The organism is Cupriavidus sp. GW823-FHT07B10, assembly GCF_058794355.1.
In genome coordinates, this window is sequence record NZ_JBXAGS010000011.1 from 1 (window position 1) to 112,361 (window position 112,361).

Annotated in this window: 102 protein-coding genes and 2 pseudogenes (1 of these 104 running past the window's edge); 46 read left to right on the top strand and 58 right to left on the bottom strand. The window is 67.0% G+C overall.

Annotated elements, in window-relative coordinates; genetic code table 11:
- Positions 1-88: 88 nt before the first annotated feature.
- Both AC1Q6V_RS21740 and AC1Q6V_RS21745 read right to left on the bottom strand, forming a co-directional pair.
- Positions 89-229 (bottom strand): annotated as a pseudogene (locus AC1Q6V_RS21740) (transposase); the annotation flags it as partial.
- Between the two features lie 311 nt (positions 230-540).
- Positions 541-879, bottom strand: a complete 339-nt coding sequence (locus AC1Q6V_RS21745) for a winged helix-turn-helix transcriptional regulator (RefSeq protein WP_011617580.1) — start codon at positions 877-879, stop codon at positions 541-543.
- Positions 880-969: 90 nt separating this feature from the next.
- On the opposite strand from AC1Q6V_RS21745, the gene AC1Q6V_RS21750 reads away from it, so the two are divergent.
- The 3 genes from AC1Q6V_RS21750 to AC1Q6V_RS21760 all read left to right on the top strand — a co-directional run bounded on the left by AC1Q6V_RS21750 (position 970) and on the right by AC1Q6V_RS21760 (position 3,873).
- Positions 970-1,299 carry a nuclear transport factor 2 family protein gene (locus tag AC1Q6V_RS21750; RefSeq protein ID WP_439669266.1) on the top strand — a complete coding sequence of 110 codons (330 nt, stop codon included), beginning with the start codon at positions 970-972 and terminating at the stop codon, positions 1,297-1,299.
- Positions 1,296-2,075, top strand: a complete 780-nt coding sequence (locus AC1Q6V_RS21755; protein ID WP_454749712.1) for an SDR family oxidoreductase — start codon at positions 1,296-1,298, stop codon at positions 2,073-2,075. Before AC1Q6V_RS21750 ends, AC1Q6V_RS21755 begins: the two co-directional genes overlap by 4 nt.
- 424 nt (positions 2,076-2,499) lie before the next feature.
- Positions 2,500-3,873, top strand: a complete 1,374-nt coding sequence (locus AC1Q6V_RS21760) for an MFS transporter (protein ID WP_454749714.1) — start codon at positions 2,500-2,502, stop codon at positions 3,871-3,873.
- Between the two features lie 40 nt (positions 3,874-3,913).
- Here AC1Q6V_RS21760 and AC1Q6V_RS21765 read toward each other — a convergent pair whose 3' ends face one another.
- The gene (locus tag AC1Q6V_RS21765; protein ID WP_231881453.1) at positions 3,914-4,405 is read right to left on the bottom strand and encodes a polyhydroxyalkanoate granule-associated phasin; all 492 of its coding nucleotides are present in this window, start codon (positions 4,403-4,405) and stop codon (positions 3,914-3,916) included.
- A 363-nt stretch (positions 4,406-4,768) separates the two neighbouring features.
- Here AC1Q6V_RS21765 and AC1Q6V_RS21770 point away from each other — a divergent pair, with 363 nt between their 5' ends.
- The gene (locus tag AC1Q6V_RS21770; protein ID WP_010812769.1) at positions 4,769-5,248 is read left to right on the top strand and encodes a carboxymuconolactone decarboxylase family protein; all 480 of its coding nucleotides are present in this window, start codon (positions 4,769-4,771) and stop codon (positions 5,246-5,248) included.
- 73 nt (positions 5,249-5,321) lie between these two features.
- A complete protein-coding gene (locus AC1Q6V_RS21775) occupies positions 5,322-5,663 on the top strand; it encodes a cupin domain-containing protein (RefSeq protein WP_371258340.1) in 342 nt (113 codons plus the stop codon).
- Between the two features lie 72 nt (positions 5,664-5,735).
- Here the strand turns inward: AC1Q6V_RS21775 and AC1Q6V_RS21780 are convergent, their stop codons facing one another.
- The 3 genes from AC1Q6V_RS21780 to AC1Q6V_RS21790 all read right to left on the bottom strand — a co-directional run bounded on the left by AC1Q6V_RS21780 (position 5,736) and on the right by AC1Q6V_RS21790 (position 8,179).
- Positions 5,736-6,242: an Ohr family peroxiredoxin gene (locus AC1Q6V_RS21780; RefSeq protein WP_011617575.1), complete on the bottom strand. Its 507-nt coding sequence runs from the start codon at positions 6,240-6,242 to the stop codon at positions 5,736-5,738.
- Between the two features lie 17 nt (positions 6,243-6,259).
- The gene (locus tag AC1Q6V_RS21785) at positions 6,260-7,018 is read right to left on the bottom strand and encodes an SDR family oxidoreductase (protein ID WP_010812772.1); all 759 of its coding nucleotides are present in this window, start codon (positions 7,016-7,018) and stop codon (positions 6,260-6,262) included.
- Between the two features lie 144 nt (positions 7,019-7,162).
- On the bottom strand, positions 7,163-8,179 hold the full coding sequence (locus AC1Q6V_RS21790) for a GlxA family transcriptional regulator (RefSeq protein WP_454749711.1): 1,017 nt from the start codon (positions 8,177-8,179) through the stop codon (positions 7,163-7,165).
- Positions 8,180-8,551: 372 nt separating this feature from the next.
- Between AC1Q6V_RS21790 and AC1Q6V_RS21795 the strand changes: the two genes are divergently transcribed.
- On the top strand, positions 8,552-9,571 hold the full coding sequence (locus tag AC1Q6V_RS21795) for a LysR family transcriptional regulator (protein ID WP_058696542.1): 1,020 nt from the start codon (positions 8,552-8,554) through the stop codon (positions 9,569-9,571).
- A 37-nt stretch (positions 9,572-9,608) separates the two neighbouring features.
- On the opposite strand, the gene AC1Q6V_RS21800 is transcribed toward AC1Q6V_RS21795, so the two are convergent.
- Positions 9,609-10,544, bottom strand: coding sequence for a LysR substrate-binding domain-containing protein (locus AC1Q6V_RS21800; RefSeq protein ID WP_010812775.1), 936 nt, complete (start codon positions 10,542-10,544; stop codon positions 9,609-9,611).
- Positions 10,545-10,663: 119 nt separating this feature from the next.
- Between AC1Q6V_RS21800 and AC1Q6V_RS21805 the strand changes: the two genes are divergently transcribed.
- Positions 10,664-14,230 (top strand): indolepyruvate ferredoxin oxidoreductase family protein, encoded by a 3,567-nt coding sequence (locus AC1Q6V_RS21805; RefSeq protein ID WP_454749710.1) that lies wholly within the window; start codon positions 10,664-10,666, stop codon positions 14,228-14,230.
- Positions 14,231-14,271: 41 nt separating this feature from the next.
- Here AC1Q6V_RS21805 and AC1Q6V_RS21810 read toward each other — a convergent pair whose 3' ends face one another.
- Together AC1Q6V_RS21810 and AC1Q6V_RS21815 are read right to left on the bottom strand one after the other, a co-directional pair.
- On the bottom strand, positions 14,272-14,889 hold the full coding sequence (locus AC1Q6V_RS21810; protein ID WP_010812777.1) for a LysE family translocator: 618 nt from the start codon (positions 14,887-14,889) through the stop codon (positions 14,272-14,274).
- Positions 14,890-14,942: 53 nt separating this feature from the next.
- Positions 14,943-15,566 (bottom strand): FMN-binding negative transcriptional regulator, encoded by a 624-nt coding sequence (locus AC1Q6V_RS21815; RefSeq protein ID WP_010812778.1) that lies wholly within the window; start codon positions 15,564-15,566, stop codon positions 14,943-14,945.
- An 83-nt stretch (positions 15,567-15,649) separates the two neighbouring features.
- Here AC1Q6V_RS21815 and pdxR point away from each other — a divergent pair, with 83 nt between their 5' ends.
- On the top strand, positions 15,650-17,224 hold the full coding sequence (gene pdxR, locus AC1Q6V_RS21820) for a MocR-like pyridoxine biosynthesis transcription factor PdxR (RefSeq protein WP_454749709.1): 1,575 nt from the start codon (positions 15,650-15,652) through the stop codon (positions 17,222-17,224).
- On the opposite strand, the gene AC1Q6V_RS21825 is transcribed toward pdxR, so the two are convergent.
- Positions 17,202-19,301 (bottom strand): TonB-dependent siderophore receptor, encoded by a 2,100-nt coding sequence (locus AC1Q6V_RS21825; RefSeq protein WP_454749708.1) that lies wholly within the window; start codon positions 19,299-19,301, stop codon positions 17,202-17,204. The two genes, pdxR and AC1Q6V_RS21825, sit on opposite strands and share 23 nt — an antisense overlap.
- Before the next feature lie 203 nt (positions 19,302-19,504).
- On the opposite strand from AC1Q6V_RS21825, the gene AC1Q6V_RS21830 reads away from it, so the two are divergent.
- The 3 genes from AC1Q6V_RS21830 to AC1Q6V_RS21840 all read left to right on the top strand — a co-directional run bounded on the left by AC1Q6V_RS21830 (position 19,505) and on the right by AC1Q6V_RS21840 (position 22,336).
- The gene (locus AC1Q6V_RS21830) at positions 19,505-20,431 is read left to right on the top strand and encodes an IclR family transcriptional regulator (RefSeq protein ID WP_454749707.1); all 927 of its coding nucleotides are present in this window, start codon (positions 19,505-19,507) and stop codon (positions 20,429-20,431) included.
- Positions 20,432-20,463: 32 nt separating this feature from the next.
- The gene (locus tag AC1Q6V_RS21835) at positions 20,464-21,276 is read left to right on the top strand and encodes an SDR family oxidoreductase (protein ID WP_010812782.1); all 813 of its coding nucleotides are present in this window, start codon (positions 20,464-20,466) and stop codon (positions 21,274-21,276) included.
- A gap of 85 nt (positions 21,277-21,361) precedes the next feature.
- The gene (locus AC1Q6V_RS21840) at positions 21,362-22,336 is read left to right on the top strand and encodes a Bug family tripartite tricarboxylate transporter substrate binding protein (protein WP_010812783.1); all 975 of its coding nucleotides are present in this window, start codon (positions 21,362-21,364) and stop codon (positions 22,334-22,336) included.
- Between the two features lie 66 nt (positions 22,337-22,402).
- Here the strand turns inward: AC1Q6V_RS21840 and AC1Q6V_RS21845 are convergent, their stop codons facing one another.
- The 3 genes from AC1Q6V_RS21845 to AC1Q6V_RS21855 all read right to left on the bottom strand — a co-directional run bounded on the left by AC1Q6V_RS21845 (position 22,403) and on the right by AC1Q6V_RS21855 (position 28,028).
- Positions 22,403-23,794 carry an MFS transporter gene (locus AC1Q6V_RS21845; protein ID WP_010812784.1) on the bottom strand — a complete coding sequence of 464 codons (1,392 nt, stop codon included), beginning with the start codon at positions 23,792-23,794 and terminating at the stop codon, positions 22,403-22,405.
- A 142-nt stretch (positions 23,795-23,936) separates the two neighbouring features.
- On the bottom strand, positions 23,937-27,362 hold the full coding sequence (locus AC1Q6V_RS21850) for an ATP-binding protein (RefSeq protein ID WP_454749706.1): 3,426 nt from the start codon (positions 27,360-27,362) through the stop codon (positions 23,937-23,939).
- Positions 27,363-27,380: 18 nt separating this feature from the next.
- On the bottom strand, positions 27,381-28,028 hold the full coding sequence (locus AC1Q6V_RS21855) for a response regulator (protein ID WP_011617566.1): 648 nt from the start codon (positions 28,026-28,028) through the stop codon (positions 27,381-27,383).
- A 468-nt stretch (positions 28,029-28,496) separates the two neighbouring features.
- Here AC1Q6V_RS21855 and AC1Q6V_RS21860 point away from each other — a divergent pair, with 468 nt between their 5' ends.
- Positions 28,497-28,661: an FmdB family zinc ribbon protein gene (locus tag AC1Q6V_RS21860; protein WP_010812787.1), complete on the top strand. Its 165-nt coding sequence runs from the start codon at positions 28,497-28,499 to the stop codon at positions 28,659-28,661.
- A gap of 181 nt (positions 28,662-28,842) precedes the next feature.
- The gene (locus AC1Q6V_RS21865) at positions 28,843-29,097 is read left to right on the top strand and encodes a hypothetical protein (protein ID WP_010812788.1); all 255 of its coding nucleotides are present in this window, start codon (positions 28,843-28,845) and stop codon (positions 29,095-29,097) included.
- Positions 29,098-29,106: 9 nt separating this feature from the next.
- Here AC1Q6V_RS21865 and AC1Q6V_RS21870 read toward each other — a convergent pair whose 3' ends face one another.
- Positions 29,107-29,550, bottom strand: coding sequence for a BLUF domain-containing protein (locus AC1Q6V_RS21870; RefSeq protein WP_010812789.1), 444 nt, complete (start codon positions 29,548-29,550; stop codon positions 29,107-29,109).
- Between the two features lie 45 nt (positions 29,551-29,595).
- The gene (folE, locus tag AC1Q6V_RS21875) at positions 29,596-30,345 is read right to left on the bottom strand and encodes a GTP cyclohydrolase I (protein ID WP_010812790.1); all 750 of its coding nucleotides are present in this window, start codon (positions 30,343-30,345) and stop codon (positions 29,596-29,598) included.
- A gap of 292 nt (positions 30,346-30,637) precedes the next feature.
- On the opposite strand from folE, the gene AC1Q6V_RS21880 reads away from it, so the two are divergent.
- Positions 30,638-30,829 carry a hypothetical protein gene (locus AC1Q6V_RS21880; RefSeq protein ID WP_010812791.1) on the top strand — a complete coding sequence of 64 codons (192 nt, stop codon included), beginning with the start codon at positions 30,638-30,640 and terminating at the stop codon, positions 30,827-30,829.
- Between the two features lie 9 nt (positions 30,830-30,838).
- On the opposite strand, the gene AC1Q6V_RS21885 is transcribed toward AC1Q6V_RS21880, so the two are convergent.
- Genes AC1Q6V_RS21885 through AC1Q6V_RS21895 form a run of 3 tightly spaced genes read right to left on the bottom strand, consistent with a single transcriptional unit; the run spans position 30,839 to position 35,182 of the window.
- On the bottom strand, positions 30,839-32,092 hold the full coding sequence (locus tag AC1Q6V_RS21885; protein ID WP_010812792.1) for an arsenic transporter: 1,254 nt from the start codon (positions 32,090-32,092) through the stop codon (positions 30,839-30,841).
- A gap of 30 nt (positions 32,093-32,122) precedes the next feature.
- Positions 32,123-34,234: a penicillin-binding protein 1A gene (locus AC1Q6V_RS21890; RefSeq protein ID WP_454749705.1), complete on the bottom strand. Its 2,112-nt coding sequence runs from the start codon at positions 34,232-34,234 to the stop codon at positions 32,123-32,125.
- A gap of 30 nt (positions 34,235-34,264) precedes the next feature.
- Positions 34,265-35,182, bottom strand: coding sequence for an alpha/beta hydrolase (locus tag AC1Q6V_RS21895; RefSeq protein ID WP_011617563.1), 918 nt, complete (start codon positions 35,180-35,182; stop codon positions 34,265-34,267).
- Between the two features lie 190 nt (positions 35,183-35,372).
- On the opposite strand from AC1Q6V_RS21895, the gene AC1Q6V_RS21900 reads away from it, so the two are divergent.
- Complete coding sequence (locus AC1Q6V_RS21900) at positions 35,373-35,615, top strand: hypothetical protein (protein WP_010812795.1); 243 nt, start codon at positions 35,373-35,375, stop codon at positions 35,613-35,615.
- A gap of 169 nt (positions 35,616-35,784) precedes the next feature.
- The gene (locus tag AC1Q6V_RS21905; protein ID WP_010812796.1) at positions 35,785-37,737 is read left to right on the top strand and encodes a sigma-54-dependent Fis family transcriptional regulator; all 1,953 of its coding nucleotides are present in this window, start codon (positions 35,785-35,787) and stop codon (positions 37,735-37,737) included.
- A gap of 96 nt (positions 37,738-37,833) precedes the next feature.
- Here AC1Q6V_RS21905 and AC1Q6V_RS21910 read toward each other — a convergent pair whose 3' ends face one another.
- The 4 genes from AC1Q6V_RS21910 to AC1Q6V_RS21925 all read right to left on the bottom strand — a co-directional run bounded on the left by AC1Q6V_RS21910 (position 37,834) and on the right by AC1Q6V_RS21925 (position 40,972).
- Positions 37,834-38,235 carry a DUF779 domain-containing protein gene (locus AC1Q6V_RS21910; protein ID WP_010812797.1) on the bottom strand — a complete coding sequence of 134 codons (402 nt, stop codon included), beginning with the start codon at positions 38,233-38,235 and terminating at the stop codon, positions 37,834-37,836.
- Between the two features lie 2 nt (positions 38,236-38,237).
- On the bottom strand, positions 38,238-39,758 hold the full coding sequence (adh, locus tag AC1Q6V_RS21915; protein ID WP_010812798.1) for an aldehyde dehydrogenase: 1,521 nt from the start codon (positions 39,756-39,758) through the stop codon (positions 38,238-38,240).
- A gap of 220 nt (positions 39,759-39,978) precedes the next feature.
- Complete coding sequence (locus tag AC1Q6V_RS21920; RefSeq protein WP_010812799.1) at positions 39,979-40,317, bottom strand: antibiotic biosynthesis monooxygenase family protein; 339 nt, start codon at positions 40,315-40,317, stop codon at positions 39,979-39,981.
- 25 nt (positions 40,318-40,342) lie between these two features.
- Positions 40,343-40,972, bottom strand: a complete 630-nt coding sequence (locus tag AC1Q6V_RS21925; protein WP_010812800.1) for a LysE family translocator — start codon at positions 40,970-40,972, stop codon at positions 40,343-40,345.
- Between the two features lie 85 nt (positions 40,973-41,057).
- On the opposite strand from AC1Q6V_RS21925, the gene AC1Q6V_RS21930 reads away from it, so the two are divergent.
- The gene (locus tag AC1Q6V_RS21930) at positions 41,058-42,383 is read left to right on the top strand and encodes an aminotransferase-like domain-containing protein (RefSeq protein WP_454749704.1); all 1,326 of its coding nucleotides are present in this window, start codon (positions 41,058-41,060) and stop codon (positions 42,381-42,383) included.
- A 22-nt stretch (positions 42,384-42,405) separates the two neighbouring features.
- Here AC1Q6V_RS21930 and purU read toward each other — a convergent pair whose 3' ends face one another.
- The 7 genes from purU to AC1Q6V_RS21965 form a co-directional block, all read right to left on the bottom strand.
- Positions 42,406-43,302: a formyltetrahydrofolate deformylase gene (purU, locus tag AC1Q6V_RS21935; RefSeq protein WP_041688172.1), complete on the bottom strand. Its 897-nt coding sequence runs from the start codon at positions 43,300-43,302 to the stop codon at positions 42,406-42,408.
- Between the two features lie 30 nt (positions 43,303-43,332).
- Complete coding sequence (locus AC1Q6V_RS21940; RefSeq protein WP_454749703.1) at positions 43,333-45,828, bottom strand: GcvT family protein; 2,496 nt, start codon at positions 45,826-45,828, stop codon at positions 43,333-43,335.
- A gap of 97 nt (positions 45,829-45,925) precedes the next feature.
- Positions 45,926-46,777: an EamA family transporter gene (locus tag AC1Q6V_RS21945; protein WP_041688170.1), complete on the bottom strand. Its 852-nt coding sequence runs from the start codon at positions 46,775-46,777 to the stop codon at positions 45,926-45,928.
- A gap of 98 nt (positions 46,778-46,875) precedes the next feature.
- Positions 46,876-48,009 carry a 2-aminoethylphosphonate--pyruvate transaminase gene (locus tag AC1Q6V_RS21950; RefSeq protein ID WP_439669253.1) on the bottom strand — a complete coding sequence of 378 codons (1,134 nt, stop codon included), beginning with the start codon at positions 48,007-48,009 and terminating at the stop codon, positions 46,876-46,878.
- 41 nt (positions 48,010-48,050) lie between these two features.
- Complete coding sequence (locus AC1Q6V_RS21955; RefSeq protein ID WP_058696530.1) at positions 48,051-49,865, bottom strand: putative 2-aminoethylphosphonate ABC transporter permease subunit; 1,815 nt, start codon at positions 49,863-49,865, stop codon at positions 48,051-48,053.
- Positions 49,856-50,968, bottom strand: coding sequence for a putative 2-aminoethylphosphonate ABC transporter ATP-binding protein (locus AC1Q6V_RS21960; RefSeq protein ID WP_010812807.1), 1,113 nt, complete (start codon positions 50,966-50,968; stop codon positions 49,856-49,858). Before AC1Q6V_RS21960 ends, AC1Q6V_RS21955 begins: the two co-directional genes overlap by 10 nt.
- Before the next feature lie 88 nt (positions 50,969-51,056).
- The gene (locus tag AC1Q6V_RS21965; RefSeq protein WP_454749702.1) at positions 51,057-52,091 is read right to left on the bottom strand and encodes a putative 2-aminoethylphosphonate ABC transporter substrate-binding protein; all 1,035 of its coding nucleotides are present in this window, start codon (positions 52,089-52,091) and stop codon (positions 51,057-51,059) included.
- Between the two features lie 263 nt (positions 52,092-52,354).
- Between AC1Q6V_RS21965 and AC1Q6V_RS21970 the strand changes: the two genes are divergently transcribed.
- The 12 genes from AC1Q6V_RS21970 to AC1Q6V_RS22025 all read left to right on the top strand — a co-directional run bounded on the left by AC1Q6V_RS21970 (position 52,355) and on the right by AC1Q6V_RS22025 (position 66,336).
- Positions 52,355-53,065 (top strand): phosphonate utilization associated transcriptional regulator, encoded by a 711-nt coding sequence (locus tag AC1Q6V_RS21970; protein WP_010812809.1) that lies wholly within the window; start codon positions 52,355-52,357, stop codon positions 53,063-53,065.
- Between the two features lie 60 nt (positions 53,066-53,125).
- Positions 53,126-54,388 carry a phosphonoacetate hydrolase gene (phnA, locus tag AC1Q6V_RS21975; protein WP_011617554.1) on the top strand — a complete coding sequence of 421 codons (1,263 nt, stop codon included), beginning with the start codon at positions 53,126-53,128 and terminating at the stop codon, positions 54,386-54,388.
- A gap of 42 nt (positions 54,389-54,430) precedes the next feature.
- Positions 54,431-55,894 carry a phosphonoacetaldehyde dehydrogenase gene (gene phnY / locus AC1Q6V_RS21980; RefSeq protein ID WP_010812811.1) on the top strand — a complete coding sequence of 488 codons (1,464 nt, stop codon included), beginning with the start codon at positions 54,431-54,433 and terminating at the stop codon, positions 55,892-55,894.
- A 133-nt stretch (positions 55,895-56,027) separates the two neighbouring features.
- Positions 56,028-56,783: a DeoR/GlpR family DNA-binding transcription regulator gene (locus AC1Q6V_RS21985; RefSeq protein WP_454749701.1), complete on the top strand. Its 756-nt coding sequence runs from the start codon at positions 56,028-56,030 to the stop codon at positions 56,781-56,783.
- Between the two features lie 303 nt (positions 56,784-57,086).
- Positions 57,087-58,430 carry an NADP-specific glutamate dehydrogenase gene (gdhA, locus tag AC1Q6V_RS21990; protein ID WP_010812813.1) on the top strand — a complete coding sequence of 448 codons (1,344 nt, stop codon included), beginning with the start codon at positions 57,087-57,089 and terminating at the stop codon, positions 58,428-58,430.
- A gap of 337 nt (positions 58,431-58,767) precedes the next feature.
- On the top strand, positions 58,768-59,454 hold the full coding sequence (locus AC1Q6V_RS21995) for a hydrolase (RefSeq protein ID WP_010812814.1): 687 nt from the start codon (positions 58,768-58,770) through the stop codon (positions 59,452-59,454).
- Between the two features lie 60 nt (positions 59,455-59,514).
- Entirely contained in the window at positions 59,515-60,336 is an 822-nt protein-coding gene (locus tag AC1Q6V_RS22000) for an alpha/beta fold hydrolase (RefSeq protein ID WP_010812815.1), read from the top strand.
- Between the two features lie 5 nt (positions 60,337-60,341).
- A complete protein-coding gene (locus AC1Q6V_RS22005) occupies positions 60,342-62,282 on the top strand; it encodes an amidohydrolase (protein ID WP_011617553.1) in 1,941 nt (646 codons plus the stop codon).
- Between the two features lie 34 nt (positions 62,283-62,316).
- The gene (locus AC1Q6V_RS22010; RefSeq protein WP_010812817.1) at positions 62,317-62,766 is read left to right on the top strand and encodes a DoxX family protein; all 450 of its coding nucleotides are present in this window, start codon (positions 62,317-62,319) and stop codon (positions 62,764-62,766) included.
- On the top strand, positions 62,763-64,388 hold the full coding sequence (locus tag AC1Q6V_RS22015) for an MFS transporter (protein ID WP_454749700.1): 1,626 nt from the start codon (positions 62,763-62,765) through the stop codon (positions 64,386-64,388). Before AC1Q6V_RS22010 ends, AC1Q6V_RS22015 begins: the two co-directional genes overlap by 4 nt.
- A gap of 160 nt (positions 64,389-64,548) precedes the next feature.
- Positions 64,549-66,009 carry an aldehyde dehydrogenase family protein gene (locus AC1Q6V_RS22020; protein WP_439669249.1) on the top strand — a complete coding sequence of 487 codons (1,461 nt, stop codon included), beginning with the start codon at positions 64,549-64,551 and terminating at the stop codon, positions 66,007-66,009.
- Positions 66,010-66,048: 39 nt separating this feature from the next.
- Positions 66,049-66,336 carry a XapX domain-containing protein gene (locus AC1Q6V_RS22025; protein WP_010812820.1) on the top strand — a complete coding sequence of 96 codons (288 nt, stop codon included), beginning with the start codon at positions 66,049-66,051 and terminating at the stop codon, positions 66,334-66,336.
- Between the two features lie 8 nt (positions 66,337-66,344).
- Here the strand turns inward: AC1Q6V_RS22025 and AC1Q6V_RS22030 are convergent, their stop codons facing one another.
- Positions 66,345-67,319 (bottom strand): tripartite tricarboxylate transporter substrate-binding protein, encoded by a 975-nt coding sequence (locus AC1Q6V_RS22030; protein WP_010812821.1) that lies wholly within the window; start codon positions 67,317-67,319, stop codon positions 66,345-66,347.
- 178 nt (positions 67,320-67,497) lie between these two features.
- Between AC1Q6V_RS22030 and AC1Q6V_RS22035 the strand changes: the two genes are divergently transcribed.
- Complete coding sequence (locus AC1Q6V_RS22035; protein ID WP_010812822.1) at positions 67,498-68,427, top strand: LysR family transcriptional regulator; 930 nt, start codon at positions 67,498-67,500, stop codon at positions 68,425-68,427.
- A 148-nt stretch (positions 68,428-68,575) separates the two neighbouring features.
- Positions 68,576-68,869, top strand: a pseudogene (locus AC1Q6V_RS22040) (DUF1272 domain-containing protein); the annotation flags it as partial.
- Between the two features lie 12 nt (positions 68,870-68,881).
- Here the strand turns inward: AC1Q6V_RS22040 and AC1Q6V_RS22045 are convergent.
- Positions 68,882-69,310 (bottom strand): phasin family protein, encoded by a 429-nt coding sequence (locus AC1Q6V_RS22045; RefSeq protein WP_010812825.1) that lies wholly within the window; start codon positions 69,308-69,310, stop codon positions 68,882-68,884.
- Positions 69,311-69,590: 280 nt separating this feature from the next.
- Here AC1Q6V_RS22045 and AC1Q6V_RS22050 point away from each other — a divergent pair, with 280 nt between their 5' ends.
- Complete coding sequence (locus tag AC1Q6V_RS22050) at positions 69,591-71,132, top strand: methyl-accepting chemotaxis protein (protein WP_454749699.1); 1,542 nt, start codon at positions 69,591-69,593, stop codon at positions 71,130-71,132.
- 72 nt (positions 71,133-71,204) lie between these two features.
- Here the strand turns inward: AC1Q6V_RS22050 and AC1Q6V_RS22055 are convergent, their stop codons facing one another.
- The gene (locus tag AC1Q6V_RS22055; RefSeq protein ID WP_454749698.1) at positions 71,205-72,566 is read right to left on the bottom strand and encodes an esterase-like activity of phytase family protein; all 1,362 of its coding nucleotides are present in this window, start codon (positions 72,564-72,566) and stop codon (positions 71,205-71,207) included.
- Positions 72,567-72,906: 340 nt separating this feature from the next.
- Here AC1Q6V_RS22055 and AC1Q6V_RS22060 point away from each other — a divergent pair, with 340 nt between their 5' ends.
- Entirely contained in the window at positions 72,907-75,144 is a 2,238-nt protein-coding gene (locus tag AC1Q6V_RS22060) for an NADP-dependent isocitrate dehydrogenase (RefSeq protein WP_010812828.1), read from the top strand.
- 83 nt (positions 75,145-75,227) lie between these two features.
- Here the strand turns inward: AC1Q6V_RS22060 and AC1Q6V_RS22065 are convergent, their stop codons facing one another.
- Positions 75,228-75,455 carry a hypothetical protein gene (locus AC1Q6V_RS22065; RefSeq protein WP_010812829.1) on the bottom strand — a complete coding sequence of 76 codons (228 nt, stop codon included), beginning with the start codon at positions 75,453-75,455 and terminating at the stop codon, positions 75,228-75,230.
- A gap of 325 nt (positions 75,456-75,780) precedes the next feature.
- On the opposite strand from AC1Q6V_RS22065, the gene AC1Q6V_RS22070 reads away from it, so the two are divergent.
- From AC1Q6V_RS22070 to AC1Q6V_RS22085, 4 genes are all read left to right on the top strand, one after another.
- A complete protein-coding gene (locus tag AC1Q6V_RS22070; RefSeq protein WP_010812830.1) occupies positions 75,781-75,984 on the top strand; it encodes a cold-shock protein in 204 nt (67 codons plus the stop codon).
- A gap of 178 nt (positions 75,985-76,162) precedes the next feature.
- Entirely contained in the window at positions 76,163-76,465 is a 303-nt protein-coding gene (locus AC1Q6V_RS22075; RefSeq protein ID WP_010812831.1) for a hypothetical protein, read from the top strand.
- A 140-nt stretch (positions 76,466-76,605) separates the two neighbouring features.
- A complete protein-coding gene (locus AC1Q6V_RS22080; protein ID WP_010812832.1) occupies positions 76,606-76,932 on the top strand; it encodes a hypothetical protein in 327 nt (108 codons plus the stop codon).
- A 94-nt stretch (positions 76,933-77,026) separates the two neighbouring features.
- Positions 77,027-77,401 carry a hypothetical protein gene (locus tag AC1Q6V_RS22085; protein WP_454749697.1) on the top strand — a complete coding sequence of 125 codons (375 nt, stop codon included), beginning with the start codon at positions 77,027-77,029 and terminating at the stop codon, positions 77,399-77,401.
- Between the two features lie 29 nt (positions 77,402-77,430).
- Here the strand turns inward: AC1Q6V_RS22085 and AC1Q6V_RS22090 are convergent, their stop codons facing one another.
- The 4 genes from AC1Q6V_RS22090 to AC1Q6V_RS22105 all read right to left on the bottom strand — a co-directional run bounded on the left by AC1Q6V_RS22090 (position 77,431) and on the right by AC1Q6V_RS22105 (position 79,643).
- A complete protein-coding gene (locus AC1Q6V_RS22090; protein WP_010812834.1) occupies positions 77,431-77,685 on the bottom strand; it encodes a hypothetical protein in 255 nt (84 codons plus the stop codon).
- A 77-nt stretch (positions 77,686-77,762) separates the two neighbouring features.
- Positions 77,763-77,984, bottom strand: a complete 222-nt coding sequence (gene infA / locus AC1Q6V_RS22095) for a translation initiation factor IF-1 (RefSeq protein WP_008646230.1) — start codon at positions 77,982-77,984, stop codon at positions 77,763-77,765.
- A gap of 98 nt (positions 77,985-78,082) precedes the next feature.
- Positions 78,083-78,307 carry a hypothetical protein gene (locus AC1Q6V_RS22100; RefSeq protein WP_037023361.1) on the bottom strand — a complete coding sequence of 75 codons (225 nt, stop codon included), beginning with the start codon at positions 78,305-78,307 and terminating at the stop codon, positions 78,083-78,085.
- A 427-nt stretch (positions 78,308-78,734) separates the two neighbouring features.
- Positions 78,735-79,643, bottom strand: coding sequence for a LysR family transcriptional regulator (locus AC1Q6V_RS22105; RefSeq protein WP_454749696.1), 909 nt, complete (start codon positions 79,641-79,643; stop codon positions 78,735-78,737).
- A gap of 152 nt (positions 79,644-79,795) precedes the next feature.
- On the opposite strand from AC1Q6V_RS22105, the gene AC1Q6V_RS22110 reads away from it, so the two are divergent.
- Complete coding sequence (locus AC1Q6V_RS22110) at positions 79,796-80,473, top strand: isochorismatase family protein (RefSeq protein WP_010812837.1); 678 nt, start codon at positions 79,796-79,798, stop codon at positions 80,471-80,473.
- 91 nt (positions 80,474-80,564) lie between these two features.
- Positions 80,565-81,191, top strand: a complete 627-nt coding sequence (ycaC, locus tag AC1Q6V_RS22115; protein WP_010812838.1) for an isochorismate family cysteine hydrolase YcaC — start codon at positions 80,565-80,567, stop codon at positions 81,189-81,191.
- A 79-nt stretch (positions 81,192-81,270) separates the two neighbouring features.
- Here ycaC and AC1Q6V_RS22120 read toward each other — a convergent pair whose 3' ends face one another.
- The 4 genes from AC1Q6V_RS22120 to AC1Q6V_RS22135 all read right to left on the bottom strand — a co-directional run bounded on the left by AC1Q6V_RS22120 (position 81,271) and on the right by AC1Q6V_RS22135 (position 86,387).
- Positions 81,271-82,629 carry an MFS transporter gene (locus tag AC1Q6V_RS22120; RefSeq protein ID WP_010812839.1) on the bottom strand — a complete coding sequence of 453 codons (1,359 nt, stop codon included), beginning with the start codon at positions 82,627-82,629 and terminating at the stop codon, positions 81,271-81,273.
- A 47-nt stretch (positions 82,630-82,676) separates the two neighbouring features.
- On the bottom strand, positions 82,677-84,281 hold the full coding sequence (locus tag AC1Q6V_RS22125) for a benzoate-CoA ligase family protein (protein ID WP_058696524.1): 1,605 nt from the start codon (positions 84,279-84,281) through the stop codon (positions 82,677-82,679).
- 85 nt (positions 84,282-84,366) lie between these two features.
- Positions 84,367-85,914, bottom strand: coding sequence for a 3,4-dehydroadipyl-CoA semialdehyde dehydrogenase (locus AC1Q6V_RS22130; RefSeq protein ID WP_010812841.1), 1,548 nt, complete (start codon positions 85,912-85,914; stop codon positions 84,367-84,369).
- Positions 85,915-85,922: 8 nt separating this feature from the next.
- Positions 85,923-86,387, bottom strand: coding sequence for a DUF4863 family protein (locus tag AC1Q6V_RS22135; protein ID WP_010812842.1), 465 nt, complete (start codon positions 86,385-86,387; stop codon positions 85,923-85,925).
- 88 nt (positions 86,388-86,475) lie between these two features.
- Here AC1Q6V_RS22135 and AC1Q6V_RS22140 point away from each other — a divergent pair, with 88 nt between their 5' ends.
- The 4 genes from AC1Q6V_RS22140 to boxA all read left to right on the top strand — a co-directional run bounded on the left by AC1Q6V_RS22140 (position 86,476) and on the right by boxA (position 92,153).
- Positions 86,476-87,438 carry a helix-turn-helix transcriptional regulator gene (locus AC1Q6V_RS22140; protein ID WP_011617543.1) on the top strand — a complete coding sequence of 321 codons (963 nt, stop codon included), beginning with the start codon at positions 86,476-86,478 and terminating at the stop codon, positions 87,436-87,438.
- Between the two features lie 159 nt (positions 87,439-87,597).
- Positions 87,598-89,256: a 2,3-epoxybenzoyl-CoA dihydrolase gene (boxC, locus tag AC1Q6V_RS22145; RefSeq protein ID WP_010812844.1), complete on the top strand. Its 1,659-nt coding sequence runs from the start codon at positions 87,598-87,600 to the stop codon at positions 89,254-89,256.
- Between the two features lie 45 nt (positions 89,257-89,301).
- The gene (gene boxB, locus AC1Q6V_RS22150) at positions 89,302-90,729 is read left to right on the top strand and encodes a benzoyl-CoA 2,3-epoxidase subunit BoxB (RefSeq protein ID WP_010812845.1); all 1,428 of its coding nucleotides are present in this window, start codon (positions 89,302-89,304) and stop codon (positions 90,727-90,729) included.
- A 143-nt stretch (positions 90,730-90,872) separates the two neighbouring features.
- The gene (gene boxA / locus AC1Q6V_RS22155; protein WP_058696522.1) at positions 90,873-92,153 is read left to right on the top strand and encodes a benzoyl-CoA 2,3-epoxidase subunit BoxA; all 1,281 of its coding nucleotides are present in this window, start codon (positions 90,873-90,875) and stop codon (positions 92,151-92,153) included.
- A 23-nt stretch (positions 92,154-92,176) separates the two neighbouring features.
- Here the strand turns inward: boxA and fusA are convergent, their stop codons facing one another.
- Together fusA and AC1Q6V_RS22165 are read right to left on the bottom strand one after the other, a co-directional pair.
- The gene (gene fusA, locus AC1Q6V_RS22160; RefSeq protein ID WP_010812847.1) at positions 92,177-94,231 is read right to left on the bottom strand and encodes an elongation factor G; all 2,055 of its coding nucleotides are present in this window, start codon (positions 94,229-94,231) and stop codon (positions 92,177-92,179) included.
- 202 nt (positions 94,232-94,433) lie between these two features.
- Entirely contained in the window at positions 94,434-95,312 is an 879-nt protein-coding gene (locus tag AC1Q6V_RS22165; protein ID WP_454749695.1) for an oxidoreductase, read from the bottom strand.
- Between the two features lie 189 nt (positions 95,313-95,501).
- Between AC1Q6V_RS22165 and gcvA the strand changes: the two genes are divergently transcribed.
- Positions 95,502-96,398, top strand: a complete 897-nt coding sequence (gcvA, locus tag AC1Q6V_RS22170) for a transcriptional regulator GcvA (protein WP_454749694.1) — start codon at positions 95,502-95,504, stop codon at positions 96,396-96,398.
- A 6-nt stretch (positions 96,399-96,404) separates the two neighbouring features.
- Here gcvA and AC1Q6V_RS22175 read toward each other — a convergent pair whose 3' ends face one another.
- From AC1Q6V_RS22175 to AC1Q6V_RS22235, 13 genes are all read right to left on the bottom strand, one after another.
- On the bottom strand, positions 96,405-97,640 hold the full coding sequence (locus tag AC1Q6V_RS22175) for a CaiB/BaiF CoA transferase family protein (protein ID WP_454749693.1): 1,236 nt from the start codon (positions 97,638-97,640) through the stop codon (positions 96,405-96,407).
- Position 97,641: 1 nt separating this feature from the next.
- Positions 97,642-98,061: a PaaI family thioesterase gene (locus AC1Q6V_RS22180; protein WP_010812851.1), complete on the bottom strand. Its 420-nt coding sequence runs from the start codon at positions 98,059-98,061 to the stop codon at positions 97,642-97,644.
- A complete protein-coding gene (locus AC1Q6V_RS22185; protein ID WP_010812852.1) occupies positions 98,058-99,041 on the bottom strand; it encodes a tripartite tricarboxylate transporter substrate binding protein in 984 nt (327 codons plus the stop codon). Before AC1Q6V_RS22185 ends, AC1Q6V_RS22180 begins: the two co-directional genes overlap by 4 nt.
- 32 nt (positions 99,042-99,073) lie before the next feature.
- Entirely contained in the window at positions 99,074-99,877 is an 804-nt protein-coding gene (locus AC1Q6V_RS22190; RefSeq protein ID WP_454749692.1) for an enoyl-CoA hydratase/isomerase family protein, read from the bottom strand.
- Positions 99,878-99,888: 11 nt separating this feature from the next.
- Complete coding sequence (locus tag AC1Q6V_RS22195) at positions 99,889-100,653, bottom strand: SDR family oxidoreductase (protein ID WP_010812854.1); 765 nt, start codon at positions 100,651-100,653, stop codon at positions 99,889-99,891.
- A 1-nt stretch (position 100,654) separates the two neighbouring features.
- Positions 100,655-101,800 (bottom strand): thiolase family protein, encoded by a 1,146-nt coding sequence (locus AC1Q6V_RS22200; protein WP_454749691.1) that lies wholly within the window; start codon positions 101,798-101,800, stop codon positions 100,655-100,657.
- Between the two features lie 28 nt (positions 101,801-101,828).
- On the bottom strand, positions 101,829-102,182 hold the full coding sequence (locus AC1Q6V_RS22205; RefSeq protein ID WP_010812856.1) for a Zn-ribbon domain-containing OB-fold protein: 354 nt from the start codon (positions 102,180-102,182) through the stop codon (positions 101,829-101,831).
- Between the two features lie 200 nt (positions 102,183-102,382).
- Positions 102,383-102,730: a hypothetical protein gene (locus AC1Q6V_RS22210; RefSeq protein ID WP_058696519.1), complete on the bottom strand. Its 348-nt coding sequence runs from the start codon at positions 102,728-102,730 to the stop codon at positions 102,383-102,385.
- Between the two features lie 194 nt (positions 102,731-102,924).
- Positions 102,925-103,854, bottom strand: coding sequence for a LysR family transcriptional regulator (locus AC1Q6V_RS22215; protein ID WP_010812858.1), 930 nt, complete (start codon positions 103,852-103,854; stop codon positions 102,925-102,927).
- 136 nt (positions 103,855-103,990) lie between these two features.
- Positions 103,991-104,434: a GNAT family N-acetyltransferase gene (locus AC1Q6V_RS22220; RefSeq protein ID WP_010812859.1), complete on the bottom strand. Its 444-nt coding sequence runs from the start codon at positions 104,432-104,434 to the stop codon at positions 103,991-103,993.
- 235 nt (positions 104,435-104,669) lie between these two features.
- The gene (locus tag AC1Q6V_RS22225) at positions 104,670-106,784 is read right to left on the bottom strand and encodes a xanthine dehydrogenase family protein molybdopterin-binding subunit (RefSeq protein WP_058696518.1); all 2,115 of its coding nucleotides are present in this window, start codon (positions 106,782-106,784) and stop codon (positions 104,670-104,672) included.
- Positions 106,781-107,758: an FAD binding domain-containing protein gene (locus AC1Q6V_RS22230; protein WP_010812861.1), complete on the bottom strand. Its 978-nt coding sequence runs from the start codon at positions 107,756-107,758 to the stop codon at positions 106,781-106,783. Before AC1Q6V_RS22230 ends, AC1Q6V_RS22225 begins: the two co-directional genes overlap by 4 nt.
- Positions 107,755-108,288, bottom strand: coding sequence for a (2Fe-2S)-binding protein (locus AC1Q6V_RS22235; RefSeq protein WP_011617534.1), 534 nt, complete (start codon positions 108,286-108,288; stop codon positions 107,755-107,757). Before AC1Q6V_RS22235 ends, AC1Q6V_RS22230 begins: the two co-directional genes overlap by 4 nt.
- A 469-nt stretch (positions 108,289-108,757) precedes the next feature.
- On the opposite strand from AC1Q6V_RS22235, the gene AC1Q6V_RS22240 reads away from it, so the two are divergent.
- On the top strand, positions 108,758-109,642 hold the full coding sequence (locus AC1Q6V_RS22240) for a helix-turn-helix transcriptional regulator (protein ID WP_454749690.1): 885 nt from the start codon (positions 108,758-108,760) through the stop codon (positions 109,640-109,642).
- A 131-nt stretch (positions 109,643-109,773) separates the two neighbouring features.
- Positions 109,774-110,547: an SDR family NAD(P)-dependent oxidoreductase gene (locus AC1Q6V_RS22245; protein ID WP_010812864.1), complete on the top strand. Its 774-nt coding sequence runs from the start codon at positions 109,774-109,776 to the stop codon at positions 110,545-110,547.
- Positions 110,548-110,594: 47 nt separating this feature from the next.
- On the opposite strand, the gene AC1Q6V_RS22250 is transcribed toward AC1Q6V_RS22245, so the two are convergent.
- Both AC1Q6V_RS22250 and AC1Q6V_RS22255 read right to left on the bottom strand, forming a co-directional pair.
- Entirely contained in the window at positions 110,595-112,037 is a 1,443-nt protein-coding gene (locus tag AC1Q6V_RS22250) for an NAD(P)/FAD-dependent oxidoreductase (protein ID WP_454749689.1), read from the bottom strand.
- Between the two features lie 15 nt (positions 112,038-112,052).
- Positions 112,053-112,361: the 3' portion of a nuclear transport factor 2 family protein gene (locus AC1Q6V_RS22255; RefSeq protein WP_454749688.1), read on the bottom strand. Its footprint extends 96 nt past the window's final position; the window shows 309 of its 405 coding nt (coding positions 97-405); its start codon lies beyond the right edge, outside the window — the gene reads right to left on this strand; it ends in the stop codon at positions 112,053-112,055.

The window sequence follows — 112,361 nt, forward strand, 5'->3', positions numbered from 1 at the left end:
TGGCCTATGGCTTCCGTGATGACCACTACTTCTTCTTGAAGATCCGGGCGGCCTTCCCCGGAAATCGGTGAAGAACCTTTTTTTTGGTTCAACGAGGAATTCCGGGGAACGCCGCCTTGATCTTTAGGTAGAAGTATTCCTCGTCACGGTAGCCGTAGGCTCGGCGCTTGATGACTTTGATGGTGTTGTTGATGCCCTCAACGACGCTTGTGTTCAGCGGGTGCCGGCATCACGCGCTATACGATGCCCGAGCGAACTGTTACGCCTTCCTGTGAGCGGAGAGGTGAACATTCGGATATCCGCATATTCTGATTTGATGCCTTCATTGCATGCTGCACTGCAAGTGTCGAACAAATCGGAGACACGATTTCACAGCGCGGTCGGCCGTCTCAGTTCGACCCAGTGCTGCCTCTCAAATGAGATGGACGACCGTCAGGTTCCAGCGCGACATGAGACCATCGCGGATGAGACCACGTCCACGACTTTGCGAATTGGAGTTCTGGATGACAGCTAGCGTCACGCACGCAAGCTCGTCGCAGCCTACGGAAAGTCTTCACGGTGCTCCGCCCATGTCAGGATCGCATCCAGTGCCGGGCACAACGCCTGGCCCCAATCAGTCAGGCGGTAGTCCACCTTCGGCGGCACCTGATGATAGACCGTACGTGTCACGATGCCGTCCGCTTCGAGGCGGCGTAGCTGCTGGGCAAGCATCTTCTGTGTGATGCCGGGGATCAGTCTCTCGAGGTCCGAAAAGCGCTGTACCTGACCACCGAAAAGGTGAAACAAGATCACCAGCTTCCAGCGGCCTTCCAGCAGCTTGAATGCGGCTTCGACATCAATTGCGGCAGTCGCGGGAGTGTAGTTTTTTCGGTTAGCCAAGGGTTACTTACTTTTTTGTGCGTTCTTGCGATACGGTAACTGTAGCGCCATGATTGGGGCATGCAAACCTTCACGTTGAGGTGAACCCCGATGAACATGATGCTGCCTCCGCCCCTGGATGCCTATCTACTCGCGGAAACCGTCACCGACTCCGCCCCTCTCTCGAACTGCTTTACCGCCGATGCCGTCGTGCGGGACGAAGGCCGCACGATCAAGGGGCTGGAAGCAATCCAGGCCTGGAAGAAGGACAGCAAAACCAGGTACCAGTACAGCATTGAGCCGTTGGACGTCTCCCAGGACGGCGCCACTGTGACGATGCACGCACGACTCACGGGCACATTTCCCGGTAGCCCGGTCGAGCTGACCTACACGTTCGTCCTGGCCGGCGGCAGGATTGCGTCGCTGGAGATTCGCCAATGAGCTCCGCACCCGAACTTCTGGGGCTTCGGGCGCTCGTTACGGGCGGAACGAAAGGCGTCGGCAAAGCCGTCGTCGCACGCCTTTGCGAGGCAGGGGCGAACGTCCTGACGACGGCGCGTTCCCGTCCCGATGGACTTGCCGAAGAACGGTTCATCGGGGCGGACATCACGACGGCCAAGGGCTGTAAAGCCATTGTCGACGCCGTGCTCAAGCGGTTCGGTGGCGTCGATATAGTCGTGCACGTCGTGGGCGGCTCATCTGCACCGGCCGGTGGCTTCAGCGTGCTAGATGACGATGAATGGAACAAGGCATTGAACCTGAACCTATTCCCGGCAGTGCGCATCGATCGCGCGCTGTTGCCCTCGATGGTCGAGCAGCGTTCGGGCGTCATTATCCACGTCACGTCGATCCAGCGGCAATTACCGTTGCCGGAGGCGACGATTGCCTATGCCGCCGCCAAGGCTGCCCTGTCAAACTACAGCAAAGCCTTGTCCAAGGAGGTCAGTCCGAAGGGCGTTCGCGTCGTGCGTGTCTCCCCGGGCTGGGTCGAGACGGATGCCGCCGCAGGTCTCGTTGCCGAGATCGCCCGACAAGGCGGCATCGACGCGGAAGGCGCCCGCAAGGTCATCATGGATTCGCTCGGCGGCATTCCTCTTGGCCGGCCATGCTCACCCCGGGAAGTGGCAGAACTCATTGGTTTCCTCGTCTCTGGCCGCGCCAGCGCCATCACCGGCACTGAGTACGTCATCGACGGAGGAACTGTTCCGACTGCGTGATCTGAGCCGCTTGCCCGGCCGCCCTGGTGTCGAATGTGTCTGCCTACGGACAGGCAGCCACGACCAAGCCTCTTCTGCGACACAGGGCTTCTGTTCGCGACCGCCGCAACGGTCTACGAGCCGAAGGTCACAGCATCATTGACGACTGTCTCTTATCGGTCCGGGAGCGGGCAGTCGTGAAATTTCCTTGAGCGACTCAAGCTGGCCGAACTCGGCCGTCGGACCAGTGGCCTTCCCCGGAAATCGGCGATGGGGGGCCACGCGACCCGCGGCAATTGGCTTGGCACCTGCGAGACAGACCTTGGCGTTCCCGCGCGCGTCGCGGCTGCGTCTCCACGCGACAGTAGCAGGCGATATCGCATCGATGCGTTATCGCCTGCCGCCAGTGCCCAAGAGCGCTGGCACTGGAACTACTGGAGACAAGATGAAGCTTACCTCTCTCGAGCTGATGCGCGTGCGCACCGGCGACCGGCTGGAACGGCTACCCGTATGCGGGTATCACCGCCTTCTGTTTGCCATCATTGCGCTGGCCTTCTTTTTCGATAACCTCGACCTGGCCATGATGACGTATCTGCTGGGATCGATTCGGACGGAATTCGGGTTGACTGCAGCGCAGGCCGGCATGCTCGGCAGCGCCAGCTTCGTCGGCATGGCCACTGGCGCGATCAGCTCCGGGGTGCTGGCGGACAAGTTCGGCCGCAAGCCGGTCTTCCAGGTCAGCATGATCATCTGGGGCGTGGGCAGCTATCTGTGCTCCACCGCGAACGGTCCCATGGAGCTGGGTGCGTATCGGCTGTTGCTCGGGCTCGGCATGGGCATGGAGCTGCCATTGGCGCAGACGCTGATGTCGGAATTCATTCCCGCGCGCCAGCGCGGCAAGTACCTGGCGCTGATGGACGGAAACTGGCCGATCGCCTTCATTTGCGCTGGGCTGATGTCGTACTACGTGCTGAGCGCCTACACCTGGCGCACGATGTTCCTGCTCGGCGCGGTCCCGGCGCTATTCCTGATCGTAGTCCGCCGCTTTGTGCCCGAGTCCCCGCGCTGGCTGGAGTCGCAGGGACGCCATGCCGAAGCGGCCGACATTGTCGACCGTATCGAGCAATCGGTCATGCGGCGGATGAAGCTCGATGCGTTGCCGGAAGTCACGCCGGCGGCAGCGGCGGCGGAGCCGGCCACATCGGGCCTGCGCGTGCTCTGGTCCCGCGAGTACCGTAGCCGGACCTTGACCGTATGGGGCCTGTGGTTCTTCGCCCTGCTGGGGTTCTACGGCCTCAATACCTGGATTGGCGCGTTGCTGCAGCAATCGGGCCTCGGGGTAACCAAATCCGTGCTGTACACGGTGTATATCTCAATCGGCGGCATTCCCGGCTTTCTCTGGGCCGCATGGGCGGTGGAGCGCTGGGGGCGCAAGCCAGCATGCGTGGCGACTCTGGTGGGCGGGGCGTGCATGGTGTTTATCTATGGCAGGGTCGCCGGGTCCAGTCCCGACCCCATGGCGCTCTTCCTTTCCGGCGGCATGATGCAGTTCTTCATGTTCGGCATGTGGGCAGTGCTCTATACCTATACGCCGGAACTGTATCCCACGCGGGCGCGCGCTTCAGGTTGCGGGATGGCGTCGACGGTCGGGCGGATCGGATCGCTGCTGGGTCCGGCGCTGGTGGGGCTGGTCCTGCCCGTTGCCGGCCAGGCCGGAGTGTTCTGCCTTGGCGCGCTGTGTTTCCTTGCTGCGGCCGGCGTCGTGTTCCGGTTCGGCATCGAGACCCGTGGCAGAGCGCTGGAGACCATTGCTGACTAATACCGCCCCTAGCGATGCATGCGCCCGGGCCCGGCAGCCTTCATGATGCACGCAGGCGCTTCGCATTTGCCATCGCGCGGCCGTGGATCGGCGCGAGGATCTGCTGCATCAGGTTTGTCGCCAGGTCTGCCAGCTGCAGCGGGTTGCCGGGGAACCCGGCGGCCAATTGCAGAAGGTCGGCCTGGCGTTCGAACCATTGCGCGGCGGATCGACTGGACGCCAGCGTCGCCGCGGCCGCGGAGGTCGCCCAAAGATGATCGCTGGTGTCCTTTGCGAGGGTCATGGTCAGGTTGATCCATCCCGAACCCATGGCAAGCAACGATTCAGACGCGGCCTCTCCTTTCTCAACGCTCATCAGGCTGAATTCGCGCTGGTCCTGTTCGCCAGGCGCCGGACCGGCGATGGCCATGCGCGTGGTGCGAATGCTGACGACATGTATTGCTGCCTGGAGCAGTTCGCACATGTCACGAAAGAGGCGGGAGGAGTTTGCAGAAGCGTCGAGGATCGGCTGCGGAAGAGGGGAGGAGGGCACGCGGGTTTTCCTTCGGCATCCGATGAATAACGGACACCTGGCAAGTTCTTGGGAGGCGAGCGGCGTCCGGGTCGCTTTTCGAAGGCGTAGCCGGCTGGCATGCCTCCAAGCATAGGGGTATTTATGTTGCATTGCACCATTTCTTTTGGTTTTCTGCGCTGGATCGGCACGACACGACAGGATGCGGCTTCCCCCGAGCCGCGCTACGCCAAAGCCCTGATTGGTGTCGAAGCCTCAACAGTGTGGGTACCTTGGCGCGCCTACCGCCGTGCGCCGCCGCGGCCTACGATTTGCTCCATGCCGCGGCACGCAGTGGTGAGTGCCACGGCATCCCTTCACATTTTCCATCCCTCAGGAGCCGACATGACCCAACGCGTGAATGCCATGAAGCAGTCCCCCGAACTCTTCAAGAAGTACCTGGAATTCGGCACCCTGCTGCAGGACAATGCGATCGAGCCATCCATCCGTGACCTGGTCGAGATTCGCGCTTCGCAACTCAATGGCTGTGCCTTCTGCCTGGACATGCACGTCAAGCAGTCGCGCATCCATGGCGAGCGAGAGCTCCGCCTTCACCATGTCGCGATCTGGCGCGAATCGACGCTGTTCCAGCCGCGCGAGCGGGCCGCGCTGGCGTGGACCGAGGTGCTGACCAATATCCCGCCGCACGGTGTGCCGGATGACCTGTACGAGCGCGTGCGCGCGCATCTGTCGGAAAAGGAACTCTCGGACCTGACCTTTCTGGTCATGGCCATCAATGGCTGGAACCGGCTGAACGTGGCCTTCCGGACCGTGCCGGGCTCGGCCGACAAGGCCTATGGCCTCGATAAGGCAAAGCTGGAGTGACATCGTGAAAATCATCAGAACGCTGGGCCTGGCCCCGCTGCTGCTTTCCGTCCTGCTGGTGGCGCAACCGGCCATGGCTGCGCCGCCGGAGCCCAAGGTGACGCTGCTGTCGACAGAGGCGCTTCCGGAATATCCCGGCAAGGAGGTGCAGATGATCGTGGTGGAATACCCGCCCGGCGGCGCCGACCCGGTGCATCGCCATGACGCGCACGGATTCGTCTATGTCCTTGAGGGCAGTATCGTGATGGGAGTCCGGGGCGGCAAGGAAGTCACGCTGACTGCCGGGCAGACCTTCCACGAAGGCCCTGACGATATTCATACTGTCGGGCGCAACGCCAGCAACACCAGGCCCGCGAAGTTCATGGTGCTGTTGCTGAAGAACAAGGGCGCTCCGATCCTGACGCCAACGAAGTAGCACATTGGCCGGCTGCGGATGCGATCCCGAAGGTTCAGGGATCGCATCCGCGGGCCCGTCGTTGCGCGCAGCTCAGTCAACCACTGCCACGACGCTGACAATGCCCTGCCTGGCCATCTTCACATAGGGGCAGAAGCGCTCGGTATTGCGCACCAGTTCTTCCGCCACCTGTCGTTGCACGCCAGGCATCCTGACCCGGATGTCCGCGGCCAGCGCGAAGCCGCCGTCAACGGGATCGCGGCCGAACGCTATCTCCACTTCCACTGCGAGGTTGTCGACGCTGACATTGGATCGCTGGGCCAGCAGGTTCAGCGCCCCATGAAAGCAGGCGGCATATCCCGCGGCGAACAACTGCTCGGGATTGGTGCCGTGGCCGTGGCCGGGGCCGCCCAGCGCCGCCGGCAGCCGCAGGTCGATGACAAGATTGCCGTCGTCGGAACGCGCCACGCCCGAGGCGCGGCCGTGTCCGGTTTCCCCGCCCGAGACGGTGACGGTCGTGGTGTAGAGGGCGTGGAAGCCCTGCCCGCGATACTTGTCGAGCAGGCTCAGCGGGGGGGCTTGCAGCCCCTTGTTGTCCATATGGCCCGCCCGCGTTGTCAGGCCTTCGGCTTCTGGCTCTGTCGCAGCCACGCTTCGAAAGCGGTCTTGCCCAGGCGTGCCGGGCCTTCCGGTACCAGCGTATCGTCTTGCAGTTCGGCGCCGAAATAGCGGGCCTTGCCATCGACGACAACCTTGCGCGGATCCTTGGTGGCATCGAGATAGCGTTGCACGAGGTCGCTCAGGTGGAAGCGTTCCGGCCCGGCGATATCGACGATGCCGTTGACGGGATCGGCAAGGGCGTGGTCGGCCACAGCTTCGGCCACGTCATCCGAGGCAATCGGCTGGATCGATGCGGATGACAGGCGCACGGAATCGCCATCGGCGCCCGACTGGACGATGCCGCCAAGGAATTCGAGGAACTGCGTGGAGCGGACAATGGTGTAAGGGATGCCGGCGTTCCGGATCAGCGCTTCCTGCGCAATCTTGCCGCGGAAGTAGCCACTTTGTGAGAGCTTGTCCGTGCCGACCACTGACAGCGCCACATGGTGCGCGACACCGGCTGCCTTCTCCGCCGCCGCAAGGTTGCGGCCGGACGTCTCGAAGAAATGCAGGACGGCATCATCCGCGAACGATGGCGAGTTGGCCACGTCCACGACAACCTGCGCCCCGGCAAGTGCCTGGCTCAGGCCTTCGCCTGTCAGCGCATTCACGCCGGTCTGCGGAGACGCGGCAACGACTTCATGGCCTTGCCCGGCAAGCCGGGCGACGACCTTGCTGCCGATCAGGCCAGTACCTCCAATCACAACGATCTTCATCATGCACCTCGATTCTGGTGGAAGGGATGGGCATCCAACCCATGTCCCATGCTAGGCGAAGGGGTGCAGTGACGGTAGCGCCGGCGGCGGACGCATGGTGTTTCCCGTTCGGCACCAATGGTGCGGCCGGGTTGTGGCGTTTTCTCAGCCGGTCACCTTCGACCGATACTCGCTGGGCGAGAAGCCCAGGTTGCGCTGGAACGTAAGGCGCATCCGTTCCTCGCTGCCGAAGCCGCACTGCCTTGCGATCTGCTCCACCGGCAGATGCAGGTCCTGGAGCAGCCGGCGTGCGGCTTCCAGCCGGAAATGCTCAACCCCCTTGGCCGGGGTGCGCCCGGTCTTTTGCTTGTAGACCCGGGCAAAGTTGCGGGGGCTCATTCCGACCTGTTCGGCGAGCTGTTCCACTGACAGCCCTTCCCGCGACAGGTTTTCGATGATCCATAGATGGAGCGCCTCGAACAGCGGCACGTGCCGGCTCTGCGCCAGCAGGATCTCGCTGATCTGTGGCTGCGTGCCCGGCCGCTTGATGAAGACCGCCAGCTCCCTGGCCGCGCTCAGCGAGATATCGTGGCCATAGTCGTCCTCGACCAGCGCAAGCGCCATGTCGATGCCGGTGGTCACGCCGGCCGAGGTCCAGATGCGGTCCTGGCGGACGAAAATGGCGTCCCGGTCCAGTTCGACCGAGGCAAAGCGCGCGCGGAACTGCGCATGCATCGCCCAGTGAGTGGCAGCGCGCCTGCCGTCAAGCAAGCCCGCTTGCGCAAGCAGGAAGGCCCCGCTGCAGACCGAGGCAACGCGGCGTACCTGTCCGGCGGCCTGCTGCAGCCAGGCGACCAGCGAGGTGGCGCTGTCGAGCACCCTGACCATCTCGGGGGCACCCGGGAGGATGATCGTATCGATGTGCTGCAGATCGATTTCCGAGAGCGCCATGGCCTGCACGGCGGTGCCTTCGGCCGAGGCAACCAGGCCGCCGTGCTCGCTTGCCAGGTGGCTCCGGTAGCCGGCGAAGCCGCGTTCGCGTGCAAACCGGGAGGCAGCCCAGAACACAGTTTGCGGTCCGGTGAGATCAAGCAGGCTCATGTCCGGGAAGGCCACGAACAGAAGATTGCGTGGCTGGTCGTCAAGTGTCCGGGAAGAGGGCGCAGGCGGAGAGGGAACCATGGCAGGGATCTTGAAAGTCGATGGATGTTATGCCGCCGGCGCGATCCCGCGCAAGGCATGTGGCCGGCAAGCACGCGCAGTGCGACGCCTTCGCCACGGATCGCAGCGGAAGGCCCTGTGGACCGGCGCCTTCCGCTGCTTCATGTCTGCATTGTCGCCGCTCGCGCCAGGCCGGTTGGCAGAAATCCAGGGGCATCTGTCATTTACCCGGGCATGGCGTGTCATTACGATCATGCCATGGTTGTGCACCGCACAGCGTGGACCCTCATTCGTTGCGCCGCTCCGAAAGGCAATGACATGGACATCGTCGTTCCAGACGTTCGCCCGACGTCCCCTGTCAACCGCGGGGGGGCGGATAGAGACGTAACCGGTATGCCGCAGCGGGGCTTTCGCCCCGGCCCGCCGGATCGCGCGGACGGGCTGTCCGCCAGTTTCGCGGCAAGCTACGCCGGCATCATCGCCTTCATGGCGGTCGCCACCGAGGGCAGCTTCTCCAAGGCGGGCGAGCGGCTGGGCATCGGCCGCTCAGCGGTCAGCCGCAACGTCCTGAAGCTGGAAACGCAGCTGAGCACGCGGCTGTTCCTGCGCACCACGCGCACCACCCAACTGACCCGCGAGGGCGAGCGCTTCTTCGAGAACTGCCACCAGGGCGTGGCGCATATCGTCGAGGCCATGAACGACATGCTGGAACTGCGCCTTGGACCGCCAAGCGGCCTGCTTCGCATTAGCGCGACGGCCGGCTTCGGGCGCAAGGTGGTGGCGCCGCTGCTGTCGAAGTTCTCGGCGGCTTATCCGGACATTTCCCTGGACCTGGTGCTCGATGACCGGCCAACGGACTTCGCGGCCGGGAACATCGACGTCGCGTTCCGCAATGGCCGCATCGAGGATTCAAGCATCGTTGCGAAGCAGCTGATCCCGATGCAGATGGCTGTGTGCGCGTCTCCTGCCTACGCGGCGCGGCATGGACTACCGTCGACGCTGGAGGATCTCGCCCGGCACGAATGCATCAACACCCGCATCGCCGGCGCGCGCATCCTTGAATGGGAATTCAAGGTCGAGGGGCATGTGCGCAAGGTTGTGCCTGCCGCAAGGCTGACGTTCAATGACCCTGAGCTGGTGCTGGCGGCGGTGCTCGACGGGCTGGGCATCGCGCAGATGGCGGGCTACCAGGCCTGCGACCGCATCGCCCGCGGCGAACTGGTCATCGCCATGGGACGGTATGCGCCTGACGACCGCGGGCATTACATCTGTTACCTCAGCCGCCAGCACCTGCCCTCGCGCATCCGCGTTTTTGTTGACTTCATGACTGAAGAGATCCGGGCGCTCAATCTGCATTGCCTGGCGGATTTCTACACGGACTACTCGACGACAGGCTACCGGTCCTTCAGATAGCGTTGTTGTAAGGGCGCGGGCAATCGAATGTCCCGCCTCAGCTCCCGCACGCGTGAATCAGGAACTCCCTCAGCGCATCCGCCGGCTTGCCCAGCTTGCGCCCGGGCTGCCACAGCATGCCAACCTCCATGTCCGGCACCGCATTGGCAATCGGGCGGGCCTCGATCTGCTTTCCCTCCAGTGACCACGGGCGATACACCATGTCGGACAGCACGGTGACGCCGAAGCCATGCGCCACCAGCCCGCGCAGGGCCTCCATCGAGCCGGTCCGGAATGCGACCTTGGGTGCGAGCCGGTGGCTGCGCCAGTAACGCAGCGTGGATTCCTCGGCCTCGTCCACGGTGATGAGGATATACGGATAGGCCGCAATATCGCGCAGCGAAGGGCGCTCGACGGCCAGCAGCGGATGGCTGGACGAAGTCCACAACTGGCGCCGGGATCGCATCAGCGTATGGCGCTGGAAGCGCTGGGGCCGCTCCAGGTTCGACAGCAGCGCGATGCCCAGCTCGATCTCCCCCGCCAGCACGGCCCGCTCGATATCGGGCCGGTCCATGTCGAGCAGATCCAGTTCGATGTCCGGATAGTTGGTGCGAAAGCGCGCCAGCAGCCCCGGCAGGAAGTAGCCCAGCACCGTATAGGAGGCGGCAAGGCGCACGCTGCCCTGCAACCCGTGCACCTGGAAGCGCGGCTCGCGCAGCGCATCCTCGACCGAATCCAGGATCTGGCGGGCGTGCTGGAAGAAGAGGTGGCCTTCTGCCGTCAACGTCACCCCATGGGGCCGGCGCTCGAACAGGCGTACCGCCAGGCGCTGCTCAAGCGCCAGCACGGCATTGGTGATGGCCGACTGCGAGACATGCTCGGCGGTCGCGGCCATCGAGAATTGCCCGGTCTCCGCGGCCGCGACGAAGTAGCGGAACTGCCTCAGCGTGACTTCCTTGGCCAGTCTTTCCGAGCCTTCGCGCGCCTTGAACATGGGAATCTCCGGGTTATCCGTTTTTCAGATATCAGGTGTTTGAATTCATGATTTTACGATGACGGCACGGATTTCTAAACTGCTCCGGATACAAGAGAACAAGCACGGAGACTGAGATCGTGAATGCCCCGCTGAACCCCGCCTTGCTCGAAGCCCTGGCCAGCGCCAGCCTGGACGACAAGTACACCCTGGAGCAGGGCCGCGTCTACATGAGCGGCGTGCAGGCCCTGGTCCGCCTGCCAATGCTACAGAAGGCGCGCGACCGCGCCGCCGGCCTCAACACCGCCGGCATTATCTCGGGCTATCGCGGCTCGCCGCTGGGCGGCGTCGACCAGGCCCTGTGGAAGGCCAAGCAGCACCTGGCGGCCAGCGACGTGGTGTTCCAGCCCGGCGTCAACGAAGACCTTGCCGCGACCGCCGTCTGGGGCAGCCAGCAGGTCAACCTGTTCCCCGGCGCCACGCGCGACGGCGTGTTCTCGATGTGGTATGGCAAGGGGCCGGGCGTGGACCGGTCCATCGACGTGCTCAAGCACGCCAATTCGGCCGGCTCGTCGCGCCATGGCGGCGTGCTGCTGCTGGCCGGCGACGACCATGCCGCCAAGTCCTCCACCGTGGCGCACCAGTCGGAGCACGTGCTGCAGGCCGCCGGCATCCCGGTGCTGTACCCCGCCAATGTGCAGGAGTACCTCGACTACGGCCTGCATGGCTGGGCCATGAGCCGGTATTCCGGCCTGTGGGTGGCAATGAAGTGCGTCACCGACGTGGTGGAGTCGACCGCCTCGGTCGAGATCGATCCCGAGCGCGTGCAGATCGCGCTGCCGCAGGACTTTGTCATGCCGCAGGGCGGACTCAATATCCGCTGGCCCGATTCCCCGCTGGAGCAGGAGGCGCGGCTGCTTGACCACAAGTGGTATGCGGCGCTGGCCTATGTGCGGGCCAACCGCCTCAATCGCGTCGTGCTCGATTCGCCGAACGCGCGCTTCGGCATCATGACCGCCGGCAAGGCGTACCTGGACGTGCGCCAGGCGCTCGCAGACCTGGGCCTGGACGATGACACCTGCGCCCGCATCGGCATCCGCGTCTACAAGGTGGGTTGCGTGTGGCCGCTGGAGGCGCACGGCGCCCGTGAGTTCGCCACCGGCCTGGAAGAGATCCTGGTGGTGGAAGAGAAGCGGCAGATCCTCGAATACGCACTCAAGGAAGAGCTGTACAACTGGCGCGAGGATGTGCGGCCCAAGGTCTTCGGCAAGTTCGACCAGCGTGGCAACGATGGCGGCGAGTGGTCGGTGCCGCGTGGCAACTGGCTGCTGCCCGCGCACTATGAATTGTCGCCGGCGCTGATCGCCAAGGCCATCGCCCGCCGGCTGGAACGTTTTGACCTGCCGGAAGCGGTGCGCGCACGCATTGCCGCGCGCGTGGCGCTGATCGAGGCCAAGGAGCGCGAGGCCGCGCAGCCGCGCATCGCGGTGGAGCGCAAGCCCTGGTTCTGCTCGGGGTGCCCGCACAATACGTCCACGCGCGTGCCGGAGGGCTCGCGTGCGCTGGCCGGCATCGGGTGCCACTACATGACCCTGTGGATGGACCGCAATACCGACACCTTCAGCCAGATGGGCGGCGAAGGCGTGGCCTGGACCGGCCAGATGCATTTCACCGGCGACAAGCACGTGTTTGCCAACCTGGGCGACGGCACGTATTTCCACTCGGGGCTGCTGGCCATCCGCGCATCGATCGCGGCCAAGGCCAATATCACCTACAAGATCCTGTTCAATGACGCCGTGGCAATGACCGGCGGGCAGCCCATCGACGGCGTGCTGACGGTGCCGCAGATTGCGCACCAGGTGCTGGCCGAGGGCGCGAAGAAGCTGGTCGTCGTCACCGACGAGCCGCAGAAGTATGGCGACGGCGCCATGCTGCCGTCTGGCGTGGCCGTGTTCCACCGCGACCAGCTCGACGCCGTCCAGGTCGAGCTGCGCGATACCGCGGGCGTCACCATCCTGATCTACGACCAGACCTGCGCGACCGAGAAGCGCCGCCGCCGCAAGCGCGGCACCTATCCTGACCCGGCCAAGCGCGCCTTTATCAACGACGCGGTCTGCGAGGGCTGCGGCGATTGCTCGGCCAAGTCCAACTGCCTGTCGGTGGAGCCGCTGGAGACCGAACTCGGGACCAAGCGCAAGATCAACCAGTCGTCGTGCAACAAGGATTTCTCCTGCGTCAACGGCTTCTGCCCGAGCTTTGTCACTGCCGAGGGGGCGCAGGTGCGCAAGCCCGCGGCAGCGGGTGGCAAAGGCACCGGCGCCGACTTCGAGGCGCTGCCGCTGCCGCGGCTGCCGGCCCTGGAGCGGCCGTACGGCGTGCTGGTCACCGGTGTGGGCGGCACTGGCGTGGTCACCATCGGCGGCCTGCTGGGCATGGCATCGCACCTTGAACGCAAGGGCGTGACCGTGCTCGACATGGCTGGCCTGGCACAGAAGGGCGGGGCTGTGATCAGCCACGTGCAGATCGCACCGGGCCCGGACCACCTGCATGCGACGCGTATCGCGACGGGTGAGGCGCGCCTGGTGATCGGGGGCGACGCCATCGTCTCGGCGTCGCCCGAGGTGTTGTCGAAGGTCCGGCATGGCCTGACCGCCGCCGTGGTCAACAGCGCCAACACGCCCACCGCGGAATTCATCAAGAACCCGAAGTGGAAGTTCCCCGGTGCCAGCGCCGAGCAGGACCTGCGCGCCAGCGTGGGCGATGCCTGCGCATTCTTCGACGCCAGCGCATGGGCGGTGACCCTGCTGGCCGACGCCATCTACTCCAACCCGCTGTTGCTCGGCTTTGCCTGGCAGAAGGGCTGGATCCCGCTGCAGCGTGAAAGCCTGCTGCGCGCGATCGAACTCAATGGGGTGTCGATCGACAAGAACCGGCTGGCATTCGAATGGGGGCGGTATCTCGCGCACCATGGCGAGGCGGCGGTCAAGGCGCACTTGCCGGGTGCTCCGGCGGCCCCGGCCGCACAGGTCGTGGCAATCCCGCAGGCGCTCGACACCCTGATCCGCAAGCGCGAGACGATGCTGGCCGAATACCAGAACTCTGCATATGCCGCCCGCTACCGCGAGGCTGTCGAGCGCATCCGCGCCGCGGAGCAGCAACTGGGCATCGACCGCAAGCTGCCGCTGACCGAGGCCGTGGCCCGCAACCTGGCCAAGCTGATGGCCTACAAAGACGAATACGAGGTGGCGCGCCTCTACGCCGATCCCGCCTTCCTGGACAAGCTGCGCGCCCAGTTTGAAGGGGAGCCCGGCCGCGACTACCAGCTCAACTTCTGGCTGGCGCCGCCGCTGCTGGCCAAGACCGACAAGGGCCACCCGGTCAAGCGCCGCTTCGGTCCGCGCACGATGACGGCATTCCGCTTGCTGGCGCGCCTGAAGGGGTTGCGTGGCACGGCGTTCGATGTGTTTGGCAAGACTGCCGAGCGCCGCGCCGAGCGGGCGCTGGTCAACGACTATCTGGCCTTGGTCGACGAGTTCGCGGCGTCCCTGAGCGCGGACAACGTCGACACCGCGCTGGCGCTTGCCGCGTTGCCGGAGGATATCCGCGGCTACGGCCACGTGAAGGAGGCCAGTATGGATGCGGCGGCAGTACGGCGGGACGCGTTGCTGGCGCAGTATCGCGGCGCGGCCCGGCGGGCTGCTGCTTGAGGGGCGGGCGGTTCGAGCCCTGCGCCGAACCGCCCCCCTGTCTATGCTTCGCGCCGGGCGAGCGCCAGAAAGGCGCCCAGGCCCAGCATCGTCACGCCCGACATCCGGGTCATCAAGCGGGCGCGAGCTTCGCGGGCGGCGCCGGACTTGAGCAGACGATGCGCGGCAAACACGACAACAACGTCGACCAGCGTATTGAGCGCGACGCAAATGCAGCCCAACAGCACCAACTGCGCCACCAGAGCTTCGCTCGCCGAGACAAACTGCGGCAGGAACGCCAGAAAGAACAGCGCCGTCTTGACGTTCAGGACCTCGACCATGATGCCCTCGACCAGAGCGCGGCGCGCACCTCTGGATGGCATGGTTTCGAGCGTGACCGGCGCCTGCTTGCGCATCAGCATGCGAATCCCCAGGTACACCAGATAAGCAGCACCCAGATACTTGAGCAGGTTGAATGCCACGGCCGACTGGGCAATGACCAGCGACAGGCCCAAGGCTGCCGCGAGCACATGGAGCAAGCCTCCGAGGGCGGTGCCGAAGCATGAAGCCAGGCCTGCGGATCGGCCGCCAGCCACCGTTCGTGCAACGACATAGGCGATGGCCGGGCCGGGGGTGATGGCGAGAACGATGGCTGCGATCAGGAAGGGGATGAATGACATGGCGGGGTATTCGTCAATGGTGAGGAAAAGCTGAGCGCGGGCCCGGGGGCAATTCAACCAGCCTTGCGCATGGACTGCGCAAGTTCGCCATACCCCCGCGCCTCCAGGGTCTCGGCGGCACCGAGGCGGTCCCGCAACTCCTTGTTCTGGCTGAGCTTGACCTTGCCCACCAGCGAAGTGACGGCGATCTCGATGCCCACGATGTTGCGCAGCATGCTGTCGATGTACTCCGGCGCGGAGTCCCCCATCTTCCAGGGCCTGGGTTCGGCTGCCTCGTGCCGCCGTGTCAGGCGCGCAACCAGGCGGCGAACAAAACGCTCGTCGTCATGCACGGTGATCGTGCCGTGCGCGTGCACCACCTCGTAGTTCCAGGTCGGCACCTGGCGGTGCGCCTCATGCTTGCTCGGGTACCAGTTGGGCGAGATATAGGCCTCGGCGCCCCGGAACACGACCATGACCGGCGAGCCGGTGGGGCAACGCTGCCAGAGTGGGTTCGCGCGGGCCACGTGGGCTGTGAGCACGCCGTGGGTTCCCTCGCCGGGATCGAACTCGAACGGGATGTGGTCGGCATCCAGTCCGGCGCTGCCTTGCGTAACCAGCATCCCCAGCGGGTGCTCGCGGATGATGCGGCCCAGTTCCTCTGGCCGGTTTTCAGCAAAGTGAGCAGGAATATACATGGTGGGGAATCGGAAGCGATGGAATGCTCGATACTGTCGCCGACAACTGGCACAATCGGAAGGTCCGGTTTTCATGATTCTTTATGGGCCAGTCACGCCAGCCAGCCGGTACCCGTGCCGGAGCCACGGGCGCGGGGCGCCGCATCTACGATCTTCTGCGTGCCCAGATCGCGGACGGCACCCTGCCGCCGGGCGCCCGGGCGCCGTCCACACGGGCGCTGGCGTCCGAGTTGGGGGTGTCGCGTACCACTGTCACCGCCGCCTACGAACAACTTGCTGCCGAGGGCTTCCTCGTCACTGCGGTGGGGCGCGTGGCCCGAATCGCCAGCCCCCTGGCGGCACCGGCACCAGCCGGGATCAGCGCAGGCCGGCGCGCCAGGTCCGCCCCAACCCTGTCCGAATTCGGGCGCCGCGTGGCGGGACTCGGCATGCCGGCACTGCTGCAGGCTGAACCGGTTCGTTTCGACTTCCTGTATGGGGCGGTGGCTTCGCGGGACTTCCCAACCCTGGCCTGGCGGCGTGCCTACCAGGCCGAACTGCTGCGCCAGCAAAACAGCCTGTCTTACGCCCCGCCAGAAGGTGAGGCGTCGCTGCGACGCGCCCTCCAGGGCTATTTGCGGCGTGCCCGGGGACTGGCCTGCGAGGCCGAGCAGGTTCTGGTGGTGCATGGCTCGCAGCAGGCCATCGACCTGTGCGCGCGGCTGCTGCTGGATGCCGGCGACGCCTTTGCCTTCGAAGATCCCGGCTACCTGATGGCGAGGCGCTGCTTCGAAGTCACCGGCGCCAGGTGCCAGGCCACGCCGGTGGACGGGCATGGCCTGGATACCGCCAGCCTTCCCCAGGACGATCGTGTGCGCCTGGTGTACGTGACACCGTCGCACCAGTTCCCACTAGGGGGCGTGCTGCCGATCGGCCGGCGCCTGGAGCTGCTGCAATGGGCGCAGCGCCACGACGCCTGGATCATCGAGGACGACTACGACGGGGAGTTCCGCTACGGCCAGCGCCCGATCGACACGCTGCGCTCGATCGACACCGACGGCCGCGTGATCTACGTCGGCACTTTCTCCAAGGCGCTGTCGCCACAACTGCGGCTCGGCTACCTGGTGCTGCCGCCTGAGCTGGTGCCGGTGTTCCGGCAGGCCAAGCGGCTGGCCGACCGCCATGCGCCCGTGCTGGAGCAGCGCGTGCTGGCAGCGCTGATCGAAAGCGGTGCCTACGAACGCCATGTGCGGCGCATGCGCCGGGAAAACGAGCGCCGGCGAGCGGCCTTGCTGGATGGCGTCGCACGTTTCCTGCCAGCGGACGCGGAAGTCTGCGGTACGGCGGCGGGGCTGCATGTGGTGCTGTGGTTGCCGTCGCTGCGGCCCCGCGACGAGACAGCGCTGGTGGCCGCTGCGCGCAGCCAGGATGTGGGGGTCTACCCGGTATCACCGTTGTTTGCAGGGGCCCGGCCGCACGGACAGCGTCGAGCGGCCGGGCTGGTGCTCGGTTATGCGAGTTTGACGGTGGAGCAGATTCAGCGGGGGATGCAGATTTTAGGGGCGGTGATTGCGGCGATGGGGCGGGCGCAAGGCCAGCCACATCAGCTTGATGGCCGCCTGACTACTGGTCAGGAGGCTCCAGGCGGGGGCCGCATCAATAGTTCATCGTCACGTTGAGCATGGCCACCCGCGGATTGCCCACTGGTAGCACGTTGTTGTTCAGGCCGCCCGCGTAGTACATCTTGTCGAACACGTTCTTGACGTTGAACGCCGCGCGCCAGTGCGATGCCACGTAGCCGACGGCAAGATCGGCCACCGTGTAGCCCGGCACGGTGTAGTTAAAGCTGTAGCCGCGCTTGGTGCTCTCGCCGCGCACGCCGGCACCGACGTACCAGCCAGCCAGCGCGCCGCGGAAGCGGTACTGGCTCCACACCGAGAAGCTGTGCCGGGGCACGCTGTTGAGCGGCTTGCCGACGTTCGCAGCCGTGGTGTCTTCGGTGACTTCGCTTGCGATATAGGCATAGGCGCCCGAAACGCTGAGGCCATTGCCGAGATCCTGCGTCAGCTCCATTTCCAGCCCGCGCGAACGCTGTTCGCCCACGGCCACGCTGAAGCCTGTGTTAACCGGATCGGTACTGAGCACATTGGTGCGGGTCAGGTCGAACGCGGCCAGGGTCAGCAGGCCGGTCTTGTCCGGCATGTCGAACTTGATGCCCACTTCGTACTGGCGGCCCTTCTCGGGCTTGAACGTGGCGCCGTTGACGTCGGTGCCGGCGTTCGGCAGGAACGAAGTGGCGAAGCTCAGGTACGGACGTGCCCAGTGCGTCAGGTCGTACATCACGCCCGCGCTGCCGGTGACGGCGTTGTCGTCGTTGCCGGTACGCGACCGCGCCAGCCGGTCCGTCGTGCTCGTCTGCGCGGATTCGTAGCGCACGCCGCCGGTCACGGTCCAGCGCTCGGCGATACGGATCTGGTCGCGCAGGTAGAGGCCAACCGCGTTTAGCGTATCGGTCGCGTCCAGGCTATAGGCGGACGGGCAGTTGATGCTGGCGCCATAGACCGGGTTGTAGACGTTCAGCGCTGCCACGCGGCACGTCTTCTGCAGGCGGTCTTCCTTCGTATGGCGGTAGTCGATGCCAAAGGTCACGCTGTGGGCATGCCCCGTGAACGCGAAAGTCCGCTGCACGTTAGTGTCAACACCGAACGAGTCCCCCGAGAAGCTCTGCTGCGTGCCACTGCGGTTCATCGCCTGGCTGTTGACGGCCATGGTGCCGGCCGACACCAGCGTGCCGGTCAGCGACGACGTCTGGTAGCGCAGGTTCTGGTTCAAGGTCCAGCCGGAGTCGAAGCGGTGCGTCAGCGCGTAGCCGATGCGGTTCTGCTCGCCGTCATAAGACGGCGCATTCGGCTCGCCGATGAAGCGGTTGCTCGGCACCACGCCATTGCGGTTCGGCACCAGGGTGCCATTCACTGGCAGGCCCTGCTGGCGCACGTAGTTGCGTTGGCTGTGGCTGGCCAGGATCGTGAAGTCCGTGCGCGTGCCAAGGTCGAGCGTCAGCGATGGCGCGATCCAGCGGTTGCGATACCAGACGTAGTCGGTCGGATCGTCGCTGTTCATCATCAGCGCGTTCAGGCGGAACGCGGCCTTGCTGTCCTTGGCCAGCGGCGTGCCGACGTCGACCGTCGCCTGCCGGAAGCCGTAGTTGCCGACGGTCAGGCCCAGTTCACCGAACAGTTCGGCACGCGGGCGCTTGCTGACCATGTTGACCAGGCCGCCCGGCTGCACCGCGCCGAACAGGATCGAGGCCGGTCCCTTGAGCACTTCCACGCGTTCCACGCCGAACAGCTCCTGCGCCACGCGGTTGTTGCTGTCGACGAGCAATCCGTCGGCAAAGATCGATTCCGATGCACGCTGGCCGCGGATGATGAAGTCGTCCCAGCCGCGCCTGCCATAGACGTTGGTGACCACGCCGGCTGAGTTTTGCAGCGCGTCGCTGAGGTTCTGTGCCTGCTGGCTGTCGAGCAGGTCACGCGTAATGACGGTGATCGACTGCGCGGCGTCGGCCGCGGATTGATCCGACTTGGTCACTCCGGCCGGCCGCCGCGTGCTGAAGCCTACGTCAGTTTGCCCGTCGGCGGCGGCGCTGACCGTCACGGATGGCAGCGTGGCGGGATCTTCGGCGGCGTGGGAAACGACGGGAGGCAGGAGCAGGCAACTGACGGCGGCGGGTATGGCAAGACGGCGGACAAGCATGAGGGCGCAAGGTGAAAACGACGAAAGTGGCGCATCATAAATGAGAATGGTTTGTATTTACAAGAATTTCGTCCGGCAAAAACCGTACTGACTTTTTGATTCGTATCCATCAACGCCGTTTCTATGGCACATGCTTTCCCTACATAGCGGTCCCTGCGCAGCCCCGTTGCTGCTATCAATGTTCTCTTCCCGGCCGCCTGCCCATGAAACGCACCACCACCATTCCAACCCCGCCGCCCGATGCCGCACATGTCCTGGTGCCGGCCGACGCGCAGGCGGGCCATGCCTGCGCCGACGACCGCAACTTCGTCACCGCGCTGGCACGCGGCATGGAGCTGTTGCGCGCCTTCGGGCCGCAGGACGATTACCTGGGCAACGCCGAGCTGTCGCGGCGCACCGGCATCCCGCGCCCGACCGTGTCGCGGCTCACCTACACGCTGGCCACGCTCGGCTATCTCACCTACATCGAAGCCACTGAGAAGTACCGGCTGGGGCAGGGCGCGATGGTGCTGGGCCACCGCTATGTAGGCGGCGCCGGCATCCGCGAGATCGCGCAGCCGCTGATGCAGTCGCTGGCGTTTGCCTCCGATTGCACGGTGGCACTGGCCATGCCGGACCGGCACGCCATGGTCTACCTGGAAAGCTGCCAGCCGCGCGGGGCGCTGGTGATCCGGCTGGCGCCGGGCGCGCGCCTGCCGATGGCCACCTCGGCGATCGGGCGCGCCTGGCTGGCGGGGCTCGATGCCGATCACCGCGAGGCCGCGCTGGCCGAACTGGCGCGCCACTATGGCTCGCGCTGGCCCGCCGTGCGCACCGGCATCGACCGTGCGCTGCGCGACCACGCACGGCGCGGCTTCTGCGTGGCGCATGCCGAATGGGACCGCACCGTCAGCGGCGCCGCCGCGCCGCTGCGCCTGGCGGGCAGCAGCGAGGTGCTGGCGTTGAATATCGGCGGGGCCGCGACACGGCTGTCGCCCGAGATCCTGGAAAGCAACCTGGGCCCGCGCATCCGCGAACTGGCCGAGACCCTGCAGGCGCGGCTGTGGCAACCCGGCGGCGCGCGCGCGACCGCCCGCTTTGCTTCCGCGCAGCCGGACCCTGATACCTATCCCCACGCGTCCAACGCATGACGCGGGCACTGAATTCAACGAGGAGACAACCCATGGAAGTACGCAACAAGACCGTCGTGGTGACCGGCGCGGCCACCGGCATCGGGCGCGCGCTGGCGCTGGCCTTTGCGCAGGCCGGCGCGCGCGGCGTGGCTGTGGCCGACCTGAACGCGGCCGGCGCCGCCACCGTTGCCACCGAGGTCCAGGCCGCGGCGCCTGCGTGCCAGGTGTTCGCCCAGCCGGTCGACGTGGCCGATGCCGCCGCCGTGCAGGGCCTGGCCGACGAGGCCACGCGCCGCTTTGGCCAGGTCGACATCTTCTGTTCCAACGCCGGCATCATCCTGCGCAAGGGGCTGGATGCGAGCGCCGACGAGTGGCAGCGCATCTGGGAAATCAACGTGATGGCGCATATCCACGCGGCCAGGGCGGTGCTGCCGCAGATGCTGGAGCGCGGCGACGGCTACTTCATCAACACGGTGTCGGCAGCGGGCCTGTTGTCGCAGATCGGCTCGGCGCCGTATGCGGTGACCAAGCACGCCGCCATCGGCTTTGCCGAGTGGCTGTCGATCACCTACGGCGACCGCGGCATCAAGGTCAGCTGCATCTGCCCGCAGGGCGTGCAGACCAACATGCTGTTCGGCGAGAAGGGCGAGCGCAAGGGCTTCCTGCAGGAAGGCTCGGTCACCGCCGAGCACGTCGCCGCGGTGACGCTGGAAGGGGTGGCCGATGAGCGCTTCCTGATCTTGCCGCACCCGGAGGTGCTTGAGTACTATCGCCGCAAGGGCCAGGACTATGACCGCTGGCTGCGCGGCATGCGGCGCCTGCATGACAAGGTGATGCAGGAGTTCGGCGGCATCGCGGTATAGAGCTTAGCAGGTTCAGACGGCGGCAGTGGCCGCCGTCTTCACATAGCAGGCGGCCACGCAGCCGCCGGCAACAGGAGGAACACCCATGCGTTTCGGCACCCTTGCCGCGGCAATGCTTGTCACATCCGCGCTGGTCGGCGCGGCCCCCGCGCTCGCGCAAACCTGGCCCGCCAAGCCGATCCGGATCGTGGTCGGCTTCCCGACCGGCGGCGCGCCCGATACGCTGGCGCGCATCGTCTCGGAGAAGATCTCGCCATCGTGGGGCCAGCCCGTGATCGTGGATAACAAGCCCGGCGCGGGCGGCAATATCGGCGCCGAGGCGGTGGCGCACGCGCCGGCAGACGGCTACACCCTGGCACTGGGCACGGTCGGCACGCACTCGATCAACGGCGCGCTGTACAGCAAGATGCCGTACGACATGGTGAAGGACTTCGCGCCGGTCATGATGATCGCCTCGACGCCCAACGTGCTGGTGGTCAACCCCGGCGTGCCGGCGAAGACCACGGCCGAGCTGATCGCACTGGCGAAGAGCAAGCCCGGCGCGCTGACCTTCGGCACCCCCGGCGTCGGCACCTCGCCGCACGTGGCCGGAGAAATGTTCAATTCGATGGCCGGCGTCAAGATCACGCACGTGCCCTACAAGGGCCGAGCCATGGCCATCCCCGACCTGCTCGGCGGCCATATCACCATGATGTTCGACAACCTGCCGTCGGCCTTGCCCGTGGTGCGCGAGGGCAAGCTGCGCGCGCTGGGCATTACCAGCGCGAAGCGCTCGGCCTCGGCACCGGATATCCCGACACTGGCCGAGCAGGGCTTGCCTGGATTTGAAGCCGATTCATGGTTCGCCGTGTTCGCGCCGGCCAATACGCCGAAGGATGTGGTGGCCAGGCTCAACACTGAACTCAACCGCATCTTCACGCTGCCCGATGTGCAGGCGAAGCTGAAGACGCTGGGGCTGGATCCGATCCTGGGGACGCCGGAGAAACTGGCGGCATACCAGCGCCAGGAGATTGCAAAATGGGCGAGGGTGGTGAAGGAATCGGGGGCGAAGGCGGAGTAGGCCTTTAAACCCAGAGGGTTTGCTCCCCTCTCCCGCTTGCGGGAGAGGGGAGCACGCAATCACTGATCAGGCGTCCGGCTCCACCGCCCCCCGCGCAGGTTCCGCGCCGCTGGCATCGCGCAACCTGCTCAGGCTGATCAAGGCCCCCAGCGCCGCCACCACCGCCGCCAGATACAGCGCAATGCGCGCCGCGCCGGTCGGCGTCAGGCTGAACAGCAGCGCCACCACCGCTGTGCCGCTGGTCTGCCCCAGCAGCCGCGTGGTCGCCTGCGCGCCGCTGGCGCCGCCGCTGCGCTCGGGCGGCGTGGCGCCGATCATGGCGCGGTTGTTGGGGGACTGGAAGAAGCCGAAGCCCGTGCCGCACATCGCCATGCGCCAGACGATATCCAGGCTGCCGGCGTCCGGGCCCAGCGTGGCCAGCCCGACCAGCCCGCCCGCCAGCATGGCCAGGCCGATGCCGGCGAGGATGCTGGCCGGATAGCGGTCCGACAGCCGGCCCGACACCGTGGCCATCACCGCCACCATCAGCGGCCAGGGCGTGATCAGCAGGCCGGTTTCCTGCAGGGAGCGGCCGAGCTGGTATTCGAGATAGAACGGCAGCGCGATAAAGGCCAGCATCTGCGTCATGAAAGAGCAGAACGAGGTGCCCACCGCCAGCGTGAAGGAGCGGCTGGAAAACAGGTCCACCGGCACCAGCGGCGCGGGGCGCCCGTGTTGGCGCCGCACCAGCAGCCAACCCAGCATCACAGCGGCGGCCATGCCCGCGGCGCCTGCGATGCGCCAGCGGGCGTGGCCCAGGCCGTCGACGCCGAGGATGAACATGCCGAACACCAGCGCCGACAGCAGCGCGCTGCGGTAGTCGAACTCGCGCGGCTGCGGCGGCGTCGCGGGCAGCGAAGTGCGGCTCAGCACCAGCGCGACGATGGCCACCGGCACGTTGACCGCGAACAGCCATTTCCAGCTGGCGACCGCCAGGATCAGCGCGCCCAGCGACGGGCCCACGGCGATGGTCACGCCGACCACCAGCGCGTTCAGCCCGATGCCGCGGCCCAGGCGCGTGGGCGGGTAGATAAAGCGCACCAGCGCCGTGTTGACGCTCATGATGCCGGCGCCGCCGATGCCCTGCAGCACGCGCGCGGCCACCAGCATCGGCAGGTTGACCGCCAGCGCGCACAGCAGCGAGCCCAGCAGGAAGGTGGCCAGCCCCGCCCGGTACACGCGCTTGTAGCCAAGGATGTCCCCCAGCGACGAGAGCGGCAGCAGGCACACGGTCACCGTCAGCTGATAAGCGTTGACCACCCAGATCGTGCTGGACGGATCGGCCTGCAGCTCGCGTGAGATCGAGGGCAGGGCGATGTTGGCGATCGAACCATCGAGCACGGCCATGATCAGGCCGAAGAAAACAGTGAGGATCGCCCAGGTCCGCTGTGGCTGGGGAAGGCCTTGTTCTGGCTGCATGGGGAGAGACATTGAAGACAATGCCGCGCCAGCATTGCTCAGGCATGGCCAGGACGGCCATGGCGCAGCGTTGCCATTATCGTCCCGCGTGGCGATGCTCGCAAATCCGCTAATTGTGGTAAGGCGCAGCGCGCCGCGCGCATTATTCCGCTGCGGCGGCCTGCGCGTATCCGCGCAGCCGTTCATGCAGGGCTTCGGCCGCGGCTGCGGCGGCCGGGGTCCACGCCTGGGCGCCGTCACACAGTGCTTCCAGTGCCAGGCATGCCCCGACGATGGGCTGGCGGCGCACAATCATGAAGGCGCCGGCTGCGGCATGGACCCAGTGCCGCAATGCCGGCAGGTCCTGCTGCGCAATGATGTGCGCCAACGCTGGCAGGTCTTGTTGCAGCTGCCGGCGCAGCATGGCTTCGTAGCGGCGGCGATCAGCGGTTTCTGCCTGGGAAGCCGCAGCTGGCTCGTCATTGGTGCGAGGGGCCGCGGCATGCCGGCGGCCGGGCAGGCCATGCAGGCATGCCTGCAGGTCCTGCAACGACGCCGGCTTGGCGATAAAGCCGGAAAAGCCGCGCAGGCGCCAGTCTGCGCATGGCTCGCTGCCAGTGAGTGCGCTGAAGGCCAGTACCGGCATGTCGGGATGCTGCGCGCGCACCGCGCGCAGCAGCGCATGGCCGTCCATGACTGGCATTTGGATATCGGTCAGCACGGCGTCGATGTGCGTGCTCTCCAGCTCCGCCAGTGCCTGCCTGCCGTTGCCTGCAACGATCGGGTGGCAGCCAAGTGCCTGCAGCTGTTCGGCGATCAGGGTCTGGTTCAGCGCATTGTCCTCGGCGACAAGGATCGTCAGCGGCGCCTCGGCCGATGCCGGGAGTGCCTGCGCCGCCGGCGCGCTGCCGTCTGCCGTCGCAAGCGCCGGCGCCGGGCCTTCGGCTGCCTGGGCCACGCAGTCGAGCAGCGCGCGGTGGCTGTAGGCCGTGACTTCGTGCATGCCGGGGGCGCACTGGCGCGGCCGATGCGGGCCCTCCTGCGTCACCCACACAACCGGGACCTTTGCCGCATCGCGCAGGCCGGCCAGTGCGGCCAGGGGGTACTCTTCAGTGGCGACGATAACGCGTGGCACCTTGACCCGGAAAGACGCCAGTGCGGCCGCCTGCGATGCCAGCACATCGGCACGCCAGCCTGCCGTGGCGAGCCACGCGGCCAGGGCCTCGCCGGTGCGCATGTGCTGGCACAGCACGACCACGTCGCCGCACTGCGCCGCGGCGGGCGGGACCGGCGGCAGCGGCGTGCCAGCGGCCGCCGGCAGCGGCACCGAGACCGTGAACGCGCTGCCCACGTCCGGCACGCTGTCCACGCTGATGCTGCCGCCCATCAGCTCGCACAGCCGGGCGCAGATCGACAAGCCCAGGCCAGTGCCGCCGTAGCGGCTGGCGGTTGCGGCATCGCCCTGCACGAAGGGCTGGAACACGCGCGCCGCCAGCGACGGCGGCATGCCGATGCCGGAATCGCTGACGCGGCAGACCAGCCGCTGCGTGCCGTGGTGGTCCTGGCGCAGCTCGCCGCTTAAGGTGATGCGGCCGCTGGCAGTGAACTTGAAGGCGTTGCTCAGCAGGTTGTTCAACACCTGCACCAGGCGCATGCGGTCGCCTGTGACCTCAGCATCCAGCGATGGCGACAGCTGCAGGTGGAAGCGGATGGGGCGGCCGGCCACCATCGGCGCATGGGTCAGCGCCACGCTTTCCAGCGCCTCGACGGGGCGGAAGGGCGCGTTGACCAGCCTGAGCTTGCCGGCATCGATCTTGGAAAAATCCAGCACATCGTTGACGATCCGGCGCAGCGCCTCGGCGGCGCTGTCCAGCGCCCTGAGCCGGGGCGCGTGTGCCGCCAGGCCGCTGCCGCGCGCGAGCAGCTCCAGGTTGCCCAGCAATGCGTTCAGCGGCGTACGGATTTCGTGGCTCATCGCGGCGAAGAAGGTCGAGCGTGCGCGCATCATTGCCTCGGTGGCCTGCTGGGCGGAGCGCAACTGCTCTTGCAGTGCCTGCTGCGCGGTGCAGTCCTGCACGGCGCAGAACAGCACTGCCTCATCGCGGTAGCGCGCCGGCGCGTAGGTGATTTGCAGGAAGTGCTGGGTGGCGTCGCCGTGGCCGGATGGCTCATCCGCCGGCACGCGCGGCGGTGCCGCGACGGTAAAGCTGGAAATGGACGCTTGTCCGCTGCTGCCACCGCATGGCTGTTTCTTGAACGCCTCCGCTACGGCATCGGGCAGGTGCCCATGGGGCTGCCATTGCAGCAGCACGCCGGCCAGCGGGTTCGACGTCAGGACGGCGTAGTCGTGCTGACGCACGATGCAAAGGCCGATCGGCGTGGCATTGACCAGCACCTGGTTCATCAGCTCGCTTTCCAGCGCACGCGAGGCTTCGGCGTGCGTGCGCCGCAGCAGGTGCCGGCTCCAGTAGCGCGCGGCCAGCCCGATGGCGCCGGTCAGCAGCAGCATGGCGCCGGCGATCACGGCCAGCTCCGCTGCCAGCGCCGTGCCCAGCATGCGATACGGCAGGTGGTAGACCAGCTGCCCGAAGCCTGCCGGCAGCGGCTGCACCAGCCGCATGCCCGATGGCGTGACATCCAGCCTGCTGTGCGACAGCAGGCGCGTGCCGGCTGCCACATCGTTGACGCTGGCCGAGGCCGCCGGCCAGTCTTGCGGCGATACATCGATGACCTGACCGGCTGGATTGAGCAGTGCCAGCAGCGCCGGATCCTCCGCGCGCTGCAAGTCGGCCAGGAAGGCGTGCAGGGGCACGCAGGCGGCCACCAGCATGGTGGGCGTGTCGCCGGCATAGGCGGCGCCGGCCAGCACCATGACCGGAGTGTCGTCCACCGGGTGGCGCAGCGGACCCACCCAGACCTGCTGCTCGCGCGCCGGCACGCTGCGGCCGCTGCGCTCCAGCAGCGCCTGGGTCAGCCATGTGCGCAGCAGCGGGATCAGCGCCGGGTCGAGCGCGAGCGGTGGCGCGCCGGCCTCGGGCTGGCTGATGACCACGGCGCTGTCCTCGTTCAGCGCGACCGCGTAGGCCCCGTGGTCGAGATCGAACGCCTGTTGCGTGGCCACCGCAGCCAGGGCAATCTGCCGCAGCCGCACGTACTGCGCCGGCAGCCCGGCGCCCCAGCCCTGCCGCGTTGCCTCGGTGGCAAGCAGGTGATAGTCCTTGCGCACGGCATCGACGTGGAGGCTGGTGGTGCCGGTGCGCCGGAAGGCCCCGAAGCCGGGATCGCGCGATGGCTCCGGTGCGGGTGCATCCAGGTTGTAGCGGATGCCCAGCACGGTGCGCCGCAGGAACGAGGACTCGTTATGCAGCAACTGCGAGACCGAGCCGGCGTACCGCGAGACGTCGCTGCGGCGGTAGTCCAGGTGTTGTTCCGTGGCCAGGCCGGCAAGCAGCAAGCCGGAGAACAGCACGATGGCGATCAGCACCGCAATGGTCACTGAATACTGGTGTTGCTGGCGCCTCGCATTGTCGGCAAGCGCATCGAAGGCGCTGGCCAGGGTTTCACGGGTACGGTCGACGGTTCGCTGCATCGGCGGGTTCCGGCCGTGTCAGATCAGGCGGTTTTCATAGGCGTAGCGGATCAGGCCGGTATTGGTCTGCACCCCCAGCTTGCGCATGGCCACGGTCTTCTGGCTGGAGATGGTGCTGACCGAGCGGCCGAGCTTGCCGGCGATGTCGGTCAACTGCAGGCCCTGCACATAGAGCCGGATCACTTCCAGTTCGCGCTGCGTCAGTTCGGTGGCCGGTGCGCCGGCCAGCGTGGCGTGTTGCAGGATGGCGTGCACCGCGGGCGAATAGAAGCAGCTGCCGCCGGATGCGACGTGGATGCAGGCGCGCACGACCTCCTCCAGGTGGTCTTCCTTGCTGACGAAGGCGCGCACGCCAAGCTTCATGGCGCGGCGGATGATGGCGGGATTGGTCTGGGCGCTGATCACCACCACGCGCGTCAGCGGATGGCGACGCGCCAGGCGGCCCAGCAGGTTGAAGCCGTCCAGCGAGGTATCGCCGTGGCCCATGCAGAAATCGGTGATGGCGATATCGGCGTGATGTTGGTCCAGCGCGCCGAGCAACTCGGTGCCGTTGCGGCATTCGCAGCTGATCTGGGCACTGCCGCTGCGCTGCAGGCAGTCGCGCAGGGCGGCCACGACCAGCGGGTGGTCGTCCGCCAGGGCGACACGCAAGACTCCGTCGTACATAGCTATCTCCGGATGGGCGGCAACCGGTCCACGCCGGTTGCACTGGGCGATTGCGCCACCACAAATCCGAGATTCTGGCTATGTTCCGCACCTCCTTGAATCGTAATTCAGCTAGTTCAGGGAACTAGCTGAGGCGGGCATGGACACGGCCAGTTTGGGAAATGCGTGACCTGCCAATAGAACGGCGCCATGCCGCGATGCTTGACCTGGGTTTGCGCAGCATTGCGTCGCTTGTTCCGCGGCGAGCACGGCCGGCTATTTGCCTTATGTCAATGCGTGGCGGAAGACGCATTCACGCAGCGGCAGGCAGGAGCGCCGCGAGAGAAAGTGAATTCGCGGTGACATCCCCGCATGCGCGCAGCGCGCCGGCTCCGGCACGGCGAACTTTCACGCTTCGGGGCACGGACCGCTGTCCTAGAATGAAGCTGACACGCGCCCCGCGGCGCGTGCACCGCGTTGGGGAACGCCATGCCCGTCTACCAATACCGCTGCGAGAAGTGCGGCCATATGTTCGAGAAAACCGAGCATCTCGCGGAACACGCCTCTGCCCATCCGAACTGCCCGAACTGCGGCAGCCAGTCCGTCCAGCACGCACCGGCCCCGTTCGTGGCAGTGACCCAGCGCAAGAGCTGAGTCCGCTGAGTCCGAACAACTACCTCCCAGGAGGGTTTGCGGCCCGCCGCAGTTGTGCGGCGGGCGCGCAGGTGTGCCGCCGGCCGACGGCCGCGGCATGTCTTTTCCAGGCGTGGTGCCCGTGCACCACGTGCGTTAGCGCTGCGCGCAAGCGGCGATCTCAACCTTGACGGAGGATGCCATGGCAACGAGACCGTTCACCGAATTTCCCGCCGACGAGCAGCAACAGGTCCTGCAGGTATGCAGGCAGGTCGGGCTGGCGGCCGAGATGTTCGAGATTTTCGAGGAAAGCCGCGAGGCCGGGGTGCGGCGCATCAGCGTGCGCCGGGTCGGCACGGACAAGACCAGTGTCTACGAGGCAGGCCCCGGTTCGGTCTGGGTCGAGGAATTCGAGAGCGACCTGGAGTGCGGCCTGTTCGGCCAGGTGACGGCCTGACGGCGAGGCTCAGTGCCGTCCGCGTTCGCCGGTGCGCGACACCACTGACGCGCCGGCGATCAGCTCCTTGAGCAAGGCCAGCGACGCCGCACCGCAGGTGCGGTACGGATCCAGTTCGGCGCGCGCCGAGAACTTGAGCAGGGTGGCGGTGTTGATGCGCGCCGCATTGACCTGGCCCATCGCCCAGCCGGCAAAGTCGCGCGTGCAGGTTTCCTCGAAATGCAGCAGGGTCACGTCGTGGTGGCGCGGGTCGCGTGCGATCGCCTGGAACAGCTGTGATACGTCCTGGCGGTCGCCTTCCAGCGCCTGCAGGAAGATGCCGTTGCCGTGGCACAGCACCCCGGTGATGCCGTGGCGCGGATTGCGTTCCAGGCTGGTGGCCAGGATGGCGTCGAGCAGGGCGGCGTCGATGGCCTGGCGGGCACGGCTGGCATAGAGCAGGCGGACTAGCATGGGCGTGGCGCTCGGTTGTGGCGGCTGGTGGGCGGGGCGTGCGGCCTAGCCGCGGTTGTGGTTCAGCAGCGTGAGGAACTCGCGGCGCAGGCTGTCGTCCTTCAGGAACGAGCCGCGCATCACGCTGTTGGTCATCTTGGCATCGGTGTCGCGCACGCCGCGCCAGTGCATGCAGAAGTGCTCGGCTTCCATCACGATGGCCAGGCCGTCGGGATTCATCTTTTCCTGCAGCAGGTCGGCGACCTGTGCCACCGCCTCTTCCTGGATCTGCGGCCGGCACATGATCCATTCGGCTAGCCGCGCGTACTTGGACAGGCCGATCAGGTTGGAATGCTGGTTCGGCATCACCCCTACCCACAGCTTGCCGATGATCGGGCACAGGTGATGCGAGCAGGCACTGCGCACGCGCAGCGGGCCGACGATCATCAGTTCGTTGAGCTGGCCGACGTTGGGGAACTCGGTCACCGGCGGCGCCTTGGCGTAGCGGCCGGCGAAGATCTCCTTCAGGTACATCTTGGCGACCCGGCGCGCGGTTTCCTGGGTGTTGTGGTCGTTGTCGACGTCGATCACCAGCGCGCGCAGCACGTCCTCCAGGCGCGCCTGCACTTCGGCCTGCAGCTGCTCCATCTCGCCCGGCTCGATGTGGTGCGAAATATTGTCGTTGGCGTGGAAGCGCTCCTGCGCGGCCTCGAGCCGTGCGCGGATGCGGGCGGATACGCTGTGGGCGTGGGGGTGGCCGGCATCGTCGCCGGCGTTGCTGTCCTTCGCGCGGTGCGCCGCGTCCTTGCTGGTCATGGTTATGCGTGGTGGGATGGATGACTGCGCAGCGGGTGTGCCGGATTCACTATATGGCAGATGCCGTGGCCTCACAACCCGCACGGGGCATGGCAAGGTGCGGCGCGGTGGGCCGATTACGCCACAAGCCGACGTTGCTCCGTGAATAGTTCATGACATCGCTAAAGCCCGCGCCGCACAACGCCGACAAGCGCACATAATGTCTGCACAACGCCAGGCAGCCCGCCATAAAGCCGCCGGCACCCGGCCGCTGCAGCGCGCGGCCTGACTCTTTGTCGGGAATAACGTCATCATGCCGATTGCCTTTCCGTGCAGCAGCCTGATGCTGCTCCATGTGGTCACAGTGCCGCTGCCGGCCACGCCGGTGGAAACTGGCGTGGCGGAACACCACGCCAGTGCCGTGCGCCATGGCGCGACCGGCCTGCGCCGGCCCCTGCTGCAGGCCGCCAACACCCCCGCGGCCAATGACGCCGCTACCAGCTGAGCCAGCAGCCTAAAGCAGCAAAAGCGCCAGTGCCGGCAGCATCGCTGCCGGCATCACCACGGCCCCCACGCGCAGGAACTGGCCGGCGCTGACCATATGCCCTTCGCGCCGCAGCGCCGTGAGCCACAGCAGCGTGGCCAGCGAGCCGGTGACGGACAAGTTGGGGCCAAGGTCAATGCCGATCAGCACGGCACCGGTCACGGCATGCGAGGCATGTCCGCCCGCCAGCGCCGAGGCGGCGATCAGGCCGGCCGGCAGGTTGTTGGCGATATTGCCCGCCAGCGCCACCACCGCGCCCACGCCCAGCAGGGCCAGCGCGCCGCCGTCGCGCGACGCCGCTGCGACGGCATCGGCCAGCTGGCCGATCACCACGGTCTGCTCCAGTGCCGCGACCAGCACGAACAGCCCCGCCACCATCGGCAACACCCCCCATGACACCTCGCGCAGCGCCGGCACCAGCAGCTCGCGCCGGGTCGCGCAGACCAGCAGCAGCGTGGCCACGCCCGCCGCGCAGGTCGGCCAGCCCAGGTCGTTGCCGCGCAGCGAGGCCACCAGCAGGATCAGCCCGGTCAGCACGATGCCCAGCGCGGTCAGCCGGGCCTGCGGCGACAGCGGCGGCACCGGCACGTCATGTTCGATGGGCTCGGCCAGCGCCGCGCGCTGGGTCCACCACAGCGCTGCCAGCGTGGCCAGCACCGCGGCCAGCGACGGCAGCGCGAAGCTCGCCAGCCAGCCCGCCAGCGGCGGCATGCGTGTGCCGAAGATGACCAGGTTGGCCGGGTTGGAGATCGGCAGCACGAAGCTGGCGGCATTGGCGATGAAGGCGCACGCGTACAAGTAGGGCAGCGGATGCCGGACCCGCGCGGCGCGGGTGGCGGCCAGCACCGCGGGCGTCAGCACCACGGCGGTGGCGTCGTTGGACATGAATGCCGTCACCAGCGTGCCGAAGCCGTACACCATCAGGAACAGCCGCGGCGCCGAACCGCGCGCCCGGCGCACGGCGAGCGCGGCGACGTGGTCGAACAGCCCGGTCTTGCGGGCCAGCTCGGAGATCAGCATCATGCCCGCGAGAAACAGGTACACGTCGTAGCCGCGCAGCACCGCCGCCAGCGCGTCGGGCAGCGTCATCAGGCCGGTGACGCACAGCAGCAGGGCGCCGGCGGCGGCCCAGAAGGCTTCGGGCAGGCGGAACGGGCGGAACAGGACGCCGGCCGTGGTCAGCGCGGCGACCGACCAGATCAGCAGCGGGGCGTGGCTGGACATCGGGATCGGGGACAGTGGAAAGCCGGAAGTCTACAGCCTGGCGTCCGCGGGGACGGCCGGCGTGGCAGCGCCGGGCGCCGGCAGGCCAGTTGTCTCGCTGGTGACAGGTGTCGGCGCGGGGGCAGCCGGGGCCGGCGCCGCGGTCCCGCCGAGGTTGCTGGCGACCGGATCGACCGCCGGCGCCGCCGCGGGTGCCGGCGGCGGGAAGCCGATGGCGGCGATGCCGTGGCTGCCATCGGCATACTCCGCGTACATCCAGTCATCTCCCACGCGGACCACGCCGGCGGGCGCTTCAGCTTCAGGCACGGGCACGCCCGCAAGGCGGCCCTCCATATAGGCGGCCCACACCGGCAGCGCGGTGGTGGCGCCGAACTCATGCTCGCCCAGGCTGCGGTTGTCGTCGTAGCCCATCCACGCCACCGTGACGACGCCGCCGGCGTAGCCCGCGAACCAGCCGTCGACCGAGTCATTGGTGGTGCCGGTCTTGCCGGCCACGTCGGCGCGGCGCAGGTAGCGGCGCACGCCGGCGCCGGTGCCGTCGTCGACCACGCTGCGCAGCAGGCTGTCCATGACGAAGGCGTTGCGGGCGCTGATCACGCGCGGCGGGGCCGGGCTGTCCGCGGCGTCCTCCGACTCGGCAGAGAACAGCACCTTGCCTTCGCTGTCGGTGATGCGCGCGATCAGGTAGGGCTCGATGCGGTGGCCGCCGTTGGCAAAGACGCCATAGGCCGCGGCCAGGCGCAGCGGCGAAGTGGTGCCGGTGCCCAGTGCCAGCGGCAGGTAGCGCGGCAGCCGCCTGGGCGCGAAGCCGAAACGGCTGGCGAACTCCACCGTGTACGGGATGCCGATCGCCTGCAGCGTGCGGATCGCCGGCAGGTTGCGCGATTCCGCCAGCGCCTGGCGCACGGTGATGGGGCCGACAAAGCGCCCGTCGTCATTGGACGGCTGCCAGCGCGAACCATTGGGCAGCGGCGCGTCGTTGATCAGCGTGCCGGGCGACACGCCGCGCTCCAGTGCCGCCGCATAGACGAAGGGCTTGAAGGTCGAGCCCGGCTGGCGCTGCGCCTGGGTGGCGTGGTTGAAGCGGCTGGTGGCAAAGTCGGCGCCGCCCACCATCGCCTCGATCGCGCCGGTGGCGCTGTCCAGCGATACCAGCGCACCCTGCGGGCCCTGCGACAGGTCCTTGACGAACTTGCGGTGGCGCCGCGCGTAGCCTTCCAGCCCGCCGTGCACCGCATCGTAAGCCAGGGTCTGGCGCACCGACGACACCGTGGTGTAGACGTTCAGGCCGCGCGTGTAGGCCTCGTCGCCAAAGCGCTCGCGCGCCAGCTGGCGCGCGAGTTCGGCCACGTACTCGGCATGCCCGGCAAAGCTGCCGGGGCTGTCGTCGGAGATTGCCAGGCGCGCGGCGCGGGCCTCGCGGTAGTCGTCCTGGCTGATCATGCCCAGTGCCAGCATGCGGCCCAGCACATATTCCTGGCGCCGCTTGGCGCGCGGGAAGTTGACCACCGGGTTGATGGACGAAGGGGCCTTGGGCAGCCCCGCCAGCATCGCCGCCTCGGCCAGCGACAATGACGCCAGCGGCTTGCCGAAGTACGCATGCGCGGCGCTGCCGAAGCCGTAGGCATGCTCGCCCAGGTAGACCTGGTTCATGTACAGCTCAAGGATGCGGTCCTTGGGCAGGGTCTGGTCGATGCGCCAGGCCAGCAGCATTTCATACCACTTGCGCGCCAGCGTCTTCTCGCGCGACAGGTAGAAATTGCGCGCCACCTGCATGGTGATGGTGGACGCGCCCTGCGCATAGCCCTGGCCCAGGTTGGCCAGCGCGGCGCGCAGCACGCCGGGCATGTCGACACCCTCGTGCTCGTAGAACTGGTCGTCCTCGGCAGCCAGCAGCGCCTGGACCATGCGCGACGGCATCTGCCCGAAGGGGATGAACTCGCGGTGCTCGCTGCCGAACTCGCCGATCTGCACATTGTCGCTGGTGTAGATCCGCAGGGGCACGTCGGGCCGGTAGTCGCGCAGGGAGTCGACTGCGGGAAGCTGCCGCAGGCTTACCACCGCGGCAAAGCCGGCAAGCAAGGCACCGGCTGCAGCCAGCGCCAGTACGGCGCCGCCTGCCTTGACTGCGATTTTTTTCATGCGCGCATTTTACCCGCTGCCTGACTGGCGCTAGCGGCCGGCCGCCAGCGGCAGCGGGTTGCCGAGCTCGTCATGGTCGATGGGCGGCGTGCCGGTGGCGGCCGGCGGTGCGGGCTGGGCTGTAGCCACGCGCAGCCTGGCCTGGCCGTGATGCCGGGCAAATTCGCACAGCGCCAGCCAGGTTTCCTCGCGTTCGATAATGGTGAAGTGATTCGTGGCTGGCACGGTCTGCAATGCCACCGGGCCGGGCCAGGCAGCCATGAGCCGTTCCGAGCATTCATGCGGCACCACTTCATCGGTCTCGGCCAGCAGCACCTTGGTGCTCTGCACGACCTTCTTGCAATGCGAGATCGAATCGAAATGGTGGCGCATCAGCTGGCGCAGCGGCACCAGCGGGAAGCGCTTGCGCACCAGTTCAAGCAGCGAGTCGTAGGGCGTGATCAGCTGCAGGCTGTCGAAGTCCTGCAGATCCGCCAGCTGGATCGCGACGCCGGTGCCCAGGCTGCGGCCCACCACATGCACCCGGGTGTCGGGGAAGACACGCCGCGCATGCAGCAGGAACTGGCTGGCGTCGGCCACTGCGGCGCCCTCGGACGGCAGGCCGTCGGAGTGTCCCAGGCCGCGGTAGTCATAGGTGGCGAAGGCCATGCCGGCGGGCAGCCAGCGCGCGTACTGCAGCGTTTCGAGCACATCCTCGCCACGCCCGGGCAGGTAGAACAGCAGGTCGCGCACGTTGTCGCCGGGGCTATGGTAGATGTAGCCGCGCACCACGCCGCCGGGGATCAGGTGCGAGTAGCCAATGATGCCGTCGGGCAGGTCGCGCGGCGGACGCCGGCGTGCATCGAACAGCAGCCGTTCCTGGTTGAGCGTCAGGTAGGTCCAGTAGCAGGCGAAGCCGCTGGCAGTCATCAGCGCGGCTGCCAGCGTACGGCGGGTGATCAATGGCATGGCTAGTCTTCAGTGTCGCTGCCAGGCGGGGCGCACCAGCGCCGGCCTTGCCGCCCAGCCGCGCAGCCTACCTCATTTTTGTCAGGCGCGAGCGCGCAGCGCAAGCCGCCCGGCGCAGTTCTTGTACGATATACCTCATTCACGCGCGCGCACCCCCTCCCGAGACGGCGCGCATACGGAGCAAACGGGCATGAGCGAGCAGAAACACGAGCAATACCGCGCCGAAGAGGCGCAGGCCATGGAACGCGTGGTCGCGGCCACGCGGCAGGTGCAGGTGGCCTTCACCGCCTTGCAGGCCCACTATCCGCCGCAGGGCAGCGGCAAGCCTTCCAAGCTTGCGCTGCAGACGTTCGATGCGGCGCTGCAGGCGCTGGAAGATGCCCAGGCCACCTTCGACGAAATCCTGAACGACCTGCTCGACGAAAAACGCTGACCCCGGCCCGGCATGGCGCGGGGGCAATACATGGCCGGGAGCCTGTGATAAGGTTGCCGGACTACAGCCGCCCGGCCTGCCGCCGCACCTGAGCTGCACGGCACGCGCCACGGGACGGCAGGCAGCGGCCGCGACGCGCGCCGCCTGCTGATACAGGAGACCCGCCGCCATGCACCGTGCCGCCCATCCCGCTGCGCCTTCCGATGTTGCCCGCCAGGCTGCCCATGTCGACCCGGCCGATGCCGACCGCGCTGGCCTGATCGCCCGCGCGCATGCGCGTTCGGCCGGCTTCGGGCTGGATGTGCGCCATGCGCCCGGCTTCGATGCCGTCAGCCCGCGCGCGCTGGGTGAGCTGGTGGACGCCAGCCGCGACTTGTACCGCCATGCCTTGCCGGTGATGGAGACCCTGCACGCGCAGATCGCCAATACCGACAGCATGGTGCTGCTGACCGACAGCAGCGGCGTGATCCTGCACAGCCTGGGCGACGGCGAATTCGTCGCGCGGGCGCGGCGCGTGGCGCTGGCACCGGGGGTATCGTGGTCGGAGCCGAGCAAGGGCACCAATGCCATCGGCACCGCACTGGCCGAGGCCCGTCCCACCCTGATCCATGCCAGCGAGCATTTCCTCGAGTCCAACCACCAGCTGACCTGCTCCTGCGCGCCGATCGCCAGCCCGACCGGTGCCATCCTGGGCGCGCTCGATGTCAGCGGCGATCATCGCGGCTTCCACCGGCACACCATGGCGCTGGTGCGGATGTCGGCGCAGATGATCGAGAACCACCTGTTTGCCAACCACTTCCCGGACGCGCTGCTGGTGCGCTTCCATGCGCGGCCCGAGTTCGTCGGCACGCTGTTCGAGGGCGTGGCGGCGTTCTCGCCCGACGGCGCCTTCCTGGCTGCCAACCGCAGCGGCCTGTTCCAGCTGGGGCTGGCCCCGCACGCGCTGGCGGACGCCGGTTTTGCCGGGCTGTTCGGCCAGCCGGTGCGCGCGGCGATGCAAGCGCGCGGTGGCGCGGCGGGATCGCTGCAGACGCTGACGCTGCCCAGCCGGGTGCAGGTGTTTGCCCGCATCGAATACCTGGCCGCGCCCATCGCGGTGCGCCAGCCCGGCGCCGAAGACCCGCTGCCGCCGGCACTGGCCGCGCTCGATACCGGCGACGCAGCGGTGGCCGCGGTGCTGCGCCGCGTGCGCAAGGTCAGCGGGCGCGATATCACCATCCTGGTCCAGGGCCGCACCGGCACCGGCAAGGAGTGGCTGGCGCGCGCCATCCACGCCGCCTCGCCGCGCGCCGGCGGGCCTTTCGTCGCGGTCAACTGCGCGGCCATCCCCGAATCGCTGATCGAGGCCGAACTGTTCGGCTATGAAGAAGGCGCCTTCACCGGCGCGCGTCGCCGCGGGAGCGAGGGCAAGGTCGTGCAGGCGCACGGCGGCACGCTGTTCCTGGACGAGATCGGCGACATGCCGCTGGCACAGCAGGTGCGGCTGATGCGCGTGCTGCAGGAGCGCGCGGTCACCCCGCTGGGCAGCGCCCGCGCGCTGCCGGTCGATGTGCGCGTGGTCTGTGCCACCCACCGCGACCTGCGCGCGATGATTGCCGATGGCGCTTTCCGCGAAGACCTGTACTACCGCATCAATGCGCTGGCCGTGACCCTGCCGCCGCTATGCGAGCGCAGCGACCTGCCGCTGCTGGTCGATCGCATCCTGCAGCGGCAGTGCGAAGAAGCCGGCCTGCCGTCCCCGGTGCATGTCGACGCGCAGGTGCTGGCGCTGCTGCGCCGGCACCCGTGGCCGGGCAATATCCGGCAGCTTGCCAACGTGCTGCGCACCGCGGCGATCCTGGCGGAAGGGGAGGCGCAGATCGGGGTGGAGCACCTGCCGGAAGGGTTTGAGCAGGAGTGCGGCGATGAGGCGGAGCGCTGTGACGCGGCGGCTGCCGTGCAGGCGCCGGCGCCATCAAAATCCGCCCGCATGCGCGACTGGGAAGCAGGCCTGATCCGGCAGGCGCTCGCCAGGCACGGCGGCAATGTCAGCCACGCGGCGCGTGAGCTGGGGGTGTCGCGCAATACGATCTATCGGAGGTTGAGGGAGGGGTTGGAGGGCGACGAGGAAGCGGAGCGCTGAAGGCCTTCCGATCCCGCTTGTTTGCTCCCTCTCCCGCTTGCGGGAGAGGGAGCACTCCGTCGGCAAGCAACTACCGACATCAGCAAGCAATCATCCTCACAACCCCGGCTGCGCCGCGAGCCACGCGGCCTCTTCATCGCTGAACAACTCCGACCGGGTCAGGAACCGCTTCCCCGTCCGTCCCTCCAGCGAGAACATCCCGCCCGCCCCCGGCACCACATCGATCACCAGCCGCGTGTGCTGCCAGTACTCGAACTGCGCCCGCGTCATGTAGAACTGCGCGCCGCCGATCTCGCCCAGGCAGACATCGGCCTGCCCCACCAGCAGTTCGCCGGCGGGGTAGCACATCGGCGCGCTGCCGTCGCAGCAGCCGCCGGACTGGTGGAACATCAGCGGGCCATGCCGCGCGGCCAGCTCCGCGATCAGCGCGAGCGCGGCCGGGGTTGCCACCACGCGTGCGACCGGCGCGGTGGCGGGAGCGGACGTCGGGCCCGCCATGGTCAGAAGAACCCGAGCGCGTTGGGGCTGTAGCTCACCAGCAGGTTCTTGGTCTGCTGGTAGTGGTCGAGCATCATGCGATGGTTCTCGCGGCCGATGCCGGACTGCTTGTAGCCCCCGAATGCCGCATGCGCGGGGTAGGCGTGGTAGCAGTTGGTCCACACGCGCCCCGCCTGGATGCCGCGGCCCATGCGGAATGCGCGCGCGCCGTCACGTGTCCAGACACCCGCACCGAGCCCGTAGAGCGTGTCGTTGGCGATGGCCAGCGCTTCTTCCTCATCCTTGAAGGTGGTCACCGAGACCACCGGCCCGAAGATCTCTTCCTGGAAGATGCGCATCTTGTTGTGGCCGGCGAACACGGTCGGCTTGACGTAGTAGCCGCCCGCGAGGTCGCCGTCCAGCACGTTGCGCTCGCCGCCGGTGAGGCACTGCGCGCCTTCCTTGCGGCCCAGGTCGATGTACGACAGGATCTTCTCCAGCTGTTCGGCGGACGCCTGCGCGCCGATCATGGTGCCGGTGTCGAGCGGATGGCCCTGGCGGATCGCGGCCACGCGCTTGAGCGCGCGCTCCATGAAGCGGTCGTAGATCGATTCCTGGATCAGCGCGCGCGACGGGCAGGTGCAGACCTCGCCCTGGTTCAGCGCGAACATGGCAAAGCCTTCCAGCGCCTTGTCGAAGAAGGCGTCGTCCGCGGCCAGCACATCCTCGAAGAAAATGTTGGGCGACTTGCCGCCCAGCTCCAGCGTCACCGGGATCAGGTTCTGCGACGCGTACTGCATGATCAGCCGGCCGGTGGTGGTCTCGCCGGTGAAGGCGACCTTGCTGATGCGCGGGCTCGATGCCAGCGGCTTGCCGGCTTCCAGGCCGAAGCCGTTGATCACGTTGACCACGCCCGGCGGCAGCAGGTCGCCGATCACTTCCATCAGCACCAGGATCGAGGCCGGCGTCTGCTCCGCGGGCTTGAGCACCACGCAGTTGCCGGCGGCCAGCGCCGGCGCCAGCTTCCAGGTGGCCATCAGCAGCGGGAAGTTCCACGGGATGATCTGGCCGACCACGCCCAGCGGCTCATGGAAATGGTAGGCAATGGTGTCGGCGTCGATCTCGGAGATGCCGCCTTCCTGCGCACGGATGCAGCCGGCGAAGTAGCGGAAGTGGTCGACCGCCAGCGGCAGGTCGGCGGCGGTGGTTTCACGCACCGGCTTGCCGTTGTCGATGCTCTCGGCCACGGCCAGCAGCTTCAGGTTGGCCTCGATGCGGTCGGCGATGCGGTTCAGGATATTGGCGCGCTCGGTGGTCGAGGTGCGAGCCCACGCGGCCTTGGCGGCGTGCGCGGCGTCCAGCGCGGCGTCGACATCCTGCTGGCCGGAGCGCGGCACGCGCGTGAACGGCTTGCCGGTGATCGGCGTGGTCGATTCGAAGTACTCGCCGCCGGCGGGCGGCACCCAGGCGCCGCCGATGTAGTTCTCGTACTGCTGCTTGTAGGGGTTGCTGACGCCCAGCTGGGCGATTTCCGCCATGTTCATGTCTCGCTCCGTTCAGAGATTTCTGTGGTGTCGTCACGGCATTCCGGCCGTGCGCACGGCAGGCAGATCGCAAGAGCTGTGCCGGGGCGTGAATCGAACGAAAAAACGGGGAAAAGCGGGGGGCGCGTGCGCGTGGCACGGGTGGGAGATGTCACGCGCCGGCACGGCTGTGCCAGCGCGTGACACCGGGTGTTCCAGAATGGAACACCCGGGGCAGGGCTTACCCCTGCCGCTGGCGCCGGCTGTCGGGCACGAAGTGCCGGAGCGAACCGTCGCCATAGGCGCGCTGCACTTCGGATATCACCACGTGATAGCCGTCATACCACTTGCGGTACTGGCGCTTGGCGTCCAGGTGCCGCGGGTGGGTGGCGAAGGCCTGCAGGGAGTCCTTGTCGCGCCAGTAGTAGCTGGCGTTGGACAACTGGCCATCTGGCGAGCGCCAGGACTCGGCACCGACAAAGCCGGGTATGCCGGCGGCGATCTCGTCGATCAGGGCGCTAAGGCGGTGGAACTCGTCATCGGCCTGGCCGGGCCGGTAAATAAAGGCTGCGATATACATCAGGGGCTCTGCGTGGGAAACGGGTTCAGGCCGGGCGTGAGGTCAGCACCAGCCGCAGCGCCAGCAGCACCAGCACGGCTGCCAGGCCGCGCGACTGCAGTGTTGCCGCCTTGGGATGGCGTGACAGGAAGCGGCGCACGGTGCCGCCAGCCGCGCCGAGCAATGCGTGAAACACGGTGGCGATCACCGTCAGGACCAGGCCAAGCACGAGCAGCTGCCGGGCCACGCCGCCCTTGCCGGGATCCACGAACTGCGGCAGGAAGACCATGAAGAACAGCAGCGCCTTGGGATTGAGCAGGCTGTTGAGCATGGCGCGCACGAACACCGAGCGCAACGACGCCTGCGTCACCACTGCCTCTTTCAGCGCAAGCGGCTGCCGCAGCGCCTTGACCGCCATCCACAGCAGATAGGCCGCGCCGGCATAGCGGATCAGGTCGAACGCCGGCGCCCACGCCATCACCAGGGCGGTGATGCCGGTGGCTGTCAGGACCGTGAGGATCAGGTCGGCCACGGCAATCCCCAGTGCCGTCGCGACGCCGCCCCGAGGGCCATAGGTGATGCCATGTGCCATCACGAAGGCCATGTTCGGGCCGGGTGACAGGAGCAGCAGCATCACTGCCGCGGCGAAGACCGACAGGGTGGTCAGGGCAATCATGTGCAGGAAATGGTTAGCGTTGACTAGGCATGCAGGTTATTCTTCTGGTCCTGATACACGCAAAGCATTGTTCTAGATACAAAGCATGGCCCACGCGCGCTACAAAACCATTGTTGACGAGATTGCCGCGCGCATTCATCGCGGCGAACTGCCTCCGGGCACGCAACTGCCGACGGTGCGTGCGCTGATGAAGCAGTACGGCGTGGCGCTGGCAACCGCGGCACGCGTCTACGTCGAGCTGGAGGCCGTCGGCCTGGTGGTCGGCGAGACCGGCCGGGGCACGTTCGTGCGCGATACCTCGCTGCCGCGTGGCCTGGGGCTGGAGCAGCATCCGGTGCGCGCCGGCGCGGTGGACCTGACTTTCAACTATCCGTCGCTGCCCGGGCAGGTTGAACTGTTGCGCGATGGCTTGCGCAGCATCGCGGCTTCGGGCGACCTTGACGCGTTGCTGCATTCCGCGCCGCAGGGCGGGCGCCCGCACGAACGGCAGGCCGTCGCCCGGCACCTGCGCAACCGCGGCATCCGGGTGCCGGGCAGCCAGGTGCTGATCGTCAACGGCGCGCAGCAGGGCCTGGCGGTGACCGTGATGGGGCTGCTCAATCCCGGCGACGTCTTGGCGGTTGACGTGCTGACGTACCCGGGCATGAAGGCGCTGGCGCAGTTGTATCGGCTCGACCTGGAGCCGTTGCCGGTGACCGCCGCGGGCCTGGACCTGGATCGCCTTGCCGCGCTCTGCAAGCGGCGTCCGGTGCGGGCGGTCTACACCATGCCGACCATGCACAATCCGCTGGGCTATGTCATGAGCGAGGCGGACCGCGGTCGCCTTGCGGCCCTGGCGCAACGGCATGATCTGCTGATCATTGAAGATGGCGCCTACGCCTTCCTTGCCGAACCGGCGCCGAAACCGGTGTTCACCTTCGCGCCAGAGCGGACCGTCTACGTCTCGGGCCTGTCGAAGAGCGTGGCATCGGGACTGAGGATGGGGTTTGTCGCGGCGCCCGCGCCGCTGGTGCCGGCCCTGGAACGCGCCATTCGCGTGTCAACCTGGAACACGCCGTCGCTGACCGTGGCGCTCGGCTGCCTCTGGATCGAAGCCGGCATCGTCGATGACCTGGAAGATCGCAAGCGCAAGGATGCCCGGCGCAGGCAGAGCCTGGCGCGGCGCATCCTGCGCGGCTGCCGCGTCACGGCGCACCCGTCTTCATACTACCTGTGGCTTGAACTCGAGGAGGACCTGCGCGCCGACCAGGTCGTGGCCGCCCTGGAGCACGAGGGTGTGCTGGTGACGACGGCCGAGCCGTTCGCGGTCGGCGCGAGCGTGCCGCATGCGCTGCGGCTGGCGCTCGGGTCGATTTCCATGGATGCGCTGGAGCAGGCGTTGCGCAAGGTCCGGCGGGCGGTGGCCGGCTGAAGCTGCGGCAAAGGCTGCCGCGTCAGCGGAACACCAGGGTCCTGCCGCCGTTGCGCAGGACCCGATGTTCCGCATGCCATTTCACCGCACGCGCCAGCGCCACGCATTCCACGTCGCGTCCGATGGCGGTCAGCTGTGCGGCGTCCATGGCATGGTCCACGCGCGCGACTTCCTGTTCGATGATGGGGCCTTCGTCGAGGTCGCCGGTCACGTAGTGCGCTGTGGCGCCGATCAGCTTGACGCCGCGCTCATAGGCTTGCGCGTACGGGCGCGCGCCCTTGAAGCTGGGCAGGAAGGAATGATGGATGTTGATGGCGCGGCCCTCCAGGCGGCGGCACAGGTCGTCGGACAAGACCTGCATGTAACGGGCCAGGACGACCAGGTCGATGCTGTAGTCGCAGACCAGGTCCCACAGCCGCGCTTCTTGCGCGGCCTTGCCTTGCGGCGTGGCATTGAGCAGGGGCAGGTGATGGAACGGGATGTCGTAGCTCGCCGCAAGCTGGTAGAAGTCCTTGTGGTTGGAGACGATGGCCGGAATCTCGATGGGCAGCTGGCCGGTGCGGTAGCGGAACAGCAGGTCGTTCAGGCAGTGGCCGATCCTTGACACCATCAGCATCACGCGCGGCTTGCGCGCGGCGTCGTGGAGGGACCAGTCCATCTCATGCGCGGCCGCCACGCCTGCCAGCGTGCTGCGCAGGGCAGCGAGCGCATCGCCGGCATCCTGGCCTTCGGGCAGCGGCCGCTGGAAGTGCACGCGCATGAAAAACCGTGCGCTGTCGCGATCGCCGAACTGCGCGGAATCGACGATATTGGCGCCGGCTTCCACCAGCAGCGCTGAAACGGCATGGACAATGCCGGGACGGTCGGGGCACGACAGCGTCAGGATGTAGCTGGCGGTTTCGGTCTGGATCACTGGCATGGGCACTCCGGTATCCGCTTGCATCGAGGTTCAGGCCTTGGTCCGCTCGCTGGCCGGATCGTACGGCGCGCGCAGGTGGATGCGCGCGGGCAGCAGTTCCCCGGCCAGGTCTACGTGATACTTGCCGCCCTCGATCCATGCCGCGTCGGCCGGACCATCGGCGCGTGCCAGCAAGCCCATGCCCACTGGACAGCCAAGGGTGTGGCCGAACGCGGCCGACGTGACGAAGCCGGCCGGGCGCACGGTGCCGTCCGGGGCGGTGCGCAGGATCGCCTCGCCGCCCCAGAGCATGGCCTCGCTGGCGCCGTCCAGCGTGACCACGGCAACGCGCCGCCGCACCTGCGCGGCACCGCCGGCAGCGCGCAGCTTGAGCAGCGCTTCGCGCCCGCGGAACGGGATGTCCGTGTTCAGCTTGCAGGCAAACGACAGCCCGGCCTCGAACGGATGGATGTCGGTGGTCAGTTCGCGGCTCCAGGCGCGGTAGCCCTTCTCTATACGCAGCGATTCGATGGCGTAGTAGCCGGCGTTGACCAGTCCGAAGCGTTTCCCGGCCTCGTGCAAAGTGTCATGGACGCCCACGGCGAATTCCACCGGGACATACAGCTCCCAGCCCAGTTCGCCCACATAGGTCAGGCGTGTGGCGCGCACCGTGGCATAGCCGAGATCGATCTCTTTCGAGGTGCCGAACGGGAACGCCTGATTGGAAAAATCGGTGCGCGACACGCTCTGCAGCAGCTCGCGCGAGCGCGGGCCCATCACCGCCAGCACGGCGTACTGCCCGGTGACATCGACAATCGCGCAGCGCTTGTCGGCCGGAATCAGGCGCTCGATATAGTTGAAGTCGCGCGTGGTCTGCGCCGAGCCGGTCACCAGCAGGTACTGGTCGTGCGCCAGCCGCGTCACGGTCAGGTCGGATTCATAGGTGCCGCGATCGTTGAGCATGGCGGTGTACACGGTCTGCCCCGGCGGCACGGCCACGTCGTTGCTCATCACGTATTGCAGCACGGCCTCGGCATCGGCACCCTTGACGATGTACTTGGAGAACGAACTCATGTCGAACAGCGCCACCGCCTCGCGGCAGGCGCGGTGTTCCGCGCCGCTCCACGGCAGCCAGTTCTGTTGCCCGAACGAGTAGCGGATCTCGGGCGATTGTCCGGCAGGCGCGAAGAAGTTTGGCCGCTCCCAGCCCATCTTGCTGCCGAAATTGGCGCCGGCAGCGTGCAGGTGGGCATAGAGCGGCGAGCGCCGGAACGGCCGCGCCGTATCCAGTTCCCGGTTGGGCCAGGGCATCGCGTAGTGCAGGCCCAGCGTTTCCCTGACGCGGTCGTGCAGCCAGCTTTGGTTGCCGTTGAAGCCGGCAAAGCGGCGGATATCGACCGGCCACAGGTCCATGGTCGGCTCGCCCGCGACGATCCATTCCGCCAGTGCCATGCCGGCGCCGCCGGCAGACGCGATCCCCATTGAGTTGAAGCCCGCGCCCACGTAGAAATTGCGCAGCTCGGGCGCCTCGCCGAGGATGAAGTTATTGTCCGGCGTGAAGGACTCGGGCCCATTGTAGAACTGCTTGACCTGCGCCGACTCCAGTGCCGGAACGCGGATCAGCGCGTTCTCCATCAGGATCTCGAACTGATCCCAGTCATCAGGCAGCAACTGGAACTCGAACGGCTCAGGAATGCCCTGCATGCCCCACGGCTTGGCATTGGGCTCGAAGCCGCCCATCACCAGCCCGCCCACTTCTTCCTTGAAGTAGATGAAGCCGTCCGGGTCGCGCATCACCGGCAGGTCAGGATGCACGCCGGCAATGCGCTCGGTGACGATGTAATAGTGCTCGGCCGAGTGCAGCGGCACGGTCACGCCGCACATCTGCCCGACCTGGCGCGCCCACTGGCCGGCGCAGTTGACGACGATCTCCGCCTCGATGCGGCCTTCGTCGCCGGCCTTGTTGCGCCAGCTCACGCCGGTGGCGCGGCCATCGCGGGTATGGATCGCGGTGATCTTCGTATCCTGCGCGATGACTGCACCGCGGCTGCGCGCGCCGCGCGCCAGCGCCTGGGTCAGGTCAGTCGGGTTGGCCTTGCCGTCGCCCGGCAGCCAGACCGCCCCAAGCAGGTCGTCAGTGAGCATCACCGGCCATAGTTCGCCGGCCTGGGCGGGCGAGATCACCTCGCAATCCACGCCATAGGCCCGCGCCACCGCCGCGGTGCGGCGCAGTTGCGTCATGCGTTCCGCGGTGCGCGCGACCGACAGCGAGCCGCATTGCTTCCAGCCGGTGCCGAGGCCCGTTTCCGCTTCCAGTTCGCTGTACAGCTGGGTGGAGTAGCGGATCAGTTTCGTCATGCTTTCCTGCGAGCGCAGTTGCCCGACCAGCCCGGCCGCGTGCCAGGTGGTGCCGCAGGACAGTTGTCCCTGTTCCAGCAGGACCACATCCTTCCAGCCGAGCTTGGTCAGGTGATAGGAGACGCTGCAACCGATGATGCCGCCGCCGATGATGACGACGCGGGAGTGGGATGGGATGACAGGGGACATGGCGGGAAAACCTCGGCAGGAAAGGGTTTGGCGTTGCCTGCCATGTTATGCAAAAAAACGCCAACAAACAACACAAAATGCAACATGCGTCGACGGATCAGCGCGCCAGTTGCAGTGTCAGGATCCCCGCCAGGACCAGCGCGGTCGCAATCAGCCGCCGCCGGTCGAAGGGCTCGCGCAGCAGGAAGTGGCCCAGCAGCGCGGCAAAGATCACGCTCGATTCACGCAGCGCCGCCAGCTTGGTCACGGGCGCCATGGTCATCGCCCACAGCATCAGCGCATACGAGCCCACCCGGTTGATGCCGCCGATCCACGCGCGCTTCCATTCCGTGCGCATCAGCGTGACCAGCGCGTTGCCGCGCCGGCTGAAGGCGTAGGTCGGCATGAAGATGTGCGACATCGCCTGCAGCCAGACGATGTAGGTGAAGACCTCGCCGTAGCGCTTGACCGCGGTGCCGTCGATCACGGTGCCGGCCGCCAGGCAGGCCCCGGCCAGCAGCGCAAAGCCGAGCAGGTCGGGCGATTGCCGGCGCCAGCGCACCAGGCTGACCAGCCCGCAGCAGATCAGCGCGATGCCGGCATAGCCGCCTGGCCCCAGCCGTTCGCTGCCGGCCAGCAGCAGCAGGATCGCCACCATCATCGGCGCCGAGCCGCGCATCAGCGGATAGGCCTGGCTGAAGTCACCACGGTTGTAGGCAGCCACCAGCGACAGCTTGTAGCCGACTTCCAGCGCCACTGTGGCCAGCAGGAAGGGCCACACCTGCGGCGCGGGCAGGGGCACCAGGAACAGGAAGGGCAAGGCCACCAGCAGGCAGAAGGTGTCGATCAGAGCCATCGACGACAAGCGGTCGCCGCCGATCTTGACGATGGCGTTCCACGACGCGTGCATCAGCGCGGACAGCATCACGGCGGCAAAGGCGAGGCCGTGAAAGTCTGGGGGGAGGGGCATGAAGGGTTGAGTTTGCGAACCGATGGTTTGCTCCCCTCTCCCGCTCGCGGGAGAGGGGAGCCTGCTGCTAGGCGAGTGAGGTGAAGATGCTCAAGGGGTCAAGCCGCTTCTGCCAGCGGCGCCTGCATCTTGATCCCCATCTCGCGCAGCACCTCGCCAATCGCCGTCACCACATTGCGCATCTCGTTGTCATCGATCGCACCAATGCACCCGACGCGGAAGGTCTCCATCTGCGTCAGCTTGCCCGGATACAGGATGTAGCCGCGCTCGCGCACCCTGGCGTAGAAGGTCTTGAAGTCATAGCGCGCGTCGGCCGGCGCATGGAAGGTGACGATGATCGGCGCCTGCACCGCCGCCGGCAAGAAGGCGCGGAAGCCGAGTGCGGCCATGCCCTGCACCAGCGTGTCGCAGTTCCTGCGGTAGCGCGCGCCGCGCACCGGCTGGCCGCCTTCTTCCAGGAACTGGTCGAGCGCGGTGCGGAACGCCGCCACCACGTGCGTGGGCGGCGTGAAGCGCCACTGCGTGGTCTTCTGCATGTAGACGTACTGGTCGTACAGATCCAGCGCCAGCGAGTGGCTGTTGCCCTGGCTGGCTTCCAGCACGTCTTTCTTCACCAGCACGAAGCCCATGCCCGGCACGCCCTCGATGCACTTGCCGGTGGCGGCCACCAGCGCGTCGAACGGCATGGTGCGGGCGTCGATCTCGATCGCGCCGAACGAGCTCATCGCGTCGACGATCAGCCCCTTGCCCAGCCGCTGGCACAGCGCGGCGATTTCCTGCAGCGGGTTGAGCACGCCGGCGCCGGTCTCGCAGTGCACCTGCGCCACGTGCGTGATCGACGGGTCGCGCCGGATGGCCTCTTCTATCAGCGCGGCGGTGGCGGGCTGGTCTTCGGGGATCGGCAGTTCCACGCTGGCGCGGCCAAGCACCTTGCAGATCTTGAGGATGCGCTGGCAATAGGCGCCGTTCTGCGGCACCAGCACCTTGCCGTCGCGCGGCACCACGTTGGCGATGGCGGCCTCCACCGAGAACGTGCCGCTGCCCTGCATCGGCACGCACACATGGGTGCCTTCGCCGTGGACGATGCGCACCAGGTCGTCGCACAGGCTGCGCGTGATGGCGTTGAAGGCGGCGTCCCACGAGCCCCAGTCGCGCAGCATGGCCTGCTTGGTGGCGAGCGAGGTGGTCAGGGGACCGGGGGTCAGAAGGATCGGGTCGTTGCCGCGAATCATGATGAGCTCCTGATTGGGAAGGAGTGGAAACAGGGGAAAGGTCAGTCGTTGCCCTGGCGCCAGGCCTGGGTCTTGCAATCGAGCACGCGTTGCAGCAGGTAATAGAGCAGGCAGGCGAAGGCCGAGGTCAGCACCACCAGCGTCGCCATTGCCGCCGCGGGGCCGATGTCGCCGGATTCATCCAGGTTGACGATCTCGACCGAGGCCAGCTTGGTGTCGGCGCCGTACAGGAACACCACTGCGGAGACCGTAGTCATCGCATTGATGAACAGGTAGCGCGAGATCTCCAGGATGGCCGGCAGGCAGGCCGGCACCGTGACCTTGAAGAAGGTCTTGTAGAACGGCACCTTGAGCGAGGCGGACACGGCCTCGAACTCGCTGTCGAGCTGCTTGAGCGCGGTGACCGCCGTCAGGTGGCAGGACGCGTAATAGTGGACGATGGTCACCAGCACCAGGATCCCCAGCGTCTGGTACAGCCCGTGCATCGGGTTGGCCTGCGGCACGAAGAAGAAGATGTAGCCCAGGCCCAGCACCAGCCCGGGCACGCCCATCGGCAGCACCGCCATCAGCCGCACGAAGCTGCGCAGCCAGTCCATGCCGCGGGTCTTCTCCAGCAGGTAGGCGGTGGCGAAGATGAACACCGGCCCGATCACCGCGGCCAGTCCCGCCATGCGCAGGCTGTTCAGGTAGGAATCGACCACGCCGCCCTCGACCAGCCCCACCCGGTAGTGGTTCAGCGACAGCGAGAAGTTGTACGGCCACAGCTTGACGAAGGACGCGTAGATCGCCATGCCCATCACCGCCAGCATCAACGCCGCCATCAGCCAGCAGAGCATCGCCATGGCCAGGTCGAAGCGGCGGCTGCGGCGCGGCACGTAGGGCACCGAGCGTGCCGACATCAGCGCCATCTGGCGGCGCTGCACGCGCGCATCGACACAGTAGGTGACGGCCACCGGCACCAGCAGCATCAGCGACACCACCGCGCCCTGCGAGAAGTCCTGCATGCCGATCACCAGCTTGTAGATGTCGGTGGCCAGCATATGGAAATTGCCGCCGATCACCTTGGGGATGCCGAAGTCCGAGATCGCATAGGTGAACACCACCATGGCCGCGCTGACCAGGCCGTAGCGCGCGCCCGGCACGGTGATGGTGAAGAACTTGCGCACGGTCGAGGTGCCCAGCGCATCGGCCGCCTCGTACAGCCGCGCGTCGGTCAGCGACAGCGCGGTGATCAGGATCATCAGCGCATGCGGGAAGGTGGCGAACACCAGCGAGGCCACGATGCCCAGCGGCCCGTAGATCTGGGTGCTGCCCATCCACGGCTTGAACAGCCCCTGGTTGCCGAACCAGAAGATGAAGGAGATCGCCGCCAGCAGCGATGGCGCCAGCAGCGGGATCAGCGCCAGGTTGCGCAGCAGGCCCTTGCAGGCGATGCGGCTGCGCGTCAGCGCATAGGCAAAGCTGAATGCCAGCGGCAGGGTGATGCAGGTGGCCAGGGCAGAGACCCACAGGCTGTTCCACACCGAGCGCAGCAGCGCGGGCGACTCGAAATACGCGCGGAAGTGCGCGATGCCGGCCAGGCTGCCGTCGCGGTTCTGCACGCTCTTGGCCAGGATCATCACGATCGGCGCCAGCACGAAGCAGGCGAGCGCCAGCGCGGCCAGCGCCAGCAGCACGTGGGCGAGGCGGTCGGTCCAGTGCGCGCGCACGGCGGTTGCGACCACGGCCGGCGGGGCGGGTTGCGCGCCAGGGTTGGCAGGCCCGGCCGGCCCGCTGGTGGCGGGAGCGGGGATGGTATCGGTGGCCGGCATGGTGGCAGACGTATTGGCCGGCGCCGCAGTGAGGCTCATGCGCATGCGTGGCGGAAAATGCGGATACGGTCAGCGGGAATGGCCAGGCGCAGCAGGTCGCCGGTGTTCGGGCGCAGCTCGTGCAGGTCATTGAGGGAGAGGTCCGCGTACAGGGCGCCGGACGCTGCGTCAGGCAGGCGCAGCGTCAGCCGCGAGAACGCGCCGAGGAACTCGATCTTGTCCACGGTGGCCTCCAGCACGTTGGGGCCATGCTGTTCGATTCCGCGCACGCATACGTCTTCGGGGCGGAAGAACACCTGCACGTCCTCGTCGGCGCAACAGCCCGGGGGCGCGGCGCAGCGCATGCGCACGCCGCCCAGGTGCAGCTCGCCGTCGCCGCAGACGCGCGCGCCCAGCATATTGGTCTTGCCGACGAAGTCCGCGGCGAACGGCGTGGCCGGGCGCTGGTAGATCTGCGCCGGCGTGCCCACCTGCTCGATCGCGCCCTGGTTCATCACCACGATGCGGTCGGCCATCGACAATGCCTCTTCCTGGTCGTGCGTGACCAGGATGGTGGTGATGTTCAGCCGTTGCTGCAGCGCGCGGATCTCGCTGCGCAGCCGCACCCGCACACGGGCATCGAGCGCGGACAGCGGCTCATCCAGCAACAGCAGGCCGGGTGAGGTGGCCAGCGCGCGCGCAATCGCCACGCGCTGCTGCTGTCCGCCGGACAGCTGCGCCGGGTACTGGTTGCCGCGCTCGGGCAGCCCCACCAGCGTCAGCAGCTCATCCACGCGGGCGCGGCGCTGGTCACGCGGCATGCGGCGGTTGACCAGGCCGTAGGCCACGTTGTCCGCCACCGTCAGGTTGGGGAACAGCGCGTAGGACTGGAACACGATGCCGTAGTCGCGCTCCATCGGCGGCAGCGTGGAGATGTCGCGCCCGCCCTGGCGGATGGTGCCGGCGCTCTGCGATTCCAGTCCGGCGATGATGCGCAGCAGCGTGGTCTTGCCGCAGCCCGACGGGCCCAGGAAGCACAGCAGCTCGCCCTGGCGCACGTCCAGGTCGATATTGTGGAGTGCGACGAAGGCGCCGCTGCTGCCGCCGAAGCGCTTGTGGATGCCTTTCAGGCTGAGGTAGGTCTCGGCCGTGGATGGGGAGGTCTGCATGGCGTGGGGCCCGGTGGGTTCTGTTGGGGGACCCGGCGTCCTCTGCCCCAGGGGGCGAGGGCGCCGGTACAGGACGGCGCTCAGGCGCTCAGGGCTGCTTCTCCGACTTGCTGGCATAGCGCTTCTGCCACTCGGCCAGCACGCGCTCACGGTTCTTGGCGATATGGCTGAAATCGTTCTTGACCAGCATCTGCTCGTAGTTGGCCGGGATGGTCTCGATCTTCCTCGCCACGCCCGGATAGGCGACGATGGCCCAGTCCTTGGCAAACAGCTGGTTGGCCTCCTTGCTGGCCAGCCAGTCCATGTAGCGCTGCGCGGCCTCCATTTTCTTGGTGCCCTTGACGATGCCGGCAGCCTCGATGTCGTAGCCCAGGCCTTCCTTGGGGAAGATCATCTCGATCGGCGCGCCCGAGGCCAGCGTCTTGTGCGCGCGCAGCTCGAACGAGATGCCGATCGGGAACTCACCAGAGCCGGCCTGCTTGCATGGCTTGGAGCCCGAATGGGTGTACTGGGCGATGTTCTCGTGCAGTGCATCCATGTACTTCCAGCCATCCTGTTCGCCATAGAGCTGCAGCCAGGCGGTCACGTCCAGGAAGCCGGTGCCGGAAGAGGCCGGGTTGGGCATCACGATGGTGCCCTTGTAGACGGGCTTGGCCAGGTCCTTCCAGGTCTCGGGGCGCGGCAGGTTGCGCTTCTTGGCTTCGATGGTGTTGAAGCAGATGGTGGCGCCCCAGACGTCCAGCCCCACCCAGGACGGCGGCGTGGCCTTGTCGCTGTAGTCGCGCGTCAGTTTCTCGAAGCCCTTGGGCGAGTAGGGCGCCAGCATCCCTTCCTGCTTGAGCAGTTCCAGGCTCGACGCAGCCAGCCCGGCGATCACGTCGGCCTGCGGGTTGCCTTTTTCGGCGAGCGCCTTGGCGGTGATGACGCCGGTGGAGTCGCGCACGTACTTCAGTTCGATATCGGGCGCCACCTTGGCAAAGCCCTCGGCGTACGGCTTGAGGGTCTCGATCTCCCACGCCGTGTAGACGGTGAGGGTGGTCTTCTGGGCCAGCACCGTGCCGGAGGCGGCTAGCGCAAGCAGGGCGGCGGCGGTGCGCAGGGTGGAAGTGAAGGACGGTTGCATGGGACTCCTTCTGGCATTGTAGGTGGAGATATGTGTCAATTTGGTGAATATGTTGCATTGCCATAGGGCGTGCTGCACAACATTGAATCACCGTGAAACCCTTGTGCTACAACACTTGCAAGACATATGCCTGGGTTTTCGCGCTCCGTGCGTCACCATCCGCGCCACATCGATGTCTTGATTGTTGACAATATACAAACCGCTTGCTTTAATGGCAATAAGGATTTTCGATATTGCGCAATCCCTCACAAACGGGAGTTTTCATGTCACGCCAAGCACCGCTGGCGAGCGAAATCACCATCCTGCAGAGCCAGTCCCTGGCCACCCTGGTGCAGCGCGAACTGGAACTGCGGATCATGTCGGGCGACCTGCCCCCCGGCGCCAAGCTCAATGAGATCGAGGTGGCAGGGCAGCTCAATGTGTCGCGCGGACCGGTGCGGGAAGCCTTCCGGGCGCTGGAGCAGGCCGGCCTGCTGCGCACCGAGAAGAACCGCGGCGTGTTCGTGCGCGCCATCTCGGTGGAAGAAGCCGATGAGATCTATGAGCTGCGCGCCGTGCTGGATGAGTTCATCGGCCGCCAGCTGGCCGCCCGCATCACGCCCGAGGGCCTGCGCGAACTGCGCGCGCTGGTGGAATCGCTGGGCGTCGCCAGCCAGGCGCGCGATGTCGATGAATACACGCGGCTGAACCTGGAGTTCCACGACCGCATGGTCGAACTGGCCGGCAACCGCAAGCTGCTGGATACCTACCGGCGCCTGGTCAAGGAACTGACGCTGTTCCGGCGCGAAGCGCTGTCCGGCAGCCACGCCGCCATGCCCGACTCCACCCGCGAGCACCGCGCCATCGTCTCGGCGATTGCCGCGCGCGACGGCGAACTGGCCGCGCGCCTGATGCGCGAGCACGTGGAGCGTGGCCGCGCCCGCATGCATGCCGCGGTGGACCCGGCCAGCGCCGACAAGGGCGCCGCTGCCTGAATCCGACCGTATCCATGGAAAGTACCGACCCCGATCGCGCCCAAGCACAGGAACCCCAACATGCCTGACACCAATGCCCGCACCATTACCGTCAACCAGCGCACCTACCGCTGGATGCAGCAGCCCGTCGTGGTGGTCTGCGTCGACGGCTGCGAGTTCGACTACCTGGAAGCCGCCGCCGCCAGCGGCCGCGCGCCCTACCTGAAGCGACTGCTGGAAGCCGGCTCCGCCTTCCGCGGCGCCTGCGTGGTGCCCACCTTCACCAACCCCAACAACCTGTCCATCGTCTGCGGCGCGCCGCCGGCGGTGCACGGCATCTGCGGCAACTACTTCTTTGACCGCAGCGCCAACGGCGGGCGCGGCGAGGAAGTGATGATGAACGACCCCAAGTACCTGCGCGCCGGCACCATCCTGGCCGCGTTTGCCGATGCCGGGGCCAGCGTCGCCGTGGTGACCGCCAAGGACAAGCTGCGCCGCCTGCTGGGCCACGGCATGCAGGGCATCTGCTTCTCGTCGGAGAAGGCCGACCAGGCCACGGTGGAAGAGAACGGCATCGACGGCGTGGTCGAACTGGTCGGCATGCCGGTTCCAGACGTGTACAGCGCGGAGTTGTCGGAGTTCGTCTTCGCCGCCGGCGTGCGCCTGATGGAAACGCGCCGCCCGGACCTGATGTACCTGTCCACCACCGACTATATCCAGCACAAGTTCGCACCCGGCTCGGACGGCGCCAACGCTTTTTACGCCATGATGGACAAGTACCTGGCGCGGCTGGACGAACTGGGCTGCGTGGTCGCGCTGACCGCCGACCACGGCATGAACGCCAAGCACGACGACGCCACCAAGGCGCCCAACGTGATCTACCTGCAGGACCACCTGGACGCATGGCTGGGCCGCGGCGTGGAAGACGGCGGCGCGCGCGTGATCCTGCCGATCACCGATCCCTACGTGGTCCACCACGGTGCGCTCGGGTCCTACGCCACCATCTATCTGCCCGACGATGCGGACCCGGCCGCGATCAAGGCCCGGCTGTCCGACCTGCAGGGCGTGGAAAGCGTGCTGACCAATGCCGAGGCCTGCGCGCGCTTTGAACTGCCGCCCGACCGCGTCGGCGACCTGGTGGTGACCAGCGACAAGCATGTGGTGCTGGGCACCAGCCACAGCCGCCACGACCTGTCCGGGCTGGACGCGCCGCTGCGCTCGCACGGTGGCGTGTCGGAGCAGACCGTGCCGCTGGTATTCAACCGCGCCACGGCCGGTATCCCCGGCAAGGCCCTCCTGCGCAACTTCGACATCTTCGATGTCGCGCTGAACCATCTGCACTGAGTGCATCGAGCCGTACCGAACCGTGTTGACCGGAGGAGACTTATGAACGCCCCCCAATTCCCCGCTGGCGCCGTCAGCCCCCATTTCCGCGCCGAGGCCCTGCGCATCGACGGCCAGAAGATCGTGCGCGAGCGCATGATCGAAGTGCGCAACCCGTATGACGGCACTCTGGTCGGCACCGTGCCCAAGGCCACGCTTGACGATGTGCGCCGTGCCTTCGAAGTGGGCCAGGCCTACCGCTCCACGCTGACGCGCTATGAGCGCGCCGCCATCCTGAACCGCGCCGCCGCGCTGCTGCGTGAGCGCACTGAAGAAGCGTCGGACCTGATCACGCTGGAATCCGGCCTGTCCAAGAAGGATTCGCTGTATGAGATCGGCCGCGTCGCCGACGTGCTTGGCTTTGCCGCCACCGAGGCGCTGCGCGACGATGGCCAGCTGTTCTCGTGCGACCTGACCCCGCACGGCAAGAAGCGCCGCGTGATGACCCAGCGCGAGCCGCTGCTGGGCGTGATCTGCGCCATCACGCCGTTCAACCACCCGATGAACCAGGTGGCGCACAAGGTGGCGCCGTCGATCGCCACCAACAACCGCATGGTGCTCAAGCCGTCGGAGAAGGTGCCGTTGTCGGCGTTCTACCTGGCCGACCTGCTGTATGAAGCCGGCCTGCCGCCGCAGATGCTGCAGGTGATCACCGGCGACCCGCGCGAGATCGCCGACGAGCTGATCACGCACCCCGCCGTGGACCTGGTGACCTTTACCGGCGGCGTGGCGATCGGCAAGTACATTGCCAGCAAGGCCGGCTACAAGCGCGTAGTGCTGGAGCTGGGCGGCAACGACCCGCTGATCGTGCTGGACGATGCCGACCTGGACCGCGCTTCGGACCTGGCGGTGCAGGGCTCCTACAAGAACTCGGGCCAGCGCTGCACCGCGGTCAAGCGCATGCTGGTGCATGAGGCCGTCGCCGCGCGCTTTACCGAACTGGTGGTCGAGAAGACGCGCGCTTGGAAATACGGCGACCCGATGGATCGCGGCGTGGACATGGGCACGGTGATCGACGAGCAGGCCGCGATGTTGTTCGAGGCGCGCGTCAATGAAGCGGTAGCGCACGGCGCGCGCTTGCTGGTGGGCAACCACCGCAACGGCGCCAGCTATTCGCCGACCGTGATCGACCGCGTGGACCCGTCGATGACGGTGGTGCGTGAGGAGACGTTCGGGCCGGTGTCGCCGATCATTACCTTCCGCGATGTCGATGACGCCATCCGGATTTCCAACGGGACCGCGTTCGGGCTGTCTTCCGGCGTGTGCACCAACAATATCGAGGCCTTCACCAAAATCGCCAACTCGCTGCATGTGGGCACGGTCAATCTTTGGGAAGTGCCGGGCTACCGCATCGAACTGACGCCGTTTGGGGGCATCAAGGATTCGGGGCTGGGCTATAAGGAAGGCGTGCAGGAGGCGGCCAAGAGCTTTACCAACCTGAAGACGGTGACGTTGCCGTGGGCGTGAAGCACCGGGGGAAATGAATCTGTCGCTGGTTTGGCCCCTCTCCCGCAAGCGGGAGAGGGGCATGGTCCTTGGCACACCGCAGCACCCGCTGCGCTAGAATCAGCCCCCAGTCCCTGACGCTTCCGGAGTCACCGTGCTCGCCGAACAACGGCAGAAATACATCCTCGACCAGCTCTCCGCCACCGGCGCGCTGGCTATCAGCGAACTGGTGACCGAGCTCGACGTCTCGCGCGAGACCGTCCGGCGCGACCTCAACGCGCTGGCCGCCCGTGGCCTGCTGGTGCTGACCCACGGCGGCGCGCTGACTTCTGACCGCACCGAGCCCGATACCCAGACCCGCGCCGCGGTCAATGCCGAAGGCAAGCGCGCGATCGGCGTGCGCGCCGCCGAGCTGGTGCGCGACGGCGCCTCGCTGATCCTGGACTACGGCACCACCACCCACGCGGTGGCGCAGGCGCTGCATGGCCACCACAACCTGCTGGTCTACACCAACGACCTTGCCATCGCCCAGCTGCTGGGCCGGCGCAACGGCAACCGGGTGATCGTGCTGGGCGGGGAGCTGCAGGACAACGAAGACGCCACGCACGGCTGGGACACCATCGAACAGCTGTCGCGCTACCACACCGACTTTGCCTTTGTCGGCATCGGCGGCGTCACGCCGCGCGGCGAGATCTGCGACTTCTCCCGCGCCGCGGCGGAACTGCGCAGCCGCATGCTGCTGGCCGCCGACGTGGCCTGCGTGGTGGCTGACCATACCAAGTTCGGCCGCAATACCGGCGTGACCATCAAGCATTTCGACCTGGCTGCCTGGCTGATTACGGACATGGCGCCGGAGCCGGAACTGGCCGCGGCGCTCAAGGAGCGGGGCGCCAAGCTGCTCATCGCCTGAAGGCCCAGAGCGTCCGCCCCAGTCGGATTCCCAAAGGCGGCGCCGTCCGCTGATCGCACGGAAATCCCCGCCTGATGCACTAAAATGCGGCTTTCACGCCGCTGTCACAGGTGTTTTGACTGTCGTGTGCCCCACGCTGGTGCTAAAGTGCTGCATTGTCCGACAGGCACGGCCCCGCCGTGAATGTGCGGACAACCGGAGGCCACCCACCTTCCATCGGCGCAACGCCAGACGGCACCACAGACCGGCACCAAGCCGGCAAGGCTGCCGGATCCAGCCACTCCAGCACAGCAAGAGACATCCGTGAATTCTCCCTCCCTTGACGCATTCCTGGCGGGGGTTGCCCGCCGCGACCCCAATCAACCTGAATTCCTCCAGGCCGTGAAGGAAGTGATGATGACGCTCTGGCCCTTTGTCGAGCGCAATCCGCGCTACGCCGACCAGGCCCTGCTCGAGCGGCTGGTGGAGCCCGAGCGCGTGATCCAGTTCCGCGTGGCCTGGACCGACGACCAGAACCGGGTGCAGGTCAACCGCGCCTTCCGCGTGCAGCACAGCTCGGCCATCGGCCCGTTCAAGGGCGGCATGCGCTTCCACCCGACTGTGAACCTGTCGGTGCTGAAGTTCCTGGGCTTCGAGCAGACCTTCAAGAACGCGCTGACCACGCTGCCCATGGGCGGCGGCAAGGGCGGCTCGGACTTTGATCCCAAGGGCAAGTCCGATGGCGAAGTGATGCGTTTCTGCCAGGCGCTGGTGACCGAGCTGTTCCGCCACCTGGGCCCGGATACCGACATCCCGGCCGGCGACATCGGCGTGGGCGCACGTGAAGTCGGCTTTATGGCCGGCATGATGAAGAAGCTTTCCAACCAGTCCGCCTGCGTCTTCACCGGCAAGGGCCTGGCCTACGGCGGCAGCCTGATGCGCCCGGAAGCGACCGGCTACGGCACGGTCTACTTTGCGCAGGAGATGCTGCACCGGCGCGGGCGCGCTTTCGACGGCCTGCGCGTGCTGATCTCGGGCTCGGGCAACGTGGCCCAGTACGCGGCCGAGAAGGCGATCGAGCTGGGCGCCACGGTGCTGACGCTGTCCGATTCAGGCGGCGTGCTGCACTACCCGCAGGGCATGACTACCGAGCAGCTGGCCGAAGTGATGGCCTTCAAGAATGAAGAGCGCGGCCGCCTGTCTGACTTTGCCGCCCGCCACGGCATGGCCTTCGAAGCCGGCCGCACCCCGTGGCACGTGCCCGCCGACGTGGCGCTGCCGTGCGCCACCCAGAACGAGCTGGACGGCAACGACGCCGAGACCCTGCTCGGCAATGGCGTGATCTGCGTGGCCGAAGGCGCCAACATGCCGTCGACGCTGGAAGCCGTGGACCGCTTTGTCGATGCGAAGATCCTCTACGCCCCGGGCAAGGCCAGCAATGCCGGCGGCGTTGCCACTTCCGGCCTGGAAATGTCGCAGAACGCCATGCGCCTGTCCTGGCACCATGCCGAGGTCGACGAGAAGCTGCACGCGATCATGAAGGACATCCACCAGAACTGCATCCACCACGGGCAGAAGGCGGATGGCTATATCAACTACGTGGAAGGCGCGAACATCGCCGGCTTCGTCAAGGTGGCCGACGCCATGCTGGCGCAAGGCGTGATCTGACCTGAAGTTCCGGCCGGCGCAATGCCGGCCGTTGCCAGGCGGGTGCAGGCACGTACCCGCCTGGCGCATCTCGCCCCGAGTCCCCCTGGCAGTACCCACCCCGCAGCGCTGGGCAGCGCCCTCACGCTCGCCATTTCCCGCCACGGCCCGCCGCCCGACTGCATCTCCCGATTATTCGCAAATCGCGAACACTGTCCTCGGACTTTGCTACGTAGTCAGTGCACGGCGCCTTGCCTACTATGCACACACCCCAGGCGAACACCACTGGTGAACGAATACAGCGGTAGCAATAACTAACTTCACAGCCTATCCAGGCGCCCCCTGACCGGAGATCATCATGACGAACCCCAAGCTCGAAGTCCTGACCCCGCAAAACAGCCAGCTGATCTTTATCGACCACCAGCCGCAGATGGCCTTCGGGGTGCAGTCGATGGACCGCCAGGCCCTGAAGAACAACACCGTTGGCCTGGCCAAGGCGGCGAAGATCTTCAATATCCCGACCACCATCACCACGGTGGAAACGGAGTCGTTCTCGGGCTTCACCTACCCGGAACTGCTGGATGTGTTCCCGGACCACAAGCTGCTGGAGCGCACCTCGATGAACTCCTGGGACGACCAGAAGGTGCGTGACGCCCTCAAGGCCAACGGTCGCAAGAAGGTGGTGGTGTCCGGCCTGTGGACCGAGGTCTGCAACAACAGCTTTGCCCTTTGCGCCATGGCCGAAGGCGACTATGAGATCTACATGGTGGCCGATGCCTCCGGCGGCACCTCGAAGGAAGCCCACGACTACGCCATGCAGCGCATGGTCCAGGCCGGCGTGGTGCCGGTCACGTGGCAGCAGGTGCTGCTGGAATGGCAGCGCGACTGGGCCCACCGCGACACGTATGACGCGGTGATGAAACTGGTCAAGGAGCACTCGGGCGCCTACGGTATGGGGGTGGACTACGCCTACACCATGGTCCACAAGGCCGCGCAGCGCACCGCCACGCCGCATGAGGCACTGGCCGCCGTGCCTGCCCGCTGAGCCGGCACTGAACCAGCCGCAAGCTCACCCGATCCCTTGATTGCATCCAGGAGTCCCATCATGACCACCATTACGACGCAGGATGGCACGCAGATCTTCTACAAGGACTGGGGCAGTGGCAAGCCCGTGGTCTTCTCCCACGGCTGGCCCCTCAATGCCGATGCGTGGGACGCGCAGATGCTGTTCCTGGTGCAGCAGGGGTTCCGGGTGATCGCCCATGACCGCCGCGGCCACGGGCGATCGGACCAGCCGGCGCAGGGCAACGACATGGACACCTACGCCGACGACCTGGCCGCGCTGCTGGACGCGCTGGACCTGCGCGATGCCACGCTGGTGGGGCATTCCACCGGTGGCGGCGAGGTGGCGCACTACATCGGCCGCCATGGCACCGGCCGTGTCGCCAAGGCGGTGCTGATCGGCGCGGTGCCGCCGATCATGCTCAAGACCGCGGCCAACCCCGGCGGGCTGCCGATCGATGTGTTCGACGGCATCCGCAAGGGCGTGGCCGACAACCGCTCGCAGTTCTACCAGGACCTGGCGACGCCGTTCTTCGGCTTCAACCGCCCCGGCGCCAAGGTCTCGCAAGGCACCATCGATGCCTTCTGGGCGCAGGGCATGGCCGGCGGCATCGTGGGCCAGTACGCCTGCATCAGGGAATTCTCGGAAGTGGACTACACCGAGGACCTGAAGAAGTTCGACGTGCCCACGCTGATCCTGCATGGCGATGACGACCAGATCGTGCCCATCGATGCTGCGGCGAAGCGGTCGGTGGAACTGGTCAAGGGCGCGACCCTCAAGGTTTATCCGGGCGCTTCGCACGGTATGTGCGTGGTCAATGCCGACCAGGTCAACGCCGACCTGCTGGCCTTCCTGAAGGCCTGAGCCCGATGTCAGTCACCCGCCGGCAATTTATCGCTTCGGCCGCCGCGCTCGGCGCGGCGCCGCTCTCGGAGACCTTCGCCATGCCGCCTGGCAGCCAGCCCAGCCTCATTCTCGTCAACGGCAAGTTCGCCACGCTCGACAAGTCCAGGCCGCAGGCGGACGCCGTTGCGATCCGCGACGGGCGTTTCGTCGCCGTCGGCACGCGCCAGGACATCATGAAGCTGGCCGGCGCGCAGACGAAGGTGGTCGACCTGAATGGCCGGCGCGCCATTCCCGGGCTGATCGACAGCCATATGCATATCATCCGCGGCGGCCTGAACTACAACATGGAGCTGCGCTGGGACGGCGTGCGCTCGCTCGCCGACGCCATGCGCATGCTGAAGGAACAGGTCGCGCGCACGCCAGCGCCGCAATGGGTGCGGGTGGTGGGCGGCTTCACCGAGCACCAGTTCGCCGAGAAGCGGCTGCCCACCATCGAGGAACTGAATGCCGTGGCGCCCGACACCCCGGTCTTCATCCTGCACCTGTACGACCGCGCCATCCTGAACGGCGCCGCGCTGCGCGCGGTGGGCTACAACAAGGACACCCCGAACCCGCCCGGCGGCGAGATCGCGCGCGATGCGCGCGGCAATCCCACCGGCCTGCTGCTGGCCAGGCCCAACGCCACCATCCTCTACGCCACGCTGGCCAAGGGCCCGAAGCTGCCGCCTGAATACCAGAAGAACTCCACGCGGCATTTCATGCGCGAGGTCAACCGGCTGGGTGTCACCGGCGTGATCGACGCCGGCGGTGGCTACCAGAACTACCCGGAGGACTACAGCATCATCGAGGAACTGCACCAGGCCGGGCAGCTCACGGTGCGCCTGGCCTACAACCTGTTCACGCAGAAGCCCAAGGAAGAGCTCAGCGATTTCAAGACCTGGGCCTCCAGGGTGAAGCCTGGCCAGGGCGACGACCTCTACCGCCACAATGGCGCCGGCGAGATGCTGGTCTACACCGCTGCCGACTTCGAGGACTTCCGCGTCGAGCGCCCCGAGATGGCGCCGTCGATGGAGGCCGACCTGGAGCCGGTGATCCGCCTGCTCGCGGAGAAGCGCTGGCCGTGGAGGCTGCATGCCACCTACGACCAGACCATCTCCCGTGCGCTCGATGTCTATGAAAAGGTGGCCAAGGACGTCCCGTTCAACGGCCTGAACTGGTTCTTCGACCACGCCGAGACCATCTCCGACCGCAATATCGACCGCATCGCCGCACTCGGCGGCGGCATCGCGGTGCAACACCGGATGGCCTACCAGGGCGAGTACTTTGTCGAGCGCTACGGCGCACGCGCGGCCGAGGCGACGCCGCCGGTGAAGAAAATGCTGGAGAAGGGCGTCAAGGTCGGCGCCGGCACCGATGCCACGCGCGTGGCCTCTTACAACCCGTGGGTGTCGCTGTACTGGCTGACCACCGGCAAGACCGTGGGCGGCATGTCGATGTACCCGCAGGCCAACCTGCTCGACCGCGAGACCGCGCTGCGGCTGTGGACCGAGGCCAATACCTGGTTCTCGTCCGAAACCGGCAAGAAGGGCCAGATCAAGGCGGGCCAGCTGGCCGACCTGGCGGTGCTGTCCGCGGATTACTTCAGCGTGCCGGGCGACGAGATCCAGGACATCACCTCGGTGCTGACCATCCTCGGCGGCGAAGTGGTCTATGGCGACGGCGACTTCGGCAAGCTGTCGCCCGCCATCCCGCCGGCCATGCCGGACTGGTCGCCGGTGCGCCACGCGGGCGGCTACCAGCCGCGCCCGCAAGCCCAAAAGCTGGCCTTGAACACAGCCTGCGGCTGTGCCAGTTCATGCGGCGTGCACGGCCATGCGCATGCCAGGGCCTGGACGGCCGGCGTGCCCACCTCGGACGAGAGTACGTTCTGGGGCGCGCTGGGTTGCTCATGCTGGGCGTTCTGATGCCGCTGCGTTGCCGATACCAGGAGACCCGACCATGACTGCCCATCCCATCCGCCCCACGGCGCGCGCGGCGACCACGCCCGGCGCGCCCTCGGCCTGGCTGCGCTGGCTGGCGCTGCTGGCACTGTCCGCGCCCTACCTGCAGGGTGGACTGGTCAAGGCGGCTGACTTCGGTGCCGCCATCGCCGAGATGCAGCACTTCGGCCTGGCGCCGGCCGCGCCGCTGGCAGCGGCCGTGATCGTGCTGGAACTGGGCGCGGCCGCGCTGATGCTGAGCGGGCGGCTGCGGTGGCTGGGCGCGCTGGCGCTGGCCGTCTTCACCTTGTTGGCAACCTTTGTCGCCAACCGCTTCTGGCAGGCGCCGCCGGATGCACGCTTCGGGCAGGCCAACGCCTTCTTCGAGCATATCGCGCTGGCCGGCGGCCTTTGCCTGGTCGCCTGGGAAGACCTGCGGCAACGCCGCGCGGGCAGGGGCCAGGCATGAGCCCGGCCGCCAAGCCCGCGCCGATCCCCGGTGCCGCCGCGCCGGCCGGCGGCAGCTTCGCGCCGCTGGCGCATGGCACCTTCGCCGTGCTGTGGGCGGCGACGGTGCTGGGCAATATCGGCAGCTTCATGCGCGATGTGGCCAGCGCCTGGCTGGCGACTGACCTGTCGGGCTCGCCCGCCGCGGTCGCCATGATCCAGGCGGCCGGCACGCTGCCGGTGTTCCTGCTGGCGATTCCCGCCGGCGTGCTGTCTGACATCCTCGACCGCCGCCGCTTCCTGATCGTGATCCAGGTGGGGCTGGCAATGGTCAGCGGTTCGCTGATGCTGCTGGCATGGCAGGACGGGCTGACCATCGAGCTGCTGATCGGCCTGGCTTTCCTGGGCGGCATCGGCACCGCGATGATGGGGCCGACCTGGCAGTCGATCGTGCCGGAACTGGTGCCGGCCGGTGAACTGAAGCCGGCGGTGGCGCTGAACTCGCTGGGCGTCAATATCGCGCGCGCCATCGGGCCGGCCGCGGGCGGCCTGTTGCTGGCCGCGTTCGGCGCGGCGGCGACCTATGGCGCGGACGTGGCCAGCTATCTGTTCGTGATTGCCGCGCTGCTGTGGTGGAAGCGCCCGGCACGCGCCGAAGACCCGCTGCGCGAGCATTTCTTCGGTGCTTTCCGCGCCGGCGTGCGTTTTGCCAGGGCGCACAGCAAGCTCCATGTGGTGCTGCTGCGCGCGGCCTGCTACTTCGCGCTGGGCAGCAGCATCTGGGCCTTGTTGCCGCTGGTGGCGCGCCAGATGCTGCACGGCGGCGCATCGCTGTACGGCATGCTGCTTGGCGCGGTCGGCGTGGGTGCGATCCTGGGCGCGCTGGTGATGCCGCGCCTGCAGAAACGGCTGGACCTGGACCAGCTGATGCTGGCCGCGGCACTGGCTACCGCCGCGGTGATGGCGGTGCTGTCGGTGGCGCCGCCGGCATGGGTCGCCATGCTGGCGCTGCTGCTGCTTGGCGCCGCGTGGATCCTGGCGCTGACCACGCTGGCCGGCACGGCCCAGGCGATCCTGCCCAACTGGGTGCGCGGCCGCGCGCTGGCGGTCTACCAGATGGTGTTCAACGGCGCCATGGCGCTGGGCAGCCTGGTGTGGGGCTTTGTCGCGCAGGGGCTGGGCACTCCGGCGGCGCTGATGATCGCCGCGGCCGCGCTGTGCGTGGCCGCCTTCGTCATGCACCGCGTCAAGCTGCCGCGTGGCGAGGAAGACCTGGGCCCGGCACGGCACTGGCCAGCGCCCGAAGCCGCCGAAGAGGTGGCGCACGACCGCGGCCCGGTGATGATCCTGATCGAATACCGCGTGCGCGCGGCCGACCGCCAAGGCTTCCTGCAAGCCATCCACAAGCTGTCCGAGGAACGGCTGCGCGACGGCGCGTTCAACTGGGGCGTGATGGAGGACCCGGCCGATGCCGAGGCCTACACCGAGTGGTTCCTGGTCGAATCCTGGGCCGAGCACCTGCGCCAGCACGAGCGCGTGCCGCACGCGGACGCAGACCTGCAGCGCGAGGTCGCGCGCTTCCACACCGGCGAAGGGCCGCCGCGGGTGCGGCACCTGCTGGCAGCGGGGCGGCCTCTGGAATAAGCAAGCCATAGCGACGGCCTTCCGATCTGCCGCTGCGGAACTCCCCTCTCCCGCTTGCGGGAGCGGGGCAGGGGTGAGGGCAGGCGTGGCGACCGACACCGCCCTTCAGGCAATGCCGCCACCCTGCCACCTACGCGTCCCTCGTCCCCAAGGACCCCCCATGCACAACCAGCTGTTTATCGACGGCCGCTTCGTCGACGCCCTTGACGGGGACACCCTCGACGTCGTCAATCCGCACGACGGCAGCCTGATCACGCGCGTGACCGCGGGCGCGCAGCTCGATATCGACCGCGCCGTGGCCGCGGCACGCCGCGCCTTTCCCGCATGGTCGCGCCTCGCCGCCGGCGAACGCGGCAGGCTGCTGGCACGGCTGGCCGACGCCATCGAGGCCGACACGGGTCTGGCCGAACTCGAAAGCGCCGACACCGGCCACCCCATCCGCGATGCGCGCGGCCTCGACGTACCGCGCACCGCCGCGTGCTTCCGTTACTTCGCGGGCATGGCCGACAAGATCGAAGGCACCGTGGTGCCGGTCGAACCCGGTTTTCTCAACTATGTGCAACGGGCCCCGGTCGGCGTGGTGGGGCAGATCGTGCCGTGGAACTTCCCGCTGATGTTCACCGGCTGGAAGCTGGGGCCGGCACTGGCGGCGGGCAATACGGTGGTGCTCAAGCCGTCGGAGCTGACGCCGCTGTCCGCGCTGCGCGTGGCGGCGCTGGCGGCTGACGTCGGTTTCCCGCCGGGCGTGATCAACGTCGTGCCCGGCTTCGGCAACGTGGCCGGGCAGCGGCTGGCCAATCATCCCGACGTGGACAAGATCGCCTTCACGGGGTCCACTGCCACCGGCCGGCGCATCGTCGAGGCCTCGCGCGGCAACCTCAAGCGCATCCAGCTAGAGTTGGGCGGCAAGGGCGCCAATATCGTCTTTGCCGATGCCGACCTGGATACCGCCGTGGCGGGCGCGGCCTGGGCCAGCTTCCACAACCAGGGCCAGGCCTGCATCGCCGGCTCGCGCCTGCTGCTGCATGAGGACATCGCCGATGCCTTCCTCGAGCGCTTCGTGGCGCTGGCGCAATCGATCCGCGTGGGCGATCCGGCCGACCCTGCCACCGAGATGGGGCCGCTGACCTCGGCCGCCCACCGCGACCGCGTGCTGGAGTCTGTGGAGATGGCACAGGCCCAGGGCGGCACCGTGCTGGCCGGAGGCAAGGCCCCTGCCGACCCCGGCCTGCGCCAGGGCTTCTATGTCGAGCCCACTGTGGTCGCTGCGCGCCCGCAGGACCGCATCGCCCAGGAAGAGGTCTTCGGCCCGGTCGTCACGGTGCTGCGCTTTGCCAGCGACGAGCAGGCGCTGGCCATCGCCAACGCCACGCAATACGGGCTGGGCAACGGGCTATGGACGCGCGACCTGGCCCGCGCGCACCGCCTCGCGCGCGATATCCGCGGCGGCATGTGCTGGGTCAACTGCTACAAGCGCGTCCATCCGGGCAGCCCCTTCGGCGGCGTGGGTGAATCCGGCTACGGGCGCGACATGGGGTTCGAGGCGATGCACGGCTACACCGAGTCGCGCTCGGTATGGATCAACGTGGATGCCGGCATTGCGCCGCACTTTGCGCGCTGAAGCCCGCGCGGCACCACCAATCATTTCAGGGAGAACGCAATGAAGCTCTATCTGGTATCACTGGCCGCCGGCATCCTGGTCGGCATCATCTATGCACTGCTGCAGGTGCGCTCGCCGGCGCCGCCGGTGGTGGCGCTGATCGGCTTGCTGGGCATGCTGATCGGCGAGCAAGTGGTGCCGCCCGTCAAGCGCCTGCTGGCGGGCGAGGCGGTCACGGTGGCCTGGTTCCGTGGCGAGTGCGTGCCGAAGATCACCGGCGCACCGTCGGCGCCGACGGCGGCACGCCCGGCTGCGGAAGCAGCACGGGACGAGCCGCAGGCGCACTAGGCATCGCGCTAGCTCAGCGCCAGCGTGCGTTGCCGCGCCAGTTCCGCCCAGCGCGCCGCTTCGGAAGCGACCAGTGCATTCATCGCCTCGCGTCCGCTGGCCACGACTTCAAAGCCATTGTCGTACAGGTACTGCGTGACGGCCGCTTCGCGCAGCGTCTGGCTGACTGCGGCGGCCAGGCGGTCGAGCTGCGCGGCCGGCGTGCCGGCCGGCGCGATCATGCCGACCCAGGAATAGGTGACCAGGCCCGGCCAGGTGTCGGCCAGCGTGGGCACCGTCGGCAGATGCGGATTGCGCGCAGAAGAGCTGACCGCGAGCGCCCGCAGCTTGCCGGCCTGCAGTTGCGCCAGCACCAGCGGCAGGCTGGCGAACATCGAATCGACATGGCCGCCCAGCAGGTCTTTCAGTGCCGGGGCGCCGCCGCGGAACGGCACGTGCAGGCCATGGGTGCCGGCGGCCTGGTGGAACCATTCGGCGGTCAGGTGGTTGGAACTGCCGACACCCACGGAGGCATAAGACACCTCGCGCCATTGTCGGCACGCCCGCACATAGTCCTGCAGCGTGCGCCACGGCGACGCGGCCGGCACCACCAGCGCCATTGGCGCGCGCACCATATACGACACGCCAGTGAGATCACGCCCGGCGCGGTAAGGCAGGTTCGGGTAGGCCAGCGGCTCGGTCGCATACGAGTCATAGACCAGGCCGATGGTGTGGCCGTTGGCCTTGCTGCGCGCCACGATGCCCGTGCCGATGGTGCCGCCGGCGCCGTCGTGGTTCTCGATCACCACGGTCTGGCCGAGCCGGCGTCCGAGGCCAACATGGACTGCGCGCGCGGTCTTGTCGACCACGCCACCTGGCGCAAACGGCACGACCAGCACCAGCGGGCCGTTGCTGCGCGCTTGTGCGCCGGTGCGGCCGGCCAGCAGCATGGCCGCGGCGCCGCCCAGCACCAGGCGACGGCGATGCAATGCACGGATCTGCATGACGGATCTGCCCCTCGTTCGCTATGATTGCCGTCGAACTGCCTTCTGATCGCGGCCGGGATGTCGCCGCGCCCCACCGTTGTGCAAGCAACCGCGGTACGTTGTCGGCCTTGCTGGCCCGGCGAGGGCCAGATGGTAGCACTGCGGTGGGTCATGATCCTCTTCGCACGGGTTTGCCATGGACCGTTTTCTCAGTATCGAAGCCTTTGTCAGGGTCGCGGACACGTTAAGCTTTGCCGAGGCCGCGCGCCAGCTCGGCGTGACCAATTCCGTCGTCAGCCACCGCGTGCAGCAGCTCGAGAAGTACATCAACGCGCCGCTGTTCCATCGCAGCACGCGGCACGTGCGCCTGTCGGAAGTGGGCGAGACCTACTACCGTCAATGCGCCGACGTGGTCGCCAACCTGGCCGACCTGACCGACCAGATGCGCGACCTGCGCGCCACCCCGGCGGGGCGCCTGCGCATCCAGGTGCTGCCCGGCTTCGCCATTGGCCACTTCGCCGATATCCTGGCCGGCTTCAGCCAGCAGTATCCGGATATCGAACTGGACGTCGTCGTCAACGACCGCGTCATCGACCCGATCGAGGAAGGCTTCGACGTGGCCTTCCAGATCTTCGCGCCCCAGAACGATTCGCTGATCGCGCGGCGCCTGTTCACGCTGCGCCGCATCTTCTGCGTGGCCCCGGAGTTCATTGAACGCTGGGGCAAGCCGGAGCGGCCGGCGGACCTGATCTGCAGCAAGGTGGCGCTGTACTCCGCCTACCCGACCCGCAACAAGTGGACCTTCTCGCGCGATGCCGAATCGGTCGAGATCGACCTGGCCCCGCGCATGCGCACCAACTCCGTCCACCTGCTGCGCGACTATGCGGTCAGCGGTGCCGCCGTGGTTTGCCTGCCCACGCTGGTCGCCAGCGAAGACCTGCTGGCCGGCCGGCTGGTCCCGGTGCTGCACGACTATGCGCTGTCATCGTTCGAGTTCGCCGCCGTGTATCCGGCCACGCAGCGGCAGGCGCTGAAGGTGCGGGTGCTGGTGGACTACCTGGCGGAAAGGCTGCAGGGCGAGCCGCCGTGGGATGTGCCGTTGATGGAGAGGGGGTGGGTGCGGTAAGGGGGAGCGATAAGCCAGTGCGACGAGGCTTCACTATCGCAGGCCGATGTAGGGGAGCATCGAGCCTTGGGACGTCCGGCGATGCCCAGAGACACGGTCGCGGCATTCATTTCCGTTGCCGAAAGATGGTTGATATAACGCCCGGAAACGACCGGGCTGCGAGCATTGCAACAAGCCCCTGCCACCCGCATCGACCGAAGCCCGCATCTGCTCGTACGAATGCACCTTCTGCGCAGACTGCGTGGATACGCTCCGCAATGTCTGCCCGAACTGCGGGGGCGGCTTCGTGCCGCGTCCGGTGCGCCCGGCACGCGACTGGAAGAACGGCAACTACCTCGGCAACGACCCGGCCAGCACCAGGGTCAAGCACCGGCCGGTGGACCTCGAGGTGCATGCCCGCTTTGCCGGGGCGATCGCCCCGGTCCCGCCCGAGCAGCGCTAGCGGTGGCCTGGGCTAGCCCTTGGATTTCGGCTTGAGCAACTCGCCAGCCTCCTTCACATTCTGCTCGGCGCGCTTGCTGATCACGGCCAGCGCTTCGGCCTGCGCCTTCTGCGCGGTTTCGGCCAGCGCGCGCATGTTCTCCAGTGCCTGGTGCAGCTGCTGCTGCACGAATTCGCTGTGCTTGGCCATGGCCTCGGCAGGATTGCCAGCGGTGCTGTACTGCTGAGCGGCCGCCTGCAGCTGCTGCATGGTCTGGGCGAAGATCTCCTGCTGCTTCTGCACCAGGGCCTGGATGCCCTCATAGGCCAGCTTGTTGGCCTCGGTCAGGGCCTCGATGTCCTTGCGGCGCGCTTCCATTACCGCGCTCATGTCCACGCCCGGCAGGCGGAACTGTTCCATCATCTTGGTGAAGTCTGCAAAGGGATTGGGAGGCGTGGCCATGCTGGGTCTCCTTCTGGAAGGACTGGCAGGGTGGCCGGCGGCGGGGATGGAGCGTGCCCTTCGGCCGGGTTCCTGTCCACTATAGCCGGTATCCGCACACTTCTGGCCGTCAATCGAGGAAGACCCTAAAGTTCCCGGACCCCATGCCGTTGGCATCCATAGCCCGCAAGTGCGTTGGCCCGACCGGGCCCGTCCGCGGACGATGAGAGCGAAGAACGCCGCGCCGGTCCCAGGCGCGGACCGGCACTTCGCCGTAACCAGTGCTAATCAGGTAGAAGACATGAAGAATCTAGGCATCGGGGTACGCCTCGGCATCGGCTTTGGGGTGGTATTGCTGCTTTCTGCGCTCATGACGGTATTCGGCATGATGCGCCTGCAACAGGTGGCTGAGCGCACGCACGCGATGATGCAGCAGCCGCTGACCAAGGAGCGGCTGGTCAGCGACTGGTACCGCCTCATGCACACCAGCGTGCGCCGCACCACGGCGGTGGCGCGCAGTGCCGACCCGTCGCTCGGCGCGTTCTTCGCGGCCGAGACCAAGGCGTCGATCGAAGGCATCGCCGCCTTGCGCGACAAGCTCCAGCCCATGCTCAGCTCGGCCGAGGAAAAGGCCGCATTCCAGAAGATCCTGAGCGTGCGCGACCCGTACAACAACGGCCGCGACAAGATCACCAAACTCAAGCAAGAGGGGCTGACCGAAGAGGCCAACCAGGTGCTGGAGAAAGAGTTCGTCCCGGCCGGCGACGCCTACCTGGGCGAGATCCAGAAGCTGCTCGACATCCAGCGTGCCAGCATCGACGCCACCGCGCGCGAGATCAACGGCATCTACGCCAACGCCCGCAACAGCCTGATCGGGCTGGGCGTGGTGGTGCTGGCGATCGGCATCGCGTTCTCGGTATGGCTGACGGCGGGCATCACGCGGCCGCTGCATCGCGCCGTGGCGGTGGCGCGCACCGTGGCGTCGGGCGACCTGACCAGCCGCATCGACGTCGACAGCCGCGATGAAACCGGACAGCTGCTGCAGGCACTGGCGGACATGAACGCCAATATCCTGCGCATCGTGCGCCAGGTGCGCGCGGGCACCGAGTCGATCGTGTCCGGCACCAGCCAGATCGCGGCCGGCAACACCGACCTGTCGCAGCGCACGGAAGAACAGGCCTCGTCGCTGCAGCAGACCGCGGCCAGCATGGAAGAGCTGACCAGCATCGTGCGCCAGAACGCCGACAACGCGCGCCAGGCCAGCACGCTGGCGGTCAATGCCTCGGACATCGCCGAGAAGGGCGGCGACGCGGCGGGCAAGGTTGCCGAGACCATGGAGGAGATCAACGGCGCGTCGAGGAAGGTGGTCGACATCATCGCCGTGATTGAAGGCATCGCTTTCCAGACCAATATCCTGGCGCTCAATGCCGCGGTGGAAGCCGCGCGCGCCGGCGAACAGGGCCGCGGCTTCGCGGTGGTCGCGGGCGAGGTGCGCACGCTGGCGCAGCGCAGCGCTTCCGCAGCCAAGGAGATCAAGGCGCTGATCGGCGATTCGGTCGATCGCGTCGAGAAGGGTTCCATGCAGGTGACGCAGGCCGGCCAGACCATGGTGGAGATCGTTGCCGCGGTCAGGCGCGTGACCGACATCATGGGCGAGATCAGCGCGGCCTCGGCCGAGCAGAGCGCCGGGATCGAGCAGGTCAACCAGGCGGTGACGCAGATGGATACCGTGACGCAGCAGAACGCGGCGCTGGTGGAAGAGGCCGCTGCTGCAGCAGGCTCGCTGGAGGAGCAGGCGCAGCGGCTGAAGGAGGCGGTGTCGACGTTCAGGCTGGCGGCGTAAGCGTAGCCTGCTTGTTTTCTCCCCTCTCCCGCAAGCGGGAGAGGGGAGCACCCCCCCCATCACAGCAGACGCTCACCGCGCCTTCAGGAACTCCCCCACCTCCAGCAACACCAGCTCGTTGTCGTCCGCCTTGTTCGGCTCGCGGCTGCTGCTGAAGGGCAGGTTGTTGTCGTTGCCCACCACGATATGCGTGGCGTCGACCACGTCGACGTTCTCGATGGTGAAGAACGGGAACGCCAGCACGCCATCGGTCAACGGCTTGCGCGCAAGCTTGCCCGGGTCGGCAATGCGCAGCAGGTCGATATAGCCGATCTTGCGCAGCGGCCCGCCGGCGTTGGCATCGCTCAGCTCGACCTTGTACACGCGCTTGAACTTCGCCACATCGTCAAAGCAGTCCGGGCGCTTCTGCCCGGCCGGGCAGGCCTTGTCCGGCGTGCCTTCGCCGTTGTCGCGCTCGATGATAAGGCCGGTGGTGGCATTGATCATGTTGAAGTCGCCGATGGCGTGGCTGGCGCCTTCCAGTACGTACTTCCAGTGGCGGCCGGTCCAGGCCTGCTGCCTGACATCAAACTCCAGCACGCGCAGGTAGGGCTTGCCGCCTTCGTTCTCGTAGCCCTTGGCGGCCTCGTCCCACAGCGCGCCTTCCAGCAGCGCGTACAGCTTGCTGCCATCGGGCGAGGACGCCATGCCCTCGAAGCCCTTGGAGCGCCGCACCTGGAACTTCACGCTGCCGTCCGGCGCACCGGGCGCGGTGACGGCGGGATGGTCGGGCGAGCGCACCACCTTGCCGTCGACCTTGGTGTCGAACACGGCCAGCACCTTGCCGTCCAGGTCCGCCTTGATCAGGAACGGGCCGAACTCGTCGCCGATCCAGATCGCGCCATCGGCGAACTGGAAGCTCTCCGTATCGAAATCCGACCCCGTCAGGTAGCGCTGCCTGGTGCCCTCGTGGACGATGCGGAACGGCACCTTCTGGTCCGGGTCGTGCAGGAAGATGGTCTTCAGGCGCTGCAGGCGGCCGCTGCCGAAGTCCACCTTGTAGTGGTTCAGGTACAGCATGAAGTCCGGCGAGTTGGCCTTGGCGCCGGCGCCGTTGTCGGTCAGCACCCAGAAGCTGCCGTCGGCCATGCGCTTGATGCCGGAATGCCCCTGTGCCGGCTGGCCGCGGAACGGCAGCGACACGCCGGTGGGGCGGCCATTGGACTTGCCTTCGACCGTGCCCGGCGTGTCCACGCGCTTCGCGGTGGTGAACTTGCCGCTGACCTGCAGGTCAGCAGGCGCGTCCTTCGGCACGGCAAGCAGGGTCTGGGCCGGCAGCATAGCGTGGCCTGCCAGCGTGGCGGGGTAGGCGGCAGGGGCCTGCGCCCACGCCTGCGCCGCGCCCAGGCAGCCCAGTGCGATGGCCGCCGGGGCCAGCAGCAAATGACGAGACATTGTGGTTTTCCTTGGCGTTGAAGAGGACAAAACCCTGCATTGTCGGCGCCGAGTTTGACAGAACTGTGATCCGTGGGGCGCACGGCCCCGGCATGTTGCGTCGCAGCGTAGATGCGATATGGGCACCGTGCCGGTGCAATCTGCGAACGATCATGCTGTGCGGGCGGGCCCAACGCGGCACCGGCATCCGGATTTCTGCCGATAGCCGCGCAAAAAGCAGTGGGTTTTCAGGCCCCTGAAAGCAAACTGAGGCAAAATTCTATTTTTCGCCTAGTATGCCGCCGCGCTGTGACCCAGCAGGCGGATGTCCTACCACCCGTTCGAGGATCTGAGAGAAGCAATGAGTACCCAGCAACCCACCATCATCTACACGCTGACCGACGAAGCTCCGCTGCTGGCGACCAGTGCGTTCCTCCCGATCATCCAGACCTTCACCAAGCCCGCCGGCATCAACGTCACCACCAGCGACATCTCGGTGGCGGGCCGTATCCTGGGCGAGTTCCCCGAATTCCTGACCGAAGCGCAGCGCGTGCCGGACAACCTGGCCGAGCTGGGCAAGCTGACCCAGCTGCCGGACACCAACATCATCAAGCTGCCGAACATCAGCGCCTCGGTGCACCAGCTGGTCAGCGCCATCCGCGAACTGCAGGGCAAGGGCTACAAGGTGCCGGACTATCCGGAAGATCCGAAGAACGACGAAGAAAAGGCAATCCAGAAGCGCTATTCCAAGTGCCTGGGCTCGGCCGTGAACCCGGTCCTGCGCGAAGGCAACTCCGACCGCCGCGCACCGGCAGCGGTCAAGAACTTCGCGCGCAAGCACCCGCACAGCATGGGCGAGTGGAGCATGGCCTCGCGCACGCACGTGGCGCACATGAAGCATGGCGACTTCTACCACGGCGAAAAGTCCATGACCCTGGACCGCGCGCGTGACGTCAAGATGGAGCTGGTCACCAAGAGCGGCAAGACCATCGTGCTCAAGCCCAAGGTCTCGCTGCTGGATGGCGAGATCATCGACAGCATGTTCATGAGCAAGAAGGCGCTGTGCGACTTCTATGAAGAGCAGTTCGAAGACGCGCGCAAGACCGGCGTGATGCTGTCGCTGCACGTCAAGGCGACCATGATGAAGGTGTCGCACCCGATCGTGTTCGGCCACGCCGTCAAGATCTTCTACAAGGAAGCCTTCGCCAAGCACGGCGCGCTGTTCGACGAACTGGGCGTGAACGTCAACAACGGCCTGGTCAACCTGTACGAGAAGATCGAGGCGCTGCCCAGCTCCAAGCGCGAAGAGATCATCCGCGACCTGCACGCCTGCCACGAGCATCGCCCGGAACTGGCGATGGTGGATTCGGCCAAGGGCATTTCCAACCTGCACGCGCCCAACGACGTGATCGTGGATGCCTCGATGCCGGCCATGATCCGCATCGGCGGCAAGATGTGGGGTGCCGACGGCCGTCCGAAGGACACCAAGGCCGTGATCCCGGAAAGCACTTTTGCCCGCATCTACCAGGAGATCATCAACTTCTGCAAGACCAACGGCAACTTCGACCCGACCACCATGGGCACCGTGCCCAACGTGGGCCTGATGGCGCAGAAGGCCGAAGAATACGGCTCGCACGACAAGACCTTTGAGATCGCCGAAGACGGCGTCGCCAACATCGTCGACCTGGCCACCGGTGAAGTGCTGCTGACGCAGGACGTCGAGCAGGGCGACATCTGGCGCATGTGCCAGGTCAAGGACGCGCCGATCCGCGACTGGGTCAAGCTGGCCGTGACGCGCGCGCGCAACTCGGGCATGCCGGCGGTGTTCTGGCTGGACCCGTACCGTCCGCACGAAGCCGAGCTGATCAAGAAGGTCGAGACCTACCTGAAGGACTACGACACCAATGGCCTGGACATCCAGATCATGTCGCAGGTGCGCGCCATGCGCTACACGCTGGAGCGCGTGATCCGCGGCCTGGACACCATCTCGGTGACCGGCAACATCCTGCGCGACTACCTGACCGACCTGTTCCCGATCATGGAACTGGGCACCAGCGCCAAGATGCTGTCGATCGTTCCGCTGATGGCCGGTGGCGGCATGTATGAGACCGGCGCCGGCGGTTCGGCTCCGAAGCATGTCAAGCAACTGGTGGAAGAAAACCACCTGCGCTGGGATTCGCTGGGCGAGTTCCTGGCGCTGGCGGTGTCGCTGGAAGACGTTGGCATCAAGACCGGCAATGCCAAGGCCAAGATCCTGGCCAGGACGCTGGATGCTGCCACCGGCAAGCTGCTGGACAACAACAAGAGCCCGTCGCCCAAGACCGGCCAGCTGGACAACCGCGGCAGCCAGTTCTACCTGGCGATGTACTGGGCGCAGGAACTGGCCGCCCAGTCGGAGGACGCCGAACTGGCCGCGAAGTTCGCACCGCTGGCCAAGACGCTGACCGACAACGAGCAGAAGATCGTTGGCGAACTCGGCGCCGTGCAGGGCCAGCCGGTGGATATCGGCGGCTACTACATGCCGGAAGCCGACAAGCTCAGCGCCGCAATGCGCCCGAGCCAGACGCTGAACGCCGCGCTGTCGACCGTGACGGCCTGACCGGACTGGCCCGCTCGGCGGGCCGGCAGGTGTCGCAACCCCGGGTCCTGGCCCGGGGTTTTTCTTTTGCGCCGCGGAAGGCGTTATGGCTGCTGCGCTTCCATATGGATGTCCCACCCCTGTTCCGGGCCGCTCTTCTGGTCCCGGTAGGTCCAGAGCGCGCCGCAGTCCTGGCAGACGAAGCTGCTGATGGTGACGGCGGCGGAGCCGGCGGGCTTGATGCGTCGGGTGTCGGTGATGCGCAGTGCCGCGTGCCCGGGGGCGCCGCGCACGTGGCGTTCAATGGCCTGGCAGGCAGTGCAGAGTGTCATCCGTGTCTGTTCCGTTCGATCGGCCACTGTAGCATGCCGGCGCCTTCAGGGCCGGAAGTGGGAGGGGTACATGCCGCATACACAGGATTTCGCCCGGCGAGACCCTCAACCCGCACTTTCCCCGTGATTTGGGCCCGATCCGGTGAAGTTCGTTGACACGCCTGGGTGGGGCCTGTATAAGGATGAGTGCAGGATCTTTCAAGCAGCAACCTAGAAGTCCAGGTGCTTGCCCACACGGCGCCACTTTTTCTCCTTGTGTCTTCCTTGATCGTCATGCCTTGCCGGCGCTTTTGCCGGTGAGAAAAAACTTATTGAGGAATCCAACATGGAAACCGGTACCGTCAAGTGGTTCAACGATTCGAAGGGTTTTGGCTTCATTACGCCTGATGCAGGCGGCAACGACCTGTTCGCGCACTTCTCCGAAATCCAGGGCAACGGCTTCAAGTCGCTGCAAGAAGGCCAGAAGGTGCGTTACGTCGCTGGCGTCGGCCAAAAGGGCCCGGCCGCGACCAAGATCGAGCCGATCTGAATCGCACCGACCTGAGTTGAGCTGAGCGCCGAGGCGCCAGTCCAATGAAAAAAGCTCCGCCAACGCGGAGCTTTTTTATTTCCGTTGCCGCAATTCCCCGCAACCGTGAAATAAAGCCACTGCTGGCGCGGCAACAAGCGTAGAGTGGGGGCAGGATCACCAAACGGCGGAGGCTGCCATGGATATCTATCCGGCTGCAACTTACAAGGGCTACGACCTCTATCCCCTTGTGTACAAGCACGCCGCCGAGCGCGTGTGGCCCGAGCCGCGGCCGGACCGTTCCTTCGATGCTGCCGTGGTGATCTGCCTGGAAGGCGAGTCGCCCGAAGGCATGCAGGCGCGCACGTTCCGCCTGGACGCCGCACCGTGGGATAACGTCGGTGGCGCGCGACGCGGTGCGTTGCGCTATGCCGAGGCCATCATCAATGGCGCGGTGCCGGGGGTGTCGGTAATAGCGGCCGGCGCGCCGATGGCATCCTGAAGCTCCGACGACGGGCCCTGGCGCCGTGGTGCATTTGCGCCGCTGACGCCCGCGCCGGGCCATGGCTCATGCCGTGCGCGTGATCCAATGAGTTCAGCAATCCTTCCCATCAGCGCGGCACGATGCCGCATGGAGATGTCGTGAGCGACAGCAGTCCCAGCCGCAGTCCCGGCAACACTGTTCCCGGCAGTACGCCCTTTGCCAGCTACAAGGGTTTCGATCTGTATCCCCTGGTTTATCGCCATCGGCCTGAGCAGGCCTGGCCGCGCACCAAGCCCGACAACAGCTTCCTCGCGTCGATCGTGATTTGCCGCGAGGGCTATCGCCCTGGCAGCGACCATGCGCGCGTGTACCCCATGAGCGAGTCGCGCTGGGAGAACATCGGCTCGGCGCGCCGCGGCGCGCTGCAGTTCGGCGAAGACATCATCAATGGCCTGGTCGCCGGCGAATCCGTGACGTCGATCTAGGTATCCGGTTCCGTAGCGCGGCCTGGTCACAGGCCAAGTTGCGGAGCGGGGAAACAGGCGCGGCGCTATCCGTCAGACTGCAAGGAGTCCGTTCATGGACATGCGTTCGGGGTCATCAGGTTTTCTGTGCACGTTGCCCGGTGAGGGCAAAGGCATCACCTATCACGTTGCGGTCTGCTTTATCGATGCGGAGCGCCCCACCGGGGTGTTGTTTACCAGCTTCGTGGGTATGGGGCGGCGGTCGTTCGGCGTGCTGGCCGAGCCAGGGGCCCTGCAGGGCCAGCTTGCCGCCAGCGGCGAGGCGCTGTGCCGCCTGGCCATCGGCCAGGTGGTGCGCGACCAGCTGCACGACAAGGCGCGCGAGGGCGATGCGGTGCTGGACCTCGCCGCCGCGCCATGGGACGGCGAACTGAGGCCGGTCGGCGCGGGGCTCAGGACGGCCCGGCCGCATGTGCGCGTGCTTGGCTGAGGCCGCACGCAGTCGTCAAGCCAGGTCAGTCAGATCTGGAATACCGGGTCGCCGTGGCGCTCCAGCAGCGCTTCGATCAGCGCCATGTCGGTAATCTCGGGAGTACGGTCTTCAACCGCGCGCGACGGCCCGCAATAGGTGGCCGTTACGTGGCGCCTGACGGTCAGCACGCCGGAAGCGGGCGGTGCGACTTCAACCGCCTGCCACGGTGCATGCCGGTAACTGCCTGCCTGCCAGCCTTCGGGCGTCAGGTGCACGGCTTCCCATTCTTCGATGACGGACATGATCGGTTCTCCTTGATTGAGGGATGAATCGTTAGCGGGACGGCACGCGCCGGCGCGGCGCATGCCATGACGACGGCCTACGACTTGTGCCGGTAGTTGATGCGCCCCTTGGTGAGGTCATAGGGCGACATCTCCAGCGTGACGCGGTCGCCCGCCAGCACGCGGATGCGGTTCTTCTTCAGCCGCCCGGACGAATACGCCCAGACTTCGAAGCCGTTTTCCAGGATCACGCGGAAACGATTGTCGGGCAGGACTTCCGACACCTTGCCGCCGAATTCGACCAGTTCTTCTTTTGCCAAGGAGGCTCCTTGCTGTAGCCGCGCCGCTTGTGCGCGAGCTGTTGTGACGGCCAACTGGACACCAACTGGCCGATGGGATGGGGCTTACGGTGCCTGGCTTACTGCTGGCGCAGGCGTGCTGCGGCGCGTTCGCCGGCACGGCGGGCGGACTGCCTGGCGCGGGCTTCAGAGCGGTGCGTGTCGTGGCGCATTGCCACGTTGGCGACGATGCGTTCGGCGCCATTGCGGTATTCCGCAATCATGTAGGTCGCGAACCAGAGGCCGGGTTCCTGCTGGATGGGATAGACGGAAACGGTGTAAGGGGTAGGGTTGACTCGATTCAATGTGATGCCTGTTCTGAGGCACGGCCGCAGGGGCGCGGAGCATCGTTCCGATGCAGGCGTCGCGCGGTGGCGGCCGTTCGCCGTTGCTGTAGGCCAGCGTCGGGCCCGCGCGGCTGCGCAGGCGTTGCATCTGGCGTGAAGTGGACCATGCCTGCGCAGGCCGATGCGCCAGGTACAGGAGCGATCGTTGCGGAGCGGACGTGCCGCTGGTCGGATAGGGTGGTGGGCCGTTCTGCATCGGCTGGCCCAAAGACGCATCGGGTGTACGCCCGATAAGCCGCCGCTAATGCTTTTGTGGGATTGTTTGCGGCTGGCGCACAGAGGTCGGGCGTTGCCGATCCGTGCATAGGATCCTGGATGATACCACTTCCGGGCCAATCCTGCCCGCGTGACGGGCAGTACCCCTGGCGCGGCCGCCTTGCGATGCCTAGAGTTCGCTGATCTGCGCGAAGCGCTGCGACAGGAAGTCGATCAGTTCACGCACCGAAGGCAGCAGCCCGCGCCGTGACGGGAACACGGCGTGGATCACGCCGCCCCTGACCGACCAGTCCGGCAGGACTTTTACCAGCCGGCCATCGTGCAGCTGGTCGGTCATCATCATGACCGGCAGCTGCACGATGCCGGCACCGGCCACGGCCGCGGTGCGCAGCATGATCATGTCGTCGGTGACCAGGCGGGGCTTGTGGTGCAGCTCGGCGCTGGCGCCATCGGGGCCGTATAGCGACCAGGTGTGCGAGGGGCGCGGCGGCCCCAGGTCCAGCGTTGGCAGCGCGTTGAGGTCCGCGGGTGCCAGCAGCGGCCCATGGCCGGCCAGCAGCGTCGGGCTGGCCACGAAGCACCAGGCGCGCTCGGCCAGCACGCGCATCACCAGGTCGCTGTCTTCCAGTGGCGGCACGCGCACGCGGATGGCCAGGTCGATCCCCTCCGCCACCACATCCACGCGCCGGTTGGTGGCTTCCAGGTGCACGATGACCTTGGGGTTGGCCGCCATGAAATCCGCAATCATGTCGCCCACCCGTGCGTGCAGCAGCGCCACCGGGCAGCTCATGCGCACCAGGCCGCTGGGTTCGGCGCGGGTTTGCTCGATCGCGCTCTCGGCCGCTTCGGCCTCGACCAGCATGGCCTTGCAATGGGCGTAGTACGTCTGCCCCAGTTCTGTCACGGAGAAGCGCCGCGTCGAGCGCTGGATCAGGCGCACGCCCAGGCGTTCTTCCAGCATCGCCACGCGCCGGCTCAGCTTGGACTTGGGTATGCCGAGCACGCGCCCGGCGGGCGCAAAGCCCTGGTGATCGACTACCTGCGCGAAGTAATACAGGTCATTCAGGTCGGGATGCAAGCGGGCGGCTCCTGTCGTCCTGCCAGTAGGACGCTGAGGGCAGATTTTCCATCCTAGCGATGCGATTTGCCAAGACCTATGCTTTGGCCACACGGTCGGCTTGGGGATTGCCCGGAGTCGCCGGTTTCGCCAACCGCATAGGAGAAAGCCAAATGACCACACCCGCGAATTTCAACGGCAAGCGTCCGGTATTGGATCCCGCCGATACGGCCATGCTGCTGATCGACCACCAGAGTGGCCTGTTCCAGACCGTTGGCGACATGCCGATGCCTGAGCTGCGCGCCCGTGCGGCCGCGCTGGCCAAGATGGCGACGCTGTGCAAGCTGCCCGTGATCACGACGGCATCCGTGCCGCAAGGCCCGAACGGCCCGCTGATCCCGGAAATCCACGAAAACGCCCCCCATGCCAAATACGTCGCGCGCAAGGGCGAGATCAACGCCTGGGACAACCCCGACTTCGTCGCCGCGGTGCGTGAGACCGGCAAGAAGACCCTGATCATCGCCGGCACCATCACCAGCGTGTGCATGGCATTCCCGTCGATCAGCGCGGTGGCTGACGGCTACAAGGTGTTCGCGGTGATCGATGCGTCGGGCACGTATTCCAAGATGGCGCAGGAAATCACCCTGGCGCGCGTCGTCCAGGCCGGCGTGGTGCCGATGGATACCGCCGCCGTGGCCTCGGAGCTGCAGCAGAGCTGGAACCGTCCGGACGCGCAGGAATGGGCCGAGGTCTACACGCAGATCTTCCCGGCCTACCGCCTGCTGATTGAAAGCTATCTCAAGGCGCAGGACGTCGAGAAGAAGCACGAGGTGCTGGACTCCCAGCGCTGACGCCTTGCCGGTAACGCACGGCATACCCAGGGGTACGCACGCGTGGCTCAAGCCAAGCGTACGTACCTTTTTTTGTTGACAGGAGCACACCATGAGCAAGCCCTACAAGCGCCTTGACAAGAGCCAGGCCGCAGTCCTGATGGTCGATCACCAGGCCGGCCTGCTGTCGCTCGTGCGGGATATCGAGCCCGACAAGTTCAAGAACAATGTGCTGGCACTGGCCGACCTGGCCAAGTACTTCAAGCTGCCGACCGTGCTGACCACCAGCTTCGAGGATGGTCCCAACGGACCGCTGGTGCCTGAGCTCAAGGCCATGTTCCCTGACGCGCCGTTCATTCCGCGCCCGGGCCAGATCAACGCCTGGGATAACGAGGACTTTGTTGCCGCGGTGCGTGCCACCGGCAAGAAGCAGCTGCTGATCGCCGGCGTGGTCACCGAAGTGTGCGTGGCCTTCCCGGCGTTGTCGGCGATCGAAGAGGGTTTCGAAGTCTTTGTCGTGACCGATGCCTCGGGCACCTTCAATGAAATCACGCGCGATTCGGCCTGGCAGCGGATGTCGGATGCTGGCGCGCAACTGATGACGTGGTTCGGTGTGGCTTGCGAACTGCACCGCGACTGGCGCAACGACATCGAGGGTCTGGGCACGCTGTTCTCGAACCATATTCCGGATTACCGGAATTTGATTACGGCGTACACGACGGTGAAGGGCAGCAAGTAAGCTACGTCCTTCAGCGCTGCCGGTTCGCTCCCTCTCCCGCAAGCGGGAGAGGGAGCGAACAACTGGCGGTTGACTTCTCTCAGGCCTCCTTCACAGTTCCTCGCACCGGCGCCGCAGCGACTTCCGCCTGCGCCGACGCCGACCTCCGGTGGTTGATCATCGACACCGCCCCCACTGCAATCACCGCCGGGATCGCCATCGCCATAAAGTTCTGCTGCAACGGCAACGACATCCCAACCAGCACGCCGATCACGATCGGTGCCAGGATGGCGCCGCTGCGTCCCACGCCGGACGCCCAGCCGATGCCGGTGCCGCGCACCGCCATCGGATAGAACTGGCCCGCATAGGCATAGGTGACGATCTGCGTGCCGATGGTGGAAGCACCTGCCAGGCCCACCACGACGAACAGCGCTGCGCTGGGCATCGGGTAGCCCAGCAGCGTGATCGACACTGCCGCCAGCGTGTACATGCCGATCAGCACATGCTTGATCGGCAAGCGGTCGGCCAGCCAGCCGCCGCCGATGGCGCCGAGCATGGCGCCGAAGTTCAGCACCAGCACGAAAGTCAGCGCCGAGCCCAGGCTGTAGCCTGCGCCGGCCATCAGCTTGGTCAGCCACGAGCTGAGCGCGTACACCATGAACAGGCACATGAAGAACGCCACCCAGAACATCACCGTGCTGAAGCCGCGGCCGTCCTGGAACAGGCGGCGGATCGGCGCGCTGCCGGCCTTGTCGTCCGCAGCCAGCGTAAAGACGTCGCCGGCTTGCGCGCGATGCGACGGCACCAGGCGCGATACCACGGATTGCAGAGCGTCGGTCTGGCCGGTGCGGAGCAGGTAGGGCATCGACTCCGGCAGCGAGCGCAGCACCAGCGGGACCAGCAGCACCGGCAGGCCGGCGGCGAGGAACACCGACTGCCAGCCATAGCTTTCGATCAGTCCCTTGCCCAGCAGCGCGGCCAGCATGCCGCCCACCGAATAACCGCTGAACATCAGCGTCACCAGCGTGCCGCGCAGCTTGCGCGGCGAGTACTCGGTCATCTGCGCCACCACGTTGGGCATCACGCCGCCGATGCCCAGGCCCGCCAGGAAGCGCGTGACGCTGAACGTCACCGGGTCGCTGGTAAAGCCCGCCGCCGCGGTGAAGACACTGAACAGCACGATGCAGATGGCGATGGCGCGCCTGCGGCCGATGCGGTCGGCCACGGTGCCGAGGAAGATCGCGCCGAACATCATGCCGAACAGCGCCGAGCTGACCATGAAGCCGGCGCTGGTTGCGGTCACGCCCATCTCTTTCATGATCGACGGCAGGGCGATGCCGGCCACGGCCAGGTCGTAGCCGTCGAAGATGATGATCAGCGCACACCAGAACAGGATGAGCGCATGGAAGCGGTTGAAGCGGGCCTCGTCGGCCAGCTTGTGGACATCGATCTGACGCATGGTTTGTCTCCGGTATGGTGGTATGACGGGGCGGGCGGCGTTGCCGCTCACGCCGCCGCGACGGCGCGCTCTGCGGCGGCCTTCAGTTCGCGTTCGCGCAGCATGAAGCGCTGGATCTTGCCGGTGGCGGTCTTGGGCAGCGTATCGACGAACTCGATCGCGCGCGGGTACTTGTAGGCCGCCAGCCGCTCCTTGACGAAGGCCTTCAGTTCGCCGTCGCCAAGCTGCGCGCCCGCCTTCAGCACCACGAAGGCCTTGGTCTTGACCAGTCCTTCATGGTCGGGTACGCCGATCACCGCGGCCTCCAGTACTGCCGGGTGCTGCACCAGCGTGGCCTCGACCTCGAACGGCGAAACGTAGATGCCGCTGACCTTGAGCATGTCGTCGCTGCGCCCGGCGTAGCTGTAGGTGCCATCCGGGTTGTGCACGTATTTGTCGCCGCTCTTGGTCCAGCCGCCGCGGAAGGTCTCGCGCGACTTCTCGCGGTTGGCCCAGTACATCAGCGCGGCGCTGGGGCCCTGGATATAGAGGTCGCCGATCTCGCCGTCGGGCACCGGGCGTCCTTCTTCGTCGCGCAGCTCGATGGCGTAGCCCGGCACCGGCCAGCCGGTGGTGCCGTAGCGCACCTGGCCGGGGCGGTTGGACAGGAAGATATGCAGCATCTCGGTGGAGCCGATGCCGTCGATGATCTCGCAGCCGAAATGCGCGGTGAAGCGCTGGCCGATATCGGCGGGCAGGGCCTCGCCGGCGGACGAGCACAGCCGCAGCGTGACCTCGGCGCGCTGCGGCAGCGCCGGCGAGGCGAGCATGCCGGCGTATCCTGTCGGCGCACCGAAGAACACCGTTGGCCGGTGTTGCAGCCAGCGGCGGAAGGTGGCCTCGGGTGTGGGCCGCTCGGCCATCAGCACCACGGTGGCGCCCACGCTGAGCGGGAAGCTGAGGCCGTTGCCCAGCCCGTAGGCGAAATACAGCTTGGCCGCAGAGAAGCAGACGTCCTGCTCCTGCAAGCCGAGCACCGGGCCTGCATAGAGCGCCGCGGTCCAGTACGGGTTGCCGTGGCTGTGCACCACGCCCTTGGGCTGGCCGGTCGAGCCGGACGAGTAGAGCCAGAAGCCGGGGTCGTCGCAACTGGTGGCGGCAGGCGCCTGCAACGGCGTTTGCGCGGCAAGCAGCGCATCCAGCGCCGTCATGCCATCGGGCAGAGGCTCATGCGCACGGGACACGAACACTTGCCCGACTTCATGCCCCGGACGGGCCAGCGCCTCCTGCAGCACGGGCAGCAGCGCGGCCGACACCAGCACAGCCTGCGCGCGGCTGTGCTGCAGCATATAGCTGTAGTCGTCGGCGGTCAGCAGCGTGTTGACGGCCACCGGGACGATGCCGGCGTACATCGCGCCCAGGAAGCAGACCGGCCAGTCGCTGCAGTCGTGCATCAGCAGCAGCACGCGTTCCTCGCGGCGGATGCCGGCGCCGAGCAGCGCCGCGGCCAGGCGCCGCACCTGCTGCGCCAGTTCGCCGTAGGTGAGCTGGCCGTCGTCATCGATATAGGCGACCTTGCCGGCGCGCCCGGCATTGCAGCCGAGCAGGTGCCCGGCAAAGTTGAAGGACGTGCCGGGTGGCCGGACGGGTGGTTCTGCGGGCGTGGCGGTCATGGGTGTCTCCCCGTTGCTGGTGTACGGTGTGCCGCGCGCCGCCATGCGGACGTGGCGGCGCGGTGAAGCGGGTTGGCTTGAACGGTCAGGCGAGTTCGTCGAGCACCGCGGTACTGGCCTGAATGGCGCTGCGCCGGTGATAGAAGTGCAGGGCGCGCAGTCCGCCCAGTTCCTCGCCGCCGCCGGCGCGGCCGGGGCCGCCATGCAGCGATTGCGGCATGACGTTGCCGTGGCCGGTGTGCAGCTGCGCCACGTCGGGCGAGATCACATGCACGCGGCCATGGCTGTCGGCCAGCTCGACGGCGGCCGCACCGAGCGCGGCCGCGTCGCTGCCATAGAGCGATGCCACCAGCGAGCCCTGTCCACGGCGCACGAGTGCCAGTGCGTGGGCGGTATCCCGATAGGGCAGCAGCGTGGCCACCGGCCCGAACACTTCGGTGTCGTGCACCGCGGCGGCGGCGTCCGCATCGGTCACGCCCAGCAGCGTCGGGCCGATGCAGCAGGCCACGGCCGGATCGGCATCGACCAGCGCCTGCTGCGTGCCGTCATGCAGCACCTGTGCGTGCTTGCGCAGGGTTGCCAGCCGGTCTTGCACGGCGTTGAACTGCGCACGGCTGACCAGCGCACCCATGCGCACCGTATCGTTGCGCGGGTTGCCCACGGTCACTTTCGACAGCCGTGCGCCGATCGCCTCGGCGGCCAGGCCATACAGCGCTTCAGGCACGAACACGCGCCGGATCGCGGTGCATTTCTGGCCGGACTTGACCGTCATCTCGCGCACGACTTCCTTCGCCAGCAGGTCGAAGGCGGCGGTATCGGGGCCGTCCTGCGGCAGCAGCACGGCGGAATTGATGCTGTCCGCTTCGATATTCACGCGAACAGAGCGTTGCGCGATGGCGGGATGCGAGCGGATCACCGCGGCCGTATCGGCCGAACCGGTGAACGACACCACGTCAAAGGGCTGCAACTGGTCCAGCAGGCCGGCCGAGCTGCCGCACACCACCGACAACGCGCCGGCCGGCAGCGCCCCGGCCTCGACCACGTCGCGCACCATGCGCTGGGTCAGCCAGGCGGTGGCGGTAGCGGGTTTGACGATCACCGGCACGCCGGCCAGCAATGCCGGCGCCGCCTTTTCCCACAATCCCCAGCTCGGGAAGTTGAAGGCATTGATAAACAGCGCCACGCCGCGCGTCGGTACCAGCACGTGCTGCGACTGGAACAACGGGTCCTTGCCCAGCCGCACGGCCTCGCCATCCGGCAGGTAGTGCCGGTCGCCGAGCGCATCGCCCAGCCTGGCGTAGGTGCCCAGCGTGAAGATGCCGCCGTCGATGTCGACCGCGGAGTCGTTCCTGACGGTGCCGCTGTTGGCCGTGGCGATGTCGTAATAGGCATCGCGATTGGCCTGCAGCACCTTGACGATGTCAGCCAGCAGCGCGGCACGCTGGCGATAGGTCAGCGCGCGCAGGGCCGCGCCGCCCTGTTCGCGGGCAAAGGCGAAGCCGGCAGCGAGGTCCAGCCCGGTGGCGTCAACGCGCACCAGTTCGTCGCCCAGCACCGGATCGAACAAGGGCGTGCCGGCACCGCTGCCGGCCTGCCACTTGCCGCCGAGGTAGTTGGATAGCAATTCAGTCATCGGGAATCTCAGCGCGTGAAGTCGATGCGGCCTTCCGGCAGCAGGTAGAGCACCAGCGCGCGGCCGTTGCTGACGGTGGGGCGGTGGGCGCTGCCCGGCGGGCATACCAGCCAGCCGGCGGGGCGGCCGTCGAACTGCGCGTCGCCCTCGAGCGGCATGATCAGGTCGATCTCGCCGTTGGGATGGGTGTGATGCGGGCCGGCAATGTCCTGCATCTCGACCACGTCGACGGAAAAGCCGTGCAGGTCGTCGGCCGGCTTGAAGATGCGGCCGTAGCGGATGCCGCCGCCTTCGCGGTCGCACAGCCAGCCTTCGGCCACGCCGGCCTGGCAGGCGTCCTTAAGTTGCTGGTAGGTGGGGCTGCCGGCGCCGTGCTCGGCATTGAGCCAGGCATCGAGTGCGGCATCCAGCGGACGGCCTGCCAGTTGCGCGGTGAACTGCGCGATCTGGCTGCGGAATTCTGTGGGGGACATAGTGGGGGGCTCCGTCTGGTTCGCCAGTTGCCATCACTGGCTTCATGCATTATTGTGCATGTATGAAAAATAGAGCCGCGCCGAAATCATGTCAAGCACTATATTGCATGAATCTGGGTTAACCCCGGAAGTCGACCTGCATCATGATTCAGATGCACGTGCTGCCAACGGCACTGACAAGAACCCGTTTCTGGTCGCGCTGGGCGAGCGTGTGCGCGAGTTGCGCGCCTGCCGCGGCCTGACCCGAAAGGCCGCCGCGCAGGCCGCCGGCGTGTCGGAGCGGCACCTGGCCAACCTGGAATACGGCAGCGGCAACGCTTCCATCCTGGTGCTGCAGCACATTGCCGATGCGCTGCAGTGCTCGCTGGCCGGGCTGCTGGGCGACATCACCACGTCGTCGCCTGAATGGATCCTGTTGCGCGAACTGCTGGAGCACCGCGACGAAGCCACGCTGCGGCGCGTGCGCATTGCCGTGGGCGAGATGCTCGGCACGGGTGGCGAGAATGCCGGCCAGGCTGCGCGCAGCCCGCGTGTGGCGCTGATCGGGCTGCGCGGCGCCGGCAAGAGCACGCTGGGCGGGATGCTGGCCGAAGACCTCGACTTCCCCTTTATTGAGCTGAGCCGCGAGATCGAGAAGTTTGCCGGCTGCAGCATCTCGGAGATCCAGGGCCTGTATGGCATGAACGCCTATCGCCGCTACGAGCGGCGCGCGCTGGAGGAAGCCATCCAGATCTATCCCGAGGCCGTGATCGCCACGCCCGGCGGCCTGGTCTCTGATCCGGCCACCTTCAACCTGTTGCTGGCCCACTGCACCACAGTCTGGCTGCAGGCGGAGCCGGAAGACCATATGGAGCGGGTGCGCGAGCAGGGCGACTTCCGCCCGATGGCGGCCAGCAAGGAGGCGATGGAGGACCTGCGCCATATCCTGGCCGGGCGCGCGGCCTTCTATTCCAAGGCGGAGTTCTCGCTGGACACCAGCGCTCAGCCGCTGGAACCCACATTTGCCGCGCTGCGCGAGCTGGTACGCCAGGCCTTGCGCATGCCGTTGTGACGGCAGGGGCGCAATAACCCGGCATCCGGAGCGGTGACCCGCATCTCTTGAAAGATCTGCACAATAGTGCTTGCAGGAAATCTGATTTATGAACTATAGTTCGTGTTACCAGATTCCTGTTCATGCATGATTGTGCAGTTTCGCAGAGGAGACACCGCCGTGACCACCGCCCCCCGCGTCGATTACCAGACCGCCCCCGCCCAATACAAACACCTGAAGCTGACGTTCGACGGCCCCGTCGCCACGCTGGCGGTGGACATCGACGAGAACGCCGGCCTGCGCCCCGGCTACAAGCTCAAGCTCAACAGCTATGACCTCGGCGTCGACATCGAACTGAACGACGCGCTCAACCGCGTCCGCTTCGAGCACCCGGAAGTGCGCACCGTGGTCGTCACCAGCGGCAAGGACAAGGTGTTCTGCTCCGGCGCCAATATCTTCATGCTGGGCGTCAGCAGCCATGCGTGGAAGGTCAACTTCTGCAAGTTCACCAACGAGACCCGCAACGGCATCGAGGACTCGTCGCAGCACAGCGGCCTGAAGTTCCTGGCCGCGGTCAACGGCGCGTGCGCCGGCGGCGGCTATGAACTGGCGCTGGCCTGCGACGAGATCCTGCTGGTGGACGACCGCTCGTCGGCCGTGAGCCTGCCGGAAGTGCCGCTGCTGGGCGTGCTGCCGGGCACCGGCGGCCTGACCCGCGTGACCGACAAGCGCCATGTGCGCCATGACCTCGCCGATATCTTCTGCACCACCACCGAAGGGGTGCGCGGCCAGCGTGCCAAGGACTGGCGCCTGGTCGACGATATCGCCAAGCCCGCCGTGTTCGCGCAGAAGGTGCAGGAGCGCGCGCTGGCGCTGGCCGCGCAGAGCGATCGTCCGGCCGATGCGCAGGGCGTGGCGCTCGAGCCGATCGAGCGGACGATCGAAGCGGATGCGCTGCGCTATATGCATGTGACGGTCGAGATCGATCGCGCCGGCCGTACCGCGACCTTTACCGTGAAGGCACCCGTCGGTGCGCAACCGCAAAGCATCGAGGAGATCGTCGCCGCCGGCGCCGCCTGGTACCCGCTGCAACTGGCACGCGAACTGGAAGACGCGATCCTGTCGATGCGCACCAATGAACTGGACATCGGCACCTGGCTGATCAAGACCAGCGGCGACGCCGCCGCGGTGCTGGCCACCGACGCCGCGCTGCTGGCGCACAAGGACCACTGGCTGGTGCGCGAGACCATCGGCCTGCTGCGCCGCACGCTGAGCCGCCTGGATGTGTCGTCGCGCAGCCTGTTCGCGCTGATCGAGCCGCAATCGTGCTTTGCCGGCACCTTCCTGGAACTGGCGCTGGCCTGCGACCGCAGCTACCACCTGGCGCTGCCGGACGACGAGGAGCGCGCGCCGAAGATCACCGTGGCGGAAGTCAATTTCGGCCTGTACCCGATGGCCACCGGCCAGAGCCGGCTGGGCCGCCGCTTCTACGACGAGCAGCCCGCGCTGGACGCGGTGCGCGCCAAGGCCGGCCAGCCGCTGGATGCCGATGCCGCGTATGCGCTGGGCCTGGTCACCGCCAACCCCGACGACATCGACTGGACCGACGAAGTGCGCATCGCGCTGGAAGAGCGCGTGGCGATGTCGCCCGATGCGCTCACCGGTATGGAAGCCAACCTGCGCTTCAACGGCCAGGAAAACATGTTCACCCGCATCTTTGGCCGCCTGACCGCATGGCAGAACTGGATCTTCCAGCGCCCCAACGCGGTGGGCGACAAGGGTGCGCTCAAGGTCTACGGCAAGGGCGACAAAGCCGCCTTCGACTGGAACCGCGTCTGATCCAGCCTTACACGACAACCGAATCGTCCCCTGAAGGAGACCACAATGTCCGGCATCAACTACAGCGACAAGATCCCCAACAACGTCAACCTGAGCGAAGACCGCACCCTGCAGCGTGCGCTCGAGCAATGGCAGCCCAACTACCTGAGCTGGTGGAACGACATGGGGCCGGAAGGCTCGCACAGCCATGACATTTATCTGCGCACCGCGATCAGCGTCGATCCGCAGGGCTGGGCCCACTTCGGCCACGTCAAGATGCCGGACTACCGCTGGGGCATCTTCCTGAACCCGGCCGAGGCCAACCGCAAGATCCATTTCGGCGACCACAAGGGCGAAGACGCCTGGCAGGACGTGCCCGGCGAATACCGCGCCAACCTGCGCCGCATCATCGTGACGCAGGGCGATACCGAACCGGCGTCGGTCGAGCAGCAGCGCCACCTGGGCCTCACCGCCCCCAGCATGTACGACCTGCGCAACCTGTTCCAGGTCAACGTGGAAGAGGGCCGCCACCTGTGGGCGATGGTCTACCTGCTGCACAAGTACTTCGGCCGCGACGGCCGCGAGGAGGGCGAGGCCCTGCTGGAGCGCCGCAGCGGCCAGCAGGACAATCCCCGCATCCTGCAGGCGTTCAACGAACAGACCCCGGACTGGCTGTCGTTCTTCATGTTCACCTACTTCACCGACCGCGACGGCAAGTTCCAGCTGTGCGCGCTCGCGGAAAGCGCCTTCGATCCGCTGGCGCGCACCACCAAGTTCATGCTGACCGAAGAAGCGCACCACATGTTCGTGGGCGAGTCCGGCGTGTCGCGCGTGATCCAGCGCACCTGCCAGGTGATGAACGAACTCAAGACCGACGATCCCGCCAAGCTGCGCGCGGCCGGCGTGATCGACCTGCCGACGCTGCAGCGCTACCTGAACTTCCACTACAGCGTCACCATCGACCTGTTCGGCGCCGATGAGTCGAGCAACGCCGCCACCTTCTACAGCACCGGCCTCAAGGGCCGCTACGAAGAAGGCAAGCGCATGGACGACCACGTGCTCAAGGGTCAGACCTACCGCATCCTGCAGGCGCAGAACGGCCAGCTGACCGAGAAGGAAGTGCCGATGCTCAACGCGCTCAACGAAGTGCTGCGCGACGACTACATCAAGGACAGCATGGGCGGTGTGGAGCGCTGGAACAAGGTCATCGAGAAGGCCGGCATCCCGTTCCGCCTGAAGGTGCCGCACAAGGCCTTCCACCGCAATATCGGCGCGCTGGCGGGTGTCAAGGTATCGCCGGACGGCCGCGTGATCTCTGACGCCGAATGGCGCGACTTCCGCGACCAGTGGCTGCCCAGTGAAGGCGACCGCGCCTTTGTCGCCAGCCTGATGGGCCGCGTGGTCGAGCCGGGCAAGTTCGCCAACTGGATTGCGCCGCCGGTGATGGGTATCAACCGCCAGCCGGTGGATTTCGAGTACGTGCGGTTCAACTGAGCCACGGCCTTACCCTTTGCTCCCTGTTTGCTCCCCTCTCCCGCTTGCGGGAGAGGGGCCGGGGGAGAGGGCAGGCGCGTCCATGAAGCGCCGCTGCAACAACGACCCTCACCCCGAACGCCCCTGATCCTGTGGAGACCGCCATGGACATGGCAGAAATTCAAGTCATCAAGCAGCACCTGATCGATCCCGAGATCTGCATCCGCTGCAACACCTGCGAAGCGACCTGCCCGGTGGGCGCGATCACGCACGACTCGCGCAACTACGTGGTCGATGCCGACAAGTGCAACCTGTGCATGGCCTGCATTTCCCCGTGCCCGACCGGCTCGATCGACAACTGGCGCGCCATGCCGAAGCTGCGCGCCTACAGCATCGAAGAGCAACTCAGCTGGGACACGCTGCCGGAAGAGCTGACGCCCGAGCAACTGGCCGACCTGGCGCCCGGCGCCGAGCTGCAGACCGCCGCGCCGGAGGTTCCCGCCGCGTCGCCGCTGGCCGGCACCGGCGAAGACGCCGTCAACAGCGCCCGCTACGGCGCCACCGTGCCGCCGTGGTCCGCCGCGCATGCCTACACCAACCTGTATGGCGCCAAGTCCGCCAACAAGACCATCACCGCTACCGTGACCGGCAATGTACGCGTGACCGAAGTGGGGCGCGAGTACGACACGCATCACATCGTGCTGGACTTTGGCGCGACCCCGTTCCCGGTGCTGGAAGGCCAGTCCATCGGCATCGTGCCACCGGGCACCGACGCCGGCGGCCGCCCGCACCATGCCCGCCAGTACTCGATCGCCAGCCCGCGCAACGGCGAGCGTCCCGGTTACAACAACCTGTCGCTGACCATCAAGCGCGTGCTGCAGGACCATGACGGCAACCCGGTGCGCGGCGTGGCCTCCAACTACATGTGCGACCTGAAGGTTGGCGACAAGGTGGAGGTGATCGGCCCGTTCGGCGCCAGCTTCCTGATGCCGAACCACCCGCGCTCCAACATCGTGATGATCTGCACCGGCACCGGCAGCGCGCCGATGCGGGCCATGACCGAATGGCGCCGGCGCTTGCGCAAGGCCGGCAAGTTCGACGGCGGCAAGCTGATGCTGTTTTTCGGGGCGCGCACGCAGGAGGAACTGCCGTATTTCGGCCCGCTGCAGAACCTGCCCAAGGATTTCATCGACATCAACCTGGCGTTCTCGCGCACGGCGGGGCAGCCGAAGCGCTACGTGCAGGACCTGATGCGCGAGCGCGCGGCGGACCTGGCAGCGTTGCTGGCGGGTCCCGATACCTGCTTCTATGTGTGCGGGCTAAAGAGCATGGAAGAGGGCGTGGTGCTGGCGCTCAGGGACGTCGCGCAGCAGGCGGGGCTGCAATGGGAGGCGCTGGCTGAAGGGTTGAAGCGGGAAGGGCGGCTGCATCTGGAAACGTACTAGATGCAGCCGCGGGCGCGAACCCCTCAATCCGTATCCTGCTGCGCCTTGTGTTTCGATGCCATCTTGTCCTGCTGCGCCGGCGGCACGTTGTCGTAGTGGCTGAACTGGATGGTATAGCTGCCGTGGCCGCCGGTGATGCTGTTCAGCCGTGACTGGTAGTCGTTGAGCTCGGACAGCGGCACCTGGCCGGCCACCACCACGGCGTTGCCGACCGCGGTGCGCGTGCCGTGGACCTGGCCGCGCTTGGTCGAGAGGTCGCCGATGATGTCGCCCATGGCTGTGCCCGGCGCCGTCACCTCGATGTCGACGATCGGTTCCAGCACGCTGGGCCTGGCCTTGAGCACCGCGTCGATAAAGGCCTTGCGCCCGGCGGTCGCGAACGCGACTTCCTTGGAATCGACCGGATGGCTCTTGCCGTCATACACGGTCACGCGCACGTCCTGCATCGGGAAGCCCGCCAGCGGGCCGCTGTCCAGCACCTGGCGGATGCCTTTTTCCACGGCGGGAATGAACTGGCCGGGAATCGCGCCGCCCTTGACCGCATCGACAAAGTCGAAGCCCTCGCCGCGCGCCAGCGGCTCCACGCGCAGCATCACTTCACCGAACTGCCCGGCGCCGCCGGTCTGCTTCTTGTGCCGGTGATGGCCCTCGGCCTTGCCGCCGATGGTTTCGCGATAGGCAATCTTGGGCGGGCGCGTCACCACCTCCAGCTTGTATTGCTCGGTCAGCCGCTCCAGCGCGCAGCGCAGATGGAATTCGCCCAGGCCGAACACCACGGTCTCATTGGTGCCAACCGGATGCTCGACGCGCAGGCACGGGTCTTCCGCGCTGAGCTTGTGCAGCACTTCGGCCAGGCGCTGCTCGTTGCCGCGCCGCGCCGGTTCGATCGCCAGCCCGTAGATGGGAGTTGGGAACTCCAGCGGCGTCAGGTGGATATTGCCGTCCTCGGTGGCGTCGTGCAGCACGGCATCGAAGCCCAGTTCGTCGACCTTGGCCACTGCGCAGATATCGCCCGGGCCGGCCCGCGGGATCTCCTGGGTCTCCTTGCCCTGCAGCCGCAGCAGGTGCGCCACCTTGAACGGCTGGCGCCCGTCGCCGATATAGAGCTGGCTGTCGCGCGTGACCGTGCCCTGGTGGATGCGGAACACCGCCAGCTTGCCGACATAGGGGTCGATCACCACCTTGAAGACATGGGCCAGCACGTGCTTGTCAGGCACGGGCTCGGCGCGCACGGCCTTGCGGTGTTCGCTGCCATCGCCCGTATCGCGATAGAACAGCGGCGGATTGCCTTCAGTCGGGTTGGGCAGCAGTTGCACGAACACGTCGAGCAGTTCCGTGATGCCGGCGCCGGTGGCGGCCGAGGTAAAGCAGATCGGCACCAGGTGGCCTTCGCGCAGCGCGCGCTCGAATGGCGCGTGCAGCTGCTCCGGCGTGATCGCCTCGCCTTGTTCCAGGTACAGCTCCATCAGTTCGGGATCGATCTCGATCACCTGGTCGATCAGCGCATCGTGGGCGGCGGGAACAGATAAAAAATCCGACTCGCCGGCCGGATTGAAGAAGCAGTCCACCACCTGGCTGCCGTTGCCGGCAGGCAGGTTGATCGGCAGGCATTCCTTGCCAAAGGCCTCCTGGATGTCCGCAAGCAGCGCGGGCAGGTCGACCTTGTCGCCGTCGATGCCGTTGACGATGATCATCCGGCACAGCTGGCGCGCCTGCGCCCACGCCATCGCGCGGCGCGTGGTCATCTCGATGCCGGTCTGGGCATTGATGACGATGGCGGCGGTTTCCACCGCCGCCAGCGCGCTGATGGCGAGGCCGGAGAAGTCGGGATAACCGGGGGTGTCAAGCAGGTAGATGCGGGTGTCGCGGTAGTGCAGGTGGGCGGCGGCGGTGGTGAGCGAGCGTTTGTACTTGCGCTCGAGCGGGTCGCTGTCGCACACCGTGGAACCGCGTTCGACGCTGCCGGGCGTGTGCAGGGCACCGCCCTTGTGCAACAGCGCTTCGACCAGCGAGGTCTTGCCGCACCCCGCGTGCCCTAGCAAGGCGACGGTGCGGATGGCATCGGGACTATCGTGCATGGTGGCTCTCGTCCGGCAATGGCTGTCCGGGAATTATTGGCGAAATTCGCCGGAAGCGACATACGCGGATGCCCGACTCGGTGCATTGCCTGACGCAAGATGGCCCGCAAGTGGCGAAGCCGGCGCTCGGTCGGCCTCGTTTCGCGTTTCGCACGGCATGCCCGCATTGCAGCAAACCGTGCGCTGGCGCGCTGCAGCAAGATCAGCGGCGCACGTCGTCGTGGTCGGTCGACACCGCCAGCGCCTGCCACGCGGCCAGTTCGCTTTCCACCTTGCGGTTCTTCTCGGTGATGCGGTAGACCGTGTCCGAGCCCAGCGGCAGCCGCACTGGCGGGGTTTCGCTGTCGGCCAGGGTCAGCAGGGCTGCCGCCAGCTTGGCCGGGTCGCCGGGCTGCTGGTGGTTGGCCGAAGCCATGTGCTCGCGCATTGCCCCGACCGTATCGGCATATGCGGCGATCTCGGTGCGCACGCGCACCAGCGAGCTGGCATCGAGGAAGTCGGTGCGGAAGAAGCCCGGCTCGACCACGGTGGCGCGGATGCCCAGCGGCGACAGTTCCGCATCGAGCGCTTCGGTCAGGCCCTCCACCGCGAACTTGGTGGCGCCATAGACGCCCCAGCCGGGATACGCGGCGTAGCCACCGATCGACGAAATGTTGAGGATGCGGCCGCTGCGCTGACGGCGCATCTGCGGCAGCACCGCACGCGTCACGGTCAGCACGCCGAACACGTTGGTGGCGAACTGCTGCTCGACTTCCTCTGCGGAGGCCTCTTCGACCGCGCCGAGCAGGCCGTAGCCGGCGTTGTTGACCAGCACGTCGATGCGGCCGAAGCGGGCCACGGCGGCCTCGGCGGCGGCGATGGCCTGCGCTTCGTTGGTGACGTCCAGCGCCACGCCCACCAGGTTATCGTGCTCGCCCAGTGCGGCGGTGATGGTTTCCGGGCGGCGCGCGGTGGCGACGACCCGGTCGCCGCATGCCAGCGCGGCACGGGTCAGTTCCAGGCCGAAGCCGCGCGAAGCGCCGGTGATGAACCAGACCTTGCTGGCAGCGTTGATGGCGGTGTTGGTGGTGTTGGCGGACATGGTGAATCTCCTTTCAGGGTGCTCGGTTTGACTGCGATGTCTGATGGCGGGGGCCACGGAGACAAATTTAGGCCGGCAACGCCCACAACACTAGGCGGTGCAATCGCGTTTCAATGACAACTATTAGTTTTGAATGGAAGTCCGGCGCGTCGATTGAGAAAGCCTCAACCGTATGGCAGACTCCCCGGCATGGACAAACTGCCCCCACTGAACGCGTTGCGCGCCTTCGAGGCCGCCGCCCGGCACCTCAGCATCACCACGGCCGCCGAGGAGCTGCATGTCACCCCCGGCGCCGTCAGCCGCCAGATCCGCGCGCTGGAGGACGGGCTGGGCGTGCAGCTGCTGCATCGCGGCCACCGCCAGATCTCGCTCACGCGCACCGGCGAGGACTACTACCGCGCCGTGACCAGGGCGATGGACGACCTGCGCGAGGCCACGCGGCGATTGAGCAAGCGCGCCAAGCGCAAGCAGCTGAAGGTGCGCGCCTACACCACCTTTGCCATGCGCTGGCTGATCCCGCGGCTGTCGAGCTTCCATGCCGCCAATCCCGGCATCGAGGTGCTGCTGACGGCGTCGCTCGATCCGGTCGACTTCCGCAAGGAAGACATCGACGGCGCGATCAGGCTGGGTGACGGCAAGTGGAGCGGCGTGAATACCTACCGGCTGGTGTCGAACATCCTGGTGCCGGTATGCAGCCCGGGGCTGCTGGAGGGCGGGCCGAAGGTGAAGAAGCCCGCCGACCTGCAGCACCAGACCCTGCTGCACTCGATCGCGCGGCCCGACGATTGGGCCCACTGGCTCAAGGCCGCGCGCGCCGACAAGGAGGTCGATGCGCGCAGCGGCATGACCTTCCAGAGCTCGGCCATGGCCTATGCGGCCGCGGCAGAAGGGCAGGGCTTCGCGATCGCGCAGCGCTTCCTGGTGGCGGCGGATCTCGACGCCGGCCGGCTGGTGGCGCCATTCCGCCAGACTGTGGACATGGGCGACTTCACCTACTACCTGCTGACGCCTGCCGATCGCAAGGAGAGCCCGAGCATGGCAGTGTTCCGGCAATGGCTGCTGGCGCAGTTTGACGCTCAGGGTTGAGCGCGCTCACGATGCCGCCGCGACCACGTGTCGCTTTTCCTCGATATCGCCGCAGTGGATAGCGCCCCGTGACGACAGCGCGGCGATTTCGTCGCGGCTGTAGCCAAGCTCGCCCAGCACCGCCTGCGTATGCTGTCCGCAAGCTGGTGCCGGCCGCGATGGCAACGCGTTCTCCTGAGCGCTGTTGATCGGGAATCCCGGCATGCGGATCTCGCCCAGCGTGTCGTGCCGGACGCGCTGCACCATGCGGTTGGCGGCCACCTGCGGATGCGCCATGACGTCCTCGTAGGTCGCCACGGGGGCGCACAGAATGTCGGCGTCCTGGAGCAACGCCAGCCATGTGTCGGTCGCGCGGGTGACGAAGGCACTGGTCAGCACCTCCACCATTGCCGCGCGATTGACCACGCGCAGCGGTGAAGTCGCAAAGCGCGGATCGTCGGCCAGTTCGGGCCGGCCCAGCACATCGCACAACCGGCGCCAGCGCTCGGGCATATAGGCGGCCACCATGACCCAGCCATCGGCGGTGCGGAAGGCCTGGTTGGGCGCTGAGTAGGGCGCCGCGCTGCCCACACGTTCCGGCAGTTGCCCGTCGGCGCAGTAGCTGGTGATGGACGACTGCTGCAGCGCCAGCGCCGCATTGAGCAGGTTGACGTCGAGATGGCCGCCCAGGCCGTCGCGGGCCCGCTGCGCGAGCTTCGCCAACACGCCCACGGAGGCCACGTAGCCGGTCATCACGTCGACGACCGGCGCCTGCACCTTGCACGGCTCGCCGTCGGGCAGGCCGATCAGGCTCATCAGGCCGGAATCCGCCTGCATGATGCCGTCGACGCCGGCGCGGCTCGCATATGGTCCCTCCTGCCCGTAGGCGGAGATCGAGCAGTAGATCAGCGCGGGGTGTTCGTCCGCCAGTTGCGCATGGCCAAGGCCGAGGCGTTCCATCACGCCGGGCCGCATGCTTTCCACCACGATGTCGGCACCCACGATCAGGCGGCGGGCCACGGCCACGCCGTCGGCGGACTTCAGGTCGAGCGCCACGCCCAGCTTGTTGCGGTTGAAGCCGTGAAACAGCGCGCTGTCGTTGCCGAGCCAGCCGGGCCCCAGCCCGCGACCCATCTCACCGCCCGGCGGCTCCACCTTGATGACCCTCGCGCCCATGTCGGCCAGCAGCATGGTGCAGGTCGGCCCGGCGCCGATCTGCGTGAAATCGATGACGGTCAGGCCGTCCAGTGCGTCGCGCAACATGTCATGCCTCCGGTAGGGTGCGGGATCGTTTGAACGTGCCTTGCGCGGTCGCCACCAGCACGCCGGCATCGGTGGTCAGCTCCGCCGAGGCGAAGTACAGGCTCTTGCCGGCGCGGGTGAGTTGCGCCGTGGCGCGCAGCCGGCCCGTGCTGGCCTTGCTGAGATAGCTGATCGTCAGCATGACGGTGACCGCGTGGCCGAGCGTGCCGTCCGGGCCGGCGGGCAACCCGGCGTAGCCGCAGGCGGCGTCGAGCAGCGTGGCGGTGACGCCGCCCTGCACGCTGCCCTGCCGGTTCAGGTGGCGTGGCTCGAGGTCGAGCTCGAAGGTGCAGCGGCCGTCGCCGACGCTGGCCAGGCGGATGCCGAGGTAGTCCAGCAGCGGGTTGTCGGTTGACGGCACCGTGGCGGGATGCATGTTCATAAGGCCACCTTGATGCCGTTGTCCTGGATCAGCCGCTGCCAGCGCGCCATTTCCTTGCCGATATAGGTCTTCAGCTCGGCCGGCGACGACGCCTGCGGCTCGAAGCCTTGCTTTGCCATCTGCTCGGCGATGTCGGGCGATTTCAGCGCGGCCACCAGTGCGGCGTTGAGCTTGTCGACCACTGGCTTCGGCGTCTGCGCCGGCGCCAGCAGGCTGTACCACAGCTCGGCGTCGTAGCCGGCGATGCCTGCTTCCGCAAAGGTCGGCAGGTCGGGCATGAGCGCGGTGCGCTTCTTGCCGGCGATGCCCAGCGCGCGCAGTTTGCCGGCGCGCACATACTGGATCGCCGAAGCAAAGGTCGCGAACGAGATCTGCACTTGCCCGCCCATCAGGTCGGTGATCGACGGCCCGGTGCCGCGATAGGGCACGTGCAGCAGTTCGGTCTTGTTGAGCCTGGCAAAGACTTCACCGGCCAGGTGCTGGGGCGTGCCGTTGCCCGGGCTGCTATAGCTGAGCTTGCCGGGATTGGCGCGGGTGTACTGGATAAAATCCTGCAGCGTGCGGAACGGCTGGTCGGGGTTGGCGACCAGCATGATCGGCACTGACGCGATCCGCCCCACCGGCTCGAAGTCGCGTTCGATGCTGAACGGAATCTTCGTGCCGAGAAACGGGTTCATCGTCACCTGGCTGGATGCGATCACCAGCGTATAGCCGTCCGGCGCCGCGTGGGCGACATAGTCGGCGCCGAGATTGCCGCCCGCGCCGGGCTTGTTCTCGATCACGACGGTCTGGCCCAGCAGCTTGCCCATCTTCGGCGCGATCAGCCGCGCGAGGATATCGTTGCCGCCGCCGGGGGCGAACGGCACCACCAGCGTAATCGGTTTTTGCCTGGGGAAGGGCGCCTGCGCCGCGGCGCCCAGCGCCGTGGCTGCCAGCATGCCGGCCAGCGCCACGCGTGCGAATCGGGTAATGCGGGTCATGGTCTGTCTCCTGTCTGTCTGTTTGCGAACGCTTAGCGCCCGGTGTAGCGGGGCTCGCGCTTCTCGGCGAAGGCCTGCCGGCCTTCGGTGCGGTCCGCGGTATCGCGCAGCACGCCCCAGTAGAGTTCGGTCAGTTGCTGGGCGTCGGCTTCGCTGAGGTGGCTGGTCTGGCGCGACAGCTTCTTGACGGCCTGCACCGCCAGCGGCGCATTGGCGGCGATGCGGGTCGCGATCGCCAGCGCACGGTCGAGCAGCGTGGCAGGCGCCACCGTCTCGGTGACCAGCCCGATGCGCGCGGCCTGCGCCGCGTCGATTCGCTCGCCGGTCAGCACCATCTGCATCGCATGCGCCGCCGGCACGGCCTTCAGCAGGCGATGCAGGCCCGAGACAGCGGGGATTGACCCGACCGCGGCTTCGGGCAGGCCGAAGCTCGCTTGTTCTGACGCGATCCGCGCATCGCATTGCAGCGCTATCTCAAGCCCCGCTCCAAGGCAATGGCCGTTGACCGCCGCGATCAGCGGCTTGAACAGGCCCAGGTCGGTCAGGTCCATCAGCCGGATATAGAGCCCCAGGTCGGCGGCCTGCTCCGGCGCGCGGAACAGTGCTTCCGGATAGGTCGCGGGCGAGCTGCGCGTGCCTTTCAGGTCGGCGCCCGCGCAGAAGGCGCGCGTGCCGGCGCCGGTCAGCACCGCCACGCGCAGGTCGTCGCGGTCGCGCACTTCGATGAGGTGCGCGCGCAGTTCGCGCAGCGCGGCCACGTCCAGCGCATTGAGTGCCTCGGGCCGGTCGATCGTTAGCACGGCGACCGCGCCTTCGGTGTGGAGTCGTACGGTCATGGCTTGCCTCCTTACACGCTTGGCGACGACAGGCTGCGGCCGCCACAGACATAGAGCACCTGCCCGGTCACGTAGGACGACTGCGGGTCGAGGAAGAAGCTGACCGCGTTGGCGATATCGTCGGCGGTGCCGATGCGCTGCACCGGGACCGACTTCTGCAGCCGGGCCTGCACGTCGGGCGCGAAGCCGCGGAACAGCGGGGTATCGACGATGCCCGGCGCCACTGCATTGACGGTGATGCCCTTGCTCGCAAACTCGATCGCCAGCGAGCGCGTCAGGCTGACTACGCCGCCCTTGGCCGCGGAGTAGTTAGCCTGTCCGAATCCGCCCAGCCACGCCCGCGACGAGATATTGACCACGCGCCCGTAGCCGCGCTCGACCATGCCGGGCAGCGCCGCGCGGCAGCACAGGAACTGCGAGCGCAGGTTGGTATCGATGACCAGGTCCCAGTCGTCGTCGGTCATCTTCAGGAAGCGCATGTCGCGCACGGCGCCGGCGTTGTTGACCAGGTAGTCGACGCGGCCAGTGCGCGCCTGGATTTGCGCGAAGGCATCGTTGACCGCGGCCGAGTCGGTCAGGTCGGCACTGGCGCCAAAGGCGTTGAAGCCCTCGGCAACCAGCGCACCGACGGCGGTATCGAGCGCGGCGGCGTCGCGGTCGAGCAGGGCCACGGCCAGCCCCTGGCGGGCCAGTTGCGTGGCGATGCCCAGGCCGATGCCGCGCGCTGCGCCGGTGACCACCGCCACATGGGAAGGATCGAAGCGTTGCGTGCCCATCTCAGACTCCCAGCAGGTGGACGGAAGAAGCGGCGTGGTCCACGCCCGCGATGCCGCCGCCGGTGCATTGCGTCAGGCCGATGCGGGTACCCGCCACCTGGCGTTCGCCGGCGCGGCCTTGCAGCTGCCACAGGATCTCGACCATCTGCGCCACGCCGGTGGCGCCCAGCGGATGCCCCTTGGCCAGCAGGCCGCCGCTCGGGTTGACCGGCACGCGCCCGCCCAGGCGCGTCGCGCCGGACTTGAGCATCGCCACGGCATCGCCACGCGGCGCCAGGCCGAGGGCTTCGTAGTAGAGCAGTTCGGCGATGGTGAAGGCGTCGTGCAGTTCGACCACGTCGACGTCCTGCGGGCCGAGCCCGGCCTGTTCGTAAGCCTGGCGCGCGGCGCGCGCGGTGATCTCGGCATCGAGGATATCGTCGTCGGCCTCCTCGCGCATGCCCGACACCACTACAGACGACAGCACCTTCACCGGCCGCGCCTGCGCCGGCCGGCGCGTGCTCAGCACCACCGACGCCGCGCCATCGACCTGCGACGGGCAGCACTGCAGCAGCGTCAGCGGGTCGGCGATCATGCGCGAGGCCAGCACTTCCTCGACCGTGGTGGTCTTGCGCTGCTGGGCATACGGGTTCAGCGAGCCGTGGTAGCGGTTCTTCACGGCCACTTCAGCGAGGTCGGACGGATTGGCGTCGCGCTCGTGCAGGAAACGCGTGCCGCGCATCGCATACACCGCGGGCAGTACCATGCCGGACTTCGCATAGAGGTCGGTCTTGTGGTCATTGCGCTGCAGCGGGATGGTGCCGCCGCCGAGCGCGGTCAGCTGCTCGATGCCGAAGACCAGCACCGTGTCGTATTGCCCGGCCAGCAGCGCGTGCCGTGCCAGGTGCACGCCGGTGGCGCCGCTGGCGCAGGCGTTCTCGACGTTGTAGACCGGGATGCCCTTGAGCCCCAGATCGCGCACGATCAGCTGGCCGAGGATCATGCCGCCCAGGACGTTGGCGCAGTAGACCGCCTGGATGCGGCCGGCCGGCACGTCGGCATCGGCCAGCGCCTTCAGGATTGCCTGTTGCGCCAGCTCCGGCGCCAGCACGCCGGGGTGCCGGCCGAACGGCGTCATCGCGCCGCCATGGATGTAGATGTCCTGCATCTTGCTTACCTCTCCTTCTCTCGATCGATCAGACCGTGACGGCCTCGAAGACATAGCCCAGCTCGGCGTCATGCCGCTGCGCGTAGCGTTCGCCGATGACCGGACGCGCCGCGCCCTGCAGGCGGCCGAAGATTCGCACCGGCCCGACGAAATCGACATAACCCAGCGCATACGGAGCCAGTCCGCTCTTGGGCGCGGGATGGATCACGGTGAAGCTGTAGAGCACGCCCGTGCCGGTGATGGCGACGGTCTCGTGGCCGTCCGCCAGCGGCGAGTCGGCGGGCAGCGCCGGGAAGATCCACTCGCCGGTGGCGCGGTCACGCGAGGCGAGCAGGTGGGGGACGGGTTCCGCGCTCCAGAGCGGATAGGGCTGGTCTGACATGGCTGTCTCCTGTGGGTTGGCCTTGGCGTAATAGTTGTCGTCGGCGGCCTGCGCGACAAACGATATTTCCGGCGTTTTCGGTTGAGAAAAAGTCAAACGAAAAGGCGAGGCAGGGCGTCTGGAAAAGCGCTTTGTCCGGGGATTGGAGTCAGCCGTTCAGGGCTCGTCCTGCCGCGTTGCGTCGACTTCGGACCGGGCGATCACACCCACGCCGATGCGCCATTCAAGGCCGTGCCGCGCAGGCGCGGATTGCCTTCGACCGCACGGGCACCCTCGGTGTACGGATCGAACTTTCGCCCCGGCGTGGCCGAGACCCCGCTGCGGTCGAGCCCGGCGACGAGCGCAGTGGCGCCACTGTCATGCGCGCCTTCGGAGAAGGTGTCGAAGCGGCCCTGCCGCTGGCCGTCGGTGAACACGTCATGCGTGCGCGCTGCCACGCTGGCGGGCGCGCTGTTGCCGGCTTGCGCGGCATTGGCGTTCTGGAGGGAGACGGCGGCCACCAGCGAGATGGCGGCGGGAACAAGGGTGCGTGCGAGTTGGGCAATCATGATGTCGCTCCTGGAGACTGGTCATCAAAGAAAGAGGCGGACGGTGGCTGCTGCGCGTTTCCCGGTGTGGTTCCGGGGATGGCGCTGTGCAGCCGCCGTTGAGACCAATTTAGGCGTGGAGCGAACGTCGCACTAGAGAGTGGAATGGCGTTTCAATAGCAACTTCTGGTTGTCTGTGCTGCGGGGTAGCAGGCTCAGGTCACGACCCCGACCAGCCGTGACAGCGACTGCTCCGCGCCCCGGCCCGCCTCCACCACGAAGTCGATGAAGCGCCGGACCCGCACCGGCATCTGGCTGCGATGCGGGTAGTACATGTACATGCCGACATTGCTGCTGCTGTACCCCGGCAGGATCGCCTTCAGCCGCCCGCTCACGAGGTCGGCGTGGATCATGTAGGCGGGCAGCTGGCCGATGCCCATGCCGGCGCGCACCGCTTCGACCTCGGTTTCCACGTCATTGAAGCTCGCCACGGCAGGCACCTCCTGGTAGATCAGGTCGCCGTCCACCTGCAGCTCCCACGGCACCATGCGCCCGGTCGCGGGGCGGCGGAAGCCGGTGCACTGGTGCTGCGGCAAGTCGTCGAGGGTGGCCGGCTCGCCGTGCCGCGCCAGGTAATCCGGCGCCGCGCAGATGACCAGCGGCAGGTCGCACAGCCGCCGCGCCACCAGGTTCTGGCCGGGGCTGGTGCCGACGCGGAAGCCGACGTCGATCTTGGCTTCGACCAGGTCGGTGAAGAGGTCGCTCAGCACTACATCGAAGGTGATGCCGGGGTATTGTTCGCGAAAGCCCCGCACCAGCGGGACCAGCACGCGGCTGCCGAGCGACGGCGGAGCGGTCAGGCGGATCAGACCGTCGTTGTCGCTCTTGCTGCTGCGGACCTGCTCGAGCGCTTCGTCGAGCTGGCGCATGCCCGGCGCGGCCAGCTCGAACAGGCGTGCGCCTTCTTCCGTCAGGCTGAGCTTGCGCGTGGTCCGGTGCAGCAGGCGCACGCCGAGATGATCCTCCAGCGTGCGCACGGCCTTGCTGGCGGCCTGCGGGGTGACGCCAGCTTCCACCGCGGCGCGGTGGAAGCTGCCGGCGCGTACCACGCCGAGGAAGAGGGTGAGGACACGGGCCTTGTCCATGACTGGCAACGGATGGTGGAGAATGCCGCCATCATAGTGCCGATTTGGGGACAACCGGCGGGCGTGGGCCGCCACAGACCCCGTGCCTGTGAATTGCGGATAGAGCGAACAGAGCGGATTGAGCGGGCAGAGGCGTCTACTTCAGCTCGCAATGCATGCACAGCCCTGGCGGTATGCCTGCAATCCTGAGCGTGTGCGACGCGCGGACTTCAGCGGGAAGGTTCTCCGCGGAGACCAGCTGGAAGCCATAGCGGGCGAAATGACTCGGGCAATTGCTGGTCGCCAGTACGGCGCGACGCACGCCCTGTGCGCGCGCCCGCATCAATACCGCGGAGACCAGGTGAGTCGCCACCCCGAGCTGGCGATATTCGGGAAGGACGGCCACAGACCGGATGACGACGAGATCGTCGTATCGTTCGGCGCCGGCGCATCCAACGATGCGGCCTTCCAGCACGGCAACATGGAAAGTCTCCAGATGCGCTTCGATTTCGTGCTCGTCCAAGCCGCATTGCGCGAGAACCTTCGAAATTGCCGGCAGATCTTGCGTGCCCGCAGAACGAATGCGTAGATCTTTGATCATGATGAAGCCTGTCGCCGGCGGTCCTTGACGCGTGGGCGGATACGGAGTGTTTTGGTGTTGGGGGGAGAAAAGTACCTTATCAATCCCCGGCAGCCTAGGTTTTCGTACACTAGAAAACCCTAGGTCTTCGGGTAAGCCCTTAGAGAAATACATTTCAAAATCGCGTCGAGCCTGCGGATCCCCGCCGACGCCGTCAGTTTGGGCGGCGTCGGCGGCATGTCTCGCACTTGCCGGACTAGTGCTCGACCAGGTGCTCGATGCGGATCGGAAGCTCCCGCACGCGCTTTCCCGTTGCGTGAAACACGGCGTTGGCCACGGCCGGCGCCACGCCCACCAGCGCGATTTCACCTAACCCCTTGACGCCCAGTTCGTTCACATGGGGATCGACCTCGTCGACAAAATGCGCTTCCAGCCCGTGGATATCCAGGTTGACGGGCACGAGGTAATCCGCCATGTGCGCATTCACCGGCCGGCCGTCCCGCGGATCCAGCGCGGTTCGCTCCATCAGCGCCATGCCGATGCCGCCGACCATCCCGCCCGTGCATTGGCTGGCTGCGAGCCGCGGATTCACGATACGACCCGCGCCATAGGCGCCGACCACGCGCCGGACACGGATCGTGCCGACATCGGGATCGATGGCGACTTCGACGAACACGGCACCGAAGGCATGCATGGAAAACCGGCTGCGCACCTCGCCATCCGGGCCTGCCGTGGCGCTCGCTTCGATGGCGCCGTCCGTGCGATCCGCGCGCGCCTGGCGCTGGTCCAGCGCGGCAATGCAGGCCGCGCGCACGGCCGAGCCGACGGACGCGAGGGTCATCGAGCCCCCGTGCGGCGGGGTAGGTGGGAAATCCGAACGGCCAAGGCTGAAGCGCACGCTGTCCATCGGCAGGCCCAGCGTCTCGGCGGCAATCTGCGTGATCGAGGTGTAGGTGCCGGGCCCCATGTCGCTGGCGGCGGCTTCGACTTCGGCCGTTCCGTCGGCAAGCAGGCGCACGCGGGCGCTGGCCTGGCCGTGGAAGACCGGGTAGCTGGCACAGGCCATCCCCCAGCCGATATGCAGGCGGCCGTCCCGCATCGAGCCGGGCGAGAGCGTGCGGCGGGACCAGCCGAACGCGTCGGCGCCGCGTTCGTAGCAGGCAAGCATGGAGCGACTGGAGAACGGCAGTTGCATGCCCTCGTCGAGCCCGGGTTCATTGCGCCGCCGCAGTTCCAGCGGATCCATCTCGAGGGCGTAGGCCAGCTCGTCCATCGCGCATTCCAGCGCAAAGACGCCGGTGGCCTCGCCCGGACCCCGCATAAAGGTCGGCGTGCCGATGTCCAGCGGCACCAGCCGGTAGCGAGTGCGCACATTGGGACAGCGATAGAGGAACGGCGTCACCGCAGTGAGTGCCTCGGTGAACTGCTCATGGCGGCTGGTTTCGCCGGTGCCTTCGTGCACGATGCCGGTCAGCCTGCCGTCGGGCGTTGCCGACAGCGCAATGCGCTGCACGGTGCGCGGCCGGTGCCCCGTCTGATGGAACATCTGTCGCCGCGACAGCACCAGCTTGACGGGCTTGCCCACTTCGCGCGCGGCGACTGCCGCCAGCGTGACATGCGGCCAGGTGCGCAGGCTGGTGCCGAAGGCGCCGCCGATAAACGGGCAGATGACGTGGACGTTCTCAGCCGGGATGCCGAGGATCGCCGCGATCTCGGCCTGCTCGTTGATCACGAACTGGCTCTTGCTCCAGAGCGTCAGCTGGTCGCCTTGCCAGGCGGCAACGGTGGCGTTCGGTTCGATCGGGAAGTGATTTTCTCGCGCGGCATCGTAGGTGGCGTCGATGCTGACGGCAGCCGCCGCCAGCGCGGCCTCGGGGTCGCCGCGGACCCGGTCCGCCGAATGGGGGCCTGGTTCGCGTCCCGCCTCCGGCACCACGGCTTCGGCGCGCTGGTCGAGCGGGTCGGAGACCGGTGATTCCTCGGCATAGCGAATCAGCAGCAGGCAGGCCGCATGCTCGGCCTGGTCCAGCGTCTGCGCCACGACCACGGCAACCGGCTGGCCATAGAAGCGGACGTGATCGTCCTGCAGGACATGCAGACGTTCGCCGTGTTCCGGATCGATAAAGCCCTTGTGTGGGGCGTACGCCAGTTTCGGCGCGTTTTCGTGCGTCAGTACCGCCAGTACCCCTGGCAGTCGGCGCGCGGCTTCGGCGTCGAGTGCGATCACGCGACCGAGTCCGATCGAAGCGCCCACGATCACCGCGTAGGCCTGTCCTGGCTGGTTGAAGTCGGCGGCATACCGCGCGCTGCCGGTCACCTTGGCGCGCCCGTCGACGCGGGCATGCGGCTGGCCGATATGGTTTGCGTTCATCTGCCTTCTCCTGCGAGTTCGAGGGCCCGTACCACCGTTCGTTGCAGCAGCGCGACCTTGTAGCGGTTGCCTGGCAGCGGGGTGGCGCCTGCAATCGTGGTAAGCGCTGCCGCCTCGAAGCTCGCGCGCGTGGGCGGCCTGCCTTGCAGCGCGAGTTCGGCCGCGCGCATGCGCCATGGCCGGGTGCCCACGCCACCGCATGCGAGGCGAGCGGCCTGGATCACGCCATCCCTGACCTCGAAGGCTGCCGCGGCAGATACCAGGGCAAACTCATACGAGGCCCGGTCCCGCACTTTCAGATAGCGCGCAGTCCGTGCATAGGCGAGCGGTGGAACTCGCACCTCGGCAATGAGTTCTCCGGCCTGCAAGGTGTGTTCGAGATGCGGCGTGGTTCCGGGCAGGCGGTAAAGGTCTTCCACGCGGAAATGGCGCGCGCCGTGCGGACCCCGTACGTGGACCACCGCGTCCAGCGCGACCAGGGCAACCGCAAGGTCGGACGGATGCGTTGCGGAGCAATGGTCGCTGGCGCCCAGGATGGCATTGCCCGCGTGCAACCCGTCGATGGCCGCGCAGCCGCTGTCCGGGGTGCGCTTGTTGCAGGCGGCATCGAGCATGCGGAAGTAAGGACAGCGCACGCGCTGGAGCAGGTTGCCGCCGATGCTGGCCATGTTTCGCAACTGGGGAGAGGCGCCCTCGACCAGCGACTCGGCGATCACCGGGTGGAGCCGGCAAACGTCGGGATGCGCGGCGACATCGGACATGCGGGCCAGCGCGCCGATGACCAGCTCGTCGCCCTCCATGCGGATATGGTTCAGCGGCAGCGCGTTGATGTCTACCAGTTGCGTGGGCTGTTCCACGTGCTCGCGCATCAGGTCCACCAGCGTGGTGCCGCCGGCGATGAAGCGGGCCCCGGCCGCGGCCGCCGCCAGCGCTTCAGCTTCCGAGCCGGCTTTCTGCAGTGTGAACGGGATCATGGCAGCATCCTCCCGCCGACCTCGGCGATCGCCGCGACGACCCCCGGGTAAGCCCCGCAACGGCAGATATTGCCGCTCATCCAGAAGCGCACATCGTCGGCGGAGGTGGCATGACCCTCATTGATGCAGGCGACGCCGGACATGATCTGGCCTGCGGTACAGAATCCGCATTGGAAGCCATCGTGCGCGATAAACGCGGCCTGTAGCGGATGCAGCTCGCCGTCGGCCGACGACAGGCCTTCGATCGTGCTCACGTGGGCGTCGTTGTACATGGCGGCCAAAGCCAGGCAGGCGTTGATCCGGCGCCCGTCCACCAGCACCGTGCAGGCCCCGCACGCGCCCTGGTTGCAGCCCTTCTTCGTGCCCGTGAGGTCCAGGCGCTCGCGCAGTACGTCAAGCAGGGATTCGCGCGGATCGATATCGAGGCGATGCAGCGTGCCGTTGACCGTCAGGCACAGCGGCATGCGGGTTGAGCCGTAGCTATCGCCAGGCTGTGGTTGGCTTGCGTCGGAACGAACAGAACTGGACATAGTCGACATTCCTCTTTGCATAGCCCGGATGATTCGGGCGGTTGGGGACAGGGACTTCGCCCGGGCCTGCGCCAGCTTCGGCAGCGAACTGCCGGAACGACTGGGGGCGCATTCTGCAAGTCTCTGCAGGTTCGGCCTGACACTGGCCTGCCTCGGGACCGGAAGGTGTGTGGCTGCCTCGGACTGGTGGGACAGTCGTTGAAACGCTACAGGCACCGGCGGTCATCGCAATAGAACGTGGTTGCGCTGCGGTGGACGATTCTTGCGCTGACTCGTTGGATGATAGGTATGAAAAGGAGGACCAGCCGGCATGGCTTGCGTCAGGTCCCGCGGATTGTGCGGGCCGCTTTACTTCAACCGGATAAATTCATATGCTTTCATGCGCAGCGGGGACCTGGCCCTTGCCCCGACGCTACCGTCGTGGGCCCTTGCGGGGTATGTGCCTATGCGATCGCCGACGAGACATGGCGTGATCGATGCGGAGTTGCCGGTTCGTCCCGATGTCAGCAGCAGCGGACGCCCGTGGGCTGGCATCACCGTGCAGATCCATCACTGGCGCTCGGCCGGATCGGTGTCCTCTCCGGAGCTGGACCACGACATGCTTGCGATGCGACTCGCGGGACACGCCAGGCTTGAGCAGCGGCGACTGGGCCAGGTGCATCGCGGCATCGTCGTTCCCGGCAATATCAGCCTGCACCCGCGGCTGGTCGAATCCAGCTGGAGTTGGGACAGGCCCGGTTCCATCGTCATTGCGAGGATTCCGCAAAGCCTGCTGGCCGAAGCCGCTGATGCCACGATCCGCCAGCCACGCGCCGCGCACAGGCTCCGCAATTGCTTCGGGCAGCGCGACGGCTTCGCCGAGACCATTACCTTTACGCTGGCGCGAGAGATCCAGGCGGTCGCGCATCCGGCGCAAATGCTGATCGCCGAGTCCCTTTCCTGCGCGCTGTCGGCGCATCTAGTGCATCGCTTCAATGTCAGTGACCCGGGCGCCTCGTCACTTCCCGGCGGGCTCCATCCGCAGGCCCTCAGCAGGGTCCTGGACTATATCCACGGTACACCGGAGGCGGTGAAGCTGCAGGCGCTGGCGGATATGGCCAATGTCAGCCGCTTTCATTTTGCGCGCATGTTCAAGCGCAGCATCGGCGAAACGCCGATGGCGTATGTCGAGCGCGTTCGCTTGCTGCGCGCGCGCGAGATGATCCGCTCGGGAGACTATTCGTTGGCATTGGTTGCCACGCTTGTCGGTTTCGCCGACCAGTCTCACTTTGGACGGCGGTTCAAGCGGCATTTCGGATGTACGCCGGGTGAATTTGCCGGGCATAAGGATGCCAGTCAGGGAGCCGCTCTTTAGGCTGTCATGGGGCGGCGGTGGCCATGGCCGGTCCGGCGCCCGTCACCTGCCTCGGGGATTTCATCCATTCCGACGACGCCTTGAACCCTTCGCCATGTGAACAATGTCCCACCCCCCAAGGAGACAATCACATGACAAAGCATCCATTCGACCTGAGCGGCAAAGTGGCACTGGTGACCGGCGGCAACGGCGGCATCGGCCTGGGCATTGCCGAAGGGCTGGCCGCGGCCGGCGCCGATATCGCGATCTGGGGCACGAATGCCGACAAGAACGCTGCCGCTGCCGACCGCCTGGCCCAGCATGGGCGCAAGGTGCATACCGAGCTTTGCGACGTCGGCGACGAGCAGGCGGTCGATGCTGCAATGCGGCGCACGGTGGCGGCGCTGGGGCGCATTGACGGCTGCTTTGCCAATGCCGGCGTGGGCAGCGGCAGCAAGGGGCCGTTCGACCAGATGCCGACCGAGGCCTGGCGCAGGACCATGCGCGTCAACCTGGACGGTGCCTTCTTCACGCTGCGCGCCGCGGTGCGGCAGATGCTGGTGCAGGGCGAGGGCGGGGTGCTGTGCAGCACGGCCTCGGTCGCGGCGATTGAAGGCGCGCCGCGCTCCGAGCACTATGCGGCCACCAAGGGCGGCGTGATCTCGATGATGCGGGGGCTGGCGGTGGAGTACGCGCGCAAGGGCATCCGCGCGCACTCGATCCTGCCGGGCTGGATCAGGACCGAGATGACCAGCGTGGCCCAGGGTAACGATGCCTTCCAGGAAATGGTGCACAAGCGCGTGCCGATGCGCCGCTGGGGTGAGGGTAGTGACTTCGCCGGGATTGCGGTGTACCTGATGAGCGCGGCGTCGGCCTACCACACGGGCGATACCTTTGTGATCGACGGGGGCTACACGCTGTTCTGAGGCGGGCCAGAAGCGTGGGCGCGCCAGGCGGCACGCCCACGCGCGAGTTACAGCACGTCGTCCTTCAGGTGATACCAGTGGTACAGCACCCGCTGCCCCATCCTCCGGAACGGCGCGAACATCTGCGATTCCACCATCTCCCGCACATTCGGGAACGGCAGCGGCGAACGGAAGATCGGCAGTTCTGGCAGCGCGGCAGCCTTGCCAGCAATCAACGCCGCCAGCCGCTTGCCAGCCTGCGCGGAGTACATCACGCCATTGCCGCCGTACCCCATTGCGTAATAGATCGACTGCGCCGGATCCGGCTGCGTGATACGCGGCATCATGTCGTGGCTGACATCGACCCAGCCCCACCACGAGTAATCGACCTGGATCCCCTGCAGCGCCGGGAACTTGCGGTGCATGTCGCCGATCAGCTTCTGCTTGTACTGCTCCTGCGGCGCGTCGTTGCCGGTGATGGCGCTGCGGCTGCCGATCTGCAGGCGGCCGTCTGGCATCAGGCGGTAGTAGTGGCGCAGGATGCGGGTGTCGGTGATGACCTGCGTGGTGCGGAAGTTGCACGCGGCCAGTTCGCTGGCCGTGAGCGGGCGCGTGACGATGGAGTTCGACAGGATCGGGAACAGCCGGTTCTTGAGCTCGCGGTGCAGCGTCTGCGAGGTATAGCCGCCGGTGGCCACACCCACCGCACGGGCGCGCACGATGCCGCCGGGGGTGCGCAGGTAATGCACGCCGTTACGCGTTTCCCAGCCGGTCACCGGGCTGGACGGATGCACCCTGGCGCCCAGCTCGCGCGCGCGGCGCAGGTAGCCGAAGGCGAGCTTGCCGGCGTGGATGCCGATGCCTTCGGGCTCATGCATGGCGCCCGCGGCTTCCTTGTCGTCGACATACTCGCGCCGCACGGTGTCGGCGTCCATGATCCGTGCGTCGTACTTGAAGACTTCGCGCAGGAGCTTGGCTTCCTTCTCCAGCGCCGGCATCACCTTGGCGCGGTGCGCGATATACAGGTGGCCGCCGGGCTGCGGGTCGCAGTTGATGTCTTTGATCAGGCCCTTGAAGGTCTCCATGCCGTCGCAGACTTCCTCATGCAGGCGCAGCGCGGTATCCAGGCCGTAGCGCTGGATCCACTGCGAGCGCTTGAGCCGCCCGGACGCGCATTGCGCCTGGCCGCCGTTGCGCGTGCTGCAGCCCCAGCTGACGCGGTTGGCTTCGAGCACGGTGGCCTTGATGCCGTATTCCTGTGCCAGGAAGATGGCGCAGGTCAGGCCGGTGAAGCCCGAGCCGATGATCGCCACATCCACGTCGATGTCGTGCGTGATCGGGCCGTCGTCGGCGGGCGGCTCGCCCGCGGTGCCGATCCAGTAGGTGGGCGCGTACTCGCGGCCGTGGCCGGGATTGGGGGTGTGCAGCGGGTCGTAGGCGGGGTCGTACGGGCGGGCGGGAGCGGTGGACTGCTCGCCGGCAAGGAGGCTGCGGGGGGCTACGGCTTGCATGGCGCGTCTCCTCGGTCAGGCTGCGGGCGCTACGACGGGCGGGCGATCCTTGCGGTACGCGTTCTTGACCGCGATCTTGCCGTCGCGGAAGGTGAAGACGTCCACCATGCGCGCCTCGATGCGGGCGCCGTCGGCACGGGTGCCGCGGAAGGTGGATTCGCTCACGCCGCGGTCGCCCACGACAAAGTGGTCGCCATCGACCCACTGCGCGTCAGGGAAAGTCTGCCAGGCCAGCAGGAAGCCTTCGCGCACCGCGTCGTGGCCGATAAAGCTGCGGCCCAGCAGCTCGGGCCCGGCCACGCCGTGGAAGGCGCAGTCATCGGC

Coding starts and splice junctions, on each gene's coding strand:
- AC1Q6V_RS21750 (WP_439669266.1), top strand. CDS start 970: ATGAACATGATGCTGCCTCCGCCCCTGGATGCCTATCTACTCGCGGAA.
- AC1Q6V_RS21755 (WP_454749712.1), top strand. CDS start 1,296: ATGAGCTCCGCACCCGAACTTCTGGGGCTTCGGGCGCTCGTTACGGGC.
- AC1Q6V_RS21760 (WP_454749714.1), top strand. CDS start 2,500: ATGAAGCTTACCTCTCTCGAGCTGATGCGCGTGCGCACCGGCGACCGG.
- AC1Q6V_RS21770 (WP_010812769.1), top strand. CDS start 4,769: ATGACCCAACGCGTGAATGCCATGAAGCAGTCCCCCGAACTCTTCAAG.
- AC1Q6V_RS21775 (WP_371258340.1), top strand. CDS start 5,322: ATGGCTGCGCCGCCGGAGCCCAAGGTGACGCTGCTGTCGACAGAGGCG.
- AC1Q6V_RS21780 (WP_011617575.1), bottom strand. CDS start 6,242: ATGGACAACAAGGGGCTGCAAGCCCCCCCGCTGAGCCTGCTCGACAAG.
- AC1Q6V_RS21785 (WP_010812772.1), bottom strand. CDS start 7,018: ATGAAGATCGTTGTGATTGGAGGTACTGGCCTGATCGGCAGCAAGGTC.
- AC1Q6V_RS21790 (WP_454749711.1), bottom strand. CDS start 8,179: ATGGTTCCCTCTCCGCCTGCGCCCTCTTCCCGGACACTTGACGACCAG.
- AC1Q6V_RS21795 (WP_058696542.1), top strand. CDS start 8,552: ATGCCGCAGCGGGGCTTTCGCCCCGGCCCGCCGGATCGCGCGGACGGG.
- AC1Q6V_RS21800 (WP_010812775.1), bottom strand. CDS start 10,544: ATGTTCAAGGCGCGCGAAGGCTCGGAAAGACTGGCCAAGGAAGTCACG.
- AC1Q6V_RS21810 (WP_010812777.1), bottom strand. CDS start 14,889: ATGTCATTCATCCCCTTCCTGATCGCAGCCATCGTTCTCGCCATCACC.
- AC1Q6V_RS21815 (WP_010812778.1), bottom strand. CDS start 15,566: ATGTATATTCCTGCTCACTTTGCTGAAAACCGGCCAGAGGAACTGGGC.
- pdxR (WP_454749709.1), top strand. CDS start 15,650: ATGGGCCAGTCACGCCAGCCAGCCGGTACCCGTGCCGGAGCCACGGGC.
- AC1Q6V_RS21825 (WP_454749708.1), bottom strand. CDS start 19,301: ATGCTTGTCCGCCGTCTTGCCATACCCGCCGCCGTCAGTTGCCTGCTC.
- AC1Q6V_RS21830 (WP_454749707.1), top strand. CDS start 19,505: ATGAAACGCACCACCACCATTCCAACCCCGCCGCCCGATGCCGCACAT.
- AC1Q6V_RS21835 (WP_010812782.1), top strand. CDS start 20,464: ATGGAAGTACGCAACAAGACCGTCGTGGTGACCGGCGCGGCCACCGGC.
- AC1Q6V_RS21840 (WP_010812783.1), top strand. CDS start 21,362: ATGCGTTTCGGCACCCTTGCCGCGGCAATGCTTGTCACATCCGCGCTG.
- AC1Q6V_RS21845 (WP_010812784.1), bottom strand. CDS start 23,794: ATGCAGCCAGAACAAGGCCTTCCCCAGCCACAGCGGACCTGGGCGATC.
- AC1Q6V_RS21850 (WP_454749706.1), bottom strand. CDS start 27,362: ATGCAGCGAACCGTCGACCGTACCCGTGAAACCCTGGCCAGCGCCTTC.
- AC1Q6V_RS21855 (WP_011617566.1), bottom strand. CDS start 28,028: ATGTACGACGGAGTCTTGCGTGTCGCCCTGGCGGACGACCACCCGCTG.
- AC1Q6V_RS21860 (WP_010812787.1), top strand. CDS start 28,497: ATGCCCGTCTACCAATACCGCTGCGAGAAGTGCGGCCATATGTTCGAG.
- AC1Q6V_RS21865 (WP_010812788.1), top strand. CDS start 28,843: ATGGCAACGAGACCGTTCACCGAATTTCCCGCCGACGAGCAGCAACAG.
- AC1Q6V_RS21870 (WP_010812789.1), bottom strand. CDS start 29,550: ATGCTAGTCCGCCTGCTCTATGCCAGCCGTGCCCGCCAGGCCATCGAC.
- folE (WP_010812790.1), bottom strand. CDS start 30,345: ATGACCAGCAAGGACGCGGCGCACCGCGCGAAGGACAGCAACGCCGGC.
- AC1Q6V_RS21880 (WP_010812791.1), top strand. CDS start 30,638: ATGCCGATTGCCTTTCCGTGCAGCAGCCTGATGCTGCTCCATGTGGTC.
- AC1Q6V_RS21885 (WP_010812792.1), bottom strand. CDS start 32,092: ATGTCCAGCCACGCCCCGCTGCTGATCTGGTCGGTCGCCGCGCTGACC.
- AC1Q6V_RS21890 (WP_454749705.1), bottom strand. CDS start 34,234: ATGAAAAAAATCGCAGTCAAGGCAGGCGGCGCCGTACTGGCGCTGGCT.
- AC1Q6V_RS21895 (WP_011617563.1), bottom strand. CDS start 35,182: ATGCCATTGATCACCCGCCGTACGCTGGCAGCCGCGCTGATGACTGCC.
- AC1Q6V_RS21900 (WP_010812795.1), top strand. CDS start 35,373: ATGAGCGAGCAGAAACACGAGCAATACCGCGCCGAAGAGGCGCAGGCC.
- AC1Q6V_RS21905 (WP_010812796.1), top strand. CDS start 35,785: ATGCACCGTGCCGCCCATCCCGCTGCGCCTTCCGATGTTGCCCGCCAG.
- AC1Q6V_RS21910 (WP_010812797.1), bottom strand. CDS start 38,235: ATGGCGGGCCCGACGTCCGCTCCCGCCACCGCGCCGGTCGCACGCGTG.
- adh (WP_010812798.1), bottom strand. CDS start 39,758: ATGAACATGGCGGAAATCGCCCAGCTGGGCGTCAGCAACCCCTACAAG.
- AC1Q6V_RS21920 (WP_010812799.1), bottom strand. CDS start 40,317: ATGTATATCGCAGCCTTTATTTACCGGCCCGGCCAGGCCGATGACGAG.
- AC1Q6V_RS21925 (WP_010812800.1), bottom strand. CDS start 40,972: ATGATTGCCCTGACCACCCTGTCGGTCTTCGCCGCGGCAGTGATGCTG.
- AC1Q6V_RS21930 (WP_454749704.1), top strand. CDS start 41,058: ATGGCCCACGCGCGCTACAAAACCATTGTTGACGAGATTGCCGCGCGC.
- purU (WP_041688172.1), bottom strand. CDS start 43,302: ATGCCAGTGATCCAGACCGAAACCGCCAGCTACATCCTGACGCTGTCG.
- AC1Q6V_RS21940 (WP_454749703.1), bottom strand. CDS start 45,828: ATGTCCCCTGTCATCCCATCCCACTCCCGCGTCGTCATCATCGGCGGC.
- AC1Q6V_RS21945 (WP_041688170.1), bottom strand. CDS start 46,777: ATGCCCCTCCCCCCAGACTTTCACGGCCTCGCCTTTGCCGCCGTGATG.
- AC1Q6V_RS21950 (WP_439669253.1), bottom strand. CDS start 48,009: ATGATTCGCGGCAACGACCCGATCCTTCTGACCCCCGGTCCCCTGACC.
- AC1Q6V_RS21955 (WP_058696530.1), bottom strand. CDS start 49,865: ATGCGCATGAGCCTCACTGCGGCGCCGGCCAATACGTCTGCCACCATG.
- AC1Q6V_RS21960 (WP_010812807.1), bottom strand. CDS start 50,968: ATGCAGACCTCCCCATCCACGGCCGAGACCTACCTCAGCCTGAAAGGC.
- AC1Q6V_RS21965 (WP_454749702.1), bottom strand. CDS start 52,091: ATGCAACCGTCCTTCACTTCCACCCTGCGCACCGCCGCCGCCCTGCTT.
- AC1Q6V_RS21970 (WP_010812809.1), top strand. CDS start 52,355: ATGTCACGCCAAGCACCGCTGGCGAGCGAAATCACCATCCTGCAGAGC.
- phnA (WP_011617554.1), top strand. CDS start 53,126: ATGCCTGACACCAATGCCCGCACCATTACCGTCAACCAGCGCACCTAC.
- phnY (WP_010812811.1), top strand. CDS start 54,431: ATGAACGCCCCCCAATTCCCCGCTGGCGCCGTCAGCCCCCATTTCCGC.
- AC1Q6V_RS21995 (WP_010812814.1), top strand. CDS start 58,768: ATGACGAACCCCAAGCTCGAAGTCCTGACCCCGCAAAACAGCCAGCTG.
- AC1Q6V_RS22000 (WP_010812815.1), top strand. CDS start 59,515: ATGACCACCATTACGACGCAGGATGGCACGCAGATCTTCTACAAGGAC.
- AC1Q6V_RS22005 (WP_011617553.1), top strand. CDS start 60,342: ATGTCAGTCACCCGCCGGCAATTTATCGCTTCGGCCGCCGCGCTCGGC.
- AC1Q6V_RS22010 (WP_010812817.1), top strand. CDS start 62,317: ATGACTGCCCATCCCATCCGCCCCACGGCGCGCGCGGCGACCACGCCC.
- AC1Q6V_RS22015 (WP_454749700.1), top strand. CDS start 62,763: ATGAGCCCGGCCGCCAAGCCCGCGCCGATCCCCGGTGCCGCCGCGCCG.
- AC1Q6V_RS22020 (WP_439669249.1), top strand. CDS start 64,549: ATGCACAACCAGCTGTTTATCGACGGCCGCTTCGTCGACGCCCTTGAC.
- AC1Q6V_RS22025 (WP_010812820.1), top strand. CDS start 66,049: ATGAAGCTCTATCTGGTATCACTGGCCGCCGGCATCCTGGTCGGCATC.
- AC1Q6V_RS22030 (WP_010812821.1), bottom strand. CDS start 67,319: ATGCAGATCCGTGCATTGCATCGCCGTCGCCTGGTGCTGGGCGGCGCC.
- AC1Q6V_RS22035 (WP_010812822.1), top strand. CDS start 67,498: ATGGACCGTTTTCTCAGTATCGAAGCCTTTGTCAGGGTCGCGGACACG.
- AC1Q6V_RS22045 (WP_010812825.1), bottom strand. CDS start 69,310: ATGGCCACGCCTCCCAATCCCTTTGCAGACTTCACCAAGATGATGGAA.
- AC1Q6V_RS22050 (WP_454749699.1), top strand. CDS start 69,591: ATGAAGAATCTAGGCATCGGGGTACGCCTCGGCATCGGCTTTGGGGTG.
- AC1Q6V_RS22055 (WP_454749698.1), bottom strand. CDS start 72,566: ATGTCTCGTCATTTGCTGCTGGCCCCGGCGGCCATCGCACTGGGCTGC.
- AC1Q6V_RS22060 (WP_010812828.1), top strand. CDS start 72,907: ATGAGTACCCAGCAACCCACCATCATCTACACGCTGACCGACGAAGCT.
- AC1Q6V_RS22065 (WP_010812829.1), bottom strand. CDS start 75,455: ATGACACTCTGCACTGCCTGCCAGGCCATTGAACGCCACGTGCGCGGC.
- AC1Q6V_RS22070 (WP_010812830.1), top strand. CDS start 75,781: ATGGAAACCGGTACCGTCAAGTGGTTCAACGATTCGAAGGGTTTTGGC.
- AC1Q6V_RS22075 (WP_010812831.1), top strand. CDS start 76,163: ATGGATATCTATCCGGCTGCAACTTACAAGGGCTACGACCTCTATCCC.
- AC1Q6V_RS22085 (WP_454749697.1), top strand. CDS start 77,027: ATGGACATGCGTTCGGGGTCATCAGGTTTTCTGTGCACGTTGCCCGGT.
- AC1Q6V_RS22090 (WP_010812834.1), bottom strand. CDS start 77,685: ATGTCCGTCATCGAAGAATGGGAAGCCGTGCACCTGACGCCCGAAGGC.
- AC1Q6V_RS22110 (WP_010812837.1), top strand. CDS start 79,796: ATGACCACACCCGCGAATTTCAACGGCAAGCGTCCGGTATTGGATCCC.
- ycaC (WP_010812838.1), top strand. CDS start 80,565: ATGAGCAAGCCCTACAAGCGCCTTGACAAGAGCCAGGCCGCAGTCCTG.
- AC1Q6V_RS22120 (WP_010812839.1), bottom strand. CDS start 82,629: ATGCGTCAGATCGATGTCCACAAGCTGGCCGACGAGGCCCGCTTCAAC.
- AC1Q6V_RS22125 (WP_058696524.1), bottom strand. CDS start 84,281: ATGACCGCCACGCCCGCAGAACCACCCGTCCGGCCACCCGGCACGTCC.
- AC1Q6V_RS22130 (WP_010812841.1), bottom strand. CDS start 85,914: ATGACTGAATTGCTATCCAACTACCTCGGCGGCAAGTGGCAGGCCGGC.
- AC1Q6V_RS22135 (WP_010812842.1), bottom strand. CDS start 86,387: ATGTCCCCCACAGAATTCCGCAGCCAGATCGCGCAGTTCACCGCGCAA.
- AC1Q6V_RS22140 (WP_011617543.1), top strand. CDS start 86,476: ATGTCAAGCACTATATTGCATGAATCTGGGTTAACCCCGGAAGTCGAC.
- boxB (WP_010812845.1), top strand. CDS start 89,302: ATGTCCGGCATCAACTACAGCGACAAGATCCCCAACAACGTCAACCTG.
- boxA (WP_058696522.1), top strand. CDS start 90,873: ATGGACATGGCAGAAATTCAAGTCATCAAGCAGCACCTGATCGATCCC.
- fusA (WP_010812847.1), bottom strand. CDS start 94,231: ATGCACGATAGTCCCGATGCCATCCGCACCGTCGCCTTGCTAGGGCAC.
- AC1Q6V_RS22165 (WP_454749695.1), bottom strand. CDS start 95,312: ATGTCCGCCAACACCACCAACACCGCCATCAACGCTGCCAGCAAGGTC.
- gcvA (WP_454749694.1), top strand. CDS start 95,502: ATGGACAAACTGCCCCCACTGAACGCGTTGCGCGCCTTCGAGGCCGCC.
- AC1Q6V_RS22175 (WP_454749693.1), bottom strand. CDS start 97,640: ATGTTGCGCGACGCACTGGACGGCCTGACCGTCATCGATTTCACGCAG.
- AC1Q6V_RS22180 (WP_010812851.1), bottom strand. CDS start 98,061: ATGAACATGCATCCCGCCACGGTGCCGTCAACCGACAACCCGCTGCTG.
- AC1Q6V_RS22185 (WP_010812852.1), bottom strand. CDS start 99,041: ATGACCCGCATTACCCGATTCGCACGCGTGGCGCTGGCCGGCATGCTG.
- AC1Q6V_RS22190 (WP_454749692.1), bottom strand. CDS start 99,877: ATGACCGTACGACTCCACACCGAAGGCGCGGTCGCCGTGCTAACGATC.
- AC1Q6V_RS22195 (WP_010812854.1), bottom strand. CDS start 100,653: ATGGGCACGCAACGCTTCGATCCTTCCCATGTGGCGGTGGTCACCGGC.
- AC1Q6V_RS22200 (WP_454749691.1), bottom strand. CDS start 101,800: ATGCAGGACATCTACATCCATGGCGGCGCGATGACGCCGTTCGGCCGG.
- AC1Q6V_RS22205 (WP_010812856.1), bottom strand. CDS start 102,182: ATGTCAGACCAGCCCTATCCGCTCTGGAGCGCGGAACCCGTCCCCCAC.
- AC1Q6V_RS22210 (WP_058696519.1), bottom strand. CDS start 102,730: ATGATTGCCCAACTCGCACGCACCCTTGTTCCCGCCGCCATCTCGCTG.
- AC1Q6V_RS22215 (WP_010812858.1), bottom strand. CDS start 103,854: ATGGACAAGGCCCGTGTCCTCACCCTCTTCCTCGGCGTGGTACGCGCC.
- AC1Q6V_RS22220 (WP_010812859.1), bottom strand. CDS start 104,434: ATGATCAAAGATCTACGCATTCGTTCTGCGGGCACGCAAGATCTGCCG.
- AC1Q6V_RS22225 (WP_058696518.1), bottom strand. CDS start 106,784: ATGAACGCAAACCATATCGGCCAGCCGCATGCCCGCGTCGACGGGCGC.
- AC1Q6V_RS22230 (WP_010812861.1), bottom strand. CDS start 107,758: ATGATCCCGTTCACACTGCAGAAAGCCGGCTCGGAAGCTGAAGCGCTG.
- AC1Q6V_RS22235 (WP_011617534.1), bottom strand. CDS start 108,288: ATGTCCAGTTCTGTTCGTTCCGACGCAAGCCAACCACAGCCTGGCGAT.
- AC1Q6V_RS22245 (WP_010812864.1), top strand. CDS start 109,774: ATGACAAAGCATCCATTCGACCTGAGCGGCAAAGTGGCACTGGTGACC.
- AC1Q6V_RS22250 (WP_454749689.1), bottom strand. CDS start 112,037: ATGCAAGCCGTAGCCCCCCGCAGCCTCCTTGCCGGCGAGCAGTCCACC.